At 63.8% G+C, this 100,313-nt stretch carries 94 protein-coding genes and 1 pseudogene; 26 read left to right on the plus strand and 69 right to left on the minus strand.

Annotation, left to right across the window (positions count from 1 at the left end; translation table 11 throughout):
- The 4 genes from ACO550_RS15170 to ACO550_RS15185 all read right to left on the minus strand — a co-directional run.
- Nucleotides 1-755, minus strand: a 755-nt coding sequence (locus ACO550_RS15170; RefSeq protein WP_485994892.1) for a molybdopterin cofactor-binding domain-containing protein, incomplete at its 3' end; no start/stop codon positions are given.
- The gene (locus tag ACO550_RS15175) at nucleotides 739-1,179 is read right to left on the minus strand and encodes a (2Fe-2S)-binding protein (RefSeq protein WP_315592367.1); all 441 of its coding nucleotides are present in this window, start codon (nucleotides 1,177-1,179) and stop codon (nucleotides 739-741) included. The genes ACO550_RS15170 and ACO550_RS15175, both read right to left, overlap by 17 nt.
- 116 nt (nucleotides 1,180-1,295) lie before the next feature.
- Nucleotides 1,296-2,315 carry a tripartite tricarboxylate transporter substrate binding protein gene (locus tag ACO550_RS15180; RefSeq protein WP_485994893.1) on the minus strand — a complete coding sequence of 340 codons (1,020 nt, stop codon included), beginning with the start codon at nucleotides 2,313-2,315 and terminating at the stop codon, nucleotides 1,296-1,298.
- A gap of 31 nt (nucleotides 2,316-2,346) precedes the next feature.
- Nucleotides 2,347-3,168: an IclR family transcriptional regulator domain-containing protein gene (locus ACO550_RS15185; RefSeq protein WP_315592368.1), complete on the minus strand. Its 822-nt coding sequence runs from the start codon at nucleotides 3,166-3,168 to the stop codon at nucleotides 2,347-2,349.
- A gap of 328 nt (nucleotides 3,169-3,496) precedes the next feature.
- On the opposite strand from ACO550_RS15185, the gene ACO550_RS15190 reads away from it, so the two are divergent.
- The gene (locus ACO550_RS15190) at nucleotides 3,497-4,018 is read left to right on the plus strand and encodes a MarR family winged helix-turn-helix transcriptional regulator (protein WP_315592369.1); all 522 of its coding nucleotides are present in this window, start codon (nucleotides 3,497-3,499) and stop codon (nucleotides 4,016-4,018) included.
- Between the two features lie 49 nt (nucleotides 4,019-4,067).
- Here the strand turns inward: ACO550_RS15190 and ACO550_RS15195 are convergent, their stop codons facing one another.
- The 15 genes from ACO550_RS15195 to ACO550_RS15265 form a co-directional block, all read right to left on the minus strand.
- Nucleotides 4,068-4,589, minus strand: a complete 522-nt coding sequence (locus tag ACO550_RS15195; RefSeq protein WP_315592370.1) for a hypothetical protein — start codon at nucleotides 4,587-4,589, stop codon at nucleotides 4,068-4,070.
- 277 nt (nucleotides 4,590-4,866) lie between these two features.
- The gene (locus ACO550_RS15200; protein WP_315592371.1) at nucleotides 4,867-6,468 is read right to left on the minus strand and encodes a M20/M25/M40 family metallo-hydrolase; all 1,602 of its coding nucleotides are present in this window, start codon (nucleotides 6,466-6,468) and stop codon (nucleotides 4,867-4,869) included.
- 128 nt (nucleotides 6,469-6,596) lie between these two features.
- Nucleotides 6,597-8,033 (minus strand): MFS transporter, encoded by a 1,437-nt coding sequence (locus tag ACO550_RS15205; RefSeq protein WP_485994898.1) that lies wholly within the window; start codon nucleotides 8,031-8,033, stop codon nucleotides 6,597-6,599.
- Nucleotides 8,034-8,198: 165 nt separating this feature from the next.
- Entirely contained in the window at nucleotides 8,199-9,155 is a 957-nt protein-coding gene (locus tag ACO550_RS15210) for a PDR/VanB family oxidoreductase (protein WP_315592373.1), read from the minus strand.
- Nucleotides 9,156-9,223: 68 nt separating this feature from the next.
- Entirely contained in the window at nucleotides 9,224-10,189 is a 966-nt protein-coding gene (locus ACO550_RS15215; RefSeq protein WP_315592374.1) for a VOC family protein, read from the minus strand.
- 38 nt (nucleotides 10,190-10,227) lie between these two features.
- A complete protein-coding gene (locus ACO550_RS15220; RefSeq protein ID WP_315592375.1) occupies nucleotides 10,228-11,703 on the minus strand; it encodes an aldehyde dehydrogenase in 1,476 nt (491 codons plus the stop codon).
- A 37-nt stretch (nucleotides 11,704-11,740) separates the two neighbouring features.
- Complete coding sequence (locus ACO550_RS15225) at nucleotides 11,741-12,547, minus strand: aspartate dehydrogenase (protein ID WP_315592376.1); 807 nt, start codon at nucleotides 12,545-12,547, stop codon at nucleotides 11,741-11,743.
- A 12-nt stretch (nucleotides 12,548-12,559) separates the two neighbouring features.
- A complete protein-coding gene (locus ACO550_RS15230) occupies nucleotides 12,560-14,257 on the minus strand; it encodes a thiamine pyrophosphate-binding protein (RefSeq protein ID WP_315592377.1) in 1,698 nt (565 codons plus the stop codon).
- Nucleotides 14,250-15,053: an SDR family oxidoreductase gene (locus tag ACO550_RS15235; protein WP_315592378.1), complete on the minus strand. Its 804-nt coding sequence runs from the start codon at nucleotides 15,051-15,053 to the stop codon at nucleotides 14,250-14,252. The genes ACO550_RS15230 and ACO550_RS15235 overlap by 8 nt, the downstream gene beginning before the upstream one ends.
- A gap of 14 nt (nucleotides 15,054-15,067) precedes the next feature.
- The gene (locus tag ACO550_RS15240) at nucleotides 15,068-15,958 is read right to left on the minus strand and encodes an IclR family transcriptional regulator (protein ID WP_315592379.1); all 891 of its coding nucleotides are present in this window, start codon (nucleotides 15,956-15,958) and stop codon (nucleotides 15,068-15,070) included.
- 36 nt (nucleotides 15,959-15,994) lie between these two features.
- Nucleotides 15,995-16,531 (minus strand): cupin domain-containing protein, encoded by a 537-nt coding sequence (locus tag ACO550_RS15245; RefSeq protein WP_315592380.1) that lies wholly within the window; start codon nucleotides 16,529-16,531, stop codon nucleotides 15,995-15,997.
- A gap of 29 nt (nucleotides 16,532-16,560) precedes the next feature.
- The gene (locus ACO550_RS15250) at nucleotides 16,561-17,331 is read right to left on the minus strand and encodes an SDR family oxidoreductase (RefSeq protein ID WP_315592381.1); all 771 of its coding nucleotides are present in this window, start codon (nucleotides 17,329-17,331) and stop codon (nucleotides 16,561-16,563) included.
- Entirely contained in the window at nucleotides 17,324-18,379 is a 1,056-nt protein-coding gene (locus ACO550_RS15255) for a Rieske 2Fe-2S domain-containing protein (protein WP_315592382.1), read from the minus strand. The genes ACO550_RS15250 and ACO550_RS15255 overlap by 8 nt, the downstream gene beginning before the upstream one ends.
- A 32-nt stretch (nucleotides 18,380-18,411) precedes the next feature.
- Complete coding sequence (locus tag ACO550_RS15260) at nucleotides 18,412-18,717, minus strand: recombinase-like helix-turn-helix domain-containing protein (RefSeq protein WP_485994894.1); 306 nt, start codon at nucleotides 18,715-18,717, stop codon at nucleotides 18,412-18,414.
- A 208-nt stretch (nucleotides 18,718-18,925) separates the two neighbouring features.
- Nucleotides 18,926-19,807: an alpha/beta fold hydrolase gene (locus ACO550_RS15265; RefSeq protein ID WP_315592384.1), complete on the minus strand. Its 882-nt coding sequence runs from the start codon at nucleotides 19,805-19,807 to the stop codon at nucleotides 18,926-18,928.
- 495 nt (nucleotides 19,808-20,302) lie between these two features.
- Here ACO550_RS15265 and ACO550_RS15270 point away from each other — a divergent pair, with 495 nt between their 5' ends.
- The 3 genes from ACO550_RS15270 to ACO550_RS15280 all read left to right on the plus strand — a co-directional run bounded on the left by ACO550_RS15270 (nucleotide 20,303) and on the right by ACO550_RS15280 (nucleotide 22,814).
- Nucleotides 20,303-21,400, plus strand: a complete 1,098-nt coding sequence (locus tag ACO550_RS15270) for a porin (protein ID WP_315592385.1) — start codon at nucleotides 20,303-20,305, stop codon at nucleotides 21,398-21,400.
- An 11-nt stretch (nucleotides 21,401-21,411) separates the two neighbouring features.
- Nucleotides 21,412-22,413, plus strand: a complete 1,002-nt coding sequence (locus tag ACO550_RS15275; protein WP_485994895.1) for a Bug family tripartite tricarboxylate transporter substrate binding protein — start codon at nucleotides 21,412-21,414, stop codon at nucleotides 22,411-22,413.
- Between the two features lie 179 nt (nucleotides 22,414-22,592).
- Nucleotides 22,593-22,814: a hypothetical protein gene (locus ACO550_RS15280; RefSeq protein WP_315592386.1), complete on the plus strand. Its 222-nt coding sequence runs from the start codon at nucleotides 22,593-22,595 to the stop codon at nucleotides 22,812-22,814.
- A 180-nt stretch (nucleotides 22,815-22,994) separates the two neighbouring features.
- Here the strand turns inward: ACO550_RS15280 and ACO550_RS15285 are convergent, their stop codons facing one another.
- The gene (locus ACO550_RS15285) at nucleotides 22,995-23,324 is read right to left on the minus strand and encodes a ShlB/FhaC/HecB family hemolysin secretion/activation protein (RefSeq protein ID WP_315592387.1); all 330 of its coding nucleotides are present in this window, start codon (nucleotides 23,322-23,324) and stop codon (nucleotides 22,995-22,997) included.
- A gap of 354 nt (nucleotides 23,325-23,678) precedes the next feature.
- Between ACO550_RS15285 and ACO550_RS15290 the strand changes: the two genes are divergently transcribed.
- The gene (locus ACO550_RS15290; protein ID WP_315592388.1) at nucleotides 23,679-24,035 is read left to right on the plus strand and encodes an ElaB/YgaM/YqjD family protein; all 357 of its coding nucleotides are present in this window, start codon (nucleotides 23,679-23,681) and stop codon (nucleotides 24,033-24,035) included.
- A gap of 25 nt (nucleotides 24,036-24,060) precedes the next feature.
- On the opposite strand, the gene ACO550_RS15295 is transcribed toward ACO550_RS15290, so the two are convergent.
- On the minus strand, nucleotides 24,061-24,984 hold the full coding sequence (locus ACO550_RS15295) for a LysR substrate-binding domain-containing protein (RefSeq protein WP_315592389.1): 924 nt from the start codon (nucleotides 24,982-24,984) through the stop codon (nucleotides 24,061-24,063).
- Between the two features lie 111 nt (nucleotides 24,985-25,095).
- Between ACO550_RS15295 and ACO550_RS15300 the strand changes: the two genes are divergently transcribed.
- Complete coding sequence (locus tag ACO550_RS15300) at nucleotides 25,096-26,343, plus strand: MFS transporter (protein ID WP_315592390.1); 1,248 nt, start codon at nucleotides 25,096-25,098, stop codon at nucleotides 26,341-26,343.
- A 40-nt stretch (nucleotides 26,344-26,383) separates the two neighbouring features.
- Here ACO550_RS15300 and ACO550_RS15305 read toward each other — a convergent pair whose 3' ends face one another.
- Nucleotides 26,384-27,388, minus strand: a complete 1,005-nt coding sequence (locus ACO550_RS15305) for an AraC family transcriptional regulator ligand-binding domain-containing protein (protein ID WP_315592391.1) — start codon at nucleotides 27,386-27,388, stop codon at nucleotides 26,384-26,386.
- A 115-nt stretch (nucleotides 27,389-27,503) separates the two neighbouring features.
- On the opposite strand from ACO550_RS15305, the gene ACO550_RS15310 reads away from it, so the two are divergent.
- The 3 genes from ACO550_RS15310 to ACO550_RS15320 all read left to right on the plus strand — a co-directional run bounded on the left by ACO550_RS15310 (nucleotide 27,504) and on the right by ACO550_RS15320 (nucleotide 29,951).
- Complete coding sequence (locus ACO550_RS15310; RefSeq protein WP_315592392.1) at nucleotides 27,504-28,562, plus strand: 3-keto-5-aminohexanoate cleavage protein; 1,059 nt, start codon at nucleotides 27,504-27,506, stop codon at nucleotides 28,560-28,562.
- A 43-nt stretch (nucleotides 28,563-28,605) separates the two neighbouring features.
- Nucleotides 28,606-28,821, plus strand: coding sequence for a DUF1289 domain-containing protein (locus tag ACO550_RS15315; RefSeq protein WP_315592393.1), 216 nt, complete (start codon nucleotides 28,606-28,608; stop codon nucleotides 28,819-28,821).
- Between the two features lie 143 nt (nucleotides 28,822-28,964).
- Complete coding sequence (locus ACO550_RS15320) at nucleotides 28,965-29,951, plus strand: tripartite tricarboxylate transporter substrate-binding protein (RefSeq protein ID WP_315592394.1); 987 nt, start codon at nucleotides 28,965-28,967, stop codon at nucleotides 29,949-29,951.
- 806 nt (nucleotides 29,952-30,757) lie between these two features.
- On the opposite strand, the gene ACO550_RS15325 is transcribed toward ACO550_RS15320, so the two are convergent.
- The 3 genes from ACO550_RS15325 to ACO550_RS15335 are packed head-to-tail and all read right to left on the minus strand — an operon-like array spanning nucleotide 30,758 to nucleotide 34,272.
- Nucleotides 30,758-32,407 (minus strand): long-chain-fatty-acid--CoA ligase, encoded by a 1,650-nt coding sequence (locus tag ACO550_RS15325; RefSeq protein WP_315592395.1) that lies wholly within the window; start codon nucleotides 32,405-32,407, stop codon nucleotides 30,758-30,760.
- 25 nt (nucleotides 32,408-32,432) lie between these two features.
- On the minus strand, nucleotides 32,433-33,281 hold the full coding sequence (locus ACO550_RS15330) for a TauD/TfdA dioxygenase family protein (RefSeq protein ID WP_315592396.1): 849 nt from the start codon (nucleotides 33,279-33,281) through the stop codon (nucleotides 32,433-32,435).
- A gap of 10 nt (nucleotides 33,282-33,291) precedes the next feature.
- Nucleotides 33,292-34,272 (minus strand): quinone oxidoreductase, encoded by a 981-nt coding sequence (locus ACO550_RS15335; RefSeq protein WP_315592397.1) that lies wholly within the window; start codon nucleotides 34,270-34,272, stop codon nucleotides 33,292-33,294.
- Between the two features lie 189 nt (nucleotides 34,273-34,461).
- Here ACO550_RS15335 and ACO550_RS15340 point away from each other — a divergent pair, with 189 nt between their 5' ends.
- On the plus strand, nucleotides 34,462-35,469 hold the full coding sequence (locus ACO550_RS15340; RefSeq protein ID WP_315592398.1) for an AraC family transcriptional regulator ligand-binding domain-containing protein: 1,008 nt from the start codon (nucleotides 34,462-34,464) through the stop codon (nucleotides 35,467-35,469).
- Between the two features lie 52 nt (nucleotides 35,470-35,521).
- Nucleotides 35,522-35,884: a hypothetical protein gene (locus tag ACO550_RS15345; RefSeq protein ID WP_315592399.1), complete on the plus strand. Its 363-nt coding sequence runs from the start codon at nucleotides 35,522-35,524 to the stop codon at nucleotides 35,882-35,884.
- Between the two features lie 24 nt (nucleotides 35,885-35,908).
- On the opposite strand, the gene ACO550_RS15350 is transcribed toward ACO550_RS15345, so the two are convergent.
- The 6 genes from ACO550_RS15350 to ACO550_RS15375 form a co-directional block, all read right to left on the minus strand.
- Nucleotides 35,909-36,358 carry a potassium channel family protein gene (locus ACO550_RS15350; protein ID WP_315592400.1) on the minus strand — a complete coding sequence of 150 codons (450 nt, stop codon included), beginning with the start codon at nucleotides 36,356-36,358 and terminating at the stop codon, nucleotides 35,909-35,911.
- Between the two features lie 77 nt (nucleotides 36,359-36,435).
- Nucleotides 36,436-37,461, minus strand: a complete 1,026-nt coding sequence (locus tag ACO550_RS15355) for a DUF2955 domain-containing protein (RefSeq protein ID WP_315592401.1) — start codon at nucleotides 37,459-37,461, stop codon at nucleotides 36,436-36,438.
- Nucleotides 37,451-38,584: an HlyD family secretion protein gene (locus ACO550_RS15360; RefSeq protein WP_315592402.1), complete on the minus strand. Its 1,134-nt coding sequence runs from the start codon at nucleotides 38,582-38,584 to the stop codon at nucleotides 37,451-37,453. Before ACO550_RS15360 ends, ACO550_RS15355 begins: the two co-directional genes overlap by 11 nt.
- Entirely contained in the window at nucleotides 38,581-40,131 is a 1,551-nt protein-coding gene (locus ACO550_RS15365) for an efflux transporter outer membrane subunit (RefSeq protein ID WP_315592403.1), read from the minus strand. Before ACO550_RS15365 ends, ACO550_RS15360 begins: the two co-directional genes overlap by 4 nt.
- A gap of 2 nt (nucleotides 40,132-40,133) precedes the next feature.
- A complete protein-coding gene (locus tag ACO550_RS15370; protein ID WP_315592404.1) occupies nucleotides 40,134-41,291 on the minus strand; it encodes an AI-2E family transporter in 1,158 nt (385 codons plus the stop codon).
- 34 nt (nucleotides 41,292-41,325) lie between these two features.
- On the minus strand, nucleotides 41,326-41,598 hold the full coding sequence (locus tag ACO550_RS15375) for a hypothetical protein (RefSeq protein WP_315592405.1): 273 nt from the start codon (nucleotides 41,596-41,598) through the stop codon (nucleotides 41,326-41,328).
- A 163-nt stretch (nucleotides 41,599-41,761) separates the two neighbouring features.
- Between ACO550_RS15375 and ppk2 the strand changes: the two genes are divergently transcribed.
- Nucleotides 41,762-42,580 carry a polyphosphate kinase 2 gene (ppk2, locus tag ACO550_RS15380; RefSeq protein ID WP_315592406.1) on the plus strand — a complete coding sequence of 273 codons (819 nt, stop codon included), beginning with the start codon at nucleotides 41,762-41,764 and terminating at the stop codon, nucleotides 42,578-42,580.
- Between the two features lie 27 nt (nucleotides 42,581-42,607).
- On the opposite strand, the gene ACO550_RS15385 is transcribed toward ppk2, so the two are convergent.
- The 11 genes from ACO550_RS15385 to ACO550_RS15435 all read right to left on the minus strand — a co-directional run bounded on the left by ACO550_RS15385 (nucleotide 42,608) and on the right by ACO550_RS15435 (nucleotide 53,913).
- Nucleotides 42,608-42,997, minus strand: coding sequence for a hypothetical protein (locus ACO550_RS15385; protein WP_315592407.1), 390 nt, complete (start codon nucleotides 42,995-42,997; stop codon nucleotides 42,608-42,610).
- Between the two features lie 27 nt (nucleotides 42,998-43,024).
- On the minus strand, nucleotides 43,025-43,615 hold the full coding sequence (locus tag ACO550_RS15390) for a hypothetical protein (protein WP_315592470.1): 591 nt from the start codon (nucleotides 43,613-43,615) through the stop codon (nucleotides 43,025-43,027).
- A gap of 68 nt (nucleotides 43,616-43,683) precedes the next feature.
- A complete protein-coding gene (locus tag ACO550_RS15395) occupies nucleotides 43,684-46,857 on the minus strand; it encodes a multidrug efflux RND transporter permease subunit (protein ID WP_315592408.1) in 3,174 nt (1,057 codons plus the stop codon).
- The gene (locus ACO550_RS15400; RefSeq protein ID WP_315592409.1) at nucleotides 46,854-48,089 is read right to left on the minus strand and encodes an efflux RND transporter periplasmic adaptor subunit; all 1,236 of its coding nucleotides are present in this window, start codon (nucleotides 48,087-48,089) and stop codon (nucleotides 46,854-46,856) included. Before ACO550_RS15400 ends, ACO550_RS15395 begins: the two co-directional genes overlap by 4 nt.
- Before the next feature lie 54 nt (nucleotides 48,090-48,143).
- Nucleotides 48,144-48,398: an RNA-binding protein gene (locus tag ACO550_RS15405; protein WP_315592410.1), complete on the minus strand. Its 255-nt coding sequence runs from the start codon at nucleotides 48,396-48,398 to the stop codon at nucleotides 48,144-48,146.
- Nucleotides 48,399-48,525: 127 nt separating this feature from the next.
- Nucleotides 48,526-48,876, minus strand: a complete 351-nt coding sequence (locus ACO550_RS15410; protein WP_485994896.1) for a response regulator transcription factor — start codon at nucleotides 48,874-48,876, stop codon at nucleotides 48,526-48,528.
- A 132-nt stretch (nucleotides 48,877-49,008) separates the two neighbouring features.
- Nucleotides 49,009-49,632 carry a response regulator transcription factor gene (locus ACO550_RS15415; protein ID WP_315592412.1) on the minus strand — a complete coding sequence of 208 codons (624 nt, stop codon included), beginning with the start codon at nucleotides 49,630-49,632 and terminating at the stop codon, nucleotides 49,009-49,011.
- A 6-nt stretch (nucleotides 49,633-49,638) separates the two neighbouring features.
- Entirely contained in the window at nucleotides 49,639-50,532 is an 894-nt protein-coding gene (locus tag ACO550_RS15420) for a sensor histidine kinase (RefSeq protein WP_315592413.1), read from the minus strand.
- 19 nt (nucleotides 50,533-50,551) lie between these two features.
- A complete protein-coding gene (locus ACO550_RS15425) occupies nucleotides 50,552-51,118 on the minus strand; it encodes a BPSL1445 family SYLF domain-containing lipoprotein (protein ID WP_315592414.1) in 567 nt (188 codons plus the stop codon).
- A gap of 390 nt (nucleotides 51,119-51,508) precedes the next feature.
- Nucleotides 51,509-52,441 (minus strand): DUF2950 family protein, encoded by a 933-nt coding sequence (locus ACO550_RS15430; RefSeq protein WP_315592415.1) that lies wholly within the window; start codon nucleotides 52,439-52,441, stop codon nucleotides 51,509-51,511.
- Between the two features lie 35 nt (nucleotides 52,442-52,476).
- Nucleotides 52,477-53,913 carry a DUF3300 domain-containing protein gene (locus ACO550_RS15435; RefSeq protein ID WP_485994897.1) on the minus strand — a complete coding sequence of 479 codons (1,437 nt, stop codon included), beginning with the start codon at nucleotides 53,911-53,913 and terminating at the stop codon, nucleotides 52,477-52,479.
- Between the two features lie 228 nt (nucleotides 53,914-54,141).
- On the opposite strand from ACO550_RS15435, the gene ACO550_RS15440 reads away from it, so the two are divergent.
- Nucleotides 54,142-55,071 carry a hypothetical protein gene (locus ACO550_RS15440; RefSeq protein ID WP_315592417.1) on the plus strand — a complete coding sequence of 310 codons (930 nt, stop codon included), beginning with the start codon at nucleotides 54,142-54,144 and terminating at the stop codon, nucleotides 55,069-55,071.
- Between the two features lie 14 nt (nucleotides 55,072-55,085).
- Here ACO550_RS15440 and ACO550_RS15445 read toward each other — a convergent pair whose 3' ends face one another.
- From ACO550_RS15445 to ACO550_RS15480, 8 genes are all read right to left on the minus strand, one after another.
- Nucleotides 55,086-56,630 (minus strand): tripartite tricarboxylate transporter permease, encoded by a 1,545-nt coding sequence (locus ACO550_RS15445; protein ID WP_315592418.1) that lies wholly within the window; start codon nucleotides 56,628-56,630, stop codon nucleotides 55,086-55,088.
- 5 nt (nucleotides 56,631-56,635) lie between these two features.
- On the minus strand, nucleotides 56,636-57,118 hold the full coding sequence (locus ACO550_RS15450) for a tripartite tricarboxylate transporter TctB family protein (protein WP_315592419.1): 483 nt from the start codon (nucleotides 57,116-57,118) through the stop codon (nucleotides 56,636-56,638).
- A 344-nt stretch (nucleotides 57,119-57,462) separates the two neighbouring features.
- Nucleotides 57,463-59,199, minus strand: coding sequence for a bifunctional protein-serine/threonine kinase/phosphatase (locus ACO550_RS15455; protein WP_315592420.1), 1,737 nt, complete (start codon nucleotides 59,197-59,199; stop codon nucleotides 57,463-57,465).
- Between the two features lie 12 nt (nucleotides 59,200-59,211).
- Nucleotides 59,212-60,024 (minus strand): formate/nitrite transporter family protein, encoded by an 813-nt coding sequence (locus ACO550_RS15460; protein ID WP_315592421.1) that lies wholly within the window; start codon nucleotides 60,022-60,024, stop codon nucleotides 59,212-59,214.
- A gap of 220 nt (nucleotides 60,025-60,244) precedes the next feature.
- A complete protein-coding gene (locus ACO550_RS15465; RefSeq protein WP_315592422.1) occupies nucleotides 60,245-61,588 on the minus strand; it encodes a nitrate- and nitrite sensing domain-containing protein in 1,344 nt (447 codons plus the stop codon).
- A gap of 52 nt (nucleotides 61,589-61,640) precedes the next feature.
- A complete protein-coding gene (locus ACO550_RS15470; protein WP_315592423.1) occupies nucleotides 61,641-63,059 on the minus strand; it encodes an efflux transporter outer membrane subunit in 1,419 nt (472 codons plus the stop codon).
- A gap of 4 nt (nucleotides 63,060-63,063) precedes the next feature.
- Nucleotides 63,064-66,213 (minus strand): efflux RND transporter permease subunit, encoded by a 3,150-nt coding sequence (locus ACO550_RS15475; protein ID WP_315592424.1) that lies wholly within the window; start codon nucleotides 66,211-66,213, stop codon nucleotides 63,064-63,066.
- A gap of 2 nt (nucleotides 66,214-66,215) precedes the next feature.
- Nucleotides 66,216-67,442, minus strand: a complete 1,227-nt coding sequence (locus ACO550_RS15480) for an efflux RND transporter periplasmic adaptor subunit (protein ID WP_315592425.1) — start codon at nucleotides 67,440-67,442, stop codon at nucleotides 66,216-66,218.
- 239 nt (nucleotides 67,443-67,681) lie between these two features.
- Between ACO550_RS15480 and ACO550_RS15485 the strand changes: the two genes are divergently transcribed.
- From ACO550_RS15485 to ACO550_RS15505, 5 genes are all read left to right on the plus strand, one after another.
- Nucleotides 67,682-68,389, plus strand: coding sequence for a response regulator (locus ACO550_RS15485; RefSeq protein ID WP_315592426.1), 708 nt, complete (start codon nucleotides 67,682-67,684; stop codon nucleotides 68,387-68,389).
- Nucleotides 68,390-68,393: 4 nt separating this feature from the next.
- On the plus strand, nucleotides 68,394-69,728 hold the full coding sequence (locus ACO550_RS15490; RefSeq protein WP_315592427.1) for a HAMP domain-containing sensor histidine kinase: 1,335 nt from the start codon (nucleotides 68,394-68,396) through the stop codon (nucleotides 69,726-69,728).
- 74 nt (nucleotides 69,729-69,802) lie between these two features.
- The gene (locus ACO550_RS15495) at nucleotides 69,803-70,489 is read left to right on the plus strand and encodes a Fe2+-dependent dioxygenase (RefSeq protein ID WP_315592428.1); all 687 of its coding nucleotides are present in this window, start codon (nucleotides 69,803-69,805) and stop codon (nucleotides 70,487-70,489) included.
- A complete protein-coding gene (locus ACO550_RS15500) occupies nucleotides 70,489-71,562 on the plus strand; it encodes an alpha-hydroxy-acid oxidizing protein (RefSeq protein ID WP_315592429.1) in 1,074 nt (357 codons plus the stop codon). The genes ACO550_RS15495 and ACO550_RS15500 overlap by 1 nt, the downstream gene beginning before the upstream one ends.
- A 193-nt stretch (nucleotides 71,563-71,755) precedes the next feature.
- The gene (locus tag ACO550_RS15505; RefSeq protein WP_315592430.1) at nucleotides 71,756-72,667 is read left to right on the plus strand and encodes a LysR family transcriptional regulator; all 912 of its coding nucleotides are present in this window, start codon (nucleotides 71,756-71,758) and stop codon (nucleotides 72,665-72,667) included.
- 8 nt (nucleotides 72,668-72,675) lie between these two features.
- Here the strand turns inward: ACO550_RS15505 and ACO550_RS15510 are convergent, their stop codons facing one another.
- From ACO550_RS15510 to ACO550_RS15520, 3 genes are all read right to left on the minus strand, one after another.
- Entirely contained in the window at nucleotides 72,676-73,137 is a 462-nt protein-coding gene (locus ACO550_RS15510) for an Atu1372/SO_1960 family protein (RefSeq protein ID WP_315592431.1), read from the minus strand.
- A 138-nt stretch (nucleotides 73,138-73,275) separates the two neighbouring features.
- Nucleotides 73,276-74,151 carry a sensor histidine kinase gene (locus ACO550_RS15515; RefSeq protein WP_315592432.1) on the minus strand — a complete coding sequence of 292 codons (876 nt, stop codon included), beginning with the start codon at nucleotides 74,149-74,151 and terminating at the stop codon, nucleotides 73,276-73,278.
- A gap of 146 nt (nucleotides 74,152-74,297) precedes the next feature.
- Nucleotides 74,298-75,209 (minus strand): helix-turn-helix domain-containing protein, encoded by a 912-nt coding sequence (locus ACO550_RS15520; RefSeq protein WP_315592433.1) that lies wholly within the window; start codon nucleotides 75,207-75,209, stop codon nucleotides 74,298-74,300.
- Nucleotides 75,210-75,387: 178 nt separating this feature from the next.
- On the opposite strand from ACO550_RS15520, the gene ACO550_RS15525 reads away from it, so the two are divergent.
- The gene (locus ACO550_RS15525) at nucleotides 75,388-75,969 is read left to right on the plus strand and encodes a hydrolase (RefSeq protein WP_315592434.1); all 582 of its coding nucleotides are present in this window, start codon (nucleotides 75,388-75,390) and stop codon (nucleotides 75,967-75,969) included.
- A 28-nt stretch (nucleotides 75,970-75,997) separates the two neighbouring features.
- On the opposite strand, the gene ACO550_RS15530 is transcribed toward ACO550_RS15525, so the two are convergent.
- From ACO550_RS15530 to ACO550_RS15545, 4 genes are all read right to left on the minus strand, one after another.
- Complete coding sequence (locus ACO550_RS15530; protein ID WP_315592435.1) at nucleotides 75,998-76,963, minus strand: tripartite tricarboxylate transporter substrate-binding protein; 966 nt, start codon at nucleotides 76,961-76,963, stop codon at nucleotides 75,998-76,000.
- A gap of 31 nt (nucleotides 76,964-76,994) precedes the next feature.
- Nucleotides 76,995-78,095 carry a porin gene (locus ACO550_RS15535; RefSeq protein WP_315592436.1) on the minus strand — a complete coding sequence of 367 codons (1,101 nt, stop codon included), beginning with the start codon at nucleotides 78,093-78,095 and terminating at the stop codon, nucleotides 76,995-76,997.
- Between the two features lie 44 nt (nucleotides 78,096-78,139).
- Nucleotides 78,140-79,561, minus strand: a complete 1,422-nt coding sequence (locus tag ACO550_RS15540) for an MFS transporter (protein ID WP_315592471.1) — start codon at nucleotides 79,559-79,561, stop codon at nucleotides 78,140-78,142.
- A gap of 141 nt (nucleotides 79,562-79,702) precedes the next feature.
- Nucleotides 79,703-80,626 (minus strand): dihydrodipicolinate synthase family protein, encoded by a 924-nt coding sequence (locus ACO550_RS15545; protein WP_315592437.1) that lies wholly within the window; start codon nucleotides 80,624-80,626, stop codon nucleotides 79,703-79,705.
- A gap of 202 nt (nucleotides 80,627-80,828) precedes the next feature.
- On the opposite strand from ACO550_RS15545, the gene ACO550_RS15550 reads away from it, so the two are divergent.
- A complete protein-coding gene (locus ACO550_RS15550; RefSeq protein ID WP_315592438.1) occupies nucleotides 80,829-81,758 on the plus strand; it encodes a LysR family transcriptional regulator in 930 nt (309 codons plus the stop codon).
- 156 nt (nucleotides 81,759-81,914) lie between these two features.
- Complete coding sequence (locus ACO550_RS15555; RefSeq protein ID WP_315592439.1) at nucleotides 81,915-82,730, plus strand: transporter; 816 nt, start codon at nucleotides 81,915-81,917, stop codon at nucleotides 82,728-82,730.
- Nucleotides 82,731-82,739: 9 nt separating this feature from the next.
- On the opposite strand, the gene ACO550_RS15560 is transcribed toward ACO550_RS15555, so the two are convergent.
- The 7 genes from ACO550_RS15560 to ACO550_RS15590 all read right to left on the minus strand — a co-directional run bounded on the left by ACO550_RS15560 (nucleotide 82,740) and on the right by ACO550_RS15590 (nucleotide 90,658).
- Nucleotides 82,740-83,609, minus strand: coding sequence for an alpha/beta fold hydrolase (locus ACO550_RS15560; protein WP_315592440.1), 870 nt, complete (start codon nucleotides 83,607-83,609; stop codon nucleotides 82,740-82,742).
- Nucleotides 83,610-83,636: 27 nt separating this feature from the next.
- On the minus strand, nucleotides 83,637-84,905 hold the full coding sequence (gene mhpT / locus ACO550_RS15565) for a 3-(3-hydroxy-phenyl)propionate transporter MhpT (RefSeq protein ID WP_315592441.1): 1,269 nt from the start codon (nucleotides 84,903-84,905) through the stop codon (nucleotides 83,637-83,639).
- A gap of 80 nt (nucleotides 84,906-84,985) precedes the next feature.
- Nucleotides 84,986-86,020 carry a 4-hydroxy-2-oxovalerate aldolase gene (gene dmpG / locus ACO550_RS15570; RefSeq protein ID WP_315592442.1) on the minus strand — a complete coding sequence of 345 codons (1,035 nt, stop codon included), beginning with the start codon at nucleotides 86,018-86,020 and terminating at the stop codon, nucleotides 84,986-84,988.
- A complete protein-coding gene (locus tag ACO550_RS15575; protein WP_315592443.1) occupies nucleotides 86,017-86,985 on the minus strand; it encodes an acetaldehyde dehydrogenase (acetylating) in 969 nt (322 codons plus the stop codon). The genes dmpG and ACO550_RS15575 overlap by 4 nt, the downstream gene beginning before the upstream one ends.
- Before the next feature lie 12 nt (nucleotides 86,986-86,997).
- Nucleotides 86,998-87,816: a 2-keto-4-pentenoate hydratase gene (mhpD, locus tag ACO550_RS15580; protein ID WP_315592444.1), complete on the minus strand. Its 819-nt coding sequence runs from the start codon at nucleotides 87,814-87,816 to the stop codon at nucleotides 86,998-87,000.
- A gap of 20 nt (nucleotides 87,817-87,836) precedes the next feature.
- Nucleotides 87,837-88,796, minus strand: a complete 960-nt coding sequence (locus ACO550_RS15585; RefSeq protein ID WP_315592445.1) for a 3-carboxyethylcatechol 2,3-dioxygenase — start codon at nucleotides 88,794-88,796, stop codon at nucleotides 87,837-87,839.
- Nucleotides 88,797-88,798: 2 nt separating this feature from the next.
- Nucleotides 88,799-90,658 carry a bifunctional 3-(3-hydroxy-phenyl)propionate/3-hydroxycinnamic acid hydroxylase gene (locus ACO550_RS15590; protein ID WP_315592446.1) on the minus strand — a complete coding sequence of 620 codons (1,860 nt, stop codon included), beginning with the start codon at nucleotides 90,656-90,658 and terminating at the stop codon, nucleotides 88,799-88,801.
- A 262-nt stretch (nucleotides 90,659-90,920) separates the two neighbouring features.
- On the opposite strand from ACO550_RS15590, the gene ACO550_RS15595 reads away from it, so the two are divergent.
- Nucleotides 90,921-91,709 carry a DNA-binding transcriptional regulator gene (locus ACO550_RS15595; protein ID WP_315592447.1) on the plus strand — a complete coding sequence of 263 codons (789 nt, stop codon included), beginning with the start codon at nucleotides 90,921-90,923 and terminating at the stop codon, nucleotides 91,707-91,709.
- Here the strand turns inward: ACO550_RS15595 and ACO550_RS15600 are convergent.
- Entirely contained in the window at nucleotides 91,706-92,614 is a 909-nt protein-coding gene (locus tag ACO550_RS15600; RefSeq protein ID WP_315592448.1) for a LysR substrate-binding domain-containing protein, read from the minus strand. The genes ACO550_RS15595 and ACO550_RS15600 overlap by 4 nt on opposite strands.
- A gap of 148 nt (nucleotides 92,615-92,762) precedes the next feature.
- Here ACO550_RS15600 and ACO550_RS15605 point away from each other — a divergent pair, with 148 nt between their 5' ends.
- The 4 genes from ACO550_RS15605 to ACO550_RS15620 all read left to right on the plus strand — a co-directional run bounded on the left by ACO550_RS15605 (nucleotide 92,763) and on the right by ACO550_RS15620 (nucleotide 97,172).
- Nucleotides 92,763-93,701: an NAD(P)-dependent oxidoreductase gene (locus tag ACO550_RS15605; RefSeq protein WP_315592449.1), complete on the plus strand. Its 939-nt coding sequence runs from the start codon at nucleotides 92,763-92,765 to the stop codon at nucleotides 93,699-93,701.
- A 90-nt stretch (nucleotides 93,702-93,791) separates the two neighbouring features.
- A complete protein-coding gene (locus tag ACO550_RS15610; RefSeq protein WP_315592450.1) occupies nucleotides 93,792-95,141 on the plus strand; it encodes a D-galactonate transporter in 1,350 nt (449 codons plus the stop codon).
- 37 nt (nucleotides 95,142-95,178) lie between these two features.
- Nucleotides 95,179-95,637, plus strand: a complete 459-nt coding sequence (locus tag ACO550_RS15615) for a DUF4440 domain-containing protein (protein ID WP_315592451.1) — start codon at nucleotides 95,179-95,181, stop codon at nucleotides 95,635-95,637.
- A 47-nt stretch (nucleotides 95,638-95,684) separates the two neighbouring features.
- Entirely contained in the window at nucleotides 95,685-97,172 is a 1,488-nt protein-coding gene (locus tag ACO550_RS15620) for an aldehyde dehydrogenase family protein (protein WP_315592452.1), read from the plus strand.
- Between the two features lie 73 nt (nucleotides 97,173-97,245).
- Here ACO550_RS15620 and ACO550_RS15625 read toward each other — a convergent pair whose 3' ends face one another.
- From ACO550_RS15625 to ACO550_RS15640, 4 genes and pseudogenes are all read right to left on the minus strand, one after another.
- The gene (locus ACO550_RS15625) at nucleotides 97,246-98,139 is read right to left on the minus strand and encodes a 2-hydroxy-3-oxopropionate reductase (protein WP_315592453.1); all 894 of its coding nucleotides are present in this window, start codon (nucleotides 98,137-98,139) and stop codon (nucleotides 97,246-97,248) included.
- Nucleotides 98,140-98,184: 45 nt separating this feature from the next.
- Nucleotides 98,185-98,985: an HpcH/HpaI aldolase family protein gene (locus tag ACO550_RS15630; protein WP_315592454.1), complete on the minus strand. Its 801-nt coding sequence runs from the start codon at nucleotides 98,983-98,985 to the stop codon at nucleotides 98,185-98,187.
- Nucleotides 98,986-99,102: 117 nt separating this feature from the next.
- A complete protein-coding gene (locus ACO550_RS15635; RefSeq protein ID WP_315592455.1) occupies nucleotides 99,103-100,125 on the minus strand; it encodes a substrate-binding domain-containing protein in 1,023 nt (340 codons plus the stop codon).
- A gap of 77 nt (nucleotides 100,126-100,202) precedes the next feature.
- A pseudogene (locus tag ACO550_RS15640) lies at nucleotides 100,203-100,313 on the minus strand (5-dehydro-4-deoxyglucarate dehydratase); the annotation flags it as partial.

Consider the following 100,313-nt stretch of genomic DNA (forward strand, 5'->3'; position numbering starts at 1 on the left):
GTATCGGCATTCCTGATACCGGCAACCTTGCCGGTCACCGTGGGCGGCATCTTCAACGCTCCATAGAGCATGCCCGGCACGCGTACGTCGATACCAAACTCGGCGGAGCCGTCAACCTTTGCCGGCGTATCCAGCCGCTGCAAGTCCTTGCCGATCAGCTTGTGCGCCGCCTCGTTCTTCAGGCGTGGCGCCGGGTTCAGCGGCAGCTTGGCGGCTTCCTCGGCCAACTCTCCGTAGCCCAGCGAACGCCCGGTGGCGCCATGGTAGACGCGCCCCTTTTCGGTATGGCACTGGCCGGCACGCACCTGCATGCGTTTGGCCGCAACCTGCGTCAGCACCTCGCGCGCCTGCGCTCCGGCGATACGCAGGCGCTGATAGAACAGCGTAGCCGACATCGATGCGCCAACGAACTGCTGCGGTTCTTCGTAGGCGGCACCGGTGCGATACGCATCGCGTCCCGTGACAAAGGTCACGGTAATGGCCTGCCAGTCGGCATCGAGTTCATCGGCCAGTACCTGCGGCATGCCGGTGTACACGCCTTGTCCGCACTCGCATTGCGACAGCCCGAGCGTGACCTTGCCGCTTGGCTCGATCCAGATCCAGTCGGTGATTTCATTGGTACCGTGCGCGCCGCTGTCGACCGTGCGATTCGCCAGCACCGGCAGCGGAATGCACAAGGCACCAGCCAGCGCCGCGCCACCCTTGAGAAAGCCGCGACGTGACGGGCTCATCAGCAACTCATTTTGCTGCGGCATGAACGGCCTCCCGAATACGGTGATAGGTGGCGCAGCGACACAGATTGCTGACCGCTGCGTCAATGTCCTTGTCTGTCGGATGCGGGTTCTGCTTCAGCAATGCACTGACGGCCATCACCATGCCCGACTGGCAGTAGCCGCACTGCGGCACATCCTTGGCGATCCATGCTTTCTGCACCTTCGACGAGCGGTCGGGTGACAGCCCTTCGATGGTCGTCACGTTACGGCCGGCCACGGTCGAAACCGGCGTGACGCAGGACCGCTGCGCATGTCCGTCGACATGGACCGTGCAGGCCCCACAGGCGCCGATGCCACAGCCGTACTTGGTGCCGGTCAGGCCGGCATCGTCGCGAATCACCCACAGCAGCGGCGTATCGCCATCGCCGTCGAAGCGGGTCGCTTTTCCGTTCAACACAAAGTCCATGGTTGCCTCGCTTGTGCAAGAAAATGACGGCCGCACGCCTCCCTGCACGGTGCGGAGTGCGGCCAGGTACAACTCGGGTAAACCGGTTCAAGGAGTGCGCCGCCAGGGCGCCGGGACTATTCCGCCGTGATGTGGTACGTGCGGATCAGGGTGGCCCACGCCGCGGTTTCATCGCGGATTCGCACGGCCAGCGCTTCAGGGGTACTCGCCACGGGCTCGAGGCCCTGGCGTTGCAGATCGTCGCGCACACGTGGTGTGGTGAACAACGCATGGATATCTGCGGACAACGCATCGGCCAGCGGCTTCGGCGTGGCCGACGGAACCAGCAGTGCGTACCATGAGCTGACGTCGATGCCGGGCATGCCTTGCTCCGCCAGCGACGGTACATCGGGCGCCGCCGGCGAGCGCTTCGACTGCGTGACAGCAATCGCGCGCAGTGCACCGGACTGGATAAACGGTGCCAGCGTCGGCCATGTACCGAACAGCACCGGCACCTGACCGCCCACCACGTCGTTCACGGCTTGCGTGGTGCCCTTGTACGGGACGTGCAGCATGCCGACACCGGCCTTGTTATGGAACAGTTCGCCAGCCAGATGCAGGCCGCTGCCAACGCCAGGGCTCGCATAGCCCATTGGCGCCCGGTTCTGGTCCGCCTGTTTTGCCAGGGCTACGAGTTCCGGCACATTGCGCGCCTTTACCGATGGATGCACGGCCAGGATATTGGGCGAACTTGCCAGCAGCGACACCGGTCGGAAATCGCGGGCCACCTGATAGGACAGCGCCGGAAACAGCGTGGGGTTGATCGTCAGGTTGCCGGCCGGCACCACGAGCCAGGTGCAGCCATCACCGGCCGCACGGCGCACCGCATCGATACCGATATTGCCGTTGGCGCCAGGTTTGTTGTCGACGACGATCGTGGTGCCCTGTCGCGGCTGCAGGCCCTGCGATACGGTCCGTGCGAGCTGGTCGGCAGCGCCACCGGCAGGAAACGGCACCACGATGCGCACCGTGGCACACGCTGCGGCGGCCTGCACCGCACCGCTCATCGCCATGCCGGCGACGCTTGCAATGGCAACCGCAACGCGCAGCCATTGCTGGGCCTTGCGCCGGGTTCTGAGGTGGTTGCCGTCCTGCATGATCTACCTGCCTTTAGTGAGCGCGGCTATCCTATTTGCCAGCCACCCTGCCGCCAAGGCCTGGCCGGTAATCGAGCAAGCGCGACAACTCCGCTGCCGACTCGCGCACCTTTTCCACCATTGGATCGAGCAGTGCCGGATCGATCCGTGCCGCCGGAATGGTCGCGCCGAGCGCGGCCACCACCCGCGTGGTGCGATCACGCACCGGCGCGGCAATTGTCGAGATGCTGGCCTCGAAGAAGCCTTCGTGCAGCACGTAGCCTCGCTGGCGGTCGCGTTGCACCATCTCGTATAACTCTTCCACCGTGCGCGGCGTACTTTCCGAAAACACTTCCAGTCGTGGCTCCGGATACAGTTCGCGCAATTCGCCCAGCGTCAGGTCTTCCAGCAAAACCCGGCCCAGCACCGTGGCATGTGCCGGAAGGCGCGTGCCCACGTTGACCGTGCTCGTGAATGGCCGCTCGGCTACCGACTTGGCCACATACACGATCGACCTGCCATCGCGCACCACGAGGTTGCACGGGTAGTGAATCTCGTCGCGCAGGCGGTCCAGCAGCGGGCGGCCCAACTCAGTCAATTCAAGCGACGCAAGGTAATCGAACCCCAGTCGCAGCACGGCCATGCCCAGGCGAAATTCCCGGCCACCATCCGTGCGCTCGACAAAACCCATCATTTCCAGCGTGGCGAGTAACCGGAATACTGTCGAGCGCGGCACCTGCAGCCGCCTCGCCAGTTCCGCCGCCGACAACGTGCGGTCCTTGCTGCTGAATTCCCCCAGCAGTCGCAAGCCCCGCTCCAGGCCCGGCACGATGTACTTGTCCTGTGTCTCCTCTACGGGAGTGTCCTTGCTCATGGTCTCTCTCTGCTTGATGTTCGGTTTGCCAGTCAACGGCAACGGATCGATATAACATGCTTCGTGCCGCCAGATGCGCACAAGGCGCACCACTGCAATCGAAACACTAGCAGATGTGTTTTATATATGAAACCTAGATTCACATCAGGAACGGATTCAATGTAGGTGGACTTAGTTGATTGCTCAACTTAAGCAAAACACCAATTGACAATTCACCGCCAATGGGAAGCCGCGCCGGTTCAGCACAAAGTTGCGAACAACAAGCGATATGAGACAATCGCGACCGGTTTCCTGCCTTATTTTCGGCATCTCTTCTTTTCGCCCCGCCATGTCCAGCACACCCCGTATTGCTCCTGTCGCCGCCGAGGGCGGCGATCCCTGGTCAAATCTCGATGAGGCCGGCACCGACCTGACCGTCAATGACTTCCTGACCACGATGCTGAGCCAGTTGGTCACCGCCCTGCGCAGCAGCGTTACCGAGCCGTACGCCACGCAGTTCGACCTCACCGTCCCGGAATGGCGCATCCTGGCACTGCTGGCTCATGGTGAGCCGATGTCGTTCGCGGAACTCGTCAAGCAATCGACTTCGGATAAGGCACTGGTCAGCCGGACGCTGCGACTACTGGAAGACAGGGGGCTGGTAACACTCGAATCGGAAGGCACCACGCCGCGCAAACGACTGGCCTGCAAGATCAGCGAGGCAGGCGCGGCCTTGCATGCGCAAGTGATTCCATTGGCAAGGCGTGGACAGGCATCGGTGATCCGGTTGCTGACACCGGAGGAGCGGCACGGCCTCTATACGGGCCTGCGCAAACTGCATGGCATTTGCACAGGAGCAGGCAAGGAATAATTGGCCGTACACGCCAGCCTCGGGAGCAGGCTCGGCATTGCCGCACAGGTCATCGACGCTCGGCGACCAGACCGAGCACGCGATCGAGCTTGTTACCCATGTCATTGAGCTTGTTACCCATGTCATTGAGCTTGTTGCCCATGTCATTGAGCTTGTTACCCATGTCCTCGAGCTTCTTGTCCATGCCGTCGAGCCTTTTGTCCATGCCATCGAGCCTCTTGTCCATGACGCGAAGTTTCTCGTCAATGACCTCGATTCGAGATTCAATTTTGTCCAGGCGCTGATCGGTCCTCTCGGCGACAACTTCCAGGCGATCGACACGCTTGTCCACACTCAGTACAGCCTGGGTTACGCCCGCAAGATTGTCATCGGTCGACATGTTGACGAACACGAGGACGGAGAACACAAAAGCAACGCCGCTTCCGACCAGACCAAGCGTGCGCCAGTCTGGCACATTGCCAGGGGGACGGGCCCCCTCTCCTCCCGCAGTGCCATTGCCTGCCCCAAGACACGGCTCCCTAACCTGCGCCTTCGCGCCGCCACGACGAACAGGGCGGACGGTTTTGAACACATGTACCCGGCCTCCATGCCGCGACCGCACCTCCCCCCACGAATCTCCAGCAACGGCTATTGCCATGTTTGACCCCTCTGTTCTTCAGCTTGTTTGAATTGCACCCTCTCCCCTTAAAAAAAACATCAAAGGTAGTCGGGACCGCAAATCGCACCATACAGGGTTCAATGGCAAAGCAACATCGCGTTGGGCCTGAGATAGCGAAAATCAGAGTCCTCTCATCGAGGGATACGCCAAGTCGAATCTGAAGGCCCCGGAAGGAGCCGCGGCCAACCAATCAGTTGAACGGCGTCTGCAGAATTCCCATGACCGTGCGAATGCCGTCCCGATAGTTGCCAAGCCGCATGTTCTCGTCGAAGCTATGCTGATTGTTATCGGCGTTGACCAGCGGCACGATCACAAATGGCGACTTCAGCGCCTGCACCGCGGCGCCTGTCGGCACCGTGCCGCCCATCATCCGGATCTGCACGGGCGCCTTCCCGTACGTCGCCTCCATGACGCGCCGCAGCCACTGGCTGATCGGGGCATTCAGGTCCGTGCGTGCGGCGGAACTGGAAGCCGATGCTTCGTCCGCCGTCAGCGATGCCAGCTTCGTATAGCGCGCCCGCTCCTCGGCAGTCGGCTCCCCATTTACCAGGTGATAGCCCTGTTTCTCGATATGCGCCTTCAGCAGTGCCACCAGGTTTTCGGGGCTGGTCTCCGGCACGGTACGGATATCGATATCCGCCGTCGCCACCTCGGGAATGATCGTGCGAGCCTTCGCGCCGACGTCGCCCGCCACAATGCCGCGCACGTTCAGGCTTGGGTACTGCATCGCTTCCTGGTAGTTGGCGCCAACCTTCTCGCTGGTGGCAATGCCCAACCTGCGCTTGAGCGCGCCTTCGTCGTCCGGCACGGCAGCCATGATCTTGCGCGCGCGGTCGTCGAGCTTGACCGGCGTGTAGTAGCCCGGGATCCTGACGCGACCATTGTCGTCCTTCATGGAGGCTAGCAGACTCGCCATGCGTTGCACCGGATTCGCGGAGTAGTTGCCGTAGTGGCCACTATGCAAGCCCTGGGTGGCACCAAATACCTTCAGTTGTACCAACTGGATGCCACGATTGCCAAACACCAGCGTTGGCTGGTTGCTCTGGTGCATCGGCCCATCGAAGATGACCATGCCATCGTTGCGAAGCAAAGACAGGTTCTGCGCGATAACCTGCCCGAGCGACGGAGAACCCTTCTCCTCTTCGGAGTCGAGCAGAACCTTGACATTCACGCCTGGCTCGATCCCGGCCGACCTGAGCGCATCGAAAGCAGCCAGGAACATGACGATGGGACCCTTGTCGTCCGACGACGAACGTCCGAACAACCGCCATTCCGGATCGACGCTCCCACCATAAAGCTTGTCTAGCGGCAGGGCTTCCCACTTGCCGTCGCTGGTGCGGGCCTTGAGCGTGGCCTCCCAAGGACTTTTCTGGGCCCACTGCGACGGCGTGACCGACTGGCCGTCAAGGTGCATGTAGAACAGGATGGTCTTGCGTGTAGCGGCGCCCTCCCCACCGGGGGCGGTGTACTCCGCATAGACCATCGGCTTGTCGCCATTCGCCAGCGGTCGGGCCTGGAAGCCCCGGCGGCCGAATGCCTTGACCAGCCAGTCGACATTCTTCTGGATATCGGCCGGCACGGTAGCGTCGTTCGGAATGGCCAGCAGATCCACCCACTCGCGATAGCTACCTGTCGCGGCACGATCGGCTGCCTGTTCGAGCTGGGCCCGATCCAGCACGGCAGCGCTTGCCGTGCCGCCAAAGCATACGGTTGCCACCGACGCAGCCAGGGCGGACCGGATCAGATGCGCGAGCTTGCCAGGGCGAACGATGGGTGCCGATGTGATGGGCATGTCTTCCTCGATGGATGGATGGTTGGTCAGATCCGCACATTATGGCCGCAGATGGCGCCAACAAAAAAGCCCCGCACACCGGGAAAGACGGTGGCGGGGCCAACGACTACGTCTGGTACGTCAGTCGCTCAGATCTCCAGTTCTTCCAGCACCTGCCCCTTGGTCTCGATGCCAAGGAAGTACACCGTGACCGCCGCGAGCAACGGCACGACGGCCAGCCAGTAGAACGCCATGCTCAGGTTGCCTGTGCCGATCGTCGACGCGATGATGCCTGGCGCGAAGATGGCCGACACCTTGAGCCATGCGCCACCAAGCCCGCAACCCATGGCGCGGATGCTGGTCGGATACAGCTCCGGCGTATAGACATAGGCCGTAATGAAGCCGCTGGCCAGGAAACCCATGGCCAGGGCGCAGAACGTGGCCACGACATAGACCGACGACGCATGGAACACGCCGGCCAGGATCAACGATACCGCGCACAGCACGAACGACACATTGATCACTGGCTTGCGGCCCACCTTGTCAACCACCAGCGCGCAGACCAGGGAACCCACCACGCCCAGCACCGAGGCTCCCGCCGCCAGGTTCAGCGCCAGTTGCAGCGGCGCATGGTAGATCGTCTTGTAGACGGTTGGCAGCCACGTCGACAATCCATACTGGATAAACCCGCAGGTTGCCCACAGCATCCACACGGCGAGCGTGCGGCCAAGATAGGCGCGGCCAACCAGATCACGGACGCGGCGACGCGGATGTTTTGCACCCATGGCGTCGAACCTTGCGGTATCGCCCACCGGCTCAAGCGGCTGCTTCGCACGCGCTTCGAAGCGGCGCAGCGCGTCATCGGCTTCGGCGAGCTGGCCTTTCTCCGCCAGCCAGCGCGGCGACTCGGGAATCAGGCGGCGCAGGATGAAGAACAGCACCAGTGGCGCCCCGCCGAGGAAGTACATGACTTCCCAGCCGTAGCGCGGCACCAGTACGGCACCCAGCGCATTCGACACCATCAGGCCAATCGGGAATACGATCTCGTACAGCAGCACAAACCTGCCACGGCCATGCGCGCGTGTCACCTCGTTGATATAGGTGGCCGCCACCGGCAACTCGCCACCCAGTCCGAGGCCCTGCACGATACGCAACAGCAGGAAAATCTCGAACGACGGTGCAAAGCCGCACGCCAGACTCATCAGCCCGATGATGCCGGCGCTCCAGCCTATCGAGCGTAGCCGGCCAAAGCGCTCCGCCAATGCGGGAAACAGCAACGCACCAACCAGCTGGCCAACCGATGGCGCGGCAATCAGCAGTCCGACCTGGCCCGGCGACAGCGACCACTTGCCAATCAGCAAAGGCAGCGTGGCGGCAATCGCGATCACGTCGAAGCCGTCGAAAAACGTGGCCAGCCCGATCAGCAGGCGAGCCCGCACATGCATCATGTTGCCGGGCATGCGTTCGATGCGCGCAATGATCTGGCCGCGCGTCACCTGCGTGGCCGCATTGGAATCGGCGCGCACGGCGGCATCACCGCCTGCAGCACCACCATAGGCCACTGTGGCCGCCTGCGCACCCTGCATTGCGGGCGCGGGATCTTGTCTCTGAATCAACACGGGTATCTCTATACGGAAATCGTGAGGGGCAGGCACCCGCGCGGCCGCTTGCGTCGTGTGTCAGCACGTGCGGCTCTGCCATGATGGCGGGCAGACTTCGGTGCCGCGCCTGGCATGGCGCAGCGTGGTTCGTCAGAGGTCCAGTACCAGGCGCTGACCCTTGCACCCGGATACGCAAACCATCATCGTCTTGTTGGAGGCACGCTCGCTGTTGCTGAGCACGCTGTCACGATGATCGGGGCATCCCTCGATCACCGCCGTTTCGCACGATCCGCACACGCCTTCGCGACAACTGTACTCGACCTGCACGCCCGATTCCAGCAGCGCATCGAGCAGCGACTTGCCCGCAGGCACCCGCACCTGCGCGCCGGTACGCTGCAACGTGACGCTGTATTCGCCTTCCTGCACCGCTTCGGTGGCCGGGTCGGCGGCAAAGCGCTCGATATGCACGTTCGGGTAACCGTGGGTCTCACAGGCGGCCTCGAAGGCGTTGAGCATCGGACCGGGTCCACAGCAATAGAAGTGCGTGGTCTCGTCCTGCCCCGCCAGCATCGCCTTCAGATCGGGCGGCACGCCCGCTTCATCGTCGAAATGAAAGCGCACCGCATCGCCGTACGCCGACAGTTGTTCGACAAAGGCGGCCTCCGTGCGCGAACGGGCGCAATAGAGCAGCGTGAACGAACGGCCACGCTCCGCCAGGCGCCGGGCCATGCAGACGATCGGCGTCACGCCGATGCCGCCAGCCACCAGCACCGTATGCGCGGCATCCTCATCAAGTGCGAAGTGGTTACGCGGTGCCGCCACGGCCAGCGTGGTACCCACGCGCAACTGCTCGTGCACGAAGCGCGATCCACCGCGGCTGTTGCGATCCTGGAGCACGCCCACGGTATAGCGGTCACGCTGCTCCGGGGCGCCGCACAGCGAGTAACTGCGCACCAGGCCATTCGCCAGGTGCAGGTCGATATGCGCACCCGGCGCAAATTCGGGCAACTGTGCCCCGTCGGGATCGCGCAGTTCGATGCTGACAACACCGCGCGCCTCGAAGCGCATGGCCTGCACGCGCAGTGTCAAAGATTGGCTCGCACTCATGACGGCTTCCTTCTCGTAATGCTTGATGCTGATGCTAATGCTTGAACCTTGGACCTAGAATCCGATACTTAGCGCTTTTCCGTCAGGAACTTGCCTTCCGGTCCACCGGCATTCTTCTGCCGGCGGGTATTGCCATCGATGCCGCCTTCGATCGCCCATTCGGCAAACATCGTCGGTCCCGGCTCGAATTCACGCGGTTCCCAATGCGCGTCGAGCTGGTCCTCGTCGGCGTAGTACTCGATCAGGCCGCCGGCCGGATTCTTGAAATACCAGAAATACGCTGACGAGATCGGATGACGGCCCGGACCGAGTTGCGTATCCCAGCTCTTGCGGGACATATGCATGCCACCGCCAAATACCTCGTGGATATCGCGCACCGTGAATGCCACGTGATTGAGACCTGCCTTGCCATGCGGCAATTGCAGCAGGAACAGATCGTGGTGACCACCTTCAGCCGTGCAGCGCAGGAACGCGCCGCGGTCAGGGTAGTTGTCGGATTGCACGAAGCCGAACTTCTCGATGTAGAAGCGTTCGGTGGCCTTCACATCCTTGACGAAGAACACCACGTGCCCGACTTCGATGGGGATCGCGCGTTCGTAGATCGGGCTGCGCTGGTTCATGCGCGGCTTGTCGTTCCACGTGTTCATCACCGCGCAATCCACCTGAACGTCATGCTTGCGCGACACCTGGAAGCGCACGGCCAATCCGTTCGGGTCGGTGCATCCAATGCGTGCGCCATCCTCGAGCGACACGAAAGTCGCTTCGTTGCCAATCGCCTCGCGCAACTCGCGCAACGACGCCTCGTTGTCCACGCCCCACACCACCTCGCGCAGCGTCGGACCATCCTCGATGGCCGGCGGCAGCGCGCTGTCACCGATCTTGCGCACCAGCACGCGGCAGCCATTCAGCGTTTCGAAGTCCAAACCCTGAGCGTCATCACGCCTGATCGTCAGTCCCCAGTCGCTGAAGAAGCCGCGGCACGCATCAAAGTCATCGGCGCCGTAGACGATCTCATCAATTCCCAATACCTTCATTTCCAGTCTCCGTCCTGCCTTGTCAATGGACTCGGGCCTCAGTTGGCCCACGGCAGCGGTTGTTCGTTCAGGCCCCAGTACACGGCCTTCTGTTCCATGTACTGCAGAATGCCCAGTCGTCCCTTCTCGCGACCCAGGCCGCTATCGCGCCAGCCGCCAAACGGCGTGGCGATCGAGAACTGCTTGTACGTGTTGATCCATACATTGCCTGCTTGCACGGATCGTGCCACGCGCCATGCGCGCTTGTAGTCGCGCGTCCAGATGCCGGCGGCCAGCGCGTACACGCTGTCGTTGGCCTGTTCGATCAGGTCGTCCTCGTCGTCGAACGGCATGGCCACCAGCACCGGTCCGAAGATCTCCTCCTGGCAGATGCGGGCATTGTTGTCGAGGCCTTCGATGATCGTCGGCGTGTAGAAGTAGCCGTTCGGCAGACCCGCCACGTCGGGGCGAATGCCACCGGTACGCAGCTGACCACCGTCTTCCACACCAATGGCCACATACGATTCAATGCTGTCGCGGTGGCGATCGGTGATCAGCGGTCCCATCTGGGTGCGTTCGTCGGCAGGATCGCCTACGCGCAGCTTCGCGGCACCCGCTGCAAGGCGGTCGATGAACGCCTCGTACTGCGAGCGCGCCACGAACAGGCGCGAACCGGCGATGCACGATTCGCCCGACGAACTGAAGATGCCGTAGAGCACCCCGTTCACCGCGTGGTCGAGGTCGGCATCGTCGAACACCATGGTCGGCGACTTGCCGCCCAGTTCCAGCGATACCGGCATCATCTTCTCAGCGGCAATGTGCGCGATATGCTTGCCCGTGGTGGTACCACCGGTGAACGACACGCGGCGCACCAGCGGGTGCTTGGTGATCGCGTCGCCGATGACCGAGCCCTTGCCGGGCAGCACGCTGATCAGGCCCTTCGGCACACCAGCTTCCTCGCAGATCGCAGCCAGTTCCAGCGCCATCAGCGGCGTGACCTCGGCCGGCTTGACGATCACGGCATTGCCTGCGGCCAGTGCGGGTGCCATCTTCTGCGCTTCGCTGGCGATCGGCGAATTCCACGGCGTGATCGCCGCCACCACGCCCATCGGCTCGTAGACGCTCATGGTCAGGCAGTCGCCACGTTGCGGCGTAATCTGTTCCTCGAGCGTTTCCAGCGCGGCGGCGAAGAACTGGAACGTGCCGGCGGCGCTGGCTACCAGCGCGCGGGTCTCGCTGATCGGCTTGCCATTGTCCAGGCGCTGGCGCTGGGCCAACGCCTCCGATTTCGCACGAATCAGCTCTGCCACCCGATACAGCACGGCAGCGCGCTCATGCGGCTTGCGCTGGGCCCAGCCGGTGGTACGAAATGCCCGGTGGGCGCCCTCGATGGCCTCTTCCACATCGGCCAGGCTTGCGGCATTCAGTTCGGCCACCACTTCGCCCGTTGCCGGGTAGCGTGTTGCGTAACGGTCGCCGCCGCCAAGGCGCCAAACGCCGGCAATCAGGATCGGGAGCACAGGTTGCGTCGTCATTGCTGTTTCTCTCGCTTACTTTCGCGTTTCTAGCGCTTCAGATCGACACCGCATGGGCGCGGTTGCCGAGTGCGCGCACCACGCTGAATACGGTCAGCGCGGATGTCTTGGGGTTGGCCGCCAGTGGCTTGCCACGCATGGTCAGTTCGAAGCCGCCGAATGCACCGCGCGCTTCCACGTGGTGGACGTTCTCTACGGCCGATGGATCGGCGAGCAGCTTGACCGAAGTCCGGTCCAGGCCCAGGCCGGCCAGCGATACCGTGGCTGCCACGTTGGCATTCTTCGGATAGAGCCGTGCCGCTTCGCGCGCAGTGCCCTCGAAGATCACCGTCGGTTCGGTCAGCGCATCGAGATCGAACAGTTGCGCAGCCGGCGTGCCGGTCCAGGCGCGGGCCGGCTTGCGGCCCGTGTAGACGACCTCGTCGAGCCCGCCCACGCGGGCGGCGGCCAGTGCATCGATGGCACCGATGGCACCGGACAGCAGTTGCACCTGCGTGTTGCCACGGCGTGCCGCTGCTTCCAGGCGCTCGGCCAGCCCCGGCTCGGACAGTGCGCCGACCGAGACCACCATGCATGGAATGCCGCGTTCGAGCGCCGGCACGATGTGCTCTTCCAGCGCGTGGTGCCCTGCGCATTCCACCAGCAGGTCGGGGCGCTGGTCGCCTTCAGTCAGCCGCGTGGCCACGCGCACATTGGGCGCCAGCGCGGACAACGCACCGCGTGCCTCGTCCATCGTGCCTTCCGGCACGATGACTACGTCGAACACCACGTCCGGATCGGACTTCAGCAGTTCCAGCACGCCGCGGCCAATCGCACCGCAACCCACCATCGACACATGCAACATGGTCGTCTCTCCTCAGGCCGTTGCCGCCGCCGTGTTGGCAATCGGAGCCTGCTTGTTGACCGGCGGGCCGGCGAACACGGTCTTGAAGCTGCCGATCGACAGCATGTCGATCTCGAGCAGGAACGGACCCTGTTCCACGGTCGCGTCTTCCAGCGCAGCGCCAATCTCGTCCAGGTTGCTGACGCGGCGATGACGCAGCGACAGCGACTGGCACAACTGTGCATAGTCGGGCGTATGCAGCTCCACGTAGTGACGGCGGCCGCCGTACTGCGCATCCTGGATGTTCTTGATCACGCCATAGCCCTTGTCATTCATCAGCACGATGACCATGTCGGCACGTTCCTGCACGGCCGTGGCCAACTCGCCCAGGTTCAGGATGAAGCCGCCATCGCCAGCCAGCGTGAAGGTCTTCTTGCCCGAGGCGGTTGCCGCGGCACCCACCGCGGCGCCGATACCCATTGCCAGGCCCTGGCCAATACCGCCGCCCAGCGCATGCACGCCGGCACGCGAGTCAAAGACTTGCAGATGACGGTTGCCCCAGGTGCTGTTCGACACGGTCACGTCGCGCACCCAGTTGAAGTTGCGGCCCACGACCTGCTGCAGCGCCTGCACCAGTGCGCTGTACGGGCCCAGTCCGTCGACCAGCGCACCCACTGCCACGTCATGCGCACGGCGCAAGTCCGCTGCGAAAGCGCCATCGATCTGCATGCGGCCTTCGAGACGATCGGCCAGGCCATCGAGTGCAAGTGCCGCATCGCCGCTGACAAAATAGTCGCTCTGGTAGCAACGGCCCTCCGAAGCCGGATCGGCATCTATGCGCAGCAGCGGGCGCGGCAGCTTCAGTTCGTACTTCAACGTTTCGTTGCCGCGCAGACGCGAACCCACCACCACCATTGCATCGCAGGTCTGGTAGAAGGTCTCCACCGGCTTGTGCAGGTTATAGGCCCCCAGCGAACGCGGATCGTCCTCGGGCACGATGCCGCGGCCCTGGGTCGACGTCACCACGCCAAAGCCCATGTCCATCAGGCGCTTGACCTGCTTGCTGGCGTGGCGTGCGCCACCGCCCAGCCACAGCATCGGGCGCTTGGCCTTGAGCAGGCGTTCTGCCAGCGCGTCCAGCGCGTGGGTTGAAGGCTGGTGCTGCGGCACCGGCAGCGGCTTGAGGTCGCTCGGCATCGGAATCAGCGCGGCCTGGATGTCGATTGGAATCTCGACGCTGACGGGGCCGGTCGGCGCGGTCAGCGCGGTCTGTACGGCGAGCTTGATGGTCGAGATCGCGGTATCGGCACTGCGGATGCGGAACGCGGCCTTCGACACGGCCTTCAGCATCGTGAGCTGGTCCGGCGCTTCGTGGATATAGGCCAGGCTCTGGTCGAGGTACGGCGTCTCGATCTGGCCCGTGATATGCAGCAGCGGCGTGCCGGCCGTCAGCGCCTCGACCATCGCACCAGCGGCGTTGCCCGCGGCGGTACCCGTGCTGGTCAGGCATACACCGAGGCTGCCCGTGGTGCGTGCGTACGCATCGGCCATGTTGGTGCCGCCGGCTTCGCCGCGTGCCGGGACGAAGCGGATCTTGCCACGTTCGCCCATCGCATCGAGGATGGGCATGTTGTGGATCGAGATCACGCCGAAGGCAGCCTTGACGCCGCACTGTTCCAGGAAGGCTGCAATGGCGCAGCCCACGGTGACTTGTTGTTGCTCGTTACGCATGACGGGAGAGTCCTCCGGAAATATCGATATGGCTGCCCGTGGTGTACGAAGACAACGGCGAGGCAAGGAACAGGATCGCGCGTGCGGCTTCCTGCGGCAGGCCGAGACGGCCCAGTTGAATGTTTTTCAGTTTGGCCAGGCGCGCGGTCCACGCGGTCCAGTCCAGATCGCGATCCTCTTCAGGACGCGCCTCGAAGCGGCGGCGCCACTGGCCCGATTCCACCAGGCCGATCAGGATGCCGTTGACCCGCACACCCTTTGGCGCGAATTCAGTGGCCAGCGAGCGCACGAGGTTATGCACGCCGGCCCGCGCGGCCGAGGTGGCCACCATATGCGGCTCCGGCTGCGTTGCCAGCAACGAGTTCACGCAGACCACCGCGCCCTGCTGCGACTGTTCGAGTTGCGGCAGGAACGCACGCGTGGGGTGAATCACCGAGAAGAACTTCAGTTGCAGTTCCTCGACCCACGCCGCATCCTCGGTCGTCACAAACGTCGACACGCGGCCTTGTCCGGCGTTGTTGACGAGCATGTCGACGTTGCCGAGTTCGCGGGCCACATTGGCCGCGAAAGCGTTGACCTGCTCCGGCTTCAGTACATCGCATGGAGCGGCATACAGGCGGCAACCGGCAAAGCGGTCGCGCAAGGCGGCCTCCGCACTGCGCAGGCGCGCTTCGTCACGGCCGCACATGGCTACCGCCGCGCCGGCTTCCAGCAACAGTTCGACCGTGGCCAGCCCGATGCCGGAGGAACCGCCGGTTACGACGGCCACCTTGCCGTCGAGTTCAATCATGGACATCGTCCTCTATCCCCTCACTCGCGATACATCGAAACCACCTTGCCCTGCGCGCCCTTGAGGCGTCGATGAGGCCGGTAGCCAAGCAGGCGCGACAATTCGCCCGCCGTTTCCCTGACTTTTTCCACCATCCGGTCCAGTTCGTCCTGCGCCAGGCGCGAGGCCGGAATGGTGGCGCCCAGTGCCGCCACCACCTTGCCCGTGCGGTCGCGCACCGGCGCCGCGATCGTGGAAATACTGGCTTCGAAGAAGCCTTCCTGCACGACAAAGCCGCGCTGCTGGACCTGCTGCACCAACTCGAACAGCGTCTCCACCGTACGCGGCGTGTTGTCCGAGTAGACCTGCAACTGCGGCTCCGGATACAGCTCCCGAAGTTGCGCGATATCGAGGTCTTCCATCAACACGTGCCCCAGTACCGTGGCATGCGCCGGCAGCCGTGCGCCCACGTTGACGTTGCTTGCGAACGGGCGCGACGCCGCGGCCTTGGCGACATACACGACCGAACGGCCATCGCGCACGACGAGGTTGCACGGATACTCGATCTCGTCGCGCAGGCGGTTCAGCAGCGGTCCGCCAAGCTCGGTCAATTCCAGCGACGCCAGGTAGTCAAAGCCAAGCCGCAGCACTGCCAGGCCAAGGCGATACTCGCGACCGCCATCGGCACGCTCCACATAGCCAGTGGCTTCCAGCGTGGCCAGCAGGCGGAACACGGTCGAGCGCGGCACGTTGAGCCGGCGCGACAGGTCCGCGGCCGACAGCACGCGATCACGCGCGCTGAATTCGGCCAACAGGCGCAGGCCGCGTTCGAGTCCCGGGACGATGTACTTGTCCTGGGAATCGTTGTCGGTCCCGGCGTTGGCGGTCGGCGCGGTGGCGTCGGCCACGGCAGCGGTTGGATTGGCGCTCATGCTCTGGTTCGGCTATCGTTGGATTTCACCGTGCGCTTAGCGCTTGACCTTGGTCAGCGGGTGCTCGGGCGGATACGTCGGCGTGATCGGCTTCTTGGCGCCGAGCATCACGCACATCAGCGCGTCTTCCTCGCCGATGTTGATCTCCTCGCGATACACGCCCGGCGGCACCGATACGAGGTCACGGTCGGTCAGGATGGTCTCGAAGCGCTCGCCGTCCTTTTCCAGGATCAGCTTGATCTTGCCGCGCAGGATGAAGAACACTTCTTCCACATCGGTGTGCAGGTGCGACGGACCTTCATGGCCAGCCGGAATGATCATGGTCGAGAACGTGAAGTGTTCCGACGGCACCGTGTTGGCATCGGCCGCTACACCAGTGCCGCCCGTGCCCATGTAGCGCATCTGCGCGCGACGATACTTCGGGTCGTAGTCGGCCTGGAACTTCAGCGCGTCCCAGTCGTAGCGGCGCGTGCTGAAACGCGCAACGCGCGATTCCATCCACTGGTCGAACGAAGCGTCTTCCGGTTGTTCCCAGCTGCGCTTGATGTTTTGCTGTTGCGACAGATCGCTCATTTGGATTCCTCTGGATTGGATTGCGGGATTCAGTGCATCACAAAGCCGCCGTTGACCGCCAGCGTCTGGCCGGTCACGAAGCGGGCAAGATCGGACAGCGCGAACAGCACGGCGCCGCAGACGTCATCGGGTACCTGTTCGCGCTGGATGGCACGCTGGTTGCGGTACAGGTCGTGCCGGTGCTGCGGCACGTATTCGGTGGCTTCCACCAGCGTCAGGCCCGGCGCCACGGCGTTGACCGTGACATTGGCGTCGCCAAGTTCACGCGCCAGCGAACGGGTCATGCCAATGATGGCGCTCTTGCTGGCCACGTAGGCCAGCAGGTTCGGTGCGCCCCACAGCGGTGTATCGGATGCCAGGTTGATCACCGCACCATGGCCACTGGCACGCAGTGCCGGCGTGCACGCCGCGGTCATCAACCAGGTGCCGCGCACATTGACGTTCATCACACGGTCCCATGTGGCCACGTCGAGCGCGGTCAGGTCGCGGCCACCCGAATCGGTCACCGCGCCGTTGTTGACCAGCCCGTCGAGCCCACCGAGCGCTTCCACGGCGGCATCGGCACAGGCCTGCACCGATGCGGGGTCGTTCAGGTCCAGTACCAGCGGCACCACGTTGAAACCGCGTGCCTGCAGTCCTGCCGCCGATTCGTTCACGCGATCGGCCAGGATGTCGGCCATGGCAACGCTGCCACCGGCTTCCGCGATGGCCGTGGCAAAGGCCAGGCCCAGGCCGCGTGCTGCGCCGGTGACCAGCACCTTGCGGCCGGCCAGCAGATTGGCATACTTCGCATCAGGCATGGGTCGCGGCTCCGGCTACCGGTTGCAACATGGCCACCGGTTCTTCTGCCACTTCCGCGTCGGCACGGCGCTTCAGCAGACGACGCACGCGGGTGATGCCGGCATCGTGGGCATACAGCATCTCGTGATCGCGGGCGCCCGGTGCCATCGATTCCAGTACCACGCGGTCCTGTTCGAGTACGTCCCAGTGCAGGCCTTCCAGACGATTGCGATACAGGAAGCGCCACACATCGCGTTCCCAGCCTTGTACCTGACGGGTACGCCAGAAGAACACCATGCAATGTTCTTCGTCAACCGGCGTGGCAATGCCAACGATGCCGAACGGACCACCAGGGCCAACCTTGTCGCGGTACGGAATCGACAGGCGCAGCCACTGCGTGCCGGTCTCGCCAAACTCCACCCAGTCGAAGTTCACGCCACGCTGGCCAGTCTTCTCGAACACCAGGCCATGCTCGGTTTCCACGACCTGCATCACCGCGGATTTCTCGCCACTGGCCATCGAATGCGACACCGCATGCAGATAGGCGCCGTGCATCGGGTCCATCACGTTGTCGATCGCGTAGCGGTAATTGCAGTCCCAGTGCGCCACGCACAGGAAGTTGCTGTGCTCTTCGCCGACCAGTTCTTCGGGCAGGCGCAACGCATCGGCTTCGGTCGGCCCGCGATCACCGAACCACAGGAAGATGGCGCCGGCCTGCTCTTCCACCGGATAGCTACGCACGCAGGTACGGCCTTCCAGCGGGCAGTTGTCGACGGCCGGCACGCTCTTGACCTGGCCATCGCCGCCGACTTCCACGCCGTGGTACCAGCAGGCCACGCGGTCGCCAAGGTTCCAGCCCATCGACAGGCGCGCGCCACGGTGCGGGCAGCGATCTTCCAGGGCATTGAGGCGGCCGGCGTTGTCGCGCCACACCACGATGTTCTGGCTCAGGCGCGTGATGCCGATGGGGGCGTGCGTAACCTGCCACGAGGCCGCCACCGGGTACCAGTAGTTGCGCAATCCGGTGTTCAGGCGCGCTTCGGCGCGTGCTTGCTTGTTCGATTCCATTTCTGTGTCTCGCTTGACTGGCTGCAGGCGGCTCAGGCGCCCAGGCGACGCATTTCGGCGAGGAAGCGTTCCTCGGTCCACGACTGGCCGTCGGCGGCCAGCAAGCCAGTGCGGTTGAATGCGCGCACGATGTCTTCCGGCGACCTGGCGCCAGCTTCGAAAGCGGCTTCCAGCGCGTCGCCCAATGCGTTCTCGTAGGCGGTGGGCGCCGCGGCGCGCGTTTGCCAGACGATGTTGGTCACATGGCCGGGCTTCTCGATATGACCCTTGCCGGCAACGTTGTTGGGTGCGGGACGCTCCCAGGGCACCAGGTTCGGGTTGTACGCGAGGCTTTCCATTGCGCTTTGCTCCATGGCTTTCTGTGTGGGGGACGGCTGGCTCAATCGGCTGTCGCGCTCATTGGTTTGTTTTACCTATGAAACACGAGTTTAAATATTGAACACAGGTACGACTATAGACAACGAAGCTTTAAAGATTGATCGGGGTTAACCCGCGACTTGGAGAGGGCGCTGGCCGATAGCCGGCCAGCGTGGCGTACGCGGGTATTCAGGCGTGCGGGATGGCGGCGCGAATCAGTCGGGCAACAGCTTGCGGTTGCTCGATATAGCAGGCGTGACCTGCATCGGCGATCGGGTGGAATGGCAGCGCGAAGCGCTCGGCCAGCGCGGCGGACGCCACAGGTGTAGTCACCACGTCCTGCGCGCCACATCCCACTTCTACCGGACGCGCCCGTTGCTCCAGGTAGTGGCCGATATCGTCGCCGCATAGCAATGCCACGGCCTGGCGATAACCATCAGGGTTGAGCCGCTGCATGTTCCAGCGCACCCACGCTTGCGCGCCCGGCGTTGCCGCGGCACTTAGCAGGCGCGTGGGCCCGCGTTGCGCCAGACCGTCCACACCGTGCGTATCGAGAGCCTCGATACGCTGCCTGGCCACCTCGCGTGATTTTTCTTCGTTCCCGGGCGCACCATAGCCAAGCGCCGGGCTCAGCAGCAGGAATCGATCAGGCTGCATCGCGGCCGAAGCATGTGCCGCGTAGCCCGAAGCCATCAACGCGCCGAGCGAATGGCCGACGATCAGGTCCGGCCTCACTTGCAGCGCCTCCAGCAATCCTTCTAGCCGCATTGCATAGTCGCGCGCCGTGGGCTCCGCGACAGGCAACGGCGATGACTGTCCATAGCCCGGCGCATCCCAGGCAATCACGCGCGCACCAGCCGCCAGCAGACTGGCGCACGGCAACCACGATGCAGCTCCGGAACTGATGCCGTGCAAAAGCACTACGACCGGACCGCGTGAACCACCCACGCGGCAGGCCACCCGCGTGCCGTCGTTTCCGGTCATGACGACGCGTTCCGCGAAATGGCTGTCGAGAGCCGCAAGCAGGTCGGCACCTGGGTCGAGTGCACGATGGGGCGCGTATTGTTCCATATATGAAATTCAGATCCGCAAATAAAACATCTCGACTATAGGCCGTGTTTTTTGCTTCGTGGGATCAGGGTAAACATTTAGAAAAATCACCGCGATCAGATCGATCCGGATGCTTATCCCTTCGGGAGAAAAGTACGCCCTTACATGGGGCAACGCTGCGCGAGCCCTGCAAGGCGCGCCCCGCATGGTTCGCAAGGTGGTTGCGAATGCGCGGTTCATATGGGACTGCGCCGCGTCGGTGCGCGCCGCACCACTGCGGACAAGCGCAAGTCCCCTCGTCAGAGTGGCGTGGCCAACATGTCCTGGCGTCACCACTACGCCTCACTAGGGATCACCCTTATCCACGCCGTTTCGCGCCGTGACTATATTTCGCTCACACGTTTCCTATGTAGTTCATTGTTTTACTAATGAAACACGACAGAAATACGGCAGCCCCCATACCGTTGCCGCCGGAAACGTCCACGGAGCCCACAAGACTAGAGAAGGAAACGGTAGATGAAGATCGCAAAGTACGCGGCAGGCCTGCTAGCCGCAGCGCCCCTGCTGGCAACCGCCCAGTCGTCCGTCACCATGTATGGCGTGGTGGATACCGGCGTTGAGTATGTGAGCAATGTTGGTACCGGCGGCAATGGCGTGGTCCGCATGAACACGCTCACCGGCACCGTACCGTCGCGCTGGGGCCTGCGTGGCAGCGAGGATCTCGGCAATGGCCTGAAAAGCGTGTTCGTGCTCGAAAGCGGCTTCGCGCCGGACTCCGGCACATCCAACCAGGGCGGTCGTCTGTTCGGACGCCAGGCGCTGGTCGGTCTGTCCTCGAACCAGTGGGGCCAGATTTCGTTCGGCCGCCAGTACACGATGCTGTTCTGGGCCACGCTCGATCCGGACATCCTGGGACCGAACGCGTTCGGATCCGGTTCGCTCGACAGCTATCTGCCCAACACACGCGCTGACAATTCCATCGCTTACAAGGGCACCTTCGGCGGCCTGACCATGGGCGCCACCTACAGCTTTGGCCGCGACGTGGCCAATGGCGGCCCGAGCCCGTCCGGCACCAACTGCGCGGGCGAGAACCCGGCCAACAAGAGCCAATGCCGCGAATGGTCGGCCATGATCGGCTGGGACCAGAAATGGTGGGGCATCACCGCCGCCTATGATTCGCAGCGCGGAGGCCCGGGCGCGTTTGGCGGCCTGACCAGCAGCAGCCTGCGCGACGACCGCGCGTCGATTGCCGGCTACATGCTGTTCAACAAGACCAAGATCGGTGCCGGCGTGATCCGCCGCGAGAACCAGGGCAGCACGACGCCGTTGTCCGAGTTGTACTACATCGGTGCCGCGTACGACATCACGCCCGCATTCACGCTGGCCGGCCAGGTCTACTACCTGAACTACCAGAACAGCGACAACAAGGCGATGCTGTACGCCGTGCGCGGCATGTACAACTTCAGCAAGCGCACCGCCGTGTACGCCACCGCCGGCTACATCAACAACGACGGCACGCTGGCGATGTCCGTGAGCGGCGCGCAGGCTGGCGCCAATCCGAAGCCGGGTGGCCAGCAGTTTGGCGCGATGGTCGGCATCAAGCACGTCTTCTGAGCGAGATCGACATGAAAGTGAACACTGTCCGCCGCATCATCGTCGCCGCCATTGGCGCGGCAATCGGCACCGCCGCGCTGCTCAGCACTGCCCCCTCGATGGCGCAGGGCACGTATCCCAACAAGCCGATCACGATCGTGGTGGCCTATCCCGCCGGTGGCGACACCGACGTGCTGGCCCGCCTGATGGCCGAGAAACTGGCCGCGCGCCTGAAGCAATCGGTCGTGGTGGAAAACCGTACCGGCGCCGCCGGCACCATCGGCAGCGCCTATGTGGCGCGCGCCGCCGCCGACGGCTACACGCTGCTGCTGGCACCCAACACAGTGTCGATCGCACCGCTGGTACTGAAGGCCGGCACCGGCGCCACGTACGACGTGCAAAACGATCTGACACCCATCGCCGAACTGGGCACGCAATCGCTGTTCGTGGTCGTGAACAAGAACAGCGGCATCACGCGCATGAGTGACCTCGTGGCACGCGCCAAGGCAGGCAAGGTGGAAACCTACGCCACGCCTGGCAATGGCTCGCCGATGCACATCATGGGCGAACTGTTCAACAAGTCGGCCAACGTCAAGATCTCGCAGGTGCCATACCGTGGCACCGCGCCTGCCATCGTCGACGTGCTGGGCGGACAGGTGCCGATGACCTACGTAACTTACGGCGCCGTGGCGCAGTATGTCGGCAACGGCACGCTGTTGCCACTGGCCGTGGCCGACCAGAAGCGCTCACCGTTTGCCCCGAACGTGCCGACGCTGGCCGAACTCGGCTACAAGGACGTGGAAATCGGCGCGTGGCAGGCCTTGCTGGGTCCGAAGAACTTGCCGCCCGAGATCGTGCGCACGCTTAATGGCCATGTGAACGAGATCCTGAAGCAACCAGACGTGATCGCGCGTATGGCCACCATCGCCGTCACCCCGGTCGGCGGCGATCCAGCCGTGCTGCAGAAGCTGATTGCCGCGGATCATGCCCGCTATACCAGGTTGGTCAAGGAATTCGCCATCCAGGCCGACTGAAGACAGGCCACGGGTCTGACGTTTTCTCGGAACGAGGGTAGTACTTGCAGCCCGGCGCAACGCCGGGCTTTTTTGTGTCAATCAGCTTGCAAAATGCGAATCGTCTCATCGACTTGCGTCAAAACAAAGTCAACACTGAGTGATCGCCAATCGTGGCGAGGCTCATTGCAAGGATGATCATGACCGACCTTACCGCACTTCGAAGCCCATTCCATATGTACGACACCGACGACATCACGATCAGCGGTGATGAAGCCCATGCGGTACTGGTCGGCATCGACGGGGTACTGGAACTGCTTGATAGACACAGCGAGACATCGGAGCAAACGTTCAACGCGTTCTGCCTGCCGTGCTTGGTGAGAGGGCATCTCGAAGACGTACTGCGGGACGCGGAGCCGTAACAAGCGCACTGCGTAGCCACCAATGCTTCGGTCGATGGACCATACGCACGGCCATAGTCAAGACCGGCATAGCAGGCCTGTCCGCTGGGACCGAGCGGCGCCCGCAGCTCACTGCCCTTCGCTCTCCGGCCAATTGGTTTTAGCCATCGAAACTACGTACCGAGTTGCGGCTGCCGATGGTCATGTCTTCGATGTAGTACAGCCGATCATTGGTGAATTGCCCCGCACCGTGGTCACGAAGCGGAACGCCTGGTCGGCGACCCGTAATGGTAGAGACAGGTTCGCGTCGAACACCATCATTTGGTAGCGCCACGTGGGGCCATCGTCAGCAGCCAGCGCATCGCGTTGCGCGCCGAAGGCGCCAACGCTCTGCCGAAACGCCAGCGTCGCATCGAGCTGCGACTGGCCGAAGTCGTGGCAATCGGTCACGCCCACCTCAAGGATTGTGTTGCTGTGGCGCTGCTGCGGATTTTCGGTGTCTTCGATATAGCTGTTGCCGAAGCGGCGCATCAACCGCACCGCATACCAAACACGTCGTTATGGCTGCGGCGCAGTACAAGGGACGTCATTGCTGCACTTTCGCAATTCCCCTAAAAAGCACCTCCACAGTTTCCGATCTGAATTATTTTTGACTCAGGGTTGGCTGCAGCGCACACGCAACGGACTGTCGACGTCCCGGTTCAATCGAGCCGCTGCGCGCGGAAATTACAACCTTGCGTAAGTTGCGCAGGGCTTTGTGCAGCGTCTATCGTTGGGTAGTCTTAACTTGCCGCAGGTCACTGGCTGGTATGAAACATGCACCTTGGCATGTTCCCTCTTTACCCACCTTTACTGCCTGATTCAGCGCCTAACAAGGAGACCGCCATGGCCATCGACGATCCGAACAACATCAACCCGAAAGATGCGCAGCAGCGCCTGCGTGCAGATACCCGGCAACTGGCGAAGGACCTTGACGACCTGCTTGCGCAGTTGCCCAACCTGACGGGCGAAGCCATCGAGTCAGCCAAGCAAACTTTTCTGTCCAAGGCCGCGAGCGGCTCCGACAAGCTCGCGGCGATCAAGGACTCGGTCAGCGACAGTGTGTCGCGTGGGCAGGAATGCGTGACCGAGTATGTGCATCAGCAACCGTTGCGGTCAGTGGGCATGGCGCTGGGCCTGGGGGTACTGCTGGGCGCATTGCTGTGCAGGCCGTCGCGGCATTGCAACCGCTATGACGACTGATGCCGATTGACTGATCGGATGCGCCTCAAGTTTCGCCGGGCGTAGCGCGCAGCGACGCCAGCAGGATCTCGGCCAGCCGCTCCACTTCGGGCGGCAGGCTTGCCGCCGCGCGCACCATCACCAGTAACATCGTCGGCAATGCAGGCAAGCCTGTTTCCGTTGCGGGCAGCGCTCGTACGCTCGCGGGCAAACCATAGCGCGAGCGTACAGTCAGGCCGAGGCCGGCGGCCGTGGCCGCCCATAGCCCCCCGAGACTCGGGCTTGAGAACGTGACACGCCATGGAATGCCGGCGCGGTCGAGCGCGGCAGTGGCAGCCGCGTGGAACTGGCACGGGCGGTCGAAAGCCACCAGCGGCAATGGCTCGCCCGAAGCCGGCTGCCACGGCACCGCGGCAGAACCCACCCAGCACATCTGGGGATCGTCTATCCGCTCGGTGTGCCGATGGCCCATGGCGTAACAGCTTTCCATTGGCTCACCGACAGCCGGATGCAGGTCGGCCCAGACCAGCGCGAGATCGCAGCGCCCGGTATCGATCCTTTCGAGCAGATCCGCATTGCGAGCCACCACCGCTTCAATGCGCACCTTCGGATGCGCTCGCGCAAAGCGGCCCAGGACTTCGGGCAACAGGCCTTCGCCAAACTCTTCCTGCAATCCAAGCCGGATGCCGCCAGACAGATCCACCCCACGCACCGCGGACACTGCTTCATCGTTCAGTTCCACCAGCCGGCGCGCATAGCCGAGCATTGCTTCGCCGGCGGCGGTCAGCGCAAGGCCACGCCCGGCCTTGCGGAACAGTGGCGTACCGGCTTGCTCCTCCAGCTTCTTGATCTGTGCACTGATTGCCGAAGTGGACCGGCCAACGCGGTCGGCTGCACGGGCAAAGCTGCCGAGTTCCATCCCGGCGAGCAGGCTACGCAACGCCGCCAGATCGAGGTTGATGCGTGACATCACAACCATCCTGTTTTATCGAACGATATATCGATTATTTTCTGATTTTCAGGATTAATTCTCGGTGACAGACTGGATCCCGTCAAATAGCTTCGAGATCACCTGTCAACCATGTCCTCCCACACCATTGCTGTTTCGCCATCGATGCCGCCGGCCCGGCGCTTTGGCCCCGCCCACCGCTGGAAGGTGCTCGCCGTTGGCGTGGCTGCCAATGCCAGTGTGCTGGCAGCAGTAGGCGGCATTCCGACCACGGCCGTCTGGATGCGCACCGGCTATCAACTCGACAATGCGCAAATTGGCCTGGCTGTCGGCGCGATCGGGCTTGGCACCGCGCTTTCGGAACTGCCCTGGGGCCTGGCCGCCGACCGCTGGGGTGATCGCCCCGTCCTGCTCGGTGGGCTCGCGGCCACCAGCGCCGCGCTACTGGCGATGGCGCTGTGGTTGGCGCCCACTATCGCGCATATTCCAACGCTGTCATGGCTGGTAGTGGCCATGATGCTGGTGGGTCTGGTTGGTGGCAGCGTCAATGGCGCGAGCGGCCGCGCGGTGATGCGCTGGTTTCACGAAGGTGAGCGCGGACTTGCAATGAGCATTCGGCAGACCGCGGTGCCGCTGGGTGGTGGCATTGGCGCGCTGACCCTGCCTTGGCTGGCGTCGACGGTCGGCTTTGCCTGGGCCTATGGTTGGGTAGCGCTACTGTGTGGCCTGTCGGCAGTACTGACCTGGCGCTGGTTACACGAACCGCCTGACACCGGGGCCGGTGTATCGGCCCATGATCGCAACTCCAATCCGCTCGGCCGCGCGGCGATCTGGCGCATAGTCATGGCCATCGGCCTGCTATGCGTACCGCAATTCGCAGTGCTGACATTCGCATCGATCTTCCTGCACGACCATGCGCATGCCGGCCTTGGCGTGATCACCGCGACGATGGTCGCGATCCAGGGCGGCGCAATGGTCATGCGCGTCTGGAGCGGCCGCTGGACCGACCGCCGTGGTAATCGGCGCGCCTACCTGCGCGGTTGTACGCTGGCCACCGTCCTGGCCTTCCTGATACTCGCGGCAGGCGTGCATGGCAGCCTGGCAAGCGCAACGCTGATGGCGCTGGTGCCGGTAATGCTTGCGGTTGCGGGCATCACGGTTTCAGCGTGGCACGGCGTGGGATATACCGAACTGGCCGCCTTGGCCGGCGCCGACCGCGCGGGCACGGCGCTAGGCATGGCCAATACCGTGGTGTTCTTCGGCTTTTTCCTGACGCCACTGGTGTTGCCACATTGGCTGGCGATGACATCGTGGCCGATAGTATGGGCAACCACGGCGGTCGTGGCGCTGGGGGTATGGCCATTGTTTCCAAAGGCTTGATAGCGGGAGACAAGGCGCGTCCAGCTGCAGGATCGCGCCGTTATTTTCCATCCTCTCTCGCGCGCCATTTCGAGACGCTGCAACCAAACTGCACCGCAAACCAGCGCGAAAACGCACTCAGCGAAGAAAATCCCAGTAGCGTGGCAACTTCCGACAGCGGGCGCGAGCGGTTCTCGATATAGCGCCTCACCAGGATCGTGCGCGCCTCGTTGACGACATCCGAATACGTCGTGCCATCCTGCACCAGCCAGCGGTGCACCGTGCGCCGGTCGACCCCCAGTTGCTGGGCCACCCGGTCCACCGAGCACATGCCGCTGGGCAGCAACGCGTGCACCAGCTTGCGCACCTTGTCCGTCATGTTCGTGTTCGATTGCGCCAGCAGCGTGCCAAGGTAGCGCTTTACCTGTTGCGCCATCACCGGATCATACGAAGGCAGCGGCGCCTCCAGATCCTGCGCCACGCACACGATGCCGTCGAAATCCTGGTTATATAACGCCGGCATGCCGAATACGCGCTGGCAAGTGGCCATGCTATCGGGCGCACGGTGCGTAAAGCAGATGCTGCGCGGGCGCCACGCCGGCCCCAGGAACAACGTCAGCATGCGAAACATCACGCCAGCCGCGAGTTCGGTGGCCTGGCGCAAGGAGCCGGGCGCATCGCTGAGGATCTGCAGGCGGATCAGCACCAGTCCCTCGGCCTCTTCCACGCGCATCGCCAACGCCTCGTTCTGCAGGCCCATGTGCCGCACCATCGACTCCAGTGCGCGGCGCAACGTGGCCTCCTCACGTACCACGAATGCCAGCGGGCCGAGATTGGAGAACTGCCGCTGCTCGGCCATGCGCAAGCCAAAATCGTCGGCACGCGCGGCACGGGCCGAGTTCTCCAGCAACCGGCCGACATGCTCCGCCGGAATGCGGATATCGGGATCGAGCAACGCATTGCGGCTGATCTTTGCCGCACGAAGCATCTGGTGTGGATCGAGCCCGACAGCCCGTGCCACATCCACATAGTTAGTGAGGCTTGCACTGCGTAGGTAGTAGGACATCGTGTTTTCCCTGACTGTCCCGAAATGTAAATCGATCGTCCCGAATCGTCAAATCACAGCGCACCATTGGCCGATACTTCGGGCACTGGAAACGCACCTGACATAAGGAGACGACATGCAGTTCCTCGACGATTCCCTGCACCCCGAGAACATGGACAAGGTGGTCATCACCGTGGCGCCGTATGGCCCCGAGTGGATGCCCGAAGACTTCCCGGAAGACATTCCCGTCACCATGGAAGAACAGGTGCAGAAGGCCGTGGATTGCTACGAAGCCGGCGCCACGGTATTGCACCTGCATGTGCGCGAACTCGACGGCAAGGGCTCCAAGCGCCTGTCAAAGTTCAATGAACTGATTGCCGGCGTGCGCGCCGCGGTGCCCGACATGATCATCCAGGTGGGCGGCTCGATTTCGTTCGCACCCGAAGACGAAGGCCAGGCTGCCGTGTGGCTGTCGGACGATACGCGCCACATGCTGGCCGATCTGACACCGGCACCGGACCAGGTCACCGTGGCCATCAACACCACGCAGATGAACATCATGGAACTGCTGTACCCCGAGTATCTGGAGGGTACCTCGCTGTCCAATCCCGCCTATATCGAGGCGTATCGCGAAATGACCGTACCGGCCGGTCCGGGATGGGTCGAGGAACACCTGCGCCGCCTGAGCGCCGCGGGGATCCAGCCGCATTTCCAGCTGACCGGCATCCATGCACTGGAAACGCTCGAACGCATGGTGCGTGCCGGCGCCTACAAGGGTCCGCTGAACCTGACCTGGATCGGCATCGGCGGGGGCTTTGACGGTCCGAACCCGTTCAACTTCTTCAACTTCATCCACCGCGCGCCAGACGGCTGCACGCTGACCGCTGAATCGCTGCTCAAGAACGTGCTGCCCTTCAACACGATGGCGATGGCCATGGGCCTGCATCCGCGCTGCGGCATCGAGGACACCATCATCGACCAGCATGGCAACCGCATGACGTCGGTGCAGCAGATCCAGCAATGCGTGCGCGTGGCGCATGAGCTGGGGCGTGAGATCGCCTCGGGCAAGGAAGCGCGCGAGATCTACCGCATCGGTACCTGGTACGACAGCGTCGACGAAACGCTGACCGCGCACGGCATGCTGCCGAACCGCCGGGTGGGCCAGAAGAACCTGCCGCTGCGCCGCGCAGCCTGAGCCCAAATATCGCCGCATAGCACCACGTAGCAACTTCTCCGCCATGCCAGACCCGTCCCACACATTGCCCGCGAGCAACCCGTGCATCAATATCTGCCGGCTCGACCAGGCGCGCCGTTATTGCCAGGGCTGCGGCAGGACGCCAATTGAAATCGGCCTGTGGGACGGCATGACGGAGGCCCAGCGGGCCTTTGTCATGGCGGCGCTGCCCGCGCGCAAGCGGCGCACGCCCGTAGCCACCGGGGCTACCACCGACTGACGATGCGCCGCACGACGTATGCGGCGCACGCCACGCTTTTCACCGGTCCTGCCATGGAATCTTCGACACTTTCCTCCCAGCCAAAGCGAGGCAGGTCCGGTCTTTTATTGCCTTGCACCTATAAACAAAGAGAGGAGACAACCATGCTGAAACGACCTGCGCTGCTTCGTCTGCGCCGCGCCACCATCGCCGCCCTGGCGGCGTTCGGCACGCTGGCAATGCCCGCCGCCATGGCATGGACCAGCAAGCCTGTACGCGTGCTGGTACCCGCACCGGCGGGCGGCACCATGGATGTCATGGCACGCCTGCTGGCCGAACAGCTTGCCACCGACCTGGGCCAGCCCGTGGTGGTCGACAACAAGCCGGGCGGTGGTGGTGCCATCGCCATCAACACCATGCTGGCAGCGCCGGCCGATGGCCAGACCATCATGGTCACCGCAACCAATGTGCTGACCGAAGTGCCCCAGGTTCAGAAAACGCCGTACGACACGATGAAGGACATCCGGCCGATCGCGGCGGTGGGCCGTTCGCGCATGGTGCTGGTAGGCACGCCAAACCTGCCGGCCAAGGACCTCAAGAGCCTGATCAAGTACGCCAAGGCCAATCCGGGCAAGCTCAGCTTTGCGTCGTACAGTGCGGGCACCGCATCGCACTACGCGGGAGCGATCATGAACCAGGAAGCTGGCATCGATCTGCAGCACGTGCCGTTCGCCGGTTCGGGCCCTGCGCTCGCACAGGTGATGGGCGGTCAGATTCCGCTGATGTATGACGGCATGGTGACCTCGCTGCCCATGATCCGCGCCGGCAAGCTGCAGCCGTATGCAGTGGCATCGAAAAATCGCTCGCCGCTGCTACCGCAGGTGCCGACCTTCGCTGAACAGGGCTATCCCGATATCGATTTCAGCAACTGGGTCGGTGTCATCGCCTCGGCACAGGTGCCCGCCGACCTGGCTCAGAAGATCCAGGGCGCGGTCTACAAGGCCGCAGCCAGCCCCAAGGTTCGCGAGCGCCTGGAAGCGCTGGGCTATGAACCGATGCCAGCGCAGTCGCTGCAGGACCTCAACCAGTCCCTGCATGCGGAATACGAGCGCAACGCGGGGATCGTCAAAACGTTTGCGATCAAGCCTTGAGGGGCTGAGGCGAGGGGTCGGCTGGATCGAGGCCCGAATTTCAGCCGATCGACTCGACCGTGCCGGAGATCCGTATCGTCCGCAACGCCGGCTGTACGCAAGTGCTCACACGGTGCTGCGCTTACCGCTGGATGCGGTACGGGGACATCGTCGGCGCTCCTATCTGGTTTTCGGCGATCAACTGCGCATATGGGCCCGGAACAGGGAAGACCTGCCAGCACAGCTCCGTGAGTTGTGGCGACGCATGGCATTGACATCCTCCCCGCCCTAAACGAACCCTAAACGACGGGGATTCCTACCGCGCTTAGGCCGCGAGGGCCTGAGTCGCCTCGGTGGGTTCCTGCTTCTTCGAGCGGCCCGACTGCACCGGCTCTCCACAGGCTAACAAGCGCTGTCCGCGCTCTAATATATTGCTCGCGCCGACGTGATCGGCGTTGTTCTTGCACCCCCATTGGACACAAACGAACAGCGCCTGCATCAGTTCGAATCTAAAGGCTTGGAGTCGTTGCATCGGCCACATGGTACAAGTGGTCTATGAGCGGAGACAATGACACTCGTCAACGGACGGCATTGTGGTGTCTTCGCCAGCGTGTGCGCCAACTTCGAATCAGCGTTGGTTGAGTTCGACGCAGAAGACCACTCCTAAAAGGACGGCTTCGCCGTCCGCGCTATCCTTCCTCCCCCTGAACGACAGGCTGATTGCCGACGCCCGCACCGCATTCGCCTACAGCGAATGGCTCGACACCACCCTCAAGTAAAAAGGCCGCCCCGAATCCGGAGCGGCCTGACTTCATCTCACATCCATCTCACGCAGCTTTCTTTTCTCGTAGCTGCTTCTTGTCAATCTTGCCAACGCTGGTCTTGGGAATCGCCGCAACGAATGCAATGCGATCCGCATCCGGTACAGCGAACTTGCTCAGCCGCTGCGTGCCGACGTGTTCGAGCAAGGCAGTGCGGATTTGTTCTCCACTGACCTCCACACCTTCCGCACGCACCACATAGGCCATCGGTCGTTCGCCCCAACGCGCATCGGGCACCGCCACCACCGCGCATTCCCGCACGCCCGGCACCTGCGTCACAAGGTTCTCGATCTCGATCGACGACACCCATTCGCCGCCGGTCTTGATCACGTCCTTGAGGCGGTCCACGATCTGCACAAAGCCGTCCTGGCCCATTACCGCCACGTCCTGCGTGTGCAGGTAGCCGTCCGCCCACAGTTCCTCCGATGCCGATGGCTTACGGAAGTACGACTTGGTCAGGTACGGCGCACGCAACACGATCTCGCCCTGCGCCTGGCCGTCGCGCGGTACTTCGCGCATGTCGGTACCGACCACCCGAAAATCGACCAGCGGCACCGGACGGCCCGTCGCGCAGCGCATGCGCACTTCTTCGGCGCGGCTCTTCGGCACGCAGCCCGGAGGTAGCTGGGCCAGCGCAACAATCGGGCCGGTCTCGGACATGCCATAGCCGGCGAAGATATCGATACCGCGTGCCAGTGCCGCTTCGCACAGCACGGGCGGCAGCGCGGAGCCGCCGATGATGATCTTCCAGCCGGACAGGTCCTGATCGTTCTGCGCGGCTTCCTGAAGCAGCATCTGCAGGATGGTCGGCACGCAATGCGAGAACGTGACCTTCTCGGTGGCGCGCAGTTTCAGCAGCGCGGCCGGTACGTAACGGCCGGGCAGTACCGTGCGCAAGCCAAGCATGATCGCGACGTACGGCATGCCCCACGCCATGACGTGGAACATCGGTGTGATCGGCATGTACACGTCCTCGCGATGCATGCGCTGGCCTTCGCGCGGCGCGCACAGGCTTGTGGCGGTCGTCAGCGTGTGCAGCACGATATCGCGGTGGCTGTAGCACACGCCCTTGGGATCGCCCGTGGTACCCGTGGTGTAGAACGTGGTGGCCTTGGTGCGTTCATCGAAGTCAGCGAACTCGAAATCGGCGCTGGCCTGCGCGAGCATCGCCTCGTATTCACCGTCGAACGGCAATGCGTCCTGCGCCACGGCCTGGCCGTCGGCCATCAGCACGAAGCGCGGCTGGCGCACCAGCTTGTCGCGAATCTCCGCCAGTAACGGCACAAAGTCGGGATGGACCAGCACCACATCGGCGCCGGCGTCGTTCAGCGTATAGAGGATCTGCTGCGGCGACAGGCGGACGTTCACGGTAAATAACGTCGCGCCCATCATCGGTATGCCGAAGTAGCACTCCAGATAGCGATGGCTATCCCAGTCCATCACGGCCACGGTGGAACCGTGGCGCACGCCCAGCGACGTCAAGGCGCTTGCGAGCTTGCCCAGCCGGCCATGGAAATCGCGGTAGGTATAGCGCGACTCGCCGCGATAACTGATCTCCTGGTCACCATGCAGGCTGATGGCGTTCACCAGCAACTGCTTGACCAGCAACGGATAGGCGTAGGCGGAGGGCGTGGAAACGATAAGGTTGTCTTTCATTACTGCTCTTGCTCGCAAAAATCTGTCAGAACGGCACGCTGCCGATGATGCCGGCGCGTTCCATCTTGCGGTGGCACGGCGGATAGTCCATCACCGCGTAGTGTTGCGTGGCCGTGTTGTCCCAGATCGCCACGCTGTTGGGTTCCCAGCGCCAGCGCACCTGGAACTCCGGGATATAGGCCTGCGACACCAGATAGCGCAGCAGGTCGGCCGCGCCCGGATTGGCATCCTGGCCAAAGCGCACGCGCGCCGCGGTATGGAAGTTGGTGAAATGGGTCGTGAAGCCGTTGACGTACAGGATCTTCTCGCCGGTGTCCGGATGGGTACGCACCACGGGATGCTCGGCGTCGGGAAACTGGGCCTTGAGCGCGAGCCGCTTCTCGATTGGCATGGCGGCACCGAAACTGGCCTCGATGCTGTGGCGCGCGCGCAGGTCGGCAATCTGCGCCTTGACCGTATCGGGCAAGCGCTCATAGGCCAGTGCCATATTGGCCCACATCGTGTCGCCGCCGACCGGCGGACTTTCCACGCAGCGCAGCACCGCGCCAAACTGCGGCGCCTCGCGCCATGTAGTGTCCGAATGCCAGCAGTTTTCGTAGCGATCGTTCGGCTGTTCGGGCGATTTGTAGATGCGCACCAGGCCCGGATGCTCGGGATCGCTGCCGGCTACCGGATGATCCTCGAGCTCACCGAAGCGGCGCGCGAATGCCACGTGCTCGGCGCGGTTGAACTGCTGGTTACGCAGGAACAGCACGCGATGCTTGAGCAACTGGGCACGGATCTCGCCAAACAGGTCGTCGTTGCGCACCGCTTCGGCCAGGTCCACGCCCACCAGTTCCGCGCCGATCGCGCAGGTCAATTGTCGGATTTGCATGTCACGCTCCTCAGATGACGAAGATCGACGATCCCGTGGTCTTGCGCGACTCCAGGTCGCGATGCGCCTGTACCGCGTCTTCCAGCGCGTAGCGCTGGTTGATTTCAATCTTGATGCGGCCCGCGCCCACGTGATCGAACAGCTCGCCCGCGAGTTCGGCTTTCTCGGCCGGGTCGGCGATATAGTCGGCCAGCGCGGGGCGGGTCACGTACAGTGAGCCCTTCATGGCCAGCAATACCGGATCGAACGGCGGGATCGGACCCGACGCCGTGCCCACGCAGACCAGCAGGCCGCGCCGCTTGAGCGAGTCCAGCGACGCCATGAAGGTGCTCTTGCCCACGCTGTCGAACACTACCGTGGCGCCCACGCCATCGGTAATCTCACGCACGCGGCTGGCCACGTCCTCATGGCTGTAGTTGATGATGTGATCGCAACCGTGCGCCCTGGCGACTTCCGCCTTGGCTTCGGTGGACACGGTACCGATCACGTTCAGGCCGAGCAGCTTGGCCCATTGCGACACGATCAGGCCCACGCCACCGGCTGCGGCATGCAGCAGGATGGTGTCGCCGCGCCGGAACGCATGGATGCGGCGCATCAGATACGCGGAAGTCAGCCCGCGCATGGTCATGGCGGCTGCGGTCTCGAACCCGATGCTTTCCGGCAGGCGCACCAGCGGTGCGGCCGGTACCAGTCGCTCGGTGCTGTAGGCACCCAGCGTGTTCAAAAAGCCCGTGTAGGTCACGCGGTCGCCCACGGCCACATTGGTAACGCCCTGGCCGATGGCCTGCACCACGCCGGATGCTTCTACCCCCATGCCCGCAGGTAGCGGTACCGGATAGGTGCCGTTGCGGAAGTAGGTGTCGGCATAGTTCAGCCCAACCGCCACATGGCGAATCCGGACCTGACCCGGGCCCGGATCTCCTACCTCGACGTCTTCATAGCGAAGCACCTCCGGCCCACCGGTTTCATACATGCGCACTGCCTTGGCCATCTGCCTGTCTCCTCGATTACGGGGCGTCACGACATGTGCCGCCATGCATGCAATCTAGGTGCAGGCGGCTTGCAGCGCTTTGCATCGGCGCCCAGCGACTTTGCATTTCATGCCAGTGCCACCTATCATCGCGGCAACGACGCGTCATGGCCCATGCATGTGACGTGCGCAATCCAATAGGAGACAGCCTTGAGAACCCTGGTGCGCGCCGCGGCGCTGACCAATTTTTTCGATGTGGCGCGTGATCTGGGGCTAAACGCCCAGCCGCTGCTGCGTGCGGCACGGCTGACCCAGACGCTGCTGGCCGATCCCGAACAGCGCATCCCGGTCAACGCCTGCGCGGCGTTGCTGGAAGCTGCCGCCGAGCGCGCGGGCTGCCCCACCTTCGGACTGCGGATGGCCGAGTCGCGCCAGTTGGCCGACTTCGGCGCCATGAGCCTGCTGATCAGCCAGCAGGCAACATTGCGCGACGCGCTGGCCACCATCATCCGCTACCGTCACCTGGTCAACGAGTCGGTGGCGATCCTGCTCGAGGAAAGCGGCAAGGTCGTGGTGATCCGGCAGGAAGTGATACTCGATGCGCCCTCGCGTCAGGCCACGGAGCTGGCCCTTGGCGTGGTGTTCCGCTTGTGCCGCGTGTTGCTTGGTCAACACTGGCATCCGCTGAGCGTCAATTTCACGCACGCCGCGCCGCCCGACCCGCAGGTGCATCGGAGGCTGTTCGGTTGCCCGCTTGAGTTTGGCAGCGAGTTCAATGGCATCGTATGCCTGGCGGCCGACCTCGATGCGCCCAATCCGAGCGGTGACCCGGCTATGGCCCGGCATGCCGAGCGCCTGGTTGACACGCTGCCACGCGTCAACGACCTGTCGATCGGGCGCGAGGTACGCAACGCGGTCTACCTGATGCTGCCGATGGGGCGCGCCACCAGCGAAGCCGTGGCGCAGGGCCTGGGCCTGAGCTTGCGCACGATGCAGCGCCAGCTCGACGAAGCCGGCGAGACCTTCACCGACATCCTCAACGAGGTCCGGCGCGATCTTGCCCAACGCTATGTCGGCAACCCCGCCTATTCACTGCTGCGTGTGTCCGCGTTACTGGGCTATGGTTCGGCGGCTTCGTTCACACGCTGGTTCTCGGCGCAGTTCGGCGAAGCGCCCAATGCCTGGCGTCGTCGCCATGCAACAAGACACCAGGGGTGACGCCGCCGCGTGCTACGCTTGACGTCATTGCGCGTCGACAACCGGAGCATCCATGGCATCTCCCCAACGCCTGCTGTCACTTGTGGTCCTGCTGGCCCTGCATTGCAGCATGCCGGCCTGGGCACAGTCCCGGGAGTCATCGGGTGCCGCCGCGATTTCCGATGCCGTGCGCGAGGGCTCGAATCCCTACCGCCCGCCATCGGCGCCCAATCCCAACGCCAATGCCACGCCGGAAGACGCGCGGCGCGCCCGGTGCGACCAGCTCCTGCAGGACATCAACGAGACCTCGAAGCAGCCTACCTACACTTCGCCAGGCACCGCCACACAGAATGCGCAAGGCAGGGCCGTGCCGAAGATCGAGCGCGACAAGACCCGCAAGAAACTGCAACAGAGCTATCGCGACAACTGTTCCTGAGCGCCTGGGCGCGCCTCGCATGAATCAGGGTGGCCCGGTCCCGCGCAGGCGGGACATATTGCTCTTGACGACGTCCAGCACGGCGGCCGTCATCAACGCCGTGGACAAGCCGAACATCAAAATGCCTTGCGCCGACTCGATTGGCCCGAGCATGCGCCAGCGCTCGGACATCACGATATCGCCGTAGCCGAGCGTCGCGAAGTTGACGGCCGAATGGTATAGGGCCGCCCCGAAGTTGCTGAATTCCCCCAGTAGCAGGAACAACATTGCCCAGAGCGCCATCTGCGCGAAGTTGCACAGCAGCGTCAGCAGCATCACAGCCGTCAGCAGCGTCACGTCCATCCACATCGGTTCGCGACCTTCCCAGCGGTTCCGGAAGCCCGCATAGCGGCGCAGGCACGCCGCCACGACCACGCATTGCAGCAGCAGGCACAACAGCATGACCGGTGCCGCGGCCAGCAGGTGAAGTCGCATGGCTGACTCCTTCAGTTCGATCTCAGTTCGCTCTCAGTTCGCTCTCAGTTCGCTCTCAGTTCGCCTTCAGTTCGCCTTCAGTTCGCGGTCCGCGCCGTGGCACGCCGTACGTCGAGCAATGCCAGCATCAGGCACGCATAGAGCGATACCCCGACAAACAAACCCATGCGCACCATGAAGGCCTGATAGACATCCTTGCCCGCCGCGCTGTCCGCCACGGACTGGCCCAGCAGGATGATCATCGTTACGAGGCTGTTGAGCCAGAAGCCCGGCGACAGCATGGTGGGCTGCAACCTGAACAGCCGGCGCGCGACCACCAGGGTGAACAGCACCATCCAGAGAAAGAACATCCAGAGATCGACAAACAGCCCCAGCGCCAACCAGAAGGCAATGGCGAGTACGCCGCCCATCAAGGTGGAACCGACCAGTTCCAGCGCCGCGCCACGCGCCGTGGTGCAGCTCTGCCGGCCCAGGCTTACGGCCTTCATGATGATTGGCAGGTAGGCTGCCGGATCGGCCATTGCCAGCAGGAACGGCGGCATGACCACCAGCGTGGCGCGTAATGCCATCCAGTCGGCTTCGGCAGCAATGACGGGCGCCTTGCGCGGTGCGGGCGGCCTGGCAGGTTCCGGAATCAGCCAGTAACTGGCGCCCAATGCCAGCACGCCCAGCAGCAAGCCGCGCGTGAGCGAACCGATGACCGTCATCGCCAATGCATTATCCGCGGTGCCGGCAGCGGCAATCAGCGTGACCCCCGCCACCAGGAACGTCGAGACCAGGCTGTTGCCGCCGCGCAGCCCGAAGCGAAACGCCAGGAACAGGCACAGGCCCGTCATCAGCACGCCGGCCACCGCGGCATGTCGCAGGAACGGTACCAGCAGCAAACCGCTGCCGGTTGCCAGCATGACGATCAGCGCCAGGCCCAACGCCGCCTTGGGTGGCAAGGGCCGATCCATGGTAGCGAACAGGAACACGGCCAGCACCGGCGCCACGAACGGGATCGGCCATTGCATGCCGTAGCTGGTGGCCAGGCACGCGGCAGTACCAAGCGCCATCCGCAGCGCGCGTCTCCCAAGGCTTGCGGTCATCACGTCAGTAGACATAGGAAAGCCAGCTCATCACGCGCAGGAATCCCCTGCCCAGCAGGTTCAACGGATTGCCTTGCATCGGGAATGCCATCACCTCGGCCTGGCCGCCCACGCGCACACCTCGCAGCGTATCCAGTTGCCCCGCGTCGATATCGACGATGACCGGGAACCGTTGCGCGGGACGCAACCAGTCGCGACTGTTCTGTACCGTGGGCAGGCTCCCCGGCGGCGGACTCTGGCCAACGCTGACGCCATAGCCGATGCTGCGCACCTTGCCGGTCAGCACAGTGCCTGGCAAGGCGTCGAGCACAATGCGCACTGGCGTACCCGGCGCCATATGGCCAAGGTTGTTTTCGGTCATGTCGGCGCTGATCCACAGATCATGGATCGCAATCAATGTCATTACCGGGCTACCTGCCGCGGCATACAGCCCGGCTTCCGTGCGCAGGTCCGTGATCAGCCCCGCCGTACGCGCACGCACCTGTGCATTGGACAGATCCAGCTCGGCCTTCTCCAGCGTGGCTACCGCGCTGCGCAGCTTGGCGTTGTCTTCATCGCTGCCGCCCTCCTGTTCACGCGCGCGGTCCACCTCGGCGCGTGCGGCGGCTACCTGGCTGATGGCCTGGGTATGCGTGGCGCGGGCAACTTCGAGACGGCGCACGGAAACCGTGCCGGGATCCTCGCGGTACAGCCGCTCAAGCCGTTCGCTATCCTGGCGGGCCTTGAGTTCGTTGGCCTGCGCCGCGCGCAGCGATGCCTGGGCCGATGCGATGCCGGCCGTACTGGCGCCGATCTGCCGGCGCGTGGACTCCAGGTCGGCGCGCGCCCGGTCCACGGCAATGCGGTAGTGCTGCGGATCGACGTCGAACAGCACCGCGCCTGCCGCCACGTTCTGATTGTTGTGCACATAGACGCGTGTCACACGCCCCGACACCTCGGCTGCCACCGGAATCACGAATGCCTGCACGCGGGCCTGCTGCGTGTACGGCGTGATGCGGTCAGCCAGCAGATACCAGAGCAGGCTCAACCCGATCAGGGCCATGACCCACCACAGCGCCTTGCGCGACGGATCCGCTGCCGTGCCCGGCGCAGCCTGCGCTGCAGGCGCTGGCGATGGCGCCCCTTCGGCGTCGCTCATCGCTGGGTACCTCCCTGGACCGGAAGATTGCCGTTGACCGGTGCGCGTGGCGCTTCATCGAGCAAGCCCGCCCAGTCGGTGCGCTGCCGCATCTGCTCGCGCGTGGCGGCGTCGAGCAGCGGCTGCGCCGTGTACCATCCCCCGCCAAGAGACTTGTACAACGCGATCAGGTAGTTGATCGCATTGTCGCGGTTGACCAGATAGGCATCCTGCTGCGCGAACAGCGCACGCTGCGCGTCGAGCACGCGCTGGAAATCCGAATAGCCTTCGCGGAACAATGCATTGGCCAAAGTCAGCGAACGTTGCGCGGAGTGCGAGGCATCGCGCAGGATGGCCTCGCGTTGCAATGCCTTGACCAGCCCGGTGGCGGCATTGTCGGCCTCGCGCGCGGCCTGGCGCACGGCGTCCTGATAGGCCACGATCAGTTGCTGTAGCCTGGCGTCCTGCACGCGCACGTTGTTGGTAATACGTCCGTAGTCGAAGATATTCCAGCGCACGCTGGGTCCACCGACCAGCAGCAGGCCGTTCTGGGTGCCCGGCAGCGATGTTGCCGACCAGCCGATACTGCCGATCAGCGTGACCGACGGATACAGGTCGGCCTTGGCCACACCGATCAATGCCGACTGCGTGGCAATCTTCAGCTCGGCTGCACGGATGTCGGGCCGCCGCAGCAACAGTTCGGCCGGCACGTCCTGCAGCACCGCGCGATCGATCAGTGGCAATACACCCTGCCGGCCCGCTGCATCGTCAAGTTCCGGCAGCGGTCCCGGCGGACGCCCCAGCAGGACCAATATGGCATTGCGCGCCTGCACGATCTGGTTCTCCAGTTCGGGAACGCTGCTCAACGTACCCAGGTACTGGGTCTTGGCCTGCTGCAGATCGAGCTCGTCGCTTTCACCGGCCTTGAACAGCCGCTCCGTGATCTCGAAACTGCGCTGCTGCAGGCGCGCGTTATCGCGCGCAATGGCTAGACGCGCCTCGGCCGCACGCATGGCATAGTAGGTGGATGCAAGCTGGGCGTGCAGCAGGACCAGCATGTTCTCGTGATTGGCGCGCGCGGCAAAATACGCGGCATCGGCCGACTCGATCGCGCGCGCGAAGCGTCCCCAGAAATCGAGCTCCCAGCCGATGTCGACGCCGGCGCTGTATTCCCAGAGACGACTGGACTGCGCCGTCGCGCCGGACTGGCGACTGTGCACATACATGATGTCCGCGCCGGCCTGTTGGACCTGCGGATAGCGCCCGGCCAGCGCCATGCCAAGCTGCGCGCGCGCCTCCATCACCCGCAGTCCCGCAATGCGCACACCCGCGTCCTGCGCGTCAGCCTCCGCAATCAGGCGCTCCAGTATCGGATCGCCAAACACCTGCCACCATTGGCCCATGTCGGGCATGGCCTCCTGCAGGCTGGCCTGTGCAACGGCATCGCTATGCCATTGTGCCGGCCATGCCTCGCGCTGCACGCTGAAATCCGGCCCCACTCTGGCGCATCCGCCTGCGACGGCGGCGACGCCCATCCAGCCGAGAAGCGCGCGCGCCCTGGGTGCCATGCCTAGCCACCACTGACAGGCGCATTGCCATCCGCCCGGGGCCTGGCAGGCATTTCGTCCTCGCCACGACTGACTTCGAGGTACGTCTGTGGCACCGGATCCTCCACCCATTGCCAGAACAGCTGGTAGCCCACAGCCAGCGCAATCGGCCCGATAAACAGCCCGATCACACCGCCCGTCACCATGCCACCCAGCGCCCCGATCAGTACCACCGGCATCGGCACATCCACGCCGCGCCCCAGCAGCAGCGGCTTGAGCACGTTGTCCGCAAGGCCCGCAATAAAGACATAGACCGCAAACACAACGTTCATCGCGCTCATGCCTTCGGTGGCAAAGACGTACAGGATCACCGGAATCGTGATCAGCGTAGCCGGCAGTTGCATGATGCCGAGCAGCAGCACCGCCAACGCCAGCAGGCCGGCCCCGGGCACGCCCTTGACCACGAAGCCAATGCCGATCAGCAGCATCTGGATAAACGCTATGCCCACCACGCCTTGCGCCACGGCACGCACGGTAGCGGTACATAGCGCGGTAATGCGCGGACCGCGTTCCGGCCCCGAAATCCGCGACATGATCTGCACCGCGCTACGCTCGCCGGCTTCGCCATAGGCCATGAAGATCCCGGCAATGATCAGCGCACCGACGAATACCAGCAATCCTATGCCCACACCGCCCACGGCACCCAGCACCGTCACGCTGGCCGCCTTGATCTGCGGTGCCAGCTTTTGCGCGAGCGCGGTGGCATCGGTGGCCGCCAGCAGCCAGAAATCGTAGAGCCGCTGCCCCACCACCGGCCAGCCTGCTACCGATTCCGCGGGCGGCGGCACATGGAATTCGCCGCTCTTGGCAATCGCCATGGCGTGCTCGACTGATTCGATCAACGCCACCCCCAGCAGGTAAGTGGGAACCATCACGATGGCAATGACCAGCACGATGATCAGGGTCGCGGTGCGTCCCTCGCCGGCAAAAACCTTGCCGCGCAGCCGTGTCTGCAGCGGGTAGAGCGTGATCGCCAGGATCAGCGACCACATGATGAGATTCAGGAACGGGCGGAAGATCTGGAAGCAGAACACCGCCAGCAGCGCGATCAGGCCGAACCGGATCAGGATATCGATTGCGGTACGGGATACCGTGGCAACCGGAAACCGGGCTTGTTGCATCGATAGCCTCCCATGCGGCTGGTGCGCGCCACCTCTACGGCTGCTGGCGCCTGCGCGCCACGGCAACCAGGATGGCCCCCACCGCGAACAAGACAATGCACCCGAGAAGCCAGTCCCGGGCCAATACATTCACCAGATAGCGTGGCGGGTCGCTGCCGGTCCTGAACATCTGCACCTCCAGCCCGCGCAACGCAAACCTGAACAGGTTCAGCTTGTCCGGCATCTGTCCGCTGGGGTCACTGAAGAAAATGCCCAGCACAGCCAGCCACAGCGCCCCTACCATCAACAGGAATCCGCATTTATGCATGATGGCCAACTCGATCCCACCCTATGGAAAGAGTCAGCCAATCTCCTCGCCATTGCAATTGGTCCTTGGGCCAAGCATTGGACCAAAGGCCCTTGCCAAGAACCGGGCCAATGTCCAGATTGATAGAGTGAGGCGCGCTGCGCGCCGGCCTCGGAGATCGGACATGGCAAGGAAGCCACGGGTTGAAGCGGAACATGCGGACGCCGGGAATGCGCTCGGTCGCAAGGAATACGACAAGGCACTGAGTGAGCTCCACGTCGAACTGGTACATATGCAGAACTGGGTCAAGGCCACCGGCGCCAAGATCTGCATTGTGTTCGAGGGGCGTGACGGCGCCGGCAAGGGCGGCACTATCAAGGCCATCACCGAACGGGTCAGCCCGCGCATCTTCCGTGTGATCGCGCTGCCCGCCCCCACCGAGCGCGAGAAGAGCCAGATGTACATGCAACGGTACATTCCGCATCTGCCTGCGGCGGGCGAAGTGGTGATCTTCGACCGCAGCTGGTACAACCGCGCGGGGGTGGAACGCGTCATGGGGTTCGCCGATGACGCGCAGGTGGATATCTTCCTGCGCGCCGTGCCGCTGATGGAGCGCGCCATCGTTGGCTCCAACATACTGCTGATCAAGTACTGGCTCGAAGTCAGCCCCGAGGAGCAGACGCGCCGGCTGGAGTCCCGCATCCAGGATGGCCGCAAGACCTGGAAGCTGACCGACATGGACCTGAAGTCCTACAGTCGTTGGTATGACTATTCGCGCGCGCGTGACGCCATGTTCGCGGCCTCCGACACCGACTATGCGCCATGGCATGTGGTGCGGTCCGACAACAAACGCCGAGCGCGGCTCAACATCATCAGCCACCTGCTCGAATCGGTACCCTACAAACGGATGCCGAAGAAGAAAGTCGCGTTGCCGGCGCGGCAGAAGCCGGGTGCCTACAAGGAACCCGACTATCCATACCGCTATATTCCGGAAAAATTCTGACGGCTCGTCTATCGGCCCTTCAATCCGTCAGTCCTTCAGCATCGCCTTTTTCCAGTCGCCGTCGGGCTGCTGGCAATACCAGCCGGTCCAGCGCTCCGGCTGGCGCCCCTTCTGGCGCAATTCGCTGCGGACCTTGCGGCAGCGCAGGCCGTTCTCCGTGCGCGTGGTCAATGGCGTAAACGTACCGTCCGTGGCCGTGCCCTTGGCATTGGGCGACAGGTGAAACGGCACGCTGGTGCCATCGCTGGTCTCAGACAACGTCTTGCCGAATGCACTGACCAGCTCCGTGGTCTGGTCCTTGTTCAGCGTGCCGATGATCGTGCCATTCATGAAATGGTCGAAGTAGGCGTGGACCGGCCACGCGCTGAAGACCAAAGCGGCAGCGCACAGCGCACGCAATCGCGCAGAGTGTTTCAAGTCAGCCTCCTTGCCGGACAACTCCGCCTATTTGGCGGCTCCCGGCGTGACAGATACCGCGACTGCCTCAGTATAGACAGCCTGCACCCGGTCACCTTTCTTGATGCCTTTCATCTGCTCGGGGTCCTCGACCATCAGATCGACCGTACGGCCGCGCGGTCCCTTGACGGTAACGGTCCGCGTATCCTGATTGACGGCCACCACCTGCGCCACCACGGTGACCTCGCGCCCGACCCGGCCACCGGGCTTGGCGCCTGGCTCGGATCGCTCGGCAATCTCGCGTTCCTGCATGGTCGCCGCACCACTGCCCTTCTTCAGGCTGACCGTCAGCGCCTCGTTGTACTCAACGGTGACCTTGTCTCCGACCCGCAACTGGTCGAAGTTGCGCGCCTCATCACCGACGTTCATGTCCACGACCTTGCCGGCCTGGGTCTTGAGCGTTACCTTGCGCGTCTTGGCGTCGATGGCGGTGATGGTTGCCGTCACCGTCGCGGTACCGGTTGCCGTGGTCTGACCCGCGGCACGCGTCACGTCCATCTTCATGTCTGGCTGCTGCGCATATGTCATGGTTGGCAGCCAGCACAGCAACGCCACGGGAATCACAACTCGCTTGAACAGCATAGCAATCTCCTCGTCAATGACAGACCAACCGTTCGATGTCTTCGCGCGTGCCGTCAGCCACCATGTCACGCGTTGCCTCCGCTCGGCGCGGCAGGGCCAGCGCCTGGGCCGGTGCCCTTGGCGGCCTGCTGCGCCAGCTTCTTCTTGCTTTCGCGCTCGAGCCCCCAGAAGAACAGCGGGATAAAGAAGATCGCGATCACCGTGGCGCCGAGCATGCCCCCAATCACGCCGGTACCCAGCGATTGCCGGCTGGCAGCCGAGGCACCACTGGCAATCGCCAGCGGAATGCAGCCCAGGATAAAGGCCAGCGACGTCATGATGATCGGCCGCAAGCGCAGCTTGGATGCCTTGACCGCCGCGTCATAGGCACTCAGTCCTTCCTTGACGCGCATCTCCACCGCGAACTCGAAGATCAGGATGGCGTTCTTGGCCGCCAGTGCAATCAGCACGGTCAGCCCAATCTGGAAATAGACGTCGTTCTCCATGCCACGCAACAGAATGCCGACCAGTGCCCCGAACAACGCGAACGGCACGGCCAGCAGCACCCCAAGCGGCAGCGACCACTTTTCATATTGGGCAGCCAGGATCAGGAACACCATCAGCAGTGCAAACCCGAATACCATCGCGGCCGTGGAGCCTGCCTTCTTCTCTTCATAGGCCTGCCCACTCCATGCAAAGCTGTACCCCTCCCCGAGTACTTCCGCGGCTACCGCTTCCATGGCTTGCAACGCCTGGCCAGAGCTGTAGCCCGGTGCCGCGTCACCGGTGATCTTGGCGGCCGGGAAATTGTTGAAGCGCGTCACCAGGTCGGCACCAGCCACGTAGCGCGAGTTCGTCACGGCCTTGATCGGCACCATCTCGCCACGCGCATTACGCACATAGACCTTGTCGATATCTTCCGGACGCGAGCGGTACTCGGGTTCGGCCTGCAGGATCACCTGGAACAAACGGCTGTTCTTGGGAAACTGGCTGACATAAAGCGAGCCGAACATGGTCTGCAATGCCGAGTACACCTGCTCCACCGGCACGCCCTGCGTTTCGGCGCGTTCGCGGTCAAGGTCCACCAGCAGTTGCCGCGACCGTGTATTGATGGTGGTACTGACACCGCGCAGTTCAGGCCGCTGCCGCGCCTTGGCGATGAACGCGCGCGTGCGCTCCTCTAGCTGCTGATAGGTGCCGTCACCGGTACTCTGTAGCCAGAACTCGAAGCCACCGGTGGTGCCAAGACCAGGAATCGAAGGGGGATTGACCGGTATCACCAATCCTTCGCGATAGGTCGAGAATTCCTGGTTGGCCTTGGCAATCAGGTCCGCCGCGCTCTCGCCCTTGCCACGTTCGTGGAAGCCCTTGAGCGTGATGAACAGCGTGCCCGCGTTGGACTTGTTCTGCGAATCGATCAGGCTGAAGCCATCGGGCACGGCCACCGACTTTACGCCCGGCTGCTTCTCGAACCACTCCGCGGCGCGGCCGGACAGTGCTCCCGTGCGATCCAGGCTGGCCGCGTCGGGCAGGATCACCGCACCAAGCAGGTAGCCCTGGTCTTCCACCGGCAGGAATGACGACGGAATACGCACGAACATCAGCACACTGACCGCGATCAGCGCGGCCACCAGGGCCACCGAGATCACCGTGCGCCGGATCACGGCCTGCACGACCGAGCCATAGCCCTCCACCAGCCGGTCGAAACTGCGGTTGAACCAGCGGAAGAAACGGTTCTTCTCATGGCTGCCCGGCTTGAGCAGGATGGCGGCCAGCGCCGGCGACAACGTCAGCGCCACCACCCCCGACAGCAGCACCGAAACCGCCAGCGTAATGGCGAACTGCTTGTAGAGCTGGCCCGTGATGCCGGACAGGAACGCCACCGGAATGAACACGGCCAGCAACACCAGCACGATGGCGATCACCGGCCCGCCCACTTCGTCCATGGCGGCCTTGGCGGCCTCCTTGGGCGGCATGTGGAATTCCATCATGTTCCGCTCGACGTTCTCGATCACCACGATGGCATCGTCCACCACGATACCGATCGCCAGCACCATGCCAAACAGCGTAAGCATGTTGACTGAAAAGCCAAACGCGGCCATGGCCGTGAAGGTGCCGATAATCGACACCGGCACCGCCAGGATCGGCACCAGCGTGGCCCGGAAGCTCTGCAGGAACAGGTACACCACCAGGATCACGAGGATCACCGCGTCGCGCAACGTGTGCACCACCTCGTTGATCGATTCCTGCACGAACTCGGTGGTGTCGAGCGCGATGTCATATTCAAGCCCCGGCGGAAACGTCTTCTTGGCCTCGGCCAGCGACTTCCTGACCGCCTGTGCCACGGCCAACGCATTCGCACCCGGCTGCTGATACACGGCCAGCAACGTGGCGGTCTTGCCCTTGTAGCGGCTGCGCAGCGAATAGTCCTTGGACCCGAGCTCGGCGCGGCCAACGTCCTTGAGCCGCACCAGCGCCGCATCGCCCGATGCCGCGCGCAGGATGATGTTCTCGAACTCCTTCGGCTCCGTCATGCGGCCCTTGGTGGTCACCGGAAAGGTCTGCTTGACCGGCCCCGAGGTCGGCGCCTGGCCAATCCGGCCGGCCGAGAACTGCTCGTTCTGGTTCGACACCGCGTTCTTGACATCCTCGGCCGTGATGCTGAGCTGCGCCATGCGATCCGGCTTCAGCCAGATGCGCATTGCATAGTCCGGCGTGCCAAAGATGGCAGACTGGTTGGCACCCGGAATCCGCTTGAGCGCGTCGAGGATATAGATGCTGGTGTAGTTGTCGACAAAGGTTTGCGCGTAGCTGTTGTCGGGCGAGTAGACGGCAATCACCATCATGAACGCCTGCGAGCGCTTTTCCACCGTGACGCCCTGCCGGGTCACCGCATCAGGCAGGGTTGGCAACGCCAGATTGACGCGATTCTGCACGTCGACCTGCGCCAGTGACGGGTCGGTGCCGATCTCGAAGTAGGTCGTCAGTGTCATCGCGCCAGTGGAGGAACTGGTGGACGACATGTAAAGCATGTTGTCCGCGCCATTGACCTGCTGCTCGATCGGTGCGGCCACGTTTTGCGCCACCACTTCGGAGCTGGCACCCGGGTATGTCGTGGAAACCGTGATGCTGGGCGGCGTGATATCGGGAAACTGCGCAACTGGCAGATTGAACATCGCCACCAGCCCGCCCACCACGATGATGATCGACAGCACCGACGCAAAGATCGGACGGTCGATAAAGAAGTGCGACAGCTTCATGACGCCGTCCCCTTGGCGGCGTCAGGCTTGGCTGGTCCCGCAGGCGGCTGGGTGCCCGGCGCCGCAGGCGGCGGACCGTCCGTGGCCTGTCGTGGCGGGGCATCCACGGGCTTGACCGGTGCGCCAGGTGCCAGGCGCACCGACCCGTCGACGATGACCGTGTCGCCCTCACGCAGGCCCGAGCGGATTACCCAGTTGCCTTGTGACCATTCGCCCACATCGACCACACGCGACTCGGCCTTGTTGTCCTTGCCCACGATCCAGACCGACTGGCCGCGCTGGCCCTGCACCACGGCTTCCTGCGGCACGGTAATGGCTTTGGTGCGCATGGCGCCGATCAGCCGCACCCGCACGAACTGGCCTGGTCGCAGCGTTCCCTCGGCGTTTGGCAACTCGGCGCGAACCAGATAGGTACCGGTCTCGGAGTTGAACGATGCATCGGCAAACGCGATGCGGCCGCGCCGCGGATATACGCTGCCATCCGCCAGCACGATCTCGACTTCCAGTGCGCCACGCTCCGGCATCTTCAGCGCACCGGATGCGGTCTGCGACTGGTGCTGCAGCACCTCGTTCTCTGACAGGCTGAAGTTGACCCAGATCGGGTCGAGCTTGGCCACGTAGGTGAGCAGACTGTTGGAGGCATCGATATACGAGCCCACCTGCTTCTTGGCGTAGCTGGACAGGCCACTGACGGGCGCCGAGATTGTCGTATAGCCGAGGTTCAGCCGGGCATTGGTCACATTGGCTTTGGCCTGCTCTACCGCCGCGGCCGCAGCCTGCTCATTGCCGGTGGCATCGTCGAGGTCCTTCTGGCTCAACGCGTTTCTGGCCGCCAGCGGACGCACGCGCCCCAGGTTGGCGCGCGCCGTGGTCAGCCGCGCCTGCTGCTGGGCCAGTTCGGCCTGCGCGGCATCGAGTGCCGCCCTGAATGGCTTCTGGTCCATGCGGAACATGACCTCGCCGGCCTTGACGAGCGAGCCCTCGGTGTACAGGCGCTGCTCCAGGAAGCCATTGACGCGCGCACGAATTTCCACCTGTTGCGAGCTCTGCGTCTCGCCCACGAACTCGAAGATCAGCGGCACGTCGTGCAATGCCACCTTGACCACCCCTACTTCGGTGACCGGCGGTGCGGCCGGCCCCTTGGCTTCCTGCTTGTTGCATCCACCCAACGCCAGTGCGGCCAGAACCAGCAACGCGCACCGCCTGCCCAGGGTTTCCAGACCGCTAGCCATCGCATCCCTCCCCGCCACGCTCCAGCCGGCCGCCGCGCGCCGGAGCCAATTACGTTAGCTGAAGCGCTCTCTCAAAATCAGGGCATTGATCTTGTGGCCGTTCCAGAACACACCATGGATGCGCGGTACAAGCCGTTGCAATGTCGCTAGGTCGACCGTACGGAATGTCAACGTCACCGACGGCCGCGTGCCGTCGCCCTCCTGCCGCTCGTATTCGTCGTAGGGTGGAAAGCCATAGCGGGTCACGAAGTCCTTGACCTGGTCCTCGGTGGTGTCCGGATGGAGGTTGGAAAGCATCAAGAGCGTCATATGCCGGTCCCCTTTACGACTGCCGGGCCTTGCATGCGGCACGGCGTCGGCAAGTCGTCCTGCTAACAGTGTGTCTTCTTCGGCCCGAATGGCAATTGGACCAAGGACCAAAGCCACGCCGGAAGGGCTAGGGCATCACGCTGCGCACGAGGTCGACCAGTTGCGTGGCATTGAACGGCTTGCGCAGATAGCCGATGGCCCCGGCGGACAACGCCTTGTCACGCGCCTCGGGCACGTCGTGTGCCGTAATGAAGATCAGCGCCAGCGGAATGCCGGACAGTTGCTGCTGCACTTCCAGTCCATCCACGCCCGGCATGCAGACGTCCAGTATCACGCAAGCTGGCTGATAGGCCGGCTGCGCATGCATGCGGTCGAGAAAGTCGATGCCGCTGGTAAACGTGTCCACCGTGATGCCCGCCGCGCGCAGAAGCCTTGAAATGGCACGCGCCACCGATGCGTCATCGTCGACAACCACCACGAATTGTCCGATAGCTCCCATACGCAGGCGTCGCTGGACCGAAGGTAAGCATGTATTACCCTAGGCTACGAGACGCGGGCCACCGGCGATATTGGCCCATGGTCCAGCCGTGGCGCGATGCGCGCGGCCGTTTCAGGCGCGTGGTCCGGCGGTCATACCCATGCGGTCGGCAATGCGGACCAGCGCCGGCAGGGAGTCGACTTCCAGCTTCTGCATGACGTGGGCCCGATGCACCTTGATGGTCTTCTCCACGGTGCCGAGTTGGCTGGCCACCTGCTTGTTACGGAATCCCGTGACGATCCACGCCAGCACTTCACGTTCGCGCGGTGTGAGCCGCTCCACCTTCTGCCGCATGTCCCGCAGTTCGCGCGCCTGTGCAAACTGCTGCAACGCGCATTCGCACGCCCTGTCCACCGCGAGCAGCAGTTGCGCATCCGGGACCGGCTTCTGCAGGAAGTCGATGGCACCTGCCTGCAGGGTCTGCACGGCCTTTGCCACGTCCGCATGGCCGGTCAGGATGATGACCGGAATCCTGCTGCACAACGCCTGTTGCAGGGCAATGCCATCCATCTCCGGCATCTGCAGATCGAGCACCGCGCAGCCGGGACTGCCCTCGAGGTCGACCTCATCGATAAATTGCCGCGCCGAGGCAAACCCGGCCGTGAGGTAGCCGTGCGCACCCAGTAGCCGGCCCAGCGCGCGGCGCACACTATCGTCATCGTCGACGATGTAGACATTGACCTTTGTCGCAGGCATGGCGCCTCACCTCCTGAATGATCCGGTGCGCAGCCTGCTGGCGGCCGCTGCCGGCACCGGATGATGCGCGGAAGCCGAAGCCTCGATACGCAACTGGCATTCGAATGTCATGCCCTGGTCACCATTCCGGATTGCCAGGATGCGGCCGCCATTACGCTCCATCAACGCCCGGCTGAATGACAGCCCCAGCCCCATCCCATTGGGTTTTGATGAATAGAATGGCCGGAAGATGTTGCCTAGATCGGCGTCGGACACACCGCATCCGTTGTCTCGCACCGATACTCTTATGGACCCGTCCCTTTCCCTTGCCGTTACCGAAACATTCCGTTCACCAGTTGCCTGCGATACCTCGACGGCATCGAGCGCATTGACCAGCAGGTTGAGCAATACCAGCTGGATTTCGATCGGATCGCCCACTACGCGCGGCAGCAACGGATCAGCCATGCCATGTACCGTGGCGCCGCGAGCCTTGGCGTTGTCCTGCACCAGTTCCAGTGCCCGCGTTATCACGTCCCCGATATGGAACGGCACGCAGCGCGGCGCCTCGCCGCGTATCAACGCACGCACGCCGCGCACGATATCGCTGGCGCGCGAGGCATCGTTCACGATGTCGTCGAGGATTTCGCGGATCTCCGCCTGCTCGAGCCTGCCCGACATCAGGTACTCGCGCGCTGCCTGCGCATTGCTGGTGATCGCGGTCAACGGCTGGTTGAGTTCGTGCGCCAGCGATCCGGCCAGCTCCGCCATGCCGGGGCGGCTGGCGATATCAGGCAACGGACTTGCATTGGCTACGCGCGTCGCGACATCGTTAGCATGTCGCCGGCCGGTGCCGGACCTGAACAGCGTGGCCAGCGTGAAGCCGATCGACATGCCCGCCAGCAGCATGGGAATCCATTTCATGACAGCGTGGCAGCGCGATTCAGATATCGAGCTTGCCGATCTTGGTACCTTCCAGCGAAAGGTTGGCCATGATGCCGGCATTGGTCAGCACGAAGGCAATGATCGGCGCGCGCGCGGTATTGGTATCGATCTGGCCATTGGCGCCAATCGTGGCAAGCGCCACCGATCCATCCACGCCCGCGGTCCAGCCCTTGCTGTCCTGGAATTTCTTGAGCGCATCGTCGGTCATGAACAGCATGACCAGCGCCTTCGACTGGGCGCCGGCCAGCAGGCCAAACGATGCCGTGGTGGTCCGGTAGTACGCCACCGACGCGTTGTTCACGCGCAGCGCCCCCTCGCCGTATTCCGCGCCTACGATAAAGCCGCCCGCCAGGATCTTCGGGAACACCAGCACGCCCTTGGCCTGCTGCGTGAGCGACTGTGCAGAGCTGGCGGAAGCAAACAGCTTGCTCAGCGTGCCGTCCACGCCTGCGTCGATTTCACGTCGCTTGGCTGCCGCATCGCTGCCGGAAGTATTGGTGGTGCAGGCAATCAGCGCTGGCGCCAGTGCCAGCGAAGGCAGGAACATGAACAGCCGTCGATTCATGATGGTCTCCCTGGGCGTGCGGGAGCAGGCCAAGGGAGTTGGCGCTAATACGAGCTTGCAGCGCGCGACAAATCGATGACGCGCGGCGGCATTTCTCGATAAGGCGTCCCTGTGCGCTTACCCCACGCAAATGCGACTGAGTCTTCTTCTATTTCGTTGATGATTGGTACGATGGTTGGTGCCATACCAAGTTAGGTCGGTGTCTTAATGATTGCAATCTTTACTTCCCGAAGTTCAAAAAAATAAATCGCGTTGAAAATTGCATATCGCGTTTATCGGCCGCAAATCGGCCGCCTATCGGTCCAAAGCGCCATTCTTATCTGATTGCTTAATTTCGCAATGCGCAGATCGCGATACTTGCGCAACGTGCAATATTTGCAATCCGACAGCCTATCGTGCATCCGCCGCGAGCGGTTGCTGCAGGTCGGCGGACACCTTGTTCCAGCCCGGACCCGGGTCGAACGTATCGATCGCCGCGGCGCGTGCCCCGGTGTCGCGCCCCAGATCGCGCTCGTAAACCTGGCCATCGTGGCTGACCATGAAGCTCTTGATGCCGCTGTCGCCATAGCGCACAGGCCACGCCAGCACGGCGAATCCACCGAACAGCTTGCCATTGACCAGATAGGTATATTTACCGCCGGGCGCGGCCGCGCCTTGCGAAGTCAGCAGTTTGTAGCGATAGCCGTTATAGCCGTCCGTGGTCATGTGCTGGCCTACCGCATTGATAAATGCGGGCCCTAGCGGGCTTTCCGCTTCACCGGGTCGGGTCGGCCAATAGAGTCCGTCCTGCTTGCCTGGCGAGCTGACCAGTTTGCGCGCATAAACCAGCAGGCCATTGCCCTCGTGATTGCCGAGCGCGTATTCATGTTGCGCATCGTAGATGGCAAGCATGGTCTGGATGGTCGACAGTTCGTTCCTGCCAATGCGCCGCAGCCGGATTTCGGTGATACCCGCCGCAGTATCGAAATGCCATCGCCCATTGGACTTCACCAATGGTATGGGTAACGTCCAGCCATCGTTGCCCACGGCAATACGGGCATGGCCGTCGTCCTGCGTCTTGACGCCATGCGACTGGCTCCACGCGGCCAGGAACCGGTAACGCAGATCCGCTCCCAGCGGTGGGACCATACGCCGCGCCGACGGTCCCAGCAGTGCATCGATTGCCGTGTCGTTGCTGGTGGCCACGGCATCGCCAAATGCATTCATGGCAGCCTCGGGCGTGTCGAACGTCTTCTGCGCCCGCGCGGCCGAGACCAGTCCAGCGCATAGCGCGAGCGGCAGGACAGCGCGTGCGATGCGTATCCGCGATTTAGCTGTCAGCATGCCAGTCACCTTCCCTTGTCATCACGCCCGCCCGCTTACCGACGTCCACCACGGCCTCCGCCGCCACCGAAGCCACCGCCGCCACGGCCACCACCACCGCCGCCGAAGCCACCTCCGCCACCACCGCCGCGCTGCGCCGCGCCATGTCCTCCGCCAAAGCCCCCACCGCTCGAGCTGGCACGCCCGCGATCGAAATCGCGTTGCGACGCGCCTCCACCGCCGCCAACGCCCTGGAACGCATTGTCACGCCCGCCACCGTAGTTGGTGCGACTGGCACCACCACCGCGGTCTGCGCCACCAGCAGAGCGGTCGCTCACCCCGGCACGGTCGGCGCCACCGCGCTCGGTACCCAGGCGGTCGCCCGAGCGGTCTGCAGCACCGCCAGCGCTGCGATCACCGGCGCGATCACCGCCGCGATTGCCGGCACGGTCTGCGGAGCGGTCCCCTGCACGATCCCCGGCCCGATCCCCTGCGCGGTCACCCGCACGATCACCCGCACGGTCGCCGCCGCGGTTGTCGCCACGGTCGCCGGCACCCTCGCGCCCACGGAAATCGTTACGACGATCCGCGCCACCAACGTTGTTGCCGAATTTCTCGCGCGTGGCGTTGTCCCGGTAGGCCACACCCTTGCGGTGCGATGCATCGTGCTTCCACTTGCCGCCTTCCACCTTGGTGCGGTCGAAGTTACGGTCAATATTGGTGGCACGATTGACATTGATATTCACGTCGCCACCGCCCCAGTTGCAGTTCCCGAAGATGGCGCCCGCCGCGGCCAGGCCAACGCCCCACGCCAGGCCGGTCATCAGCGCGGCGCCCGGGTAGTACGCCGGATAGGGCGGCCAGTAATATGGCGGATACGACGGATAGCCCCAGCTGCCATAGACCACGGTCGGGTTGTACGCCGGCACGTAGATTACCTGCGGATTGGCCGGTTCAATGACGATGGTCTGCTGGGTGGTCGACCCCTGCGCCGGAGGCTGGACCACCACCTTCTGCTGCTCGTTCGACTTGAGGTTGCCCGACTGCTGGGCCTTGGCGCGCAACCGTTGGACCGCGGCCAACACGTCTTTCTCCTGCGCCAGGAATGCGTCGCCAAGCTTCTGGGTCCAGTCGAGCTTGTCGTTCATCGGCTCCAGAGCCTGCGGAAACGCTACCAGCGACTTCACGCTGACATCCCAAGGCTGGTCCTGTACTGCCTTGACCGCGGCATCGCCCTTGAGATTCGGATTGGCTTTCAGCCAGCGCGCCGCCTGCACGATCTCCAGCGGATAGGTCGACGCCATCAGTACCTGCGACAGCACGGAGTCCGGGTAGAGCGCAATGGGAGCTACCAGCGCCTCGATTTCTTCCGGCTTGAAGGTCGGTGCCTGGCTCGGCGCGGACTGCGCCATGGCGTTGCCGATTCCGAACAGGAAACAGGCAAGCATCCAGACTCCGATGCATCGCATGCGACGCACGCTAACAGCCATCATGGCGCCCCTCCCGCAAATGGTGCCGGCTGCCTCCCCTCGCCGGCATCCTGCAGAACATATAGATGGCGGATGCATTACCCGCAATGGAACCTTGGTCCAATACGCGCCTGCGTCCCGCGCGCGTACGCTAGCCAGCATTGCAGACCGCTACCGGTAGCCCCGGCCGACCCCATGGGCCGCGTGACATCATCAGGAACCCGCATTGCCTGCCGGGCATGCCTGTGCGCCATGCTGCTGTCGACTGGCGCTGTACCTGCCTGCGCGCAGGGCACGCCGGATTTCCAGGTACTGTTCGGTCCCGCAGTGCAGCGTCAGGCCAATGCGGTACTGACGCTGATGAGCTTCTCCGTGGTACCTGACCTGGCGTCGAGCTCACTGTCGATCAGCGACACGCAAACTGCAAACCCCGGCATCATCATGTCGCAGCTCGGTGGCGGATTCACGATCAGCAAGTCGTTTCCGCTCTATCTGGAGGGCGCGATCGCCTATAGCCGCTACGACCCGACCTTCGTGGCATCGAACGGCACCGATTCGCGCGCGATACCCACGCGCTGGAACACGGTGACAGGCACCATCGGCATTGGCTGGGACTTTCCATTGACCGAGGACCGGGAGCTGGTGATCCGGCCGATCCTCAATGCCTCTCTTGGCAACGTCTCCAGCGACTTGCGGCTGGCACAGGGTTTTGTCAATCGCAAGACCGACCGTACGATCAACTTCCTCGACGGCGGCTCGCTTAACGCGTATGGACTAGGCGGATCGCTGATGCTCGACTGGGAACACTATCGCCCGGAGCACGATATCGACGTGGAACTGCGCTATACGCATATCCACTTGCAGAGCTTTGGCGGATCGTCGGATGCAGTACAAGGAACCGCCACCGCGCAAACCGCCAACCTGTATGCACGCTGGCGCGCGCCGACCGGTCTCTACGCACTCGACCGGCCGGTACGCTATGTCCTGGAGCTATCCCATTCGCATTACCTTGGCGCACAGGCCGGCGCGCTCGGCTTCAACTACCTGACCACGCTGGGCCTGGGACTGGAACTCGATACCAGTGCCCACGAGGTGTTCGTCTCTCGCGTACGCGCGGTGGTGCGCTACGTGTTCGGCAACAACGTGTCAGGCGTTTCGCTTGGCCTCGCGGCAAGCTTCTGAACGGAGCTTTCGCGTTACTCGTTGACCGCCAGTTCGGTCTCGGGCACTTCAAACGCAGGCTGCTTCTTGCCGCTGCGACCGCGCCACGCCGACCATGTCACACCTGCCACCAGCAAGGCGGAGATCACCACGAACGTGCAGCTGATCGGACGGTCGATAAACACCGACATATCGCCGCGCGACAACAGCAATGCCCGACGGAAGTTTTCTTCCACCATCGGTCCCAGCACAAAGCCGAGCAGGATTGGCGCCACAGAGAATTCCAGGCACATCAGCAACGCGCCAATCAGGCCGAACGCCAGCACTTCCCAGATCTGGAACAGGCTGCTCTGCGTACTGAACACGCCCACCGCAATAAAGAACATCGCGGACGGGAACAGATAGCGGTATGGCACCTGCAGCAGCTTGACCCAGACCCCGATCATTGGCACGTTCAGGATCATCAGGATCACGTTGCCAATCCAGAAGCTGGCAATCAGGCCCCAGAAGATGTCCGGATGATCGCTGATCAGCTGAGGTCCCGGGGCGATGCCCTGGATCATCAGCGCTCCCAGGATCAGCGCCATCACCGCATCGCCCGGAATGCCCAGACTCATGGTCGGGATAAAGTCCACCTGCGTCTTCGAGTGCGACGATGCTTCCGGCGATGCCACGCCCGCGATCATGCCCGTGCCGAATTTCTCCGGTGTCTTCGAGATCTTGCGTTCCAGCGCATACGCCACGAAGGTCGTGATGGTCGGGCCGGTGCCCGGCATGGCCCCGAACAGCGTACCCACGCCGGTGCCGCGCACCATCGGCCAGAAGGCCTCCTTCAACTCCGCCAGGCTCGGACGCATATCGCGGATGCGCAGCTTGGCGTTGCTGGTCACCGCCGTCATGCGATTCACGTTCAGGATGAAGTCCGCCACACCGAACAGGCCCATCGCGATGGCCACCAGTTCCAGGCCATCGCTGAGTTCGGGAATGCCCAGCGCGAAGCGGAACGTACCGGTGTTGACGTCGGTACCCACCACGCCGCACAGCAGGCCGAACAGCGTCATGGCCACGCCCTTGAGCGGCGATCCGCGCGACATCGTCGACCCGGCCAGCAAGCCCAGCAGCATGATCGAGAAGATCTCGGCCGGCCCGAACTTGAACGCGATGGCGGTCAGCAGTGGCGACGCGAAGATCATCACCAGGATGCCCACCGACGCGGCAAAGAACGAGCAGATCATGGTGATGCCGAGTGCGGTGCCGCCCTTGCCGGCACGCGTCATCGGATACCCGTCGAGACAGGTCACCGCGTGCGGCGGATGCGACGGCAGGTTCAGCAGGATGGCGCCAATCGCGCCGCCGTACTGCGAACCATAGAAGATGCCGGCCAGCATCAGGATTGCCGGCACCGGGTGCATCACGTAGGTCAGCGGCAGCAGGATGGAAATGGCCGACAGCGCGCCCATGCCGGGCAGCACGCCAATCAGGTTGCCGACCAGAACGCCAAAAAACGACCACATCAGGTTGGACCCCTGGAAGGCTACGCCAAAGCCGAACCAGAGATCATGCAAGGCACTTGAAACCATGATACTTACGCTCCCCAGGCAAACAGCGGCAACTGCAACTGCAGCAACCACGAGAACACCACTGCCGCGATCACGCACATCGCAATTGCCAGGCAAATTGCCTGCTTGATGCTGTTGCTGCGGTCACCAAGTGCCGAAATGAAAACGATGGCGAAGGTAGCGGGGATCATGCCGCCGTACTTGCCGAACAGAAGGAATGAGAGCGTGCCCAGCACGATGCAGACCGTGCCACGCAGGTCGGGCGCTTTATGGCTGTGTCCGTGGCCTGCCGATGGCGGTTGCGCCGCCGGTTCGCCACGCGCGGAAACAGCAATCAGCACCCCCACGAAGGCCAGCAACGCACCAACGGAAACCGGAAAGAAGCCCGGCCCCATATGGCTGAGGGTGCCGGTGTGGTACTGCAGGCCCGCCGCCACCGCGGCCAACCCGACCAGCACCATCAGCGCGCCGCCGTAGTAGTCTTTCTTGAAACGGTGAGTCTGGCTCATTGGTCAGTCCTCCCGTGGCGATGCAGCGCAGGCTGCGATGCGGCACGATGCGCCATCCACTGGCAAGTGCCTGTACGTCGATCAAACATCGGTGTCTCCTCCGTTGCCCCGCACTATCGGGTCAGAGGGACTCTACAAACGACGTCTTCCAAGGGCCTTTCATGCGCCTTGCATTTTCCTTACGTTTTACATCACGTTGTGATGCATTGGATTCTGCAGCGGAAAAACCGGGGGAAATCCCTGAAAAGACAGACAAGATCCCTTGCGCCTGCATGTCTGATGCATTCAGACACAATCCACCCGCTCATTCACGCGGCCATCCACGCTTGAGGGATGCGCGCGTGCTACACGCCCATCACACGCAGTCCAAGCAGTACAACCACCGAAATGCCGAGCAGCAGAACCAGCGCCTGCCAGAAGCGCAGCGGGTTGCGTTCCAGTAGCGGCGGCGTCTGGCGCTGCCAGAACGCCTGGTCCGGCCGGCGCAGCGCCTCGACGAACTCCGACAAGGCCTCGTGCCGCTGGGCGGGATTGGGATGCAAGGCCTTGCGCAATGCATCATCGACCCATGCCGGCAGTTCGGGGCGTCGCTCGCGCAGCGGCACATAGCGCAGGCGCCGCAGGTCGGCGCGGTCGCGCACCTGGGTCACCTGCAATCCGTACGGCAGCTTCCCCGTCAGCATCTGGTATGCCAGCGTTGCCAGCGAATACAGGTCTGACGCCGCGCTGCCACCGTCCCCGACGAAATACTCGGGCGCGGCGTATTGCAAGGTGCCCACTGGCGCGCTGGCCCGCGCATCGCGCGTGCCTTCGGCGAGTCCCGCCACGTGGACGGTTCCGAAGTCCATGATCTTGACGGTTCCCGACCGGTCGATCATCACGTTCTCGGGCCGCAGGTCCTGATGCAGCATCTCGCGCCGGTGGAACGCCTGCAGCCCGCTCGCCAGTTGCGCCACGATCACGCGTACGGCATCGAGGTCCGGCAATGGATGATCGATCATCCATTGCGCGAGCGTCTGCCCCTCCACGTACTCCATCGCCACGAACAGATGACTGCGCGGACGCTCGACCTCATAGGGCCGGAGTACGTGCTGGTTGTCGATGCGACGGGCTACCCATTCTTCAAGCAGGAAACCATCGAGGTGCGCGGCATCATGGTGGCGGTCAACCGCCGGCGTCTTCAGCACCACGAACCGTCCGTTGCTGTCGTCGACCGCCAGGTGCACATGGCTGCGCGCACTGGCATGCAGTTCCCTGACCACCGTATAGCCTTCGAAGCGCATGCGCGGCACCAGCGGCGGCGGCAGCGCGAGTTGCGCCGCTTGTGCGAGCGTGCGCTGTGCATCGGGGGCCGGCAGCCCGTCGACCCGCGCGATCTGCAGCGTCGCGTTGTCAGGGCTGCCACGCTCCAGCGCGGTCTGCACCAGCGCTTGCGCGGCGCGGTTCAGGTCGCCGTCGCAAGCGGCCAGCGCATGGTGGACATCGCCGGCTTCCAGGTGCTCATAGGCACCATCGGTAGCCAGGAGGTAGACCTCGCCGGCTTCGACGCCCCAGGACCGATAGTCGATCTCGATGGACGACCCGGCTCCCAGCGCACGGCCCAGGTACGACTCCGACGCCGATACATGCACGCGATGATCGTCGGTCAGTTGTTCGAGTTTGTGGGGATGCAGCCGGTAGACACGCGCATCGCCAACGTGCAGCAGATGGGCTTCCCTGGCCTTGAAGATCAGCGCACTGAACGTGCAGACGTAGCCGCGGTCGCGGTCGAAGCGGGCGTCACTACGCCGGGTCTGCGCATACAGCCATGAGTTGGTCGCGGCCAGCACGCGCTGCGCCGCGCGCCGCACGGTCCAGGCGTCGGATGTGCAGTAATAGTCTTCCAGGAACGTCCGTACGGCCGCCGCGCTGGCCACCTGGCTTACCGCGCTGGTGCTGATGCCGTCGGCCAGCGCCAGCGCGATGCCCTTGTGGATGCGCTGCTGCCCGGCGGGCAGCGTCGCGCCATGGAAATCCTGGTTGACAGGTTTGCGGCCCGCCTCCGAGTGCTGGCCTATGCTGACATCGAGCCCGCCGCTCATGGCAGGACAGGATCAGCCCACCGCGCGCTTGGGCGCCGTCTTGTAGTGCGTGCTGTACAGCGTCGCGCCAACGAACGTCAGGCCGCCCACCACATTGCCCAGCACGGTCGGGATCTCGTTCCAGATCAGGTAGTCCATGATCGTGAAGTTGCCGCCCAGCATCAGGCCCGACGGGAACAGGAACATGTTCACGATCGAATGCTCGAAGCCCATGTAGAAGAACAGCATGATCGGCATCCACATGCCAATGACCTTGCCCGATACCGAGGTCGACATCATCGCGGCCACCACGCCCGTGGATACCATCCAGTTGCACATCACGGCGCGGATGAACAGCGTCAGCATGCCCGCCGCGCCGTGCGCCGCGTAGCCAACCGTGCGGCCTTCACCAATATGGCCGATCTTTTGCCCAACGATATTGGGCGCCTCGGAAAAGCCGAAGGTGAAGATGATGGCCATGAAGAGTGCCACGGTGATGGCGCCGGCGAAGTTGCCGCAGAAAACCAGGCCCCAGTTGCGCATCACGCCGCCCCAGGTGGCGCCCGGGCGCCGGTCCATCACGGCCAGCGGCGCCAGGGTGAACACGCCGGTCAGCAGGTCGAAGCCCAGCAGGTACAGCATGCAGAAGCCCACCGGGAACAGCAGCGCGCCGACCAGCGCATTGCCGGTGTTCACGGTGATGGTCACGGCGAATGCCGCGGATAGCGCAAGAATGGCACCAGCCATATACGAGCGGATCAGCGTGTCGCGCGTCGACATCAGCAGCTTCGACTCTCCGGCATCGACCATCTTGGTCACGAACTCGGCAGGGGCGAGATAGGCCATGGGGAAGGTTCCTCAATGTTTTCTTCGTTGGACGGACGAAAAAAAACGACGTCGTTCCCTGCGCGGCACAAACGGGCATGCCGCACGGGGAGGACGTCGTTATCCTGGTTCCTGATCTTCTCGCACGATCCATGCCCGAGGTCTGGCCGCCCTCGCCACGCCGCCCGCCCCTTTCACGGTGCAAATCAAGCCCGCTTTTGGTGCAAAGCACAATACGCAGTCAATCCTGGTGCGATGGTCCCGGCGCTGGCGCTGCAATCTCGGGCAACGCCAGCGTGGCTTCAGCGATATCGATGAGGCGGCGATTGTTGTCCATCGCGGCTTTCTGCAAGACGCGGAACGCGGCTTCCTCGCCAAGTCCGGTACGCGCCATCAGCGCGTTCTTGGCGCGCTCGATGACCTTGCGCTCGGCCAACGCGCGCCGCGCGGCATCGAGTTCCACCTCGGTGCGGGCCAGGCGCGTCGATTGCTGCTCCAGCAAGCCCTTCAGCGATGACACCGTGGCGGCGTCGACACTGCCTGGCGCATTCGAACCGTCGGGCATGCCGGGCAATACCGGCGCTGCGTCCGGGTGCCCCTCGGCATCGAAGAACCGTTCGACCGCATGGGTATGCGGGGGCGGATTGTCCAGCAAGCGACGCAACAGCCCCGCGGAATCCTGCAGGTCCGCCTGCGACGATGCGATTTCCGCCTCGCAGGCCGCTCGCAAGCTTTTGACGAGTTGCATCTGTAGCGTCCACATACCGGCAATCACCTTGCTGCAGACCTCGAACCATGTTTCGCTGGACTCGGTATCGAGCGCGCCGCCGGGCTGCGCGGTCAGCAAGGTGCGACGCATCTGCTCCAGGGCAACTACGTCTTCGCTGAGCGCCTGACGTCGCCACGCAGCAAGCAGCGGAGCGTCGGCAAACTTCTCGAGCACCTGGAAACTGCGCTTCTGCGCGTCGACCAGATGCAGTACACGCTGCTGCTGGATTTCCGTGCAGCCGCCCGACGCAAACATCTGGGCGCCCACCGCCCGCTCCTGACCGGCGGCTTCCTTGCCTTGCACCAGGTATACAAATGCCACCAGCGGCCGCGAGATGCCCGGATACATGGCTACGTCGGCCAGATGGAAGATCAGTTCCAGCAGCGCCGCGATCAGGCGACTGAACGCGGCCACGGCCTCATACGCGGTGGTCTGGCAAAGTCCGATGCTGGCCCGCAGTGCCGTGAGCGTGGCCAGGTCCAACTGCACCCAGGCCATCAGTGACACCATGGCGGCACTGCCTTTCTGCCCCGGCTCCAGTTGCCTGGCAAAGCTCTCGCCAAGGTGCAACTCGATGCGCATGGCCTCGGCCATGGCCGACTCGCGCTCCGCGGCAAGCCGCTGGCCGTGCGACGCAAGGAAAGCGCTGCTCGCACCCCGCTCACGCTGCAACGCGTGAATCAACTGGCCGATCAGATCCGCCAGTTCCACGCGGCTGGCCATCAGGCGCACGGCCTCGATTTCGAGTTGCTTGGCGTGGAGAACGAGTTGCGAGGCGGACAGGGACATCGTGGACAGGAAATGCGGGGGATGCATCTTTCCTGCAATCTTTGTGCCATGGTCGGCATGCCACTGGGATACTTAAAGACTAGACCCCGTCGGCGCCGCCGCCCAGTACGCGGTATAGCGTCACCAGGTTGTCCTGCCACGTCAGCCGCAGCGTGACCAGGTCTTGCTGGGCGGCGTACAGCGACCGTTGTGCCACCAGCACGTTGAGGTAACTGTCCACTCCCTTGCGATAGCGCGCCAGCGACAGGTCATAGGTTGCCTGGTAGGCATCCGTCAGCGACTGTTGCGCGGCCAGCCGTTCGTCGATGGTGCCGCGGGTGGCCAGCGCATCGGCGACTTCCTTGAAGGCGGTCTGGATGGCCTTTTGATAGTTGGCCACTTCGATGCGCTCGCTGACCTTTGCGGCATCGAGGTTGGCGCGGTTCGCCCCGCCATCGAACAACGGCAAGCTGACCGAGGGCGCGAATGCCCATGCGCCCGAGCCGGCCTTGAACAGTCCGGACAACTCGCCGCTGGCAGTGCCGGCGCTGGCGGTCAGCGTGATGCGCGGAAACAGCGCCGCGCGCGCCGCGCCGATATTGGCATTGGCGGCCCGCAGCGTGTGCTCGGCTTCGCGTACGTCGGGACGGTCCAGCAGCGCGTCGGAGGAAATTCCTGCCGACACCTCGCGGACCACGCCCGCCGTCAGGTCGGCCATCGGCGCGATGTCATCGGGAATCGTGGTTCCCAGCAACAGTGCCAGCGCGTTGCGGTCCTGCGCCACCTGCGCCGTGTAGCGCGCCACATCCACACGGGCGCTGTCCACGCTGGTCTGGGCCTGCTTGAGGTCCAACGCCGATGCAGCACCCAGTTCGAAACTGCGCTTGGTGATGGCATACGTGCCACGTTGCGCGTCCAGCGTATCCTGCGCCAGCTTGCGCAGCGTGACGTCGCTGCTCCACGTCAGATACGCGGTGGCAACTTCCGACACCAGCGTGATCTGCGCCGCGCGCCGCGCTTCCTCGGTTCCAAGATAGGTTTGCAGCGCCTGGTCGCGCAGGCTGCGCACCCTGCCAAACAGGTCCAGCTCATAGCTGGCGGCACCCACGCCAACACTGTACTGGTGCGTCGTAGCGGCCGAGGTCGCTCCCGAATAAGACGCCGGCGTGCGGGCCGCCGACTCATCCGCGGTGGCGTTGAGGGTCGGGAACAGTGCCGCGCGGTTGACCTGATATTGCGCGCGTGCCTTCTCGACATTGAGCAGACTCACGCGCAGGTCGCGGTTGTTGTCGAGTGCCAGCGCAATCAACCGCTGCAGCGTGGCATCGGTAAAGGCATCCCGCCACGGCAGATCGGCGGGCCGGGTATCGCTCGACGCCTTGGCATACGAATCGCCGGTGGGCCATGCGGTCGGCGTGGCAATGTCCGGCCGTTGGTAGGTCGGGGCCATCGTGCCGCAGCCAGCCAGTGCGGTCGCGCACGCCAGTGCAAGCGCTCCCAGGTGAAGTCGATACGTCATGTCCTTAGTCCTTGCCGCCGGATTCCAGCGCGAGCGTTGCGTCGGGTGCCGGCTTGCGGCGCGCCATGGCCGCGGTAATCGTGTGGAAGAACAGCGGCGCGTAGAAAATGCCCAGCAACGTGGCGGCCAGCATCCCGCCTGCCACGCCAGTACCCAGTGCGTTCTGGCTGCCTGCACCGGCACCGGTGCTGATGGCCAGCGGCAACACGCCAAGGATGAACGCGAACGATGTCATCAGGATCGGGCGCAAGCGCATGCGCACCGCCTGCAAAGTGGCGCTGGTCAGATCGATCCCCTGCCCGTACAACTGCTTCGCGAACTCCACGATCAGGATGGCGTTCTTGGCCGACAGGCCGATCGTGGTCAACAGCCCCACCTGGAAATAGATATCGTTGTCGAGCCCGCGCAGCGTCGCAGCCACCAAGGCCCCAAGGATGCCAAGTGGTACCACCAGCATCACCGAGAACGGAATCGACCAGCTCTCATAGAGCGCGGCCAGGCACAGGAATACGAACAGCACCGATACCGCATACAAGGCCGGCGCCTGCGAGCCTGACAACCGCTCCTGGTCGGACAAGCCGGTCCACTCGTGGCCAATGCCGTCAGGCAGCGTTTGCAAGATGCGCTCGATTGCACTCATGGCCTCGCCCGAACTCCTGCCCGGCGCGGCCTCGCCGACCACCTCGACCGACGACACGCCGTTGTAGCGCTCCAGCCGTGGTGGCCCCTGCGTCCACGATGCGGTAGCGAACGACGAGAACGGCACCATGTCGCCATCGGCATTGCGCACATACCAGTGGTCGATGTCCTCGGGCATCATGCGGCTCGACGCCATGCCCTGCACATAGACCTTCTTGACGCGCCCCTGGTGCAGGAAGTCGTTCACATATGCACCACCCCATGCCGTGGACAGCACGTCGTTGATGTCGGCCACGCTGATACCCAGCGCGCCGGCCTTGGCATGATCGATATGCAGGCTGACCTGCGGGGTGTCATCCTGGCCGTTCGGGCGCACGGCTACCAGGGCCGGGTCCTTTGCGGCGGCGGCCAGCAACGCGTCGCGCGCGGCCATCAGCTTGTCGTGCCCCAGGCCGCCGTTGTCCTTCAGTTCCAGGTCAAACCCCGTTGAATTGCCCATGCCCATCACGGCAGGCGGCACCATCGGGAATACATTGGCTTCACGGATCTTCGCGAACGCACCGCGTGCCCGCGCGGCAATCGCGGCGGCGCGCAGCGACGGCTTGTCGCGCACGCTCCAGTCCTTGAGCTGCGCAAAGATCATCGCCGTGTTCTGGCCGTTACCGCCAAAGCTGAAACCCACCACCGCGAAGGCGGATTGCACGGCGTCCTTCTCCTGCACCAGGTAGTACTGCTCCACCTGCCGGATCACTTCCAGCGTGCGGGCCTGCGTGGCACCGGCTGGCAGTTGCACCTGCGTCATCAGGATGCCCTGGTCTTCCTCTGGCAGGAACGATCCGGGCAGACGCGCCAGCAGCAATGCCATCACGATGCCCAGCGCCGCATACAGCGCAAGGTATCGGCGGCGGCGTCCCAGCATGCCGCGCACGGCGCCCTCGTAACGTACGGCACCGCGGTCGAAAGTCCGGTTGAACCAACCCAGCAGCCCACGCGATGCCGGCGCATGGCCGGGCTGGTGCGGCTTGAGCAGCGTGGCGCACAGCGCCGGTGTCAGCACCATCGCCACCACCACCGACAATGCCATCGCCGAGACGATCGTCACCGAGAACTGCCGATAGATCACGCCGGTGGAGCCGCCGAAGAACGCCATCGGCACGAACACCGCCGAGAGCACCAGGGCGATGCCGATCAGCGCGCCCGTGATCTGCGACATCGACTTGCGCGTGGCCGCCTTGGGCGGCAAGCCATCCTCGGCCATCACACGCTCGACATTCTCGACCACCACGATGGCATCGTCGACCAGCAGGCCGATGGCCAGCACCACGCCGAACATTGTCAAGGTATTGATCGAGAAACCGAGCGCCGCAAGCACGCCGAACGTACCGAGCAGCACCACCGGTACCGCAATGGTGGGGATCAGCGTGGCGCGGAAGTTCTGCAGGAACACATACATGACCAGGAAGACCAGCACGATGGCTTCGAGCAGCGTCTTCACGACCTCATGGATCGACAGCGTCACGAATGGCGTGGTGTCATACGGATAGACCGCCTTGACGCCTGCCGGCAGCGATGCCGACAGTTCACTGATCTTGGCCTTGACCGCATTCGCGGTGCTGAGCGCATTGGCGCCGGTGGCCAGCTTGATGCCCAGCCCGGTGGCCGGCTTGCCGTTGTAGCGCGACGTCGAGTCGTAGCTCTCGCTGCCAATCTCGACCTTCGCCACATCGCGCAAATGCACGGATGCGCCATCGGTCGTGGTCTTGAGCAGGATGGCTTCGAACTCCGCGGGCGTCTGCAAGCGGCTCTGTGCCGTCACGGTAGCGTTGAGCTGTTGCCCTGCCACCGACGGCGCACCACCGATCTGGCCGGCCGACACCTGGGTGTTCTGCGCTTCGATGGCCGTCTTGATATCGGCGGGCACCAGCTTGTAGCTGCGCAGCTTGTCCGGGTCCAGCCAGATCCGCATGGCGTACTGCGCGCCGAACACCTGCACATCGCCGACGCCGTCCACGCGGCTGATCGGATCCTGGATGCTCGATACCGCATAGTTCGACAGGTCGGCCTGCGACATCTTGCCGTCTTCGGAAACGAAGCCGACGATCAGCAGGAAGTTGCTCGACGACTTGGTCACCGACACGCCAAGCTGCTGCACCGTGGTGGGCAACAGCGACATGGCCAGCTGCAGCTTGTTCTGTACCTGCACCTGCGCAATATCGGGGTCGGTGCCGGCGTTGAACGTCAGGCGGATCGAGGCATTGCCAGCCGAATCGCTCGACGATGACATATAGCGCAGGTTGTCGATACCTTTCATCTTCTGCTCGACGACCTGCGTGACGCTATCCTCGATGGTCTTGGCCGAGGCACCGGGGTAGGTGGCCGCAATGCTGACCGACGGCAGCGCGATATCTGGATACTGGGCCACCGGCAGCGTGCGGATGGACAGCACGCCAGCCAGCATGATCACGATGGCGATCACCCATGCAAAGATGGGGCGGTCGATAAAGAAGCGCGACATCGTTACTGTGCCCTCCCCGCGGCTTCACGCGCCGGAGTTGCCGCGACCACGGCCGAGGCCGGGCGTGGTGCGTCGGCACTGACGGTTGCAACCGGCGTGACGGTCATGCCTTCGCGCACTTTCTGCAGGCCGTCCACGACCACGCGATCACCCGCGCCGATTCCGGCTGCAATCACCCAGTTGCCGCCTTCGCTGCGGCTCGTGTTGACCTGACGTACCTGGATGCGGTTGTCGCGATCGAGCACCATCACGGTGGGGTTGCCCTTGGCGTCGCGGCTCACACCCTTCTGCGGCACCAGCAGCGCCTTGTCGTCGACGCCCTCCTGCAACACCGCGCGCACATACATGCCGGGCAGCAGCTTGTGATCGGGGTTCGCGAATGTGGCACGCAGCGTAACCGCGCCCGTGGTCTGCTCCACCGACACGTCGGTGAACTGGAGCTTGCCGGTCTGCGCATAGGTCGTACCGTCTTCCAGCACCAGCCTGACATCGGCTCCCCCGTGCTGTACCGAACCATCCGCCAGGCGGCTGCGCAGGCGCAGCAGCTCGGCACTGGATTGCACCACGTCGACATACACCGTATCGAGCTGCTGCACCGTGGCCAGCGCCGTGGTCTGGCTGGCCGTGACCAGCGCACCGGCCGTCACGGCGGACTTGCCGATCTGGCCCGCGATCGGCGACGTGATGCGCGTGCGCTGCAGATCGATGCGGGCGCTCTGCAGCGTGGCCTCGTTGGCGATGACCTCGGCCTCATACGCTTCGAGCGAAGCCTTGGCGTCGTCGTAGTCCTGCTGGCTCACGCCCTGGATCTCGAGCAGTTCGTGGTAACGCTGCGCCTTGAGTTTGGCCGCCGCGAGCGAGGCACGCGACTTGGCCACCGCGCCGCGCGCATTGTCATAGGCGGCCTGATAGGAAGCGGCGTCGATCTGGTAAAGCACATCGCCGGCCTTGACCGTGTTGCCCTCGGTGAACAGCCGCTTCTGCACGATGCCGCCGACCTGCGGCCGCACCTCGGCCACCAGCGACGCCGAGACCCGGCCCGGCAACTCGGTCATCAAGGCGGTGCTGGCGGGCTGGATGGTAACGAAGCCCACCTCGGGCGCCGCAACGGCCGGTGCCGCGTCGTGATTACCGTTGCATCCGGCCAGCAACACCACGGCGGCCAACGCCGCAGCCGCCAGCGGTACTGCGCGTGGTGCGCGTGGTGCGTGATTGCTTGCTGTTGTCATGAATCCCTTTCCTGTAACCCGCGTCACCGCGCCTCCAAGTTGATCCCCAATGTGATCGGGAGGCGACCCCGGTTTGCGGGTAATTGGCATGTGGTCATTGTCGCGAGCGGCCTCGCGCGCAGGGGTAAGCAACCGCAAAGGAATTCGTAAAGAACCTGTAAAGCCGGCCGATCCGCGCTTGAGCGGCGGTGGAGATCACCGATAATGCGGCAGAAGGGACACGAAAAAACGGAAAAGGCGTGGAAATCCTGCTGATAGACGACGATGCGGAGCTGTGCGAGATGCTGGGCGAATACCTGGCAGGAGAAGGCTTTGCCGTCACCGCCTGCGCAAACGGCGAAGCCGGCGCGGATCTGGCGACCTCGGGCCGCTTTGTCGCGGTGCTGCTCGATATCATGCTGCCCCGCATCAGCGGCATCGACGTACTGCGCACGATCCGCACCCGAAGCACCGTGCCCGTGATCATGCTGACCGCCAAGGGCAGCGACATCGACCGCGTGATCGGATTGGAACTGGGTGCCGACGACTATGTGCCCAAGCCCTGCTACCCCCGCGAACTGGTGGCCCGGCTACGCGCGGTGTTGCGGCGCACGCAGGGCGGTGTCAACGCCGAGCGCGTGGACGAACTGGCGGCAGGGCCGGTCACGATCGTCCCGTCGCAACGGACTGCGTTCGTTGCCTCGGCGCACACGGGCTCGCAGGCGCTGGACCTTACCGTGACCGAATTCAATCTGCTCGAATACCTGGTACGCAATGTCGATCGTGCGGTGTCCAAGGACGATCTGTCGGTGCAGGTGCTGGGCCGCCCGCGGATGCAGTACGACCGCAGCCTCGACGTGCATGTGGGCAATCTACGCCAGAAGCTGACAGCCGCCGGCGCGCCCGAGTCGATGATCGCCACCGTCTGGGGCTTCGGCTACCGGCTCGATGCACAACAGGCAGACTGAACCGATGACGATGAAAACTCCGACGCCGATGCCCGTGTCGCCCTTTGCACCCCTGTCACCTATCGGCTCCATGGGCGGCCTGTTCTGGAAGATCCTGATCGGCTTCTGCCTGACCGTCACGGCCGTATCCGTCGGGCTCTGGCTGTGGTTCTCGGTGTTGCGCAACGACGCGCCGCATGTGCAGTTGATTCACGAGGTACAAATTGCGTCGTCCCATACGACGCTTGCCGCAGCCAGGGCGCTGATGGAATCGGGCGGCCAGCCCGCTATCGAGCGGTTCCGGCACGAGCTGGGTGGCCAGGGCACATTGACGTGGTCGCACGCCGCCGCGTCAGCCACCGAGGCTGGCGACGCGGTGCGCAGCCCGGATGGCCAGCTATGGCAGATCAGCTATACCCCGCCCGATGTATTGAGCCGGCTGCCGCGCGATACCGGACCACCCGCCCCGGTCATCGTGCTCTACGGGCTCTGCGGCCTGCTCTACAGCATTGCACTGGCCTGGTACCTGACCGCGCCACTGCAGCGCCTGCGCCGCGCGTTCGACCGCTTCGGCGCCGGTGATCTCGCGGTACGCACCGCGGCCGATGTGCAGGGTCGCCACGACGAAATTGCCGAGCTGTCACGCGATTTCGATGCCATGGCGGCACGGATTGCGCAGTTGATGGAAGGCCGCGAACGGCTGCTGCACGACGTCTCGCACGAACTGCGCTCGCCGCTGGCTCGCCTGCATGTTGCCGCGGGACTCGCGCGACAGGATCCCACCCGGATCGGACAATCGCTGAACCGGATCGAACGCGAAGCAGCGCGTCTGAACGAGCTCGTGTCTGGCCTGCTGACGTTGTCACGCATCGAATACGGCAGCCAGTCCGCGGCGGATCATTTCGATTTGCGGGCACTTTGCGAAGCCGTGGCCGCCGATGCCGATTTCGAAGGCTCGCACCGCGGCGTGCGTATCCGCTTCGACGCCGCAGCCAATGGCGAAGCACCGATGCATGGCAATCTGGAACTGATTCGGCGCGCGGTCGAGAACGTGGTCCGCAACGCGCTGCATGTATCCGCATCGGGACAGGAAGTCGTGGTCCGGTTCGAAGCCGACACGGCCCGGCCAGCGTACCGGATCAGCGTTGCCGATCAGGGCCCCGGGGTGCCGCCGGAACTGCTGCAGACCATGTTCGAGCCGTTCGTGCAGGCACAGGCCAACAAGGGCGGCTTCGGTCTGGGACTGTCGATCGCACAGCGTGCGATTGCCGCCCATGGTGGCACGGCAAGGGCAGCAAACCGGCCAGACGGCGGCCTTGAAGTCTGCATCGAGCTGCCGGCGGACATCGGTCCGGCTTGAAGCACCCGCCGGGCGAGTACCATAGCGGGTCCGGTGGCGCCCGACGCGCCGCCCTCCGCTGATTTCCTCGTACCATGCTGATCCAGATTCCCGACGTCCTGACCCCCGATGAAGTCCGCCATTTCCGGCAACGCCTGGAAGCATCGCCCTGGGTGGACGGACGGGTCACGGCCGGCGACCTGGCGGCGAAGTCGAAGTACAACCTCCAGTTGCCGGTCGACAGCCAGGAAGCCGTCGAACTGGGCGACCGCGTGCTGCACGCGCTGGGCCGCAGTCCGACCTATCATTCGGCAGCCCTGCCGCTGCGTGTGCTGCCGCCGATGTTCAACCGCTACGAGGGTGGCATGACGTTCGGCTCGCATGTCGACAATGCAATCCGCACCGTGCCGGGAAGCGGCGGCATGCGCATCCGTGCCGATGTTTCCAGCACCTTGTTTCTCTCTGACCCCGATGAGTACGACGGTGGCGAACTGGTGGTCAAGGACCTGTTCGGCACGCAATCGGTCAAGCTGCCGGCCGGGCATATGGTGGTCTACCCTGCGTCGTCACTGCACCATGTCACGCCGGTCACGCGCGGCTGCCGCTGGGCATCGTTCTTCTGGGCGCAGTCGATGGTCAAGGACGACGGCATGCGCGCCATGCTCTACGAACTCGATCTCGCGATCATCGACATCCGCACGCAGCTTGGCGACGACAACGCCGCGGTGCTGGCGCTGGTCAACCACTATCACAACCTGCTGCGGCGCTGGGCGGAGCTTTGATGATTCCCGCCGATACGGTATCGCTGCGCGATTACGAACGACGCTTTCACGAACGCGTCCATCCCGCCATTGCCGCATATATTGCCGGCGCCTCGGCCGACGGCATTACCCAGCGCGACAACCTTGCCGCGTTCGAGCGCATTCGCCTGATGCCGCGCACGCTGGTGGATATGTCGCAGGCATCCGCGCGTTCTGAACTGTTTGGTACTACGCTCGACTACCCGATCCTGATCGCCCCCACGGCGTATCACAAGCTGGTGCATGCGGACGGCGAACTGGCCACGGTGCACGCGGCATCGCTGACGCGTACCTGGATGACGGTCAGCACGCAGGCCAGCGTCACGCTGGAGGACATTGCGCGCACGTCCTCCACCACGCTCTGGTTCCAGCTCTATCTGCAAGCGCGGCGCGAGGATACGCTGACGCTGGTGCGACGCGCCGAACAGGCCGGTTACCGCGCCATCGTGGTGACGATCGATGCAACGGTGAACGGCATCCGCAATGCCGAACAGCGCGCCGGCTTCCGGCTGCCCGAGGGTATCAGCGCAGTCAACCTCGCCGCCTTCCCCGCGCCCGAGACAGTCGATGCCAGCCAGGGCAGCCCGGTCTTTCGCGGCATGCTGCGGCACGCGCCTACCTGGCACGACATCGCCTGGCTATGCGGAGAGACAAGGCTTCCGGTACTGGTCAAGGGCCTGCTCAATCCCGCCGATGTAAAGCCGGCACTGGACGCCGGTGTGGCCGGCATTGTCGTCTCCAACCATGGCGGCCGCACACTTGACACCGTGCCCGCCACGATCGACGCGCTGCCCGCCATTGCCCAGGCGGTGGCCGGCGCGGTGCCGATCCTGCTGGACGGCGGCATCCGGCGCGGCACCGATATCGCCAAGGCCATCGCGCTCGGCGCCCGGGCCGTACTGGTCGGCCAACCGATCCTGCATGCACTGGCGGTTGGCGGCATGCCTGGTGTCGCCCATATGCTGACCATGCTCCAGGCCGAACTGGAGGTAGCCATGGCACAGTTGGGCTGCCCGACGCTGGCGTCGTTGGACGAGGCCAGCCTGAAACGCTGATGTCTTGCTCCCCTCTCCCGCGCGCGGGAGAGGGGCTGGGGGTGAGGGCCGGCGGCTCAAGCCGAGACAGGTCGCAATTTGAACCTCATGCCCTCACCCCCACCCCTCTCCCATTTCATGGGAGAGGGGAGCGCATAACAACGGTGATCGGTACGTCTACAATGTCCAGACCTCGACCTTTCCACCGGCTTTTATGAAGCGTCAATTCGACGACCTGCAGCTTGGCAGCATCGAACTGTTCTGCCTGGCCGCGGAACTGAGCAGTTTCACTGCGGCCGCGGTCGCCGCGGGTGTCACGCCGGCGGCGGTCAGCCGCAGTGTCTCGCGGCTCGAAGAACGGCTCGGCGTACGCCTGTTTGTGCGCACCACGCGCCAGATCCGGCTTACCGACGAAGGCCGGTCTTATTTCGAGCAGAGCCGTGGCGCACTGGCCCAACTGGTGGATGCCGAGCGGCAGATCAGCGGACAGCACGCCACGCCGGCCGGCCGCCTGCGCATCAGCCTGCCCACGCCTTACGCCCACTATCGCGTGTTGCCGGTGTTGCCCGCATTCCGGGAGCGCTATCCCGAAGTCGAGATCGACGTTCATATCAGCAATCGCAATGTCGATTTCGCGGACGACACCTACGACCTCTCGGTACGCGGTCGCGCGCCCGATGACTCCGCGCTGATTGCGCGCAAGCTCGAGGACGCCGAGTTGGTGGTGGTGGCTACACCGGCCTACCTGAAACGGCATGGCGTGCCAGCCACACTGGACGACCTGCTGGCGCACGAATGCATCCAGTTCGAGCGGCCCAGCAGCGGACGGCGGATTCCGTGGACCTTCCGGCAGGACGGGGAAGATATCGACATCGTCACCACCGGCTCGTATTCCACATCGGAAGACATACTAGGCTGCGTCACGCTGGCGCGCGCTGGCGCAGGCCTGTTCCAGACCTACCGCTTTGTCTTGGAACAGGATCTGCGTGACGGCACGCTGGTGGAGGTGCTCAAGGAATTCGGCGGCAGCACACGTCCGTTTGTGCTGCTCTACCCGCATGCCCGGCACGTATCGCGCCGGGTACGGGCCTTCGTGGATTTCCTGGTCGAGAAGTTCGAACCCTGATCGTCAGCTCACTGCTTGACTTGCGCGATCACCACGAGGATCACGGCAGCATTGCCCGGTTGCTGGGTCTGCGAGTATGCCGCACGCGCGTGTCCGGCCTTCTCGCCCAGCACATCGGCAAACAGGTCCGATGCGCCATCCAGTACAGCCGGCTGGTCGAACGAGCCAGGGGCACTGGTGACATGCCCTTCCAGCCGGACGATATGGTCGAGGCGATCAAAGCCGCCCAGATGCGCATGGATCTGGGACAGCACATTCAGGGCGGCCAGTTGCGCGGCTTGCTGACCCTGCTCCACTGTCAGGTCCTTGCCGACCTGCCCCTGCCAGACCACCTTGCCGTCCTGTAGCGGCAACTGGCCCGAGATGAACAGCAGGTCGCCGGCACGGCTGACGGCCGTATAGCTGCCCAGCGGTTGCGGGGGCGGCGGCAGCTTCAGTCCGCGCGCTGCAAGTTTCGATTCGACCGACATGTTGGACTCCTTGGGATTGCCGTTGGCTTGCAACGAACTATAGGAGTGGCCAAAGCGCCGATAAACCGACCCGGGCGAACATGAATTGATACACCGCGGAACAAGTCGGCCGTTCAGTTACAAGTTACGAGTTACGCCTTACTCGTCATGGGTTGGCAGCGTAACCGTCACGGTAGTCTGTCCGTCCCGTGACGCGGCCTCGATGGTGCCGCCATGCAGCTCGACAATGGACCGGCAGACCGCCAGTCCAATACCCATGCCGTCATCCTTGGTGCTGAAGAACGGCTCGAAGATCCTGGCCAACTGGTCTGGCGCAATGCCCTTGCCGTTATCGCTGACTTCAATGACCGCACTTTCGCCAGGCCCGCGGCGGGTTTTCAGATACACGGCGGGGGCGCAGTCGGGAACATCCTGGCGGGCTTCCACGGCATTGAGCAACAGGTTCAGAACCACCTGCTGAATCTGCACGCGGTCTCCCAGCACCACGGGCATTGCCGCATCGAGGTCGAGTTGCAGATTCACGTTGGCATCCTGGATCCGGCAGTCGACCAGCGGCAAGACTTCCAGCAGTGCCTGGTCGAGCCGGAATGGACGAAGGGTAACGGGCTCGCGCCGCATCAGCGCGCGCAGACTACGAATCACCTGCTCGGCGCGTTCGGATTGGTCCTGGATACGCTGGATCCCTTCAACGACTTCGTCGATGTCGGGTGTCTCACGGTTCATCCAGCGGCGGATGGCGGACGCCTCGATGCGGATCGCGGTCAGCGGCTGGCGGATTTCATGGGCAATCGATGCAGCAAGCGTGCCCAGCGTTGCCACGCGCGCCAGGTGGACCATCTGTTCGTGCAGGCATTGCACGATCGCCTGGTCGTCGCGGCAATCGCCGGTATCCGCGCCAAACCCGTCCAGGTTCTGCTGGATGCGTCGCTCGATCGCGGTGGCAATGTCGCGCACCATGCGGATAGCGTCACGCTGGATTGCCATCTGCCCGGGCTGGTGGCTTTGCGATGTCACAGCCTGCGTCTCCAGTTGGGGTGGTCAAGCACCCGCAACGGTCCGGCGTGAAGCGCGGCAAACCGTGCGGCAGTCCAGCCCGAATCTACGCGGTGCCCGGAGAATTGCCTTGTCAGTTTGTGCCGCGCCTTGTCGATATTTGCGCGCTATGTGCAGCGGCGGCGCCAGACGCCGGGCGCCATGCCCATCACCCGCGCAAAGGTGCGGGTGAAATGGCTTTGGTCAGAGAAGCCACAGGCAATCGCCACCTCGGCCAGCGGCAGCGCGGTATCGCGCAGCAATGCGCGAGCGCGCTCGAGTCGTTGCGCCATCAACCACTGGTAAGGCGTTTGCCCGGTGGTATCGCGAAACGCACGCGTGAAATGGCTACGCGAGAGCTGGCATGCATCGGCGACCTCGGCAATGGACAGGTCACCATCCATCCTGGCAGACAGCAGGTCCTTGGCCCTGGCCACGTTACGCGGCGACAGCAACCGGTTACCCTTGCTCGACACCTCGGGTTCCGCACCATATTGACGGACCAGATGCGCGCCGATGGCCATGCCCAATTGATCCACGAATAGCCGGCACGCATATTCGGGGTGGCTCAGTGCCGGTGCCATGGCCTGCGCCAGATTGGCCAGCACCGGGTCCGTATGGCCGGCAACCTCCTGCAGACTGCGCACCCGCGTGCGGCCCAGCTCAACACTGGTGCGCTCGATAAAACCGGGCGGCAACTCCATCAGGATGAAATCGAAAGCGGTATCGAAATCCGCCTTGTAGTCTTCGGACAGGCTGCGCAGATAGATGGCGCCATTGTCGAAGTCATGCGTGCTGCCGTGCCGCCCCCGAAAAATCCGGCGACGATGGCCCGGGTTCAGCGACACGCCGGCCACGAAACCGCGTTCGGCGGCAGGCATCTCGATCTGGCCCGATGGCTGGCGCGAACTCTTGCGGTAGAACTGGATATCGGTGCCGGCCAGCGACTGGTCGGCGTTGAGCTTGTCCGCTGCGCATCCAAACGCATCGACCGGGGCTGGCTTGGTCTTCGGGGCAGGAGTGGTTCGGGTTGGCGGCATGGGTTCCTCCGCGATACATCACGGTCACGTCGCATGTCTTCCCGACGCGACAAGCCGCCGCAGCATAGCATGGCTGCCAGCAGCGATCTATCCGCACGCTTTCGCACCCGAACGGTGCATCGATCGACTATGCTTTGCCCATGCACGCCGACCTGCCTCCATCCTGAAAGGTTGCCTGATGAGCCCGCCCGAACTGAAGCTGGACCCCGCCACCACTGCACTGGTCCTGATCGACCTGCAGAACGGCATCGTGGCAATGGATGTACATCCCCAGCCGGCGCAAGTAGTTGTGGCGCGCGCCAGGACGCTGGCAGACGCATTCCGTGCCGCCCAGGCGCCAGTGGTACTGGTGACGGTTGGCAATGCGGCGGATGGCAAGGACATGCTGGCGCCCCGGCTCGATACCCCGCCCGTTGCGGCCAACCGCGGCGCGGACTGGTCCGAGGTGGTGGCTGAACTGGGCGCCCAGCCGTCCGACCTGCGCATCATGAAACGCCAGTGGGGCGCCTTCTATGGCACCGACCTTGACCTGCAGTTGCGCCGGCGCGGCATCCAGACCATCGTCCTGGCGGGCATCTCGACCAATATCGGCGTGGAATCCACCGCGCGCGACGCTTTCGAACGCGGCTACCACCAGGTGTTCGTCACAGACGCCATGGCATCGCCGTCGGTGCAAGCGCATGACAGCACATTGACCTTCACGTTCCCGCGCATCGGACGGCTGCGGACCACCGACGCCGTGGTCCGGGCGCTAGGCTAAGCGCAGCGTTCCCCGGACGAACGGCGCTTCACTCGATCTTGATGTTTGCTTCGCGAATCAACGTGCCGAACCTGGCTTTCTCCTGCCTGATGTATGCGGCAAAGTCGCCCGGCTGAGAGGCCACTACGGTAAATCCGTGCTCCCCGAGCGCCTTCGTCGCACGCTCTGATTTCAACGCCTTGGCAACCTCACGCTGAATACGCTGCGTCAAGTCGGCCGGCATGTTCGCCGGCGCCCAAAGCCCGTACCAGGAGACCATTTCGAACCCGGTCAATCCGCATTCGGCAACGGTCGGCACGTCTGGCAGGCTGGCGAGGCGGTTTGCGCCAGTTACCGCGAGAGGTTTCAGCTTGCCGCTCTTCACATGCGGTAGCGTGGAAGGCAGTGCATCCACCATCGCGCTAACATGGCCGCCCATCACCTCCGTCAGCGCGGGAGCCGTCCCCTTGTAGGGCACGATCATGAACTGTAGCTTTCCGGCGTGCTTGATGGCCTCCTCGGCAAGATGGCTGGCGGAGCCGATCGCCGAGGTCCCGAACGCGTAACGGGTGGGGTCTCGCCGCAGTACCGCCATGAATTCCTTGAAGTCCCTCGCAGGCACGCTGGGATGAGCGGTGACCAGCATCGGAACACTTCCCAGTTGCGTGATCGCGGTGAAGTCCTTCTCCACATCGTATGGCCTGGTGGCCATCAGCATCGGCGTTGCCACGAACGTTGAGGCCTGGATCAGCAGCGTATAGCCGTCCGGCGCGGCGGTGGCTACGATCTTGCTGCCCAATGTGCCGTTGCCACCCGGGCGGTTGTCGACGATAAATGGCTGCTTGAGGTCTTCGCTCAGCCGTTGTGCCACGACCCGCGCAACAGCATCAACCGTTCCGCCCGCGGGGTATGGAACCACGATCCTGACGGCTCGGTCGGGATACGGCTGCCCGAACGCAACAGGGGCGGCGATACTCAGGCTTGCGCCCAGCACAAGCTTTGCGATGCGCTTCATTCACGTCTCCTGGATAGATGTTCTGGTCGGGTCAGAAAGTGTGCTTGACGCCAAGCATCGCACCGAACTGGTTGCTACCCGGTGCCGGCGTGGTGGTTCCAGCGCTGCCGCCACTGCTGACCGACAGGGCGGATTGACCGCGGTTATCGATGAATCCGCCAGTCACATAGGCTGAGGTTCGCTTCGAGAATGCGTATGTACCGCGCACGGCTGCAAGCCAGGCCTTGTTGGCGCTGTTGCGGAATCCCAGGTAGTAGACCTGCCCGGCGAGGTTGAACGCCGGTGTCACGTCATAGGCAACGCCTGCGTAGTACAACTGGCTGTGCGACGTGGGACTGCCCTCGTTGTTTCGGAAGGTGCCACCGATGCCAATCTTGGCGTCGCCCAGCAGCATGTATCCGCCAAAATGGAGGCGATCGTCCTTGAGGCTGCTGCTCGTCAGGCCGGCCGCCGCCCCCGCGCCACCACGCAATGAATCATAGGCCGTGGCAACGCCCCATTTGCTCGCGTCATAGCGCAGCATGACCGACCATTCCCGACACGCCTGCTTGTCTGCCGGATTCTCGCCCGCACAGTTGGTACCTGCCGGGTTCTGCCCGGCGTTGACGGTGTCGCGCCCCAGGCTATAGGTGGCGCCAACGGTCAGCCCGCCGAAGACTCCCTTGTAGGCAATCGCATTGTCGGCGCGGGCATTGGGACGATAGCTGTCGAGCGAGTTTGCCCCATAGATATTGGGCCCGAGAATGTCTGAATCCAGCGTCGACCAGAACGTCATGGTCCACTGCCGCCCGAATGAGATCTGGCCCCACTGGTTACTGCTCAAGCCAACGAAGGCCTGCCGGCCAAACAGTCGGCCACCCTGGTTCGACGTACCCGAATCCGGCGCGAAGCCAGATTCCAGTACAAAGACCGATTTCAGCCCGCCGCCCAGATCCTCCGAGCCTCGCAGGCCCCAGCGGGACGGCACCGTTGCCGTGAGGCTTGGCATGCGCACCACGCTGTTCCGGCTTGCACCGATACCGTTGACGAACTCGACACCCGTATCAATGACGCCATAGAGCGTGACGGATTGCGCCGCTGCGACCAAGGGCGTTGCGCAAAGCAGGCATGCAGCCCAGTTCCTGGATTTCATTTTGTCTCCACACAGTTTCTTTTTTTGATCGAGGCTTGCCTGATCTACGGAGAGATCTCTTCCAGTGCACGGTTGGTCGTTTCAATCATGCGACTGGCTGCAACGAGGCCAACCACGCTGGCACAGGCAAACATCAGGAACACGGTGGCAATGCCCTGCCGGGTCAGTACAAGGCCGACGATGGCTGGTGCACTTGCCGACGCCGCGCGGAGCCAGGACGTCGCCAGACCGGTGCCGATGGCACGGATACGGGTTGGATAAATTTCCGGCGTGTAGAGGTACAGCAGCACCGTTGCCGAGCCCATCACGGCGTAGGCTGTCGATGCCAGCGCCATGACGGTCCATGGGCTGCCGGTGCCGAACAGGCCAAGGACTGTCAGCAATGCGCCTCCGACGACAAAGCAACCAATGGCCCAACGCCTGCGGCCAACCCTGTCTACAAGCAACGCGCAGACCAGTACCGCACAAGTGCTCAGGACATTGGAAAGCGATGCCATGTGCAGCGATTCCTGCAGCGGCAGGTTGTAGACGGTCTTGTAGAGGCTTGGCAGCCAGTTGTTGATGCCGTTGGCAATGAAATACGAGCTTGCCCACAGTACCCAGACCACCAGCGTACGGCCACGGTAGAACGACGAGAACAGCTCGCGCCAGTCGCCCTTCTTCTGCGAACGCATGCCTTCCTCAAGCACTGCCACACGCCCCGCGATTTCGGCCTGGTTCCTTGCAGCGTCCAGATGACGCGCAGGGGTGCTGGCCTCGATGCTGGCTATGACACGTTCGGCGTCATCGAAGCGGCCCTTGCCGATAAGCCAGCGGGGTGACTCCGGCAGTCGCATGATCAGCAGCGCGACGAGGATGCCCGGGATACCGCCGACGAGGAACATGTATTCCCACCCGAATCGCGGTACCAGGAAGGCGCCCAACTGCGCAGCCAGCAGCAGGCCGATCGGGAAGATCAGTTCGTAGAGGAGAAAGAAACGTCCGCGACCATGAGCCTGTGAAAGCTCGTTGATATAGGTCGCCGCGACCGGAACCTCGCCCCCCACGCCAATGCCCTGGATGAACCGGCACATGAAGAGCATCTGGAAGCTGCCCGTGAACGCGCAGGCGACGCTCATTACCGACATCAGCCCCACGGTGACGGATGCGCTGGGCACCCGTCCGATGCGTTCGGCGAGCCATCCAAAAAACAGCGCGCCCAGCACCTGGCCAAGGTAGCCGGCGGCAATCAGCACACCAATCTCGGCGGGAGACAGATGCCAGAGGCCAACCAGCACAGGCAAGATGAACGCGAGCGAGAGGGCGTCGAACGCATCGAACAGCGTCGCGCTGCCCATGACGATGCGCGCCTTGGTGTGCCAGCGGCTGAACGGTACGTTTTCGATGCGGAACAATAGGTTGGCAGCCCGACGCCGGTTCTCGGCGACGTCATTGCCGGCGGTTGCGCCGCAGTCGCGGCTGCACATGGTGGCGACCGTCGAGGTGTCCATGCTGTCTCCAGATTCTTGCGGGCCCGCGGTTGTACCGTCGCCCTTTTATTTTTTTAGTTGCCTATGACGGCGTTGCCCGCCATGCGGGAGGGTGTCTCCCCTCCCGCATTCACGACATCAGTCGACCAGGCCGGCAGCGCGCATGGCGTTGGCAATGTCGATCTCGGCGCCCGGCTCCAGCGGCAGCAGCGGCGAACGAACGGTGGCGTGCTCCAGGATGCCGCGCGCGACCAGTGCGTGCTTGAGCGCGACGGTCCCTTCCATATGCGAACCGCGGTGGTACACGTTCTTCGTCACCGGCAGCAGTTGGTCGTGCAGTGCACGGGCACGCGGGTAGTCCTTGGCCTTGCCGGCCTTGATCAGTTCGATCAGCAGTTCGGGGGCGATATTGCCGTATCCGACCAGTGCGCCATCGACGTCGAACATGGTGTGCAGCAGGTATTCGTCATGGCAGGTCAGGATCTGCAGGTCCGGGTTTTCCTTGCGGATGACAGGAATTTCGGTGTCCCAGCGACGCATGTTGCGCACACCGTTTTTCATGGCAAACACGCCCGGCTGCGCGGCAATTTCAAGCTGCGTTTCCAGGTTGTAGGTTGCCTTGGTGGCATCCGGGTACTGGAACAGGATCAGCGGCAGGCCGCTTTCTTCGTAGATGGCGCGATAGCGGTCCTGCGGTGCGCCCTTCTGGTAGCCAAAGCGCAACCAGCCGTGCGACGGGTAGACCAGGCCAGCGGACGCACCGGCCTTGACGGCGCGCTGTGCTTCGGCGGCCGCCACCTGTGTGCCTTCCAGGGTGATGCCCGCGATGACGGGAATCTTGCCGTCGACGGACTTTACAAAGCTCTCGATGACGGCAGCCTGTTCATCTTGCGACAGGAACGTGCCTTCGCCAGCATGGCCCAGCACTACCAGGCCCTTTACTCCGTCAAAGCCACCCAGCCACGAACCAAGCCGCTGGATGGCTGCGTGGTCGACCGCGCCATCGCGGGTGAACGGGGTAACGGGAGCGGGCACGAGGCCACGGAGGTCGATGTTTTTCATGTCACTTCCTATAGCGGTATGGAGATCACCCGGCGTGCGGAGGTGCCCGCCCGGAGAGCCCGTCGCTGCTTTTGTCTCCACACAGCGACGTGCATGCGAGGCAGTGTAGAAATCACCGAGTCATACCGGAAGTGTCTATCTGGCTATTTCAGATATACTGATCTCGCATATCACATAGAGCTGCGCAAACCCGGAGTGGCTGATGAATTACGCGACCTGGAAGCTATTCACAGATGCCGCGGACCTTGGCAGTTTGAGCAAGGTCGCCCAGGCATATGGAACAAGTCAGCCTCACATCAGCCGGCAATTGAACGAGCTGGAGCAGGAATGCGGAGGCCGCCTGTTTCAACGCACGGGTCGCGGTGTCGTGCTGACGGAGTTGGGGCTGCGCATCGCACCGAAGGTGCGGGCCTGGCTGGCCAGCACCGAGCAATTGGTCAACGACATCCATACCACCGCAGGCAAACCGATTGGCACCGTTCGCATTGGCATCCTGCCCTCCACTGCGCACCCGCTCGTCAGCACCCTGTATTACCGGCTGAAAGAGCGGTATCCGCTGGTCCAGCTCAGCGTCCGCGAGGGACAAGGCGCGCAACTGGAAAACTGGCTGGAAAGCGGCCACGTGGACCTGGCCATCCTGTTCCGGCATAGCCCGGTGCCGAAACATGGCGATGTCTATCTGGTGGAGACCGCGACTTACCTGGTAGGCGCCGTTGGGGACAAGATCACTGCCAATCCGACGGTACAGTTCTCCGCGCTCCACAATCTGCCATTGGTCAGTTTCTGCCGGCCCAACAGCTGGCGCGATCGTCTTGACCAGATGGCGCTGGAGCACGGTGTCACATTGAACGTGGCGATGGAAGCCGACTCTCTCAGCCTGCAAACCCATATCGCGGCCGATGGCGGCATGTACGCGTTGCTGGGACCCTACGCAATCGCCAACGCCGGACGCGACTGCAAGCTCCAGGCTTCCAAGATCATCAATCCGATGGTGAACCGCCATATTGCGCTGGCCATGTCGCGTCATGGCGAGCTCACACTGGCTTGCCGCACGGTCATGCAGGTAGTCCGCGAGGTTGCGCAATTCGGGGGATCGGACCCCACTGGCCGCGGCATCGAAGTCTCTACATAGCACCCGGCCGCTCGAAATATCTAAGATCGCGGGCAAAAAGGTTTCACTTCCAGCACTTTCAGGAAGATGGAAGATGAGGATTTCGCATGTCTGGACGATGGGCAAGCTACAGACCCCAGGCACTTCCAACCTCTTTGAGACATCCGCGAGCCGGCCATGCATATGCGCATTCTTGGTGTTCGAGCAGCCCTCGTGGCTATCCCGGCGTTGTTCAGTCTCACGACGCCGGCCCGTGCCGAAGACTCGGCGGATCTGGCCAAGAAGCTCAGCAATCCGGTGGCCGCACTGATCAGCGTGCCGCTCCAGTTCAACTATGACCGTGGCATCGGCCCGGTCCATGACGGTGACCGGCTGACGATGAACTTCCAGCCAGTTGTGCCAATCACGTTGAACCAGGACTGGAACGTGATTTCGCGCACCATCGTCCCGCTTACGTACCAGTCTTCGATCACGCCTGGCTCCGGTTCCCAGACCGGGCTTGGCGATACGCTGCAGAGCCTGTTCTTTTCACCGAGGGAGCCTTCAGCCGGGGGCCTGATCTGGGGCGTTGGCCCAGCCCTGCTGTTGCCAACCGGAACCGAAAACCAACTCAGTGGCCGCAAATGGGGGCTCGGCCCCACCGCGGTTGGCCTGGTGCAGCACGGCCCTTGGACGTATGGCGCGTTGGGCAACCATATCTGGTCCGTGGCTGGCGACAATGGCCGCCCCGCCGTGAGCAGCACCTTCCTGCAGCCGTTTGTCGCGTACACCACGCCAACCGCGTGGACCTACACGCTCAATACCGAGTCGACCTATGACTGGAAGAACTCGCAATGGAGCGTGCCGATCCACGCCGGTTTCAGCAAGCTGGTCAAGATCGGTCAGCGCCCGGTCAGTTTCGGGCTGTTTGCCACCTATTGGGCCGACGGGCCCAATTCCGGTCCCCATGGCTGGGGCGGCCGGGCGGTCGTGACGTTGCTGTTCCCGAAATGATCTGTTGGTTCAGTGCGTGAGGAAGTCGAGCACCATCCGGTTGAACGTGTCGGCGTGCTCCCATTGCGCCCAGTGCCCACAGCGATTGAACACATGGAGTTGGGCATCCGGAATACCGGCGATCAGCCGCAGGCCGACATCCATCGGCACGAAGCGGTCGTCGCGGCCCCAGATCACGAGCGTGGGTGCCGCAATCTCGCCGAGGCGCGGGCCATAGTCGGTGAACTGCTTCGGATTCGCCGCGAGGCTCTTCACGAAGTTGTCGAGGTGGTCGCGCCGCGCGAGCATATTGTCCAGCCTTGCCTGCATCAGGTCATCGGTCAGGGAGCTCGGGTCGTACACAAACACGTTCATCATGCGTTTGAGGTTGTCGATGGTCGGCTCGCGATAGAGCCCATTGAGTAGCTTGATCCCCTCGGTTGGCATCGGCACGAACTGGCTCGGGCCGCCGGTACCTCCGCCCATCAGCACGAGCTTGCCGACCCGCTGCGGATTGGCGAGCGCGAATGCCACTGCACTGTGGCCACCCATCGAATTGCCAACCAGATGCGCACGCTCGATATCGAGTGCGTCAAGCACGGCCTTGAGCACGCGCGCATTGAGCTCCGAACGCGATCCCGTGTTCACCACGGGATCGCTCTTGCTCCAGCCCGGGCAATCCACAAGCAGTACCCGGTAGCCCGCGGCCACGAGTGGCTCGATATTGCGGTTGAAGTTGGCCCAGCCGCTGGCACCCGGTCCGGAGCCATGCAGCATGACCACGGTCTCCGCGCCCGTGCCTGCGTCGTTGTAGTGAATGCGATAGGACGTCTCGCCGTCCTTGACGGTCACGAAGTGGCTGGTCGATGCTTCGGTGATGGCTTGTACGGTGGTTTCCATGTCGTGGTTCCTTGCTATGGGTTGGGATCAGGCGCCATGCCGGCCGGTCAGGGCTGGCGCCGGTTTCTGGGGAGCGAACGCGCCAACGACCGTCAGTGCTGCGCCGGCAGCGACTACGATCAGCGGAATGCTGGCAATGACGAGAATCGACGGGCTTTGGCCAAGCGCGAACAACTGGCCCGCGACGAGCGGTCCGAGAATCGAGCCGAGTCGCCCAATGGCGACAGCCGCGCCAACACCGGTGCCACGCACGGCCGTCGGGTAGGCCTGGCCGGCCAGCGCATAGAGCACCGACTGCCCGCCGACGAGGAACAGCCCGCAAAGGAACGCGCCGCACGCCATCGACACACCACCGCCTGCGCTGGCGAGCGCGCCGAGCGCTACGCCAATGCCGACGTACATGCCGATCACGGTAAGGTGACGGCTGATGCGGTCCATCAGGGTCGCGATCGCGACCGCGCCAATGCCGCCGCCGATGTTGAACATCATCATCGCCACGCCGGCCTCGACGCGGCTCAGTCCGTTGGACAACACCATCGACGGCAGCCAGTTCATCAGGAAATACAGCACCACCAAGGTTCCGAGATAGCTGATCCAGAGCGCCAGCGTGGTGCGGGTACGGCCGTCGCGCCAGAGCGCATCGGTAAATCCGTGCCGGGCCGCTTTGGCCTGCACGCCCGCGCGTGCCGAGACGAACTGCGCCGACTCGCGCAGGCACAGGCCGAGCAGCGGCAACGTCAGCAACGGCCCGAACCCGCCCACATGGAAGATATGACGCCAGCCCTCGTCGCCGGGGCTGATGATGCCGATCGCGGCCGCCAGCGCGGCACCAAACGGCATGCCGCAGTACATCGCGCCGACTGCCGTATTGCGATGCCGCGGCGACGCTGCCTCCGAGCACAGCGCGATCAGGTTTGGCATTGCTGCGCCGAGCCCGAGGCCGGTCAGGAAGCGTGCGGCCAGCAGTGACTCGAAGTTCCAGACCAGCGTGGTCGCCAGCGAGAACACGCCGAACAACGCCACCGAGAGCATCAGTACGCGCTTGCGGCCGAGCTGGTCGGCAAGCCGGCCGCCAAGTGCGGCGCCGGGCAGCAGGCCGATCGCGCCCGCGCTGAACGCCCAGCCCATCTGCGCCACCGACAGCGAGAACTCCTTCGCGATCCGTGGGGCGGCAACACCGGCCGATTGCAGGTCGAGCCCCTCGAGCAGTGCAATGACAAGGCACAGGCCGATCGTGGTCAGGTTCCCGTGCGCGGCAGCTTCACCGCCGTTGCCGGGTCGTGGCGTGTTGTTCATGGTTTGTCTCCGGATGATGGATGTAGCGCCGCTCTTGGTGGCGACGTCATGGGTGCGGGCGGCGCGTACCGCCCCGGTTGTTACTGGCGGGCTTCGGCCGCGCGCCTGGACAGATCCAGTGCAACGTCGACGATCATGTCTTCCTGGCCGCCTACCATGCGGCGCTTGCCCAGTTCGACAAGAATGTCCACGGTCTTGAGGCCGTACTTCTGCGCGGCTACTTCCGAATGGCGCAGGAAGCTTGAGTAGACGCCGGCATAACCGAGCGCCAGCGTTTCGCGGTCCACGCGCACCGGCCGGTCCTGCAGCGGACGCACGATGTCGTCGGCCGCATCCATCAGCGTGTACAGGTCGGTGCCGTGATGCCAGCCCAGGCGCTCGGCGGCGGCAATGAATACTTCAAGTGGCGCGTTACCCGCGCCGGCGCCCATGCCGGCCAGCGATGCATCGATACGGTCGCAACCCTCCTCGACCGCGGCAATGGAATTGGCAACGCCAAGCGACAGGTTGTGGTGCGCATGCATGCCGGTCTGGGTTGCCGGGTCAAGCACGGCCTTGAGCGCGCGGAACCGGTCACGGACTTCGTTCATGGTCAGTGCGCCACCCGAATCCACCACATAGATGCAGGTGGCCCCGTAGCTTTCCATCTTCCTGGCCTCGATGGCCAGGTTCTCCGGCGTGGTCATGTGGCTCATCATCAGGAAGCCCACGGTATCCATGCCGAGTTCGCGCGCATACTCGATGTGCTGCTTCGAGATATCGGCCTCGGTGCAATGCGTGGCCACACGCACCACGCGCGCGCCGGCATCGTAGGCGGCCCTCAGGTCGTGTGTGGTGCCGATGCCGGGCAGCAGCAGCGTGGCGATCTTCGCGTGCTCGATAACATCGGCTACCGCGGCAATCCATTCGATATCGCTATGCGCACCGAAGCCGTAGTTGAAGCTGGACCCCTGCAGGCCATCGCCATGGGCCACCTCGATACTGTCGACCTTGGCCCGGTCAAGCGCGCGTGCGATGTCCTGTACGTTGCGCAACGAGTACTGGTGGCGCACCGCATGGCTGCCATCGCGCAGCGTCACGTCGGAGATATAGAGTTTCTTGGTAGGCTGGTTCATGCGCAGGCTCCTTCCGTGATGGCATTGGCGTCCAGCATGGCCTGCGCCATGCGTTCGGCCGTGGCAAGGGCGGCCGAGGTCATGATGTCGAGGTTGCCCGCATAGGCAGGCAGGTAATGGGCGGCACCCTCCACTTCGATAAACACCGAAGTCTTCAAGCCGGTGAAGCGCCCCAGGCCAGGCACATTGAGCGGCGCGCTGACCGGGATCTCGTCGAACTGCACGGTCTGCTTGAGACGGTAGCCCGGTACGTATGCCTGTACGGCCTGCACGGTCTCCTCGATCGAGGCTTCGATCTTGTCGCGCGCGGCCAATTCGGAAAGCGTGTAAACCGTGTCGCGCATCATGACCGGCGGCTCGGCCGGGTTCAGCACGATGATGGCCTTGCCCTTTGCTGCGCCACCAACGACCTCGATCGCTTTCGATGTGGTCTCTGTGAACTCGTCGATATTGGCGCGGGTACCCGGGCCGGCCGACTTGCTGCTGATCGATGCGACGATCTCGGCGTAGTGCACCCTGGCCACGCGTGACACGGCCGCGACGATGGGGATCGTGGCCTGCCCGCCGCAGGTGACCATATTGACGTTCGGCGCATTCAGGTGCGTTGCGAGATTGACCACGGGCACACAGTAGGGGCCGATTGCAGCGGGCGTGAGGTCGATCATGCGCAGGCCCGGCTTGAGCTTGCGCAGCAGTGCATCGTTCCTGATATGCGCGCCGGCCGAGGTGGCGTCGAACACAAAGTCGATATCGTCGAATACCGGCAGGCGCGTAAGCCCTTCGGCGCCTTCATGCGTGGTGGCGATACCGAGCCGCGCCGCACGCGCGAGCCCGTCGGAGGCCGGATCGATGCCGACCATCGCCGCGATTTCCAGATGCCGGCCGTGGCGCAGGATCTTGATCATCAGGTCCGTGCCGATATTGCCGGAGCCAATAATCGCTGCCTTGAGTTTTTCGGAAGCCATGTGATATCCCTGTTATGCGGCAAACGTCGCGCGTACGCTGCCCAGACCTTCAATTTCGGCGACATAGGCGCCGGGCTCGGTGACCGCGACCATCGGGCCCAAGGCGCCGGTCAGCACGACATCGCCTGCCCGCAGCGGTGTGCCAAGCTGGACCATGCGGTTGGCCAGCCAGACGGCTGCATTAAGCGGATTGCCAAGGCATGCCGCACCATTGCCACGCGACAACACCTCGCCATCGCGCGACAGGGTCATCGCGCACGCAGTCAGGTCGAGCGCGCCAAGCGGAACGGGACGGCTACCGAGCACGAACAGTGCGCTCGATGCGTTGTCGGCCACGGTATCGACGAAGCGGATGTCCCAGTTGGCAATGCGGCTGTCGACAACTTCAATCGCGGCGAGCGCATAGGCGGTAGCGCTCACGACGTCGGCGAATGTGTGTTGTTCGTGCGTGAGATCACGGTCGAGCACCAGGGCGATCTCTGCCTCGACCTTCGGCTGGATCAGGCGAGACAACGGAATGGACTGGCCGTCGCAATACGCCATGTTCGCAAACAGTGCGCCGAAATCGGGCTGGTCGACGCCGAGTTGTTTTTGCACCGCAAGCGACGTGAGTCCGATCTTGCGGCCGACCAGGCGTTCACCATTGGCCACGCGCGCATCGACGTTGATCTGCTGGACCGCGTAGGCGGTGGCCAAATCGTCCAGGGCAATATCGCCGCGGACAGGGGCGATCGTCTCTCGCGCGCTCTCGGCCGCGCGTAGCCGTGCGGCAATGGCGGTGATCGCGCTAGTGACGCTAGTGGCGCTATTGGCGGTGTTCGGTTCGGTCATCGGATGGCTCCTTCAGGAATTCAGGCGGTCGTGCCTGGCGCGTGGCCCGGTACGGCGTGCATGGTGGCGAAGCCCGCGATCCATTCGGGAATCGGGCGGTAGTAATCAATCGACGCGTGGTACGGACCACAGGTCCGCAGCGCGGCAAATGCAGCGACCCACGCACGGATCTCGTGTGCCGACTTGCCGCCGTCACGGGAGATCGCGTCGTTGCTCATCTCATCGAACGCAGCCAGCTCGCCCGAGGCGAGTTGCGCGAGAAACGCGCGGTCCCATTCGGGGTTGAGTGGATGCAGTCGGCTGTCGCCGCTGACGAATGCCTGCGCGGCCGCGACGGTGCGCGCCTGGCGTGCCATGCGCGATTCCGCCGACGGATTGCGTCCAGCGATCAGACGTTCGGCCACTTCGGCGCTCGCGCCAATGAGTTCGGGCACCGGCGGTTCGTGCGAGATACCGCCCGAACCCGCCACGAGCACGCGCTTGCCGGTGCCGGAGACAAAGCGGCCCACGGCCTCGCCGAGCAGCCGCGCACGGCGCAGCGTGGCCATCGGCGGCGCAACCGAATTGATGAAGATTGGCACCACCGGATAGCGGTCGAGCGCGCCGGTCAGCGCCTCGAGCGCATCGGCGAAGCCGTGGTCGACCTGCATCCGGCAAGACAGCGCTACGTCGATCTCGGCCGCCAGCACGCTTTCGGCGAGCGCATGCGCGATGTCGGCAGGCACGGGTAATGGGCCGGCAAGGCTGTGGAAATCCCCGATCGCCGTGGCCGCGGCGCCAATACAGAACGGCGGCATCATGTCGTAGAAGAAGCCGTTGAAGTGGTCGGGCGCAAACAGCACGATCAACTCCGGATCAAAGGCGCGGACGCGCTCGCGTGCGGCGTCGCGAACGCGTTCGACCTCGGCCACGATCTCCGGGGCAGGGTCGACATAGCCGTGCAATGGCGTGTGCGACAGACATTCCAGATGCATCGGCATGTTCAGGCTCCTGCGGATTGTGTGAGTTCGATGGGGCCGCGCGCCGGTTGACGCAGCGGCTCACGGGCAGGAGTGCTCGCGCGCGGCGCCGGGAGGTCCATGCCAAGCTTGCCAGCCAGGGCGACGAGTTCATCCGAGACCTGCTGCGGCGTGCACACCCCGGCAACGAAGCGATCGGGGCGCAGCAGCACCACCGATTCGGGCAGGCGGCCAAACCACTCCTTGAGGCGGCCGGTGGCATCGCCGATCGCGATCACGCCTTCGGGCACATCGTCGCGATGGCGCAGTTGCACATCGGGCTTGGCGATCACGAAGCGCACCCCGGCCTGCTCGGCGAGCGCGCGGGCTTGCGCGGTAAGGCCGAAGGTCGGGTCCGCACCCCAGCCGATCACGGCAAAGCCATTGCCAATCGCATCGTCGAGCAACGTCAGGCGGTCGTCGGCAGTGCGCACGCGTGGCTGGATAAACAGACGGCCAACCGGCGACGTGGCATGTGGGTCGCGACCGTAAGCCAGGCGGCCGAGCAGCGAGTCGCGCTTCTGGCTCATCAGCCCCAACAGTCGGCCCGGTGCCGAGTTGCCCGAACGCTCGAGCATGCGGGCGAGCCATCTGCCCGCATTGCGCGGCGGCGGCAGCAGCACGACGCCCTCCTCGTAGCGCGGCATCGGCTTGAAACGCATCTCGACGAAGTAGCGGCGCACCGAGGGCAGCACGTTGAAGCTGCGCACGAATGCGTCGCGGAAGCGCGCGCCGAAGCGCGTGGTCGGCGCGAAGATGTCGCCGGCCACTTCGGACAGATGGATCATCGCGCGCGCATGGGCGCGGCGCTCGACGGTATAACTGTCGAGCAGGCTCGGGCCAGCCTGGCCCTTGGCAACCATCGCCAGCTTCCAGCCCAGGTTGTTGGCGTCGCGGATACCGCTGTTGTAGCCTTGGCCCTGCCATACGGGCATGATGTGGGCCGCGTCGCCGGCCAGCAGCACGCGATCGACACGGAAGGTACCTGCAAGCCGCGCGTTGTGCGTGTAGACGCGGCTACGGATGTATTCGACCTTGTCGGGGTCGGCCACCACCTTGCGGATCAGCGCGGCCATGCTCTCCGGCTTCGACAGCTCCTGCTCGGTCTCTCCCGGCATCACCATGAACTCGAAGCGGCGAATGCCATGCGGCAGTGCGGCCGACACATACGGGCGCTCGTGATCACAGTGCATGTAGATGTGTGGCGAGCCCACGGGATCGTTGCGCACGTCGACGACGATCCACTGGTTGGGCTTGGTGCGGCCTTCGAACGGTACGTTCAGCGTACGGCGCACCACGCTGTTGCCGCCGTCAGCGGCCACCAGATAGCCGGCGCGGATCGTGCGTGCGTTGCCGGCAGCATCGCGCGCCGCGATGGTGACGCCCGTGCCATCCTGCGCAAACGATTCGATCGCATGGCCGAACAGCACCTTGACGTGTTCGAACCGTTGCAGCCCTTCGTAGAGCACACGGTCAGCAAGCGGCTGGATAAACGCGTTACGGCGCGACCAGCCGAACTCGTCGGTGCGCGGCTCGATCGAGGCGAAGCAGAAGCCGTCTCGTGTCACAAAGCGCATCCAGTGATCGGGGGTCGTGTGCGGCAGCAACGCATCGACCAGCCCCACGGCCTGGAACACGCGCAGCGCCTCGTCATCGAGTCCGATCGCACGTGGATAGTCGATCAGTTGGTCGAGCTTCTCGACGATCGTGACCCGGACACCCTGAAGGCCGAGGATATTGGCGATCATCAGTCCGACCGGGCCGGCGCCGATGATGGCAACGTCGGTGTCGAGGCTGGAACAACTCCCGGTCGTAGATGCCGGATTGGCCGTGATAGTAGGCATAGGTCTCCTTCTGGCAAGGGGCGAACGCACCCCCGCGCCACGCTCATGCTGGCGTTAAGTCGGTGAAGCGGAATGTCGGCAGCGAGGAACCGCTACCGGCGGAGGCCGGAACTAACCGGCGCGGGACTGAGGCAGGGCGGGCATCGAGGGTGTCTCCGTTGGCTTTGTGGTTTTGAAGAGAGTCTATGTACCGATTGACGCGGCCTCAAACTATTCTCCAAAATGTGCAAGGAGTGCACATCGTTGATTTATAAGGATTTTTGTGACCAAGTACGCAAATGTGCGGGCACTGTCGCGCGGACTCGTGGTTCTGCGCGCGTTGAACGCGATGGAGAACGGCACGGCGACCAGCCAGCAGCTCAGCGAACTGACCGGCCTGCACCGGACCACGGTGCGCCGTTTGCTCGAAACCCTGGTCGAAGAAAAATTCGTGCGGCGTAGCGCGTCGGACGACACGTTCCGGCTGACGCTCGCCGTGCGTTCGCTGAGCGAAGGCTTTACCGATGACGAGCGCATTGCAACGATCGCGCCGCCGATCATGGGGCAGTTGATGCAGCGTGTGGTCTGGCCGTCCGACCTCACCACGCCCGATGGCGACGCGATGATCATTCGCGAAACCACGCATCGGTTCAGCCCGCTATCGTTCCATCGCGCAATGGTGGGCCGCCGGCTACCGATGTTGCTGACCGCCGCAGGGCGCGCGTACTTTGCGATGTGTCCCGATGCGGAGCGCGAGGACATTCTCGATGTGCTACGCGCGGGTGCCGGTGGCGAGCAGCAACGCAAGCTCGCGCAGGACGATGCCTACATCCGCAATCTCGTGCGGCAGACGCGTGCGGAAGGGTTCGGATCGAACCAGGGCGACTGGGAGGACCAACGCAAGATCGGCGCGGTGGCCGTCGCGATTCCATTCGGCGGGCGCGTCCTGGCGAGTCTCAACGTGATCTACCTGCGGCAAGCGATCGCTTCCGCCGAAGCAACACGTCGCTTCGTACCGGAACTGCAGCGTGCCGCGCAGGAAATGGTCGACGCCCTTTCGGTTGAGTCTTAGGCGGCGGAAGCAGCGCGACCGGCGAAATAGTCCATCACGAACGCGCGGAAACGCTCGACCGTCTTGCTTTGGGGTGCCTCGCTCCAGGCCAGATGCGTGTCGGCATATCCATCGTCGGTCCAGACCGGACGGAAGATGACATCACGCATGCCCAGCTCCCGGGCTGACGCCGGGACAATGGCGATACCAAGATTGCCGCGCACCAGGGCAACGATCGTATGGGTCTGGTCGATCGACTGAACGAAGTTGACCCGCACGCCAGCCGAGTTCAAAAGGCCCGAGATCCGGTCGTGGAAGTATTTGCCGCCGTCCGGTGAATACATCACGAGCGGTTCGTCCTGCAGGTCGTTCGCGGCAATTGAAGGCTGCGCCGCCAGCCGATGGCTGGCATGCATCGCCAGCATCAGCGGTTCGCGCGCGAGGTGGTGGAACACCACGCCTTTGGTGCCGAACTGCGAGCGCATGATGCCGAGGTCGATCTCGCGCGTCTCCAGCGCCTTGAGTTGGTAGATCGACACCATCTCCTTCAGTACGACCCGGACGCCCGGCAGTGCCACGCTGGCCGAAGCCAGGAGCTCGGGGACCAGCTGGTAGCCCGAGACGCCCGTGAAGCCAAGCGTTACCTGGCCGGCGTCGCCACGGGCGACGCGCCGCGCCGAGTCGGCCGCGTGGTCCGACAGCCGCAGGATCCGCACCGCGTCGTCGTAGTAGACGCGCCCCGCCTCGGTAAGCCGCACGCTCCGGCTGTGCCGGTCGAACAGCACGAGGCCCAGCACCTCTTCCAGTTGCTGGATTTGCCGGCTAAGCGGCGGTTGAGTCATGAACAAACGCGCAGCAGCCCTGCCGAAGTGCAGTTCCTCAGCCACCGCGACGAAGCAACGCAGGTGATTCAGCTCGACAATCATTTCAATTTAGGTATTGATCGATGCGGAATATAGCTTAGACCTTTATTGATCGCATCCCTATACTCACTTTCAGTTTTGTCATGCCCAGTCTGCCGAGCAGCCTGGTCGGCACGAGGTTCAGGGCATGAACGCTGTCGAAGGAACGTATATGTCTGCTGAAGTTCTCCTGATCAACCCTGTTATCCCCGCGCTGGACCGCGCGCTCACCGAGCGCTACACGGTTCATCGCTACTACGCCCAGACCGACAAGCCGGGGTTTCTCCGCCAGATCGGCGGCGGTGTCCGCGGCGTCGTGACCGGCGGCGCGTCGGGCATCAGCAATGAGGTGATGGCAGATTTGCCCGAGCTTGGCATTGTCGCGATCAACGGCATCGGCACGGACGCCGTAGACCTGGCCTATGCGCGCTCGCGCGGCATTCATGTGTCGACCACCCCGGGTGTACTGACCGACGACGTCGCCGATCTGGCCATGGGCCTGCTGCTGTCCGTCTGCCGCGAACTGTGCGTGGGCGACCGCTACGTCCGTGACGGCAGGTGGGGCAAGGACAACCTGCCGCTGGCACGGAAGGTCAGCGACATGCGGGTTGGCATCGTTGGTCTGGGCCGCGTCGGACGCGCCATCGCCACGCGGGCGGCGGCTTTCAACTGCGCCATCAGCTATACCGACATGCGCGCCATGAGCGATGTACCGTATCGCTACGTCGCGGACCTGCGCGAGCTTGCCAGCGACAGCGATGCGCTGATCCTCGCCGCTTCGGCCGACAACGCGGAAGGCCTTGTGAATACGGAAATCCTCGACGCCCTGGGCCCCGATGGATACCTGATCAACGTTGCACGCGGCAGGCTCGTGAATGAGCCGGACCTCGTGCAAGCGCTGCTTGAAAAGCGCATCGCCGGTGCCGGCCTCGACGTCTTCGTCGACGAACCCAACGTGCCGGCTGAACTGCTGTCGTTGCCCAACGTCGTGCTGCAACCGCACCGGGCCAGCGCCACGCTCCAGACCCGCGAGGCAATGGCCGCGATCGTACTCGAAAGCCTGGCAGCGAGCTTCGCGGGCCACAGGCCGCAGACGAGCGTCACGCCTTAAAGCACGTGCGCGCCTGCGCGCAGGTGCAGGGGCGTCGAGCGCGACGCCCCCCATTCCGACAAGACATCCCGAAACCAGGGAGGAGACACAATGAACGCGTTCGATATGGCAACGCGGGCGGAGCCCGTTGCCAAGACCAAGGTGGGCCATTTCCGGTTCTACATTCTTGGCCTGATCTTCCTCGTCACCGTCCTCAATTACGCCGACCGGGCCACGCTGTCGATTGCCGGCACCTTCGTGGCGAAGGACCTCAAGCTCAGCCCATCCGAACTCGGCATCGTGTTCTCGGCGTTCGGCTGGGCCTACGCGATCGGACAGATTCCCGGCGGCTGGCTGCTTGACCGCTTCGGCGCCAAGATCGTGTATGGCGTAAGCATTGTCCTGTGGTCGCTGTTCACGTTCAGCCAGGGCACGGTGTCACTGTTCGGCAGCGCCTCGTCGGCCATTGCCGCATTGTTCGTGATGCGGTTCATGCTGGGCCTGGTGGAGTCACCCGCGTTTCCCGGCAACGCGCGCATTGTCGCGATGTGGTTTCCTACCGCCGAACGCGGTACGGCCAGCGCGCTGTTCAACTCCGCGCAGTATCTCGCGGTGGTTGTCTTTACTCCGCTGATGGCCTGGCTGACACATGTACTGAGCTGGCACTACGTGTTCTTCTTCATGGGCGGCCTCGGCTTGCTCGCGGCCTGTGTATGGTTTGCCACGATGGGCGCACCGAAGACCCATCCGCGCATGAGCCGTGCCGAACTGGACTACGTGGCGGCCAATGGCGCGCTGGTGAGCCTGGATGCCGGCACGGGCAGCACCCGTCGGCACTTCACCAGGCGTGAGGTTGCATCGCTGTTCACCAGCCGCATGCTGTGGGCCACCTATATCGGCCAGTACTGCATTACGGCGCTCACGTACTTCTTCATTACCTGGTTCCCGATCTACCTGGTCCAGGCCCGCGGCATGAATATCGTGACCGTCGGGCTGGTTGCGGCCCTGCCGGCCATCTGCGGCTTCAGCGGCGGCATCCTGGGCGGCGCGCTCTCGGACTACCTGATTGCCAAAGGCCACGCGCCGTCGTTTGCCCGCAAGACGCCGTTCATGATCGGCATGGCACTCGCCACGGTCGTGATGGCCGCGCCGTGGGCCACCACCGACACGGCAGTCGTCGCCATCATGTCGCTGGCGTTCTTCGGCAAGGGCCTTGGTGCGGTGGGATGGGCAGTGCTTGGCGATGTAGCGCCGCGCGAAATGACCGGCCTGAGCGGCGGCGTGTTCAACGGCATTGGCAACGTTGCGGGCATTGTCACGCCAATCGTGATCGGCTATGTGGTCGCCACCACCGGGTCGTTCGACCGCGCACTATGGTTCGTCGGCGCCCACGGCCTGGTCGCAATCCTCGCCTATGGCCTGCTTGCCGGAAAGTTCAAACGCATCGAGCTGAACGCATAAATTCACCGCCACCAACTACCAGACCAAAGGAGACACCATGACCACACTGACTTCCAGGATTCGCCGCACGCTGCTGCTGTCCACGATGCTCGTTGCAACGTCCCCGGCACTGTATGCGCAGACCACCGAGGCCCAGCAGCTTGCCACGGCCAACGAACATCTGCGCGCGGCCATGCTTGCGCCCGATGCGGCCAAGCTCGATCCGCTGCTTCACGACCACCTGACCTATGGCCACTCGTCGGCCAAGATCGATACCAAGGCCAGCCTGGTCAACGCGCTGCTTACCGGCACCTCGAAGTTCACGCGCATCGACCTGTCGGACCAGAAGATCGACGTGGTGGGCAAGGTTGCCACCGTGCGTTACGTGTTCGATGCCGACACGCATCCCGCAGGCAAGCCGGCCACGCCGGTTCACCTGCAGGTCCTTTCGGTATGGGTGCAGGAGCCGGCCGGCTGGAAGATGATTGCCCGCCAAGCGGTCAATCAACCGCGCTGACCCAACCACGTAGCTGCTTCCACTTTTACTCCCTCCAGATCCAGATCATGCTGACTTCCGTTGATGCCCGTACCGGGGCCATCCTGCGCGAATTTGCGCCCACTACGCCAACCGCGGTCGACCAGGCCTGCGATGCCGCGCGCGATGCGTTCGCCTGCTGGCGGTCGACCACTGGCGCACAGCGCGCCGCCCTGCTGCGCGGCCTGGCCGTTGCGTTGGAAGGCGACCGCGAAGGTCTGGTGGCGATTGCCGACCAGGAATCCGCGCTGGGTCCCGTGCGGCTGAACGGCGAACTCGATCGCACCGCGTTTCAACTGCGTCGCTTTGCCGATATCGCCGAGCATGGCGTGCCGTTTGCCGTGGTCGATGATCCTGCCGTAGCCGGCGCACCGCCTGCGGGACACCCGGCGATGCAACTCTGGCAACAACCGCTCGGGCCCGTGGCAATGTTCTCGGCCAGCAACTTCCCGTTTGCGTTCTCGGTTCTCGGCGGGGATACGGCATCGGCACTCGCGGCGGGCTGCCCGGTCGTCGTCAAGGCACACACCGGCCACCTCCAACTTTCCAATCGGGTGATGGAACTGGTCGCTCGCGTGCTCGAAGCGCAGCAGTTGCCAAAGGGCCTGATCAGCATGGTGCAAGGTGGAGGCCGCGACGTTGGTGTCCGCCTGATTCGTCATCCGGCCATCGCAGCTGGTGCGTTCACCGGTTCGACTGCGGGCGGCTCGGCCCTGGCTAAGGAAGCCGCCAATCGGCCCCAGCCGATCCCGTTCTTCGGAGAGCTCGGCTCGGTCAATCCGGTCATTGCATTGCCCGCCGAACTGCAGGCCAATGGCGCCGCACTGGCCAGCACGCTGGGTGGCTCGATTGCGCTGGGCTGCGGACAATTCTGTACGAACCCGGGCGTTATCGTGCTGATCGACTATCTGTCGGGAACCGATACGCGGGCGATCAACGACGCCTTCGTTGCACAGCTCACGACGGCACTGCAGGCCCAGCAGCCGCATGCCATGCTGACACAGGGCATGCGCGAGGCATTCGACGCCGGTATCGAACATTGGGCGGCGGCCGGCGCGGTCATGTGCCTGCGCGAAACCGCGGCGGCGGGGGCGCCTCCACGTCCGGTGCTGGCCCAGGTCAGCGCGACCGACTTCGTCGCCAAACCCGCGCTGCGCGAAGAGGTCTTCGGCCCGTCAAGCCTGATCGTTCGTGCCGAAAGCCTGGCTCAGGCGCAACAGGTACTCGCAGCGGTGGGCGGTAGCCTGACCGTTACCGTGTGGGGTGCACAGCAACAGAACGATGATGTGTATGCGCTGGTGGCCGGTGCCATGGCCATCGCCGGCCGCGTTCTGTTTGCGGGCGTGCCTACCGGTGTGGCGGTTACGGCGGCCCAGCAGCATGGTGGCCCATGGCCGAGCAGCACGCGCCCCGAGAGCACCTCGGTTGGCGATGCCGCGCTCACGCGTTTCCTGCGGCCGGTCTGCCTGCAAGACGCTCCTGACTGGATCCTGCAGCGCAAGGGCCTGCCGTTCTGATATCGGCGGCACCACGTACCTCGTATCGTCCGTGCATGCCGGGCAGCACGCCCGGCATGCACGGACGTTGCGCTTATTTCGCGTTGGCGATCTCGTGATCGGCCAGCAGTTCCAGCGCACGAACCAGTGCGGAATGGTCGAGTTCTTCCAGTCCATTGGCGGCGCAGGCCTGCATCAGTTGTGCGGCCCCGGCGGTCTGCGGTAGCGACAGCCCTAGCTCGCGCGCGCCCTGCAAAGCAAGCCCGAGGTCTTTCTGATGCAGCTTGATCCGGAAGCCCGGCGCGAAGGTTCGCTTGATCATGCGTTCGCCGTGCACTTCGAGAATGCGGCTCGAAGCGAATCCGCCCATCAGCGCCTCACGCACTTTCGCGGGGTCCGCACCGGCCTTGGCGGCAAACAGCAGCGCTTCACCAACGGCGGCGATATTCAGCGCCACGATGATCTGGTTGGCAACCTTGGTGGTTTGCCCGTCGCCGTTGCCACCCACCAGCGTGATGTTCTTGCCCATCAGCTCCAGCAGCGGGCGGACCCGTTCGAACACGGCCGCATCGGCCCCGCACATGATGGTCAGCGACGCCGCCTTCGCACCGACTTCTCCACCCGAAACCGGGGCATCGACATAGTCCGCACCGAGTGCATTGATGCGCTGGGCAAACGCCTTGGTAGCCGTCGGCGAAATGGAACTCATGTCGACCACGACCTTGCGGCTGCCACCATCCAGCCCTTGTGCAATGCCGCCGTCGCCGAACAGGACGGCTTCCACGTCGGGCGTATCGGGAACCATGAGAAAAATCACTTCAGCCTGCCGTGCCACTTCGGCGGCATCCTTGCAGGCAATCGCCGAGCTCGACGCAATCTCGGGGCGCAGTTGACCGCGCGTCTTCACGTACAACTGATGCCCGGCGTTCGCCAGGTGCAGCGCCATTGGCGCGCCCATGATGCCAAGTCCAATAAAGCCAATATTCATGATGCAGTCCTCTACGAAAATCGGTGATGGTTGTGAAAGGTCGGCTCAGTAGCCGTTTGTCTTCGGCGTCTTCTGCGCTTCACCGCTGGCGCCACGCATGGTGTCTACCACCTGACGCGCGCCGGCAGCCATCAGCCGGGCATCCGAACTGACGGTGACAAACTGGAAGCCCTTTTCGATGCGGCGCAGTGCCGCTTCCGGGCTGCCGTTGTGAATACCCGCGACGACGCCATGCGCCTTGGCGCGCTCGAGTACGTGATCGATGGCCTGGGCGACTTCGGGATCGACATCGTCGAAGGTCGGCCGACAGCCGAGCGATAGCGAGAGATCGGACGGGCCGATGTAAACCGCATCAAGCCCCTCCACCGACAGGATCTCGTCAAGGTTATCGAGCGCCTGCGCGGTTTCGATCATGGCGAAGGCCACGATCGTTTCGTTGGCATGCTCGGGGTAATCCGCGCCGCCATACAGCAATGCGCGCACGGGACCGTAGCTCCGCATGCCGCGTGGCGCATAACTCGTATAGGACACCAGCTTCTGCGCATCTTCGCGACTGTTCACCATCGGGCAGATCACGCCGTACGCGCCCGCATCCAGCGTCTTCATCAGGATGCCAGGCTCGAGCCAGGGCACCCGCACGACCGGCGTGGTCTGCGTGGTCGAGATGGCCTGCAGCATCCGGACCATGGCCTGGTAGTCCACCACGCCATGCTGCATGTCGATGGTCAGCGTGTCCCACCCCTGGTGGGCCATGGTTTCCGCACTGAAGGTGTCCGGAATGGCCAGCCATCCGTTGACGGCGGCACGCCCGTCCGCCCATATGGCGCGCAAAGGATTACTACGCATGATGTGATGTCCCCTGTTATGAATGCGATCGTTATACGTTGTCGTACAACTATCGTTTTACTGTAGAAGTTCACGAGGCATGTCGCAACCTAGCGTTAACCCAATAAGCGTAGGAGTTCAGGTGCTGGCGCGCTCGACTATCGTGAAGCCGACGTCGATGATGCGCTCTTCAAGGGGCAAGCCCAGCGCCCTGCTGACGATACAGTGGGCTGCAAGTTCGCCAATGTGCGGTCCATCGATCCGCACCGACGTCAGCGCAGGTTCGAACTGGTCGGCGAAATTGAGATCGCCGAAACCAACCACGGCCAACTGCTTGGGCACATCGATACCCTGCGCGCGCGCCTCGATCAATACCCCGATCGCCAGCGCATCCGAGCTACAGAAGACCGCGTCCACATCGGGATGCTCGGCGAGCAATGCACGCAGCGTCTCGCGGCCATCCGCGAGCTTGGAAGGCGGTACGACAAAGCGCGCCGCCGGGTGCGGCAAGCCGAGTTCTTGCGCCGATTGCGCGAACGCCGACCAGCGACGTTTCGCTCGAACATCGTCCGCTCCGATCCATGCGAGCTTCCTGTGCCCCCGGCTGGCAAAGAAACGGCTGACCTCGCGGCCGACCGCTTCATGCGAGAAGCCAATCAGAACATCCAATGGCTCGGAGGTGAGGTCCCAGGTCTCGACGATGGGGATACCCGAGGCAATCAGCTTGCGCCGGCCTTCGTCGGTATGACCCACGCCGACCAGCACGATGCCATCCGGCCGTCGCGAGATGATGTCGGTAAGGAGTTTGTCTTCGCCCGCATCGCTATAGCCGCTCTGCCCCACGATAAGCTGGTAGCCGCGGCTGGCCAGTGCATTGGTCAGCGCTTCGATGGTGTCCAGGAAAATCGGCCCGGTCAGCGTCGGCAATACCGCGGCGATCAGTCTGCTGCGACTCGACCTCAGGGCCTTTGCCGCGCTGTTCGGGATGTACCCGGTACTCTCGATTGCAGCACGTACCTTGGCCACCGTGGCCGGCGGGATATTCTCCGGCGCATTCAACACACGCGATACCGTCATCGCTGACACGCCGGCAATACTTGCCACGTCCTTTAGCGTCACGTTAATACGCGGAGACAACGGTTCAACCGGGAGTTTTGTCATGCGGGTGCGGGGCATGCGGGCAATTGTACTGCACGCATATCCCGCCTTTCCTGAGCGTACTGCGCGTATCGAGCGTGTTACTGCGGTCCCAGCTTCTTGATCAGGGCGTCCAGCTTGGCCACTTCCTCTTCAGTGAGGTCGGTCAGCGGTGCGCGCACCGGACCTGCATCGTGGCCCACCAGCTTGGC

Source organism: Cupriavidus sp. (assembly GCF_057315035.1).

Bases quoted from the DNA above. Each gene is read 5' to 3' on its own strand.
- ACO550_RS15175 (WP_315592367.1), bottom strand. From the start codon at position 1,179: ATGGACTTTGTGTTGAACGGAAAAGCGACCCGCTTCGACGGCGATGGC.
- ACO550_RS15180 (WP_485994893.1), bottom strand. From the start codon at position 2,315: ATGCAGGACGGCAACCACCTCAGAACCCGGCGCAAGGCCCAGCAATGG.
- ACO550_RS15185 (WP_315592368.1), bottom strand. From the start codon at position 3,168: ATGAGCAAGGACACTCCCGTAGAGGAGACACAGGACAAGTACATCGTG.
- ACO550_RS15190 (WP_315592369.1), top strand. From the start codon at position 3,497: ATGTCCAGCACACCCCGTATTGCTCCTGTCGCCGCCGAGGGCGGCGAT.
- ACO550_RS15200 (WP_315592371.1), bottom strand. From the start codon at position 6,468: ATGCCCATCACATCGGCACCCATCGTTCGCCCTGGCAAGCTCGCGCAT.
- ACO550_RS15205 (WP_485994898.1), bottom strand. From the start codon at position 8,033: ATGCAGGGTGCGCAGGCGGCCACAGTGGCCTATGGTGGTGCTGCAGGC.
- ACO550_RS15210 (WP_315592373.1), bottom strand. From the start codon at position 9,155: ATGAGTGCGAGCCAATCTTTGACACTGCGCGTGCAGGCCATGCGCTTC.
- ACO550_RS15215 (WP_315592374.1), bottom strand. From the start codon at position 10,189: ATGAAGGTATTGGGAATTGATGAGATCGTCTACGGCGCCGATGACTTT.
- ACO550_RS15220 (WP_315592375.1), bottom strand. From the start codon at position 11,703: ATGACGACGCAACCTGTGCTCCCGATCCTGATTGCCGGCGTTTGGCGC.
- ACO550_RS15225 (WP_315592376.1), bottom strand. From the start codon at position 12,547: ATGTTGCATGTGTCGATGGTGGGTTGCGGTGCGATTGGCCGCGGCGTG.
- ACO550_RS15230 (WP_315592377.1), bottom strand. From the start codon at position 14,257: ATGCGTAACGAGCAACAACAAGTCACCGTGGGCTGCGCCATTGCAGCC.
- ACO550_RS15235 (WP_315592378.1), bottom strand. From the start codon at position 15,053: ATGTCCATGATTGAACTCGACGGCAAGGTGGCCGTCGTAACCGGCGGT.
- ACO550_RS15240 (WP_315592379.1), bottom strand. From the start codon at position 15,958: ATGAGCGCCAATCCAACCGCTGCCGTGGCCGACGCCACCGCGCCGACC.
- ACO550_RS15245 (WP_315592380.1), bottom strand. From the start codon at position 16,531: ATGAGCGATCTGTCGCAACAGCAAAACATCAAGCGCAGCTGGGAACAA.
- ACO550_RS15250 (WP_315592381.1), bottom strand. From the start codon at position 17,331: ATGCCTGATGCGAAGTATGCCAATCTGCTGGCCGGCCGCAAGGTGCTG.
- ACO550_RS15255 (WP_315592382.1), bottom strand. From the start codon at position 18,379: ATGGAATCGAACAAGCAAGCACGCGCCGAAGCGCGCCTGAACACCGGA.
- ACO550_RS15260 (WP_485994894.1), bottom strand. From the start codon at position 18,717: ATGGAAAGCCTCGCGTACAACCCGAACCTGGTGCCCTGGGAGCGTCCC.
- ACO550_RS15265 (WP_315592384.1), bottom strand. From the start codon at position 19,807: ATGGAACAATACGCGCCCCATCGTGCACTCGACCCAGGTGCCGACCTG.
- ACO550_RS15270 (WP_315592385.1), top strand. From the start codon at position 20,303: ATGAAGATCGCAAAGTACGCGGCAGGCCTGCTAGCCGCAGCGCCCCTG.
- ACO550_RS15275 (WP_485994895.1), top strand. From the start codon at position 21,412: ATGAAAGTGAACACTGTCCGCCGCATCATCGTCGCCGCCATTGGCGCG.
- ACO550_RS15280 (WP_315592386.1), top strand. From the start codon at position 22,593: ATGACCGACCTTACCGCACTTCGAAGCCCATTCCATATGTACGACACC.
- ACO550_RS15285 (WP_315592387.1), bottom strand. From the start codon at position 23,324: ATGCGCCGCTTCGGCAACAGCTATATCGAAGACACCGAAAATCCGCAG.
- ACO550_RS15290 (WP_315592388.1), top strand. From the start codon at position 23,679: ATGGCCATCGACGATCCGAACAACATCAACCCGAAAGATGCGCAGCAG.
- ACO550_RS15295 (WP_315592389.1), bottom strand. From the start codon at position 24,984: ATGTCACGCATCAACCTCGATCTGGCGGCGTTGCGTAGCCTGCTCGCC.
- ACO550_RS15300 (WP_315592390.1), top strand. From the start codon at position 25,096: ATGTCCTCCCACACCATTGCTGTTTCGCCATCGATGCCGCCGGCCCGG.
- ACO550_RS15305 (WP_315592391.1), bottom strand. From the start codon at position 27,388: ATGTCCTACTACCTACGCAGTGCAAGCCTCACTAACTATGTGGATGTG.
- ACO550_RS15310 (WP_315592392.1), top strand. From the start codon at position 27,504: ATGCAGTTCCTCGACGATTCCCTGCACCCCGAGAACATGGACAAGGTG.
- ACO550_RS15315 (WP_315592393.1), top strand. From the start codon at position 28,606: ATGCCAGACCCGTCCCACACATTGCCCGCGAGCAACCCGTGCATCAAT.
- ACO550_RS15320 (WP_315592394.1), top strand. From the start codon at position 28,965: ATGCTGAAACGACCTGCGCTGCTTCGTCTGCGCCGCGCCACCATCGCC.
- ACO550_RS15325 (WP_315592395.1), bottom strand. From the start codon at position 32,407: ATGAAAGACAACCTTATCGTTTCCACGCCCTCCGCCTACGCCTATCCG.
- ACO550_RS15330 (WP_315592396.1), bottom strand. From the start codon at position 33,281: ATGCAAATCCGACAATTGACCTGCGCGATCGGCGCGGAACTGGTGGGC.
- ACO550_RS15335 (WP_315592397.1), bottom strand. From the start codon at position 34,272: ATGGCCAAGGCAGTGCGCATGTATGAAACCGGTGGGCCGGAGGTGCTT.
- ACO550_RS15345 (WP_315592399.1), top strand. From the start codon at position 35,522: ATGGCATCTCCCCAACGCCTGCTGTCACTTGTGGTCCTGCTGGCCCTG.
- ACO550_RS15350 (WP_315592400.1), bottom strand. From the start codon at position 36,358: ATGCGACTTCACCTGCTGGCCGCGGCACCGGTCATGCTGTTGTGCCTG.
- ACO550_RS15355 (WP_315592401.1), bottom strand. From the start codon at position 37,461: ATGTCTACTGACGTGATGACCGCAAGCCTTGGGAGACGCGCGCTGCGG.
- ACO550_RS15360 (WP_315592402.1), bottom strand. From the start codon at position 38,584: ATGAGCGACGCCGAAGGGGCGCCATCGCCAGCGCCTGCAGCGCAGGCT.
- ACO550_RS15365 (WP_315592403.1), bottom strand. From the start codon at position 40,131: ATGGCACCCAGGGCGCGCGCGCTTCTCGGCTGGATGGGCGTCGCCGCC.
- ACO550_RS15370 (WP_315592404.1), bottom strand. From the start codon at position 41,291: ATGCAACAAGCCCGGTTTCCGGTTGCCACGGTATCCCGTACCGCAATC.
- ACO550_RS15375 (WP_315592405.1), bottom strand. From the start codon at position 41,598: ATGCATAAATGCGGATTCCTGTTGATGGTAGGGGCGCTGTGGCTGGCT.
- ppk2 (WP_315592406.1), top strand. From the start codon at position 41,762: ATGGCAAGGAAGCCACGGGTTGAAGCGGAACATGCGGACGCCGGGAAT.
- ACO550_RS15395 (WP_315592408.1), bottom strand. From the start codon at position 46,857: ATGAAGCTGTCGCACTTCTTTATCGACCGTCCGATCTTTGCGTCGGTG.
- ACO550_RS15400 (WP_315592409.1), bottom strand. From the start codon at position 48,089: ATGGCTAGCGGTCTGGAAACCCTGGGCAGGCGGTGCGCGTTGCTGGTT.
- ACO550_RS15405 (WP_315592410.1), bottom strand. From the start codon at position 48,398: ATGACGCTCTTGATGCTTTCCAACCTCCATCCGGACACCACCGAGGAC.
- ACO550_RS15415 (WP_315592412.1), bottom strand. From the start codon at position 49,632: ATGCCTGCGACAAAGGTCAATGTCTACATCGTCGACGATGACGATAGT.
- ACO550_RS15420 (WP_315592413.1), bottom strand. From the start codon at position 50,532: ATGAAATGGATTCCCATGCTGCTGGCGGGCATGTCGATCGGCTTCACG.
- ACO550_RS15425 (WP_315592414.1), bottom strand. From the start codon at position 51,118: ATGAATCGACGGCTGTTCATGTTCCTGCCTTCGCTGGCACTGGCGCCA.
- ACO550_RS15430 (WP_315592415.1), bottom strand. From the start codon at position 52,441: ATGCTGACAGCTAAATCGCGGATACGCATCGCACGCGCTGTCCTGCCG.
- ACO550_RS15435 (WP_485994897.1), bottom strand. From the start codon at position 53,913: ATGATGGCTGTTAGCGTGCGTCGCATGCGATGCATCGGAGTCTGGATG.
- ACO550_RS15440 (WP_315592417.1), top strand. From the start codon at position 54,142: ATGCTGCTGTCGACTGGCGCTGTACCTGCCTGCGCGCAGGGCACGCCG.
- ACO550_RS15445 (WP_315592418.1), bottom strand. From the start codon at position 56,630: ATGGTTTCAAGTGCCTTGCATGATCTCTGGTTCGGCTTTGGCGTAGCC.
- ACO550_RS15450 (WP_315592419.1), bottom strand. From the start codon at position 57,118: ATGAGCCAGACTCACCGTTTCAAGAAAGACTACTACGGCGGCGCGCTG.
- ACO550_RS15455 (WP_315592420.1), bottom strand. From the start codon at position 59,199: ATGAGCGGCGGGCTCGATGTCAGCATAGGCCAGCACTCGGAGGCGGGC.
- ACO550_RS15460 (WP_315592421.1), bottom strand. From the start codon at position 60,024: ATGGCCTATCTCGCCCCTGCCGAGTTCGTGACCAAGATGGTCGATGCC.
- ACO550_RS15465 (WP_315592422.1), bottom strand. From the start codon at position 61,588: ATGCATCCCCCGCATTTCCTGTCCACGATGTCCCTGTCCGCCTCGCAA.
- ACO550_RS15470 (WP_315592423.1), bottom strand. From the start codon at position 63,059: ATGACGTATCGACTTCACCTGGGAGCGCTTGCACTGGCGTGCGCGACC.
- ACO550_RS15475 (WP_315592424.1), bottom strand. From the start codon at position 66,213: ATGTCGCGCTTCTTTATCGACCGCCCCATCTTTGCATGGGTGATCGCC.
- ACO550_RS15480 (WP_315592425.1), bottom strand. From the start codon at position 67,442: ATGACAACAGCAAGCAATCACGCACCACGCGCACCACGCGCAGTACCG.
- ACO550_RS15490 (WP_315592427.1), top strand. From the start codon at position 68,394: ATGACGATGAAAACTCCGACGCCGATGCCCGTGTCGCCCTTTGCACCC.
- ACO550_RS15495 (WP_315592428.1), top strand. From the start codon at position 69,803: ATGCTGATCCAGATTCCCGACGTCCTGACCCCCGATGAAGTCCGCCAT.
- ACO550_RS15500 (WP_315592429.1), top strand. From the start codon at position 70,489: ATGATTCCCGCCGATACGGTATCGCTGCGCGATTACGAACGACGCTTT.
- ACO550_RS15505 (WP_315592430.1), top strand. From the start codon at position 71,756: ATGAAGCGTCAATTCGACGACCTGCAGCTTGGCAGCATCGAACTGTTC.
- ACO550_RS15510 (WP_315592431.1), bottom strand. From the start codon at position 73,137: ATGTCGGTCGAATCGAAACTTGCAGCGCGCGGACTGAAGCTGCCGCCG.
- ACO550_RS15520 (WP_315592433.1), bottom strand. From the start codon at position 75,209: ATGCCGCCAACCCGAACCACTCCTGCCCCGAAGACCAAGCCAGCCCCG.
- ACO550_RS15525 (WP_315592434.1), top strand. From the start codon at position 75,388: ATGAGCCCGCCCGAACTGAAGCTGGACCCCGCCACCACTGCACTGGTC.
- ACO550_RS15530 (WP_315592435.1), bottom strand. From the start codon at position 76,963: ATGAAGCGCATCGCAAAGCTTGTGCTGGGCGCAAGCCTGAGTATCGCC.
- ACO550_RS15535 (WP_315592436.1), bottom strand. From the start codon at position 78,095: ATGAAATCCAGGAACTGGGCTGCATGCCTGCTTTGCGCAACGCCCTTG.
- ACO550_RS15540 (WP_315592471.1), bottom strand. From the start codon at position 79,561: ATGTGCAGCCGCGACTGCGGCGCAACCGCCGGCAATGACGTCGCCGAG.
- ACO550_RS15545 (WP_315592437.1), bottom strand. From the start codon at position 80,626: ATGAAAAACATCGACCTCCGTGGCCTCGTGCCCGCTCCCGTTACCCCG.
- ACO550_RS15550 (WP_315592438.1), top strand. From the start codon at position 80,829: ATGAATTACGCGACCTGGAAGCTATTCACAGATGCCGCGGACCTTGGC.
- ACO550_RS15555 (WP_315592439.1), top strand. From the start codon at position 81,915: ATGCATATGCGCATTCTTGGTGTTCGAGCAGCCCTCGTGGCTATCCCG.
- ACO550_RS15560 (WP_315592440.1), bottom strand. From the start codon at position 83,609: ATGGAAACCACCGTACAAGCCATCACCGAAGCATCGACCAGCCACTTC.
- mhpT (WP_315592441.1), bottom strand. From the start codon at position 84,905: ATGAACAACACGCCACGACCCGGCAACGGCGGTGAAGCTGCCGCGCAC.
- dmpG (WP_315592442.1), bottom strand. From the start codon at position 86,020: ATGAACCAGCCTACCAAGAAACTCTATATCTCCGACGTGACGCTGCGC.
- ACO550_RS15575 (WP_315592443.1), bottom strand. From the start codon at position 86,985: ATGGCTTCCGAAAAACTCAAGGCAGCGATTATTGGCTCCGGCAATATC.
- mhpD (WP_315592444.1), bottom strand. From the start codon at position 87,816: ATGACCGAACCGAACACCGCCAATAGCGCCACTAGCGTCACTAGCGCG.
- ACO550_RS15585 (WP_315592445.1), bottom strand. From the start codon at position 88,796: ATGCCGATGCATCTGGAATGTCTGTCGCACACGCCATTGCACGGCTAT.
- ACO550_RS15590 (WP_315592446.1), bottom strand. From the start codon at position 90,658: ATGCCTACTATCACGGCCAATCCGGCATCTACGACCGGGAGTTGTTCC.
- ACO550_RS15600 (WP_315592448.1), bottom strand. From the start codon at position 92,614: ATGATTGTCGAGCTGAATCACCTGCGTTGCTTCGTCGCGGTGGCTGAG.
- ACO550_RS15605 (WP_315592449.1), top strand. From the start codon at position 92,763: ATGTCTGCTGAAGTTCTCCTGATCAACCCTGTTATCCCCGCGCTGGAC.
- ACO550_RS15610 (WP_315592450.1), top strand. From the start codon at position 93,792: ATGAACGCGTTCGATATGGCAACGCGGGCGGAGCCCGTTGCCAAGACC.
- ACO550_RS15615 (WP_315592451.1), top strand. From the start codon at position 95,179: ATGACCACACTGACTTCCAGGATTCGCCGCACGCTGCTGCTGTCCACG.
- ACO550_RS15620 (WP_315592452.1), top strand. From the start codon at position 95,685: ATGCTGACTTCCGTTGATGCCCGTACCGGGGCCATCCTGCGCGAATTT.
- ACO550_RS15625 (WP_315592453.1), bottom strand. From the start codon at position 98,139: ATGAATATTGGCTTTATTGGACTTGGCATCATGGGCGCGCCAATGGCG.
- ACO550_RS15630 (WP_315592454.1), bottom strand. From the start codon at position 98,985: ATGCGTAGTAATCCTTTGCGCGCCATATGGGCGGACGGGCGTGCCGCC.
- ACO550_RS15635 (WP_315592455.1), bottom strand. From the start codon at position 100,125: ATGACAAAACTCCCGGTTGAACCGTTGTCTCCGCGTATTAACGTGACG.